Genomic DNA, 113,671 nt, shown 5'->3' on the forward strand with positions numbered 1-113,671 from the left:
CCACTGAAATCGACCTGACGTCCGTCGTAGGGGACGGAGTGCTCGACTGCGGCGAGCGGGCCGGCAAGCTCCTGCATCGCTTCGGTGATACGCTGCGTCACCTCGGTCCCGATGATCTTGATGAACGAGCTGTCGGCGCTCGCGACATTGCTGTCGTCAACGGTCTCCATCAGATCTAGATAGGAGGCGGACACCGCCTCGGCCTCGATCTCCAACGCGGCGAGCCTGTCACGCACGCCGAGATCGCGATCGATACCGGTATAGGCGGCGAGCCGACGCAGGCGCCACAAGGCCTTGAGGGCAAAGCTTGGATTGGAGCCGCGCAGCCGTTCCTCGTTGAGGAGTTCGGTCGCCACCGCCCAGCCCTGGCCGATACCCAAGACGACATTCTCGATCGGTACGCGGACGTTGTCGAAGAAGATTTCGGCGAGCTCGTCTTCGCCCGCAATGGTCTTGATAGGGCGCCGGGTGATGCCCGGCGATGCCATGTCGATGAGGACGAACGTGATGGCGTTGCGACGCAGCTCAGGCGCACTGGTGCGCACTAGGGCAAACATCCAATGGGCGTAATGGCCCCAGGTGGTCCAGATCTTGGAGCCGTTGATGACGAGGTGATCGCCGTCGACGACCGCGCGCGTGCGCAAGCCGGCAAGATCGGAGCCAGCACCCGGCTCGGAATAGCCTTGGCACCAGATCACTTTGCCATCGAGGATCGGCGGCAGATGGCGACGCTTCTGATCCTCGCTGCCAAAGCGAATGAGGATAGGGCCGATATGGTTGATGCCCTGCAGCGAGATCTCGGGGACGCCGGCACGGGCCTGTTCCTCATACAGAATCAGCTGCTGCACCGGCGTCAGTTCACTACCGCCATAGGCACGTGGCCAATGCGGAACGAGCCAGCCCTTTGCGTGCAGCCGACGGCACCAGTTCAGCATTCTTTCCGGATCGGGGCGTCCCGGCAGATCGCGCAGGGAGGGGTCAAGGTTCTGCGCCAGCCAGACGCGGGCATCCATGCGGAAGGCGTGGTCCGCGCCGGTTTCCTCTCGCAGCATTCTTCCCTCTTTACGGAGCGATATTGCATCCAATTGGATACAATATCGCAACTCTTGCTGTTAATCTTGGACGGCGCTCATGCGCACATCAGCCGGACGAGGCGGTCCGGCGGGACCGCCTCGTTAATCTTTCCAAGGTTCTGGCGCGCCGTATAAGCGTGCTCGCGCATGGCCGCTTCGGCCCGCGCGCCCTCCCCCGCCTCGATCGCCTCCAAGATGGCGTGATGCTGGAAATGCAGGAAGCTCAGCAGGCGAAAGCCCTTGCCGATGGCTTTGGTGCGATTGAAAACCAACGAATGCGCCGAGGTGAAGGGGACCGCGTCGTTCAGCGTAAGCGCCCGCTTGAGCGGCTGGTTGTCAGTATTGTCGACGATGAGCGCATGGAACCGCGCGTTCATGTCAACATAGCGCTCGAAATCGGTCGCCACGTCGAACGTATCCTGGGCGAAAATCTCGTCACCCTCCTCCAGGCAGGCGCGCAGTTGGCGCGCGACGTCGCGCGGCAGGCCCTTCTCCGCGAGCAGCCGCGCAGCGAAGCCTTCCAGTAGACCGCGCACCTCGAAGGCGTCGCTGATCTGCCTTGGGGTGAACGTGGTGACTGTGTAGCCACCGGCCGGCCAGACGGTCAGCAAGCCCTCACGCTCCAAGGCGCCGAACGCAACGCGCACCGGGGTACGCGAGACGCCCAACTTCTCGGCAACGGACAACTCGGTGATCCGTTCGCCCGCGCCGTATTCGCCGCGCAAAATCATGCGGCGAAGCTCGTGGATGACGCGGGATTGCTCTGACATCGATCTCCTCCTTGACATTGGATCCAATTGGATACCAAATAGTGAAGTTAGTATCCATTAGCAAGTGGGATGATCAAGACAGCCATACGACCACGCCGCGGGCGATGCGCGGCCCTGGCGCCGCCCGCCCTGAATGAATCCGTTCACGAGGGTCGTGCGCGGGCAACGGGGCGACTGCAAAAAGCGGTCTCCCGTCTTTGCCAGGAGCGACACAAAACAAACAACTAGGGAGGAGGAAGAGATGCTCGGGGATATGTCCAGGCGATCATGCCTTAGCGCGATGGTCGGTTTCGCATTGCTGCCGCGAACTCCGGCTTCGGCCCAGGCCTATCCAAAAAAACCTATCCAGATCATCGTCCCATTTCCGGCCGGCGGCCCGACCGACGTGATTGCCCGGCGGGTTGCCGACAAACTGCAGCAGAGCCTGGGTAAGCCGATTATCGTTGATAATCGGCCGGGCGGTGCCACGATGATCGGTGCCAACGCCGTCATCAAGTCCGAGCCGGACGGCCACACGCTGCTGTGCGGCACCACAAGTACCTTTGCAGTGGTGCCGAACCTCTACAAGAAGCGTGATTTCCATCCAAGAGCGACACTCACCCCGGTGATCTTGGCGGCCGAGACACCGACCGTCTGGGTGGTCAGCGGCAAGATCGAAGTCAATAGCGCTTCCGAATTCCTAGCTTATGCCAAGGCAAACACAGGGCAGCTCGGATTTGCCTCTGTTGGGATCGGCACGACCCCCCATCTCCTGGGCGAACTCTTCAAGACGGAAGCCCAAATCGACCTTCAGCACATTCCGTACAAGGGCAGCGCTCCGGCCATGACCGACATGATCGCCGGTCGCGTGTCAATGATGTTCGACCAGTTGGGATTCGTAGCGCCGTTCGTCAGGAGCGGGCAGGTGAAGGCGCTCGCCATCGTTGCTCCTAGGCGCTATGCCGAACTGCCCCATACGCCGACCATTGGAGAGGTTGGCTTCCCGTTGCTGGCAAAAACGATCTGGACTGCGTTCGCCGCGCCTGCCGGAACGCCGCCCGAAATTGTCGCATTGCTCAATCGCGAGATCAACAGCGCGCTGCAGGCCGCGGACGTGAGGGCATTGTTGAAGCAGACAGGGACATTCGTGGTCGGCGGATCGGTCGAGCACTTGCGTGAGGTATGGAACAGCGACGAAAACTTCTGGCGCGACGCGGTAGCAAAGGCCAACGTCCAGCTCGAATGAAACGGCGCCGCGGTTTCTGCCCGATGCGCCCTCGTCCATTCTGTCCGAACTGGACTGCACCGGGTTTCATTGACACTAAGTTAAGGTGTTTAATGGAATAGGAGGCCGCGCCGATCCGCCGCTATGAGTGCGACAAGCCTGGCGAGATGATCCACATCGACATCAAGAAGCTCGGCCGGTTCAACCGGATCGGCCATCGCATCACTGGCGACCGACAAGGCGTCGCAATGCCGGTGCGGGTTGGGAGTTCGTCCATGTCGCCATCGACGATCATTCGCGCGTTGCCTTCGCCAGGGTCATGCCGAGCGAGAAAAAGCGCAGCGCCATCATGTTCTCCAACGCTGCGCTCGCCTACTACGAAAGCCTCGGCATCAAGGTCGAGCGCGTCATGACCGACAACGGTGCCTGCTACAAGTCCTTCGCCTTCCGCAGAGCCTGCAAGCGGTTCGGGCTACGCCACATCAGAACCCGGCCCTGCACGCCGAAGACCAACGGCAAGGCCGTGCGCTTCATCCAGAGCAGCTTGCGCGAATGGGCCTACGCACAGGCCTATCGCAACTCACAGCAGCAAAAGGCCGAATTGCCGCGCTCGCTGCATCGATACAACTGGGGCCCGGCGACTTCTGGACGGTAATGAGATTATGGAACGTCGAATGTCCAATGCCCCACAGGTTATAGTCGTTGGTGCCGGCCCTGTAGGCCTGACAATGGCCATTGATCTTGGTCGTAGGGGGATTCGGACACTTTTGATCGAGCAAAAGGCAGCGCCGCAATTCTTGCCAAAGATGGAGCGGTGCAATGCGCGGACAATGGAGATGTACCGGCGCATTGGCGTTGCCGACCGCATTCGCGAGGTCGGCTTGCGTTCGGACATTCCGATGGATGTCTATGTGATCCTTTCGATGATCGAAAGGCCGCTGCTGCGCCTGCCCTATCCATCGGTCGACGAATCCCGTCGAGAACTCGCAAGCAGTAACAACGGCACCCTTTCTTGCGAACCATATCAGCTTATCTCACAATATACGCTCGAGCCGCTTCTGAAATCGATTACGGAATCCTTTCCAAGCGTAGACGTCCGGTATGGATGCGAGTTACTTGCTCTGGAGCAGAACGCGGAAGGAGTCATTGCGACTGTACGATCTGGCCAAGGTCAGACCGAAAATGTTCGCGCTCAATATCTCGTCGGTTGTGACGGCGGTGCCAGCCGCGTTCGAAAACAACTCGGCATCAAATTGCGTGGCGAAGGCAATCTGTTGGAATTGCGGCAGGCGCTTTACTACTGCGAGGATCTTTTTGATCGCATCCCGCTTGGACAGGGCCCTGGCCGGGGCCGCCATTATCACGTGGCTGACGACCGAGCGAGCTTCCTGATCATGCAGGATTCGACCAAGCACTTCACGTTGCACGCTGTGGTCGACAGTGACGTGGCAATGAAAGCGCAATTCGAAGCGGTTATCGGCGCTCCGGTTAAATATGAAATGTTATCCTGCAATCCATGGCGACAAAATCTGCTGCTTGCTGATCGCTACTGCGACGGTCGCGTATTTTTGGCTGGCGATGCCGCGCATCTTGTTATCCCGACCGGTGGCCTCGGGATGAACACCGGCGTCGGCGACGCCCTCGACTTATCGTGGAAGCTAGCCGCTGCGCTCGACGGTTGGGCCGGCGAAAATATTCTCCGTTCGTACGAAATCGAGCGTCGCCTGGTCGGTGAGAACAATGTCGGTGCTTCCCGTTATGCATCGCTCGGCCGGCGCAAGTGGCGATCACAGTATCGGCCTAATATTCGCGATAATACCCTGGATGGTGAGGCGACGCGCAAGTCCCTGGCGGCGGTTGCTGATATCGAGCAGCGCAAGACCAACGAAATGATCGGAGCGGAACTTGGCTATCGATATGTCAGTTCGCCGATCATCGATGACATTCCCGGAGGTCCAGAACACCGTTTCCGTGAGTACCATCCGACCACTTGGCCGGGTGCGCGCCTGCCGCACGTGTGGCTAAACGACGGTGCACCGATTCAGGACCGTATCCCGGACGATGGCTTTACGTTGATCCGCCTCGGCGGCAGCGGAGCCGACACCTCGAAACTCATCGAGGCGTTGCAGAACTACGGTGCCCCGGCAAGGGCTATCGACATACCCGATCCCGTCGCCCGCGATGTCTATGGTCACGACCTGGTGCTGGTGCGGCCTGACATGCATATCGTCTGGCGCGGCAACAAGCTGCATGACGATCCCGCAGCCCTTGCTGCAAGAGCCACGGGGCATTGACCAATTGGTGCCAGGCAAATCGACCTTCCGCGATCTTCCCAAAACGCCCAGTACAGGAGGCAAACTCTTGCGTTACATCGATGCTTTCAATCACTTTTTCCCAGAGGCACTTTGGGAAAAAATGCTTGTTTCCGACGGAGCCGCGCGCGACATCGGAAAGCGCATGCGCGGAATCCCCGCAATCTACGACCTTGATACCCGCTTCAAGGTCATGGACCAGTTCTCCGACTACACGCAGGTTATCTCTCTTGGCATGCCGCCGCTCGAGGCGTTGGGCACACCTGAGCAGGTCGAGGAATTCGCCAGGCTCGGGAACGACGGAATGGCTGAACTGGTCGCGAAGTATCCGGACCGCTTCGACGGCTTCCTTGCATCGCTCCCGATGAACTCCCCCGGCGCGGCGCGCGAACTCGAGCGTGCGTTCAAGGAGCTCGGAGCCAATGGCGTTCAACTCCACAGCAACATAAACGGCGCTCCGCTGGATGAGCCGCAATTCCGCCCTGTATTCGAAGTTGCCGCAAAGTACGGCCGGCCGGTGATGCTGCATCCGTCTCGCGGTGCGTCGATGCCGGACTACGCGACGGAGAAGAAATCGAAATACGAGATCTGGTGGACATTCGGCTGGCCATACGAAACCAGTGCGGCGTTGGCCCGCCTTGTATTCTCCGGCATCATGGATGAGCTTCCGAATCTCAAGGTGCTTGCTCATCACCTTGGAGCGATGATTCCGTATTTCGAGGGCCGGGTCGGCCCCGGCTGGGATCAACTCGGGAACCGGACGTCCGATGAGGACTACAAGCCCGTTCTCCAGCGGCTGAAAAAGCGTCCGTTCGACTATTTCAAGGATTTCTACGCCGATACCGCGACCTTTGGCTCGCGCCCTGCGACGGTGTGTGGACTGGAATTCTTCGGCGAAGACAGGGTGTTGTTTGCATCGGACAGCCCGTTCGATCCGGAAAAGGGTCCTGGCTATATCCGCGACACAATCAAGGTCCTTGAATCCATCGAAATGTCAAACGAGGTCCGCGAGAAGATCTCTTTTCGCAATGCGCAGTTGTTATTCGGTTTGAAGCCGGCCTGAGCAGTGGCCGGCAGCGAAGGAGAGGACAATGAGCGCCCCGATCCGATTGCACTGTTACTCTCGGGGGGCATCTCTGATGCCGACCGACGCAGCACGTGCAGCCGGCAAATCAGATAGCCGGATCAATCTCGACGACATCGGGACAATCAGGGGTTTCGCCAATGGCGTGGGGCATTCATAGTCAACCATGTCTGTCATCGCAGCATCCTGAACATCGCGCCGAAAGCGATTGGCCGATCCAAGCCCGATCGCTGAGAAAGAACGCAATGATGTCAAATCCAGCGGACGCGGCAGGCGGACGTAGCCGCCTGCCAGACATTCGGATCTCGAATCTCTCCAAGCGCTTCTGGAGCTACGATTTTGTCGAAGCGCAGACCAATGATGGTGGCCGGGTCAGACTGCTGACCCTGATCGACGAGTTCCCCCCCCGCGGCGCCGCCAAGCTTCGCAGGATGCTCGACGCCATTACAATCGATAAGCCGGCGCTGAGTGAAAAAATCAGGAAGCCGGGCACAATATGAGTGCAGCCGAAGTTAAAGGCGACGATTCAGTTCACCGAAATTACGCCGGCCGGCCTGTTGCGACATGCCAGCTTCAAGGGGTTGGCTTAGTGTTAACAACAAAATCCTGCTGAAACCCGAGCGCCTCCTCGCCCGGGTATCCGAGCGCGTTGCGGACAAGCCGGCGGTCACCGACCTTTAAGTCGGCGTGCCCATGCTCATGGCCACAAATTCAAAGCGACGCTTGCACGCGCGCGAAAACCTCTGGTGACGGCGGGAAATGCGTCACCACGACATCAGCATGCGACTTCTCCAGAAAAGAGACAGTTTCCGGGGCTGGCGGCTCATCCCGCAGCGTCGCGCCAGCGAATGTCACACCGCCGATCACCACCGTGTCTCGCTCTAAGAAATGTACACCGGTTCGCGCTGCAGCGGCGCGGGCGGCATCGATTGCAGCGGCGGCTGTACCGAGGTGCCAGTATTCATGATTACCGGACACGAAGACAGCCGGTCGGTCACCAGCAAACGATCGGACGACGTTCATCGAATAAGCCGGGTTGCCATCGAATATGTCGCCGGCGCAGACCAATACATCGAAGTCAGGACTCTTCTGCACCGGCAGAAGGCTGCGTTTCTCCATATGGAGATCTGACAGGATCCATAGTTTCAAGACCGCTCCGCCTCCTGCGCCGCCCAGTGCGCAACCTTCGCAACCAGCGACCAGACGCTGGTCCGGCGATCGTGCGCAAAGATCTTGCCTTCGCAAGACCAAGCTTCAGTGCCGGCCACGGAGTTACGACCTTCGGAGACGCGGACCGCGTAGTCCGACATGTCGGCTAGGTTGCTGATGTTGCCGATCTCAGCGCGCGCGATCTCGCGCGAACCGCCCTCCCAGCCACCCGGCACCAACTCAACTTTGACCCGCAGCATCGCCAACTCCACTTGTCACATCGATTACTTGATCATTGTCGTCTACGCGCTTGAACGGTGCCCGTTCACCGAGCCGATAAAACCGGCCCGCTGTGCGCGCCCAGCCGTTAGCTAAATCGATCGCGGCCAACGGACTTGTGGTAACCCAGCCGTCCGGCAGACGCGGGTGACCTGTGACGACGCCGACGAGATTCAAAAGGTCGCTGCCGGGATAAAAATCGAACATCCAGCCGGAAAGCACTGGCGCCTGCGCGAGATCGTCCGCGGACGGCGTCCAGCCGGACGCGAACTTCTGTAGATCGTTCAACAGACGCTCGCGACGGGCGACGACTTCGGCGGGGGTGTACGGAACTGCGATCATGACGTCACACTTTCGATCAGGCGGTAGTATCGGTTCACTGTGCGCGCCCATCCGGCCGCCTCGTCGATTGCGACCAGCGCGCTGGTGTAAATTGCTCTGTCGCCAAAGGTCGGATGACCTCGCACGTCGCCCCACAGGCACAGGGCGGCGCGGCTGCCCGGTCGGAAACCAAACGACCACCCGCGGATCACCGGCACGTCGACGAGATCCTCCGTGCTTGGCCGCCACCCGCGCCGGAGTCGCGCGATCTCCTTTTCAAGGTCGCCAGGGGCGCCAGTCATGATTCCGTCTCCGGATCCCGCACCTCGAGCGGCACCGGCGCGCACTCGAGCCTGTCCTCGGCCAGCGTGTCGAGGACCCATTCCAGCTGCAGTGCCCGCAGCCGGGCTCGATTATGCGGCTCCTCAAGCGCCCGCAGGTCGGCCGCCTGAGCCGGCCCGCTGAACGGAGCCGTCCGGGTACCGCACCGGCGGATCCAAGCTGGACGCAGGGCGGCGAATCTGGTGGGGTGGCATTTGTTGGACATTGTCATAATGGGCACAATGTCAGACAACGGGACCACATACAAGCAAGGCCTGGTTAGAATGGTTAAAAAACGAAAAGGGCCAATGCTGCGGAATGTGCCGCGTCAATTTAACGAGAACGAGGAGAACGACGACCGCATGGCCTACCTGCGCGGCGAGATCGGTCCGCCGCGTCAAAAGGCCGGGGACCAGAAAACCGAGCGGATCGGGCTGCGGCTCCATAGAGATCTGGATTTTGAAGCACGAATGGCCGCCAGAAACGAGGGCGTCAGCTTTTCAAGCTGGATCGTCAAAGCCATGGCGCGAGCGGTTAATGAGCGCGCGGACCAAGATCTGCTCGACAATTTCGGTCGATACAAAGACTGGGTTGTCAACCCACCGATGCCTCCACGCAAACGATAGGGGGAAGGGCAGTTAACTCGCCGTCACTTCCACGCGCAGGTTGAGATAGGTTGCGGGCAACCTGATTTAATTTGCACGCGCGCCACGTCACGGCGCGGCGCGTGCAAACTGGCGATCAACTCCAAAATTGTTTCACGCAGAATGCTTCGAATCTCGAAGCATTATCGCGCGTCCGCGGGCGAAAAATGTTTCGAATCTCGAATCATTTATGCCGTGATGCGCAACAAAATTACTTTGAATCTCGAAGCATTTTCGTGCGCGAAGCGCTGGGATAAAGGCTTTTTAAAACGGCTGGGAGAAAATGTTTCGAATCTCGAATCATTTTGCTCTGGGGTGAGTGACGTTGCCCCCAGGTTTTATCCAAGACTGAGTTCGCTTCTGGAACTTTGATTGCCCTGTGGGGCGGTGTGAGCGACGGGAGCTGGCGCGGAGCCATTGGCGGAGCGCAGCGCCAGATCCCGGCGCGGGTGGAAAATGGCGGCGAACTCGGACGGCGTTTTCCACCCGAGCTGGGAATGCGGGCGCGTGCCATTGTAATCCGCCCGCCAGCAAGCGAGGGCAATTCGGGTCTGCGCGAGCGACGTGAACAGCGTCTCGTTCAAAAGCTCATCCCTCAGGCGGCCATTAAAGCTCTCGATGAAGGCGTTCTGCATGGGCTTGCCCGGCGCGATATAGTGCCATTCGACCTGGGTTTGCTCCGCCCATGCGAGGATGGCGTTGCTGGTGAGTTCGCTGCCATTGTCACTGACGATCATCCCGGGCCTGCTGCGCTCGGTTATCAGCCGATCGAGTTCGCGCGCCACGCGGGCGCCCGAGAGCGAGCTATCCGCCACCAGCGCCAGGCATTCGCGCGTGCAGTCATCAACGACGGTGAGGATGCGGAAGCGGCGGCCGTCAGTCAGCTGATCAGACACGAAGTCCAGCGACCAACGCGCATTGGGCGCCACCGGGATCATCATCGGCGCCCTGGTCCCGATCGCCCGCTTGCGCCCGCCACGACGGCGGACAGCAAGCCTTTCCTCCCGGTAGAGCCGGAACAGCTTTTTGTGGTTCACCACGAAGCCCTCCCGCTTGAGCAGAACATGCAGGCGCCGATAGCCGAAGCGCCGGCGTTCCTGCGCGATCGCCCTCATGCGCGCGCGCAGACGGCCGTCATCGGGCCGCGTTGAAGCGTATCGAATGGTCATGCGGCAGGAGCCGATGGTTTTACACGCCCGCCGTTCGCTCATCCCGTAGGCCTCCCTGAGATGCGCGACAGCTGTCCGCTTGGCCGCGGGCGTCACCACTTCTTTCCCAGAAGATCCTTCAGGGCCACGTTGTCCAGCATGGCATCCGCCAGCAACCGCTTCAGGCGGCTGTTCTCGTCCTCCAGGCTCTTCAGCCGCTTGGCCTCCGACACGTCCATGCCGCCGAACCTGGCTTTCCATTTGTAAATGCTGGCATCGCTGACCCCGTGCTTGCGGCACAGATCCGCAACCGAGACGCCGGCCTCGTTCTCCTTCAATATCCCGATGATCTGTTCTTCCGAAAAACGGCTGCGCTTCATGCTCCGGTCCTCAGCTTGGCCCAGAGCGAACTTCAAACTGGATTAAGCCCACGGGGCAAGGTCATGAGCAACAAAATTACTTCGAATCTCGAATCATTTTTCTCGCCGCGCATCACCGAAATGATTCGAGATTCGAAGCATCGCACGCTCTAACGCTCAACAAAAATGCTTCGAGCTTCGAAACATCTTGGTGCTGTTTGGTGCTGTTACTGTTGGCGATCACAAACACCCGATCCACAAAAAATTTCGACCACACGACTTGACAGTTGCATGACCGCACCGAATTTTAGTCGGTAAGAATAAGAAGAAGAGCGCGATCAGCGTCGGATCGAAATCAGGACAGGATCAAGTGGGTTCAGCCGCCACGAAATCGGTAATCGTTGACGCGCATGCACAGCCCGAGCACGCGCGCATGGGCGATTTCGATGCAAAATACGAGGCGGCGCGCAAGAAAAAGCAGATCAATCGGCGGAAGGCGAAGGCACAGCGCGAGGAACACAAGCGTATCGCGCGATACGAGCCGGTCGATCAGGCTAAGTGGAATGCGCTGGCGTGGCGCCACGTCAAAGGCGACCTTCTGTCGAAGGATGAACGCGCGTATTTCGACGGCGGCACCGAGCGAACGCGATCCTGGCTTGGCGCCAGAATGGCACTGCATCGCACCGGGTATACCGATACAGAATGGGCTTCGTCGAGAGATTCAATGGCCGCCCGCGCGACGAATGCCCGAACGAGCATTTCACCAAACTCAACGAGGTGCGCCAGATCTCGAAAGCATGGAGGATCGACACCAACCAACCGCACACGAGCTCAACAGGCTCTCGCCAACTAAGTTCGCAGCACGCCCCCAAGGGGGCAAAACTGGAACAACTTCTCCTTTTATGAACCAGGTGCAAGGGAGCAAACCACACGGGGTCACTGGTTATCGGAGCTGTCTGCCTGGCAAAAATGCTTCGAATTTCGAATCATCTTCAGGTGACTACGAAACTAAAATTACTTCAGATCTCGAAACAATTGTTTCTAGTCTCGAAGCATTTCCTAAACAGGCGCAATAAAATTAGCGCGAGTTTACGACCTGCTCCTGATCGAAAACGCGACATTAAAGGCTTTTCACCAGTCGGCAGGATGAATTGTTTCGAAACTCGAATCATTTCGTCGGAGACTGCGAAATAAACTTACTTTGAAATTTGAAACAAATGGTTCGAAACTCGAATCATTTTCGCGGACGGCCAAACACAAATTACTTCTAGATTCGAAGCAATTTAGGTGTGCAAGGCGCGACCGGCGACTCGGTCGCTGTTGCTCACGCCTGAGCTCGTTGCAAAATTTTTTTGTGTGCTCACCCGTTCACGTGGTGACCGCTTACCCACAAGAGCTTGTGGCCATCGCCCTTCGTCTCGTTATTCACGGTGTTCAGAACTATTCAAAACGCCAATCATTTTTTCTGAATGCGCGATCACTAAATGCGTTGATTTCTGGTTCCTACGATGGTGAATTGGCTTGAAACTCAAAACAATTATCCCTCGAATTTCAAAGATGTCGTCAAACAAGATCTAGTTTGACGACGCACCGATCGCGCTCACGCGCACGGTATTGACGCTTGCGACGCGTCGCACAATCTTCGTCGCATGACTGACATTTTTTTTGCGCGCGACATAACGACCGAGCAGCTTGCAGAGACCCACTGCATTGCGAAGACGAGGGCCGCAGATGCAATCTGGTTCGCGCCGGGCCAGGACGACATTGATTTTTCTCGCGCGCCGGCGTGCGAGCGTGATTTTGCGTCGATATGGGACCTGTTCAAGAATTATCTACCGAGTGAATGTCCGGACTACGCGAAATCACGCGCAAATGCGCAGCGCCAGCTCCGACGGCGCTCGCGCAAATCGCTTCAGCGCTCTCACGCAGAGCGCCTCGCCGCTGGCGACGAAGAGGGCGCAGCGAAAATCAGAGACGAGATTGAGCGTGTGCAACCGTACATCGATAGCGCCAACTATGCGCGCAATGTGCAGCTACAGGTGGACCGACGCCGACGCAACGAGGGCTACATTTGGCTCGGAGGTGATTTTGGCGGACTGGGTTTTGTTCCAAAGTTTTGGGAGTTCGGCGACAGGTCTCGCGTCAACGGCGCCCACGTGCTTGCCCGATTCGAGGTGCTGATCCCCGCGGCTGGCCGTGGAATTTTTATCGGTCAAGGTAAGGCGGGTGTAGTAAAAGCTTTGACCAAACGGCAAGCGCTCTACTCGGCATACATCACCACGTCGCAGAAAGTCATCGGCTATATCAGGATTGATATCGACCGGACATTCCCATCCTGGTCATTTCTTAATAGCAGCCTCATCGATCTGTATGATCGCGGTGAAATCCCTCTTCGTCCACATCTCGGCGTCGCGAAACGAACCGAGGATGGCAAGGTGGTCCATCCGCAGCTGATTTTTCTGCTCCCTTATCACGACCAGGTACGTCGTGATGGCCGCTGCAGGCCTGGCGCAATGCAACTTCTCTCGGCGTGCGAGAATGGACTGATCCGCGCGCTTGAGCCGCTGGGTAGTGATCCTGGCGGCCGCCACAATAAGTCGAAAGTGAAGAACCCGTTCTGCCCGTTCATGATTGTTGGGATTTTCAACCAAAATGAATTCCTCGGCCTGCGCGATATCGCCGGGGGACTTGCTGATTGTTCGCCGCTGGATCGCGGGTTCGAGCAAGCCTGGAACGCCCGCAAACACGGCGTGGAGCAGCATGAATCGAATCAGGTGTTCGTGGTCACCCGTCGACTCGCATGGGCCGCTTTGGGCGAATTGGCGTCGCTTGGCGCCCCGCTTTATGCAGAGCTCGTCGATGACCGCGGTAAGATGGCGGCTTGGGTGGTCGAGCGGTTCAGTGCCTATATCGAGACATTGTTTGACCAAGAAAAAGCCGGCCGCATCCGCGCGATTGTTAAAGCGGTCGCCGCTGGCATTGCCCGACACTGGAAGCCGGATCAAACCAAAACGCCGCCGAACCGCGGTGCAATGAGCGACGTCATTGATCAGCGGTGGCCGTTGAGCAGGCGCCAGCATGAATCCGCGAAGTGGACGAATAGCAAACGGTCCGGCAAGGTCGAGGAGCGGATGCTCGACGCGATGGCGCGCTTGGCCGATGCTGGCCGCGACATTACGCCAAGCGCCGTTGTCAAGGCTGGGGGCGGCCCGAAAAGCACGGTGCACAAACATTTTTGCCGGGTCTTGCTGATCCGGCAGCGCATAGTTTCAGGCTGCGACCAAGGCTGAGACCATAGGCCTCTCCCACTCGTTATCTTGCAGAATCGCGCGAGCTCCGTCGGCGCTCATCATCAACCATGGGTCTAATCCGGCCGGAAACGGTGCAATCAGCCGTCATCATTTGTCAGGCAAGACATTGCGCAGGATTTGCCGTTAGACCTCTCTATGGCCCGTTTCCGGCCGCCTTGATCGTACATCCGGAAAAATACAATCATCTCTCAGGCCGAACTTCGCGGCAGGGCTGTAAAGCAGCTATTCAGCTATTCGGGCTCATCATCGACGAGACTTAGTCTACAACGGTGGTAGGAAAAAATGTTATCCTCTTAATCATGACCGGAGTGAATTGGGTCTGCTCCATAAACCGGTATTTTGCAGAGCCTCCCTCATCGATGACGTGGACCGGATAGGCGAGACATTGCGCGGGATTGCCGTTAGTGTCATCCGGAAAATACAATCATCTTTCAAGCCGAACTTCGCGGCAGAGCTGCAAAGCGGCTATTCGGGCATCTCATCGATGACGGGACTCAGGCTACGACGGTGGTAGGAAAAAATGTTATCCTCTTAATCATGACCGGAGTGAATTGGGTCTGCTCCATAAACCGGCATTTTGTAGAGCCTTCCTCATCGATGACGTGGACCGGAAATCGGAAACACTATCATGGCCTAGCTCAGCTCTTCGGTATCACCGGTGACAAAGCCAGTTGCGGATCGTCCTCCTCAATGACGGTGCCCAACGCCGTCCAGGGCGGTGGATCATGGGGCGGGAGGAAATTGGTCCCCGCTCCATGCGCCGGTAACCCCTGTAAATCGGCTCGATCGTAGAAACAATGGACAGCGACACCACCCGTGTCAGACCGGTCAACTGCTTGACGGGTTCAGTCCCTGCTCCCTGGCGGCTATCCAGTAGTCTTAATTCTAATCGTATGCTGCTGATCCGATTCGGCCGCCTGGGGCGTTGTCGGTGCTGATGTTGCCGGGGTGAGAGCTGATCTACTAGATCACTCACCGAGCATTTGTCGCAGCCCGTAATGCAAGTTGCGACTTGCAGGCCGGTCAACGACATTGACTGCCATGACAACCGGAAGCTACAGGACGCGCGGTGCTAACGCGTCAGCATTGCTGGCGCCTTGTCCGTTACCGTTGACGCGTGATGAGCGCCGTGCGCGGACGCGTGAGCGCACGCGGGCGTGGCGGGAGGCAAACAACCAGCTTGGCCGGCCGGAAACCGCTATCGTCGGAAAGGCCCTCCTCGTTGCCGTTGTCACCTCGCGATTTGATGAGCTCGGCACACAAACCGTACTGATCGTTGACCGTGCCATAAACCTGCTTTTAGCGGCCGGCTACGATCGTGTGCATATTGAGCAGGTCTTCCGCCGAGCGCGACGGAATTATTGTAGACCGGACACCGAAGGCAAGCTTTAAAACAGTTGCTGATGGTGCAGCCAGGCTGTTGTCAGTCATCAGGCTCGTTGTCGACGCGTACCGGCACCTGCCCGGTAATCTGCTCAACGATTATTGTGACATTACTCGCCCGCGCGCGAGATGCAGGCCTTTTGGGAGGGCCTGCAGGCGAAGGCCACACGCACATCCACGATTTCCGGCACACCCTCGCTTCGCTGCTTGGTATTGGGCGGCATAAGGCTGCCGATGGTCGTCCCCTGCATGGCCACACGCAAAACGCAGACGACGCTTCGCTATGCCCACCTTTATAATGATCCACCCCGCGCAGGTCCGGGTCGAATCGGCAAGGGTCTGGCCGAATCTCGCACTGATGACCGATACGGCCAAGGCGACTCAGCAACCCAAGGCCGTGCGGTTACGAACCGGGAGCTAGATGGCATTGTGACTCCATCGCCCGGGAGTGGCCGGCAAATGTTTCGCGCAATGTTGCAGTCAACTGCCCCTTGCGTTCTTCCCCGATGTCGCCGGCAAGGCGGATGATCTCCCCAACCGGGACGAGCGCCATCGCGAACTCGAGCGCATCCTCAAGGGTTCGGCCGATGCAGATATCGGTATCGAAGCGATCGAACGAGATGCGGTTGAAACCCGTTGCACGGACCATATCACTCACCAGGTCGGCTGGTCATCGAGAATGGCCCCCCGGCCCGCAGTGACCTCATCGGCCTGCTCATGCGACACGACTGGCACGATCTGTTTGCCGCGTGGTATGCGTGTCCCAGCGGCGAAAGGTTGTCTTCCAAGCTATCGCCCGCAACGGATCGACAATGTGCAGGGTGCCGTTAGGCTCAAGAGTTGCACGGATATGCCGGCACGCTACGTCTGGGTAACCCATGTAGTCGAGACGGTCTAAGAGAAGAACGAAATCGTAGGCCAAAAAAGATCTGTCGCGCTCGCTACTTCGAAACGGACCCGATCAGTCAAAGCCCGCGGCGCAGGCCCGTTCCCATGCTCGCTGATCGAGCCGGCGTGTGGTCGAAACCGACGACCTCGCAGGCCGGGTGGATCTGGACGAGAAGCCCTATTCACGCTTGAGCGACGCGATCATTCGAAAGCCCTGGAACGGCGTCGAGGTGTCGGAGTGCATAGCGGTTCACGCCATCACGGCCGTCCGAAATGCGATGGACGGTTACATACACCCCCTTGAGATAATCGGATCCTCTGTCGCGCAGTTGTGCTGCGTCGCGGTACCATATTGCCTCTTGAATCTTACGTGTCATCTGACATCCTGCTTGGCGCGTTTTGCGGGTGGCCCGTGGAGGAAAGAAACAGCCGACGCCGGGAGCCGCCGATGATGGATTGCGGACAACCTTCGATCGCTTACCGTTCGTACGCGCGGCGGTGGCTCGGTCGCCTATCGGCGCTGTTTGCAGCAACAGCCTTTTCAGTCGGATTCGCCAGCGTTGCACCCGCGTCGTCTGCCGAGGAACGGCTGGTCGGCCTTTGGTTGGGGCTCCACGACAAAATCAGGTTTCCATCGGGCTGCGACAGCGGCGAAGCGATGCGCTACTCGTCCGACGGTAGCTTTGCCGGACCGGGCGTGAGCGGGACATGGCACCTTCGCGATGACCGGCTAACCGAGACGGCAAGGGAGGTCTACGAAGAAATTGGTGGCGACCCGGCTGCAATCGGCAAGCCTGATATCAGCGGAATTACGTGGGAGGGACCTGATAAATTTGTAAAGACGTTCTCGGACGGCTCGCGCATGACCTTCCGCCGCTGCCCGGAAGCGCCAACTCTCAACGCGGCGTCTGAAAAGGACACGGAGTCACAGCGATGCATCCGGCAATGTTTGGCCGATTCAAAGGGCAATGACGATCCGCGTTATCGTGCATGCATTGAGCGAAGCTGTGTCACGAAGGCCCCTGCCCCCGCCCACTCCAAAGATGCAGATGCGCGCGTCCGCAAGCAGATAGCGGAGGCCTGCGAAAACAAGCCGGGAAAGATCGCGCCAGCCTCGGTTATTGAGCGTGACCTGACCGGTGACGACAAGGCCGACCTGATCGTCCACCATCACGGCATTGAGTGCAAGGACGGCGGGCGCAGCATTTTCTGCGGAGCGCAGATGTGCTCGGCCAAGCTCTATGTTCGACGCGGCGCGCAGTTGCATGCCGCCGGGGAGTTCGGTGCCGTCGAATGGATCAGAATCGAGGACGGGAAAATCCCGACCATTCACACGATTGCGCATGGCGGCAAACCGATCGCTCTGCGTTGGAACGGACGTGAATTCCGCGTTGTCTCCGCGCGGCTTCCTTCTTCACCCGCCGCGCGCTCGAAAGCTGCCGACTACCTCATTCGCCAACAGGTCGACGAAGCTTGCGGCGGCAAGGCGGGTACGATCGACGAGACTGCCGCAATCGAGCGCGATCTGACCGGCGACGGCAAGGCCGACCTCGTTGTCAGCCATGAAGGCATCAGCTGCGCCGATGGCCGGCGCAGTAACGCTTGCGGCGCGCAGCTCTGCTCGGTGATGATTTATGTGCGACGCGGCAAGTTGCTAAAGCTTGAGCGCGAAATGCTCGGCGCCCAGGTTTCTGTCGGGGACGGCGTCATCCACATGCACTCACTCGGCGGAAAGCAGGCCACAATCCGATGGAGCGGGCGTGAATTCCGGGGCATCTCCAGCCGGGGTCCTGGACCTAAGAGCCACAATAACAGCCCCGGGACCGCACCCCATAACCCTGTCCAACAAACGCGGCAAGGGAAGCTGGTGGGAACATGGGCGCCTGTGGCGGTCAACGTCGACGATTCCAGCATCTGCTCCGGCGATACGGGCATCCAGTATTTTCCCGATGGGACGTACGAAACGCTCTATCAGCTCGGAACCTGGCGCCTTGACGGCGACAAGCTAACGGAGACCGCGACAGAGGCGACAGACGCGGCGGAGCCTGACAGCATCAAAATTGGCCACCCCATCGCCACACGGGTCAGGTGGCAGGGACCGGACACGATCGTGATAACGGGGGCGGACGGGCAACAAATGAAGCTGCGGCGATGTCCACAGATGTTAGCGCCGGTCCGGCCTGTGCCAGAATCGTTGTCCGGGTACGGCCGCATCGAGGGGAAACTCTCCTATCCAAGCGATTACATACCGAAGGACATGGTCGTTTGCGCTGAAGACATCGAGACCAAGCACAATCATTGCGATTCAAAGAGACAACGAGAAGATAACGGGGAGTTCTACACGTTGATCGTGCCTCCAGGGAAATATCACGTTTATGCAAAAACAAACGATCTGCCCAACGTCCGTGCCTATTACTCAGAATTCGTCACATGCGGCCTTGACGCGAAATGCCCTTCGCACAAGCCCCTTGTCGTTGAAGTGAGCCCGGGTGCCACGGTGACATCCGTTCACCCCCAGGATTGGTACAACTAGAGGAAGGAAGGCTCAACGCGAGGGCTTTGCTTGCTTCGCGCTTCCGGCCCGCTCGCTGCTTGCGCGCCTGCTTCCGTGCTGCCTTAGGCCTGTTTCTTCGACCAGCAAGTACGATGGTGACGTCCTGCTATCATTGAGGACCTGATACGCCTTGCCATCATTGGTTCTGAATCGGGCGCCTTCGACGGAGGCCTACCCAGCCAGACGCGTCAGGTCTGACGCCTGATCAGGTGGGAAGCTATCTCCTCGTTACTTCCCGCCAAAGGTTATCTTAACCTGCCGGCAACGTGTTTTAACCTGTGCTCGATCAGAGCGAAGCGCGCAGCCGATGTCACATGTGCGCTGTCACAAGTGACGCGCTCTCTTGGTTGTCCCCCCGTTACATCCCCGCAAAAGCAACACAAGTCACGACGATTTGGAGACATTCCGTCAGCCGCCGCAGCCACCGCCACCACGCCTGGGCATGAAGCCGGTCACGCGGCCAAACCCGGTCGGCCTCGGCCCCGTCGGGCGCTGGGGCACATAATCCGGCTCAGGCGGCGGCGGCGGATCGAAATAGACAGGCGGCCGCTGCACAGACACCGGCGGCTGGAAATTCTCCGCGCGCTCGTCGTCATCGAGCTCATCGGCCGCCGTTTCGTCCACGATCTCTTCCGCGTTGGCGCGGGCCGCGAGCTCGGCCTTGAGCAGTTCCTCTTCTTGCAACCACTCTTCGAGATTGTCCTGCACCCACTGTTCAAGATCGTCGATCATATCCGTTTCCTTCGTTTTGAAATGTCGATCGCAAGGACTTGCAGCTTTTGATTCTCTTGTTGGCGACGCCGAATATTCAACTGCAACAAATCAATCAGTCTATCCTCGAGATCATCTGGCACACCGACTCCGACAACCCATCGTTTCAGCGTCGCCAATCCAATTTTCATGTCCTTGGCCATCGGCATCTGCCACCTTGTCCCATACGCGGCCTGGCCAACGGCCTTAATTAGAGCCCGTCGCTGCATCTCACCTGTCCACATCTTTAGTGAGCTATAAACTAGCTCATATTTGTCGAGTGTCAATTACCAATTGGAGACTATGGCACTCAGCCGGATGTTCCAAATAGATTCACGTTGATGTGATCTTTGCGTCGTTAACCCTGAATTGCGTGGACAGCGCCCCGACATGACATCTCCCGCACCCGTAATCATTTTGCACTTGCAGGCCTGCCCTGTAATTGAATTGAGACGCAAATAATCGATTTCAGACAGGAGTCCTCGATAATGTTGCGACTTATATTTCAGGCAATCGGCCGCGCTCTGCGAGAGATGACCAGAATATTAGGCAAAGTCGCCGCCCTGCCGTTTGAGGCTCTCGGCAGCCTCTTTGCCGGCAGCGTCGCGCCGCCGGCCTACGCGGACCACGTTGAGGTCGCGAGCGACGAGGCGGCGGCAGACATCTACGCCTGGGCGGTAGCCAGCGCAGCTAATGGCCTGCAGCCAGCGAGCGGATTTGAACCCGTAATTGCTGGATTTATCGGGGGTCTGGATTACCGAGAAGCTGTCCTGCTGGCAGACGCAGGCGAGGATCGGATCGCGGCCCATATGCGCGGCGATCCGATCAGTGGCGTGCCGCTCATCGGTCAGGACGCGTCGGCGTGGCGCGAAACGCGCGCGCGCGAGCAGTACCGCGCGCTGCAGCGGTGCGGTTTGTGGCAAGACCTGACGTCAGCGCCCGAGGTGCGCACGCAGACGCAGCCGCGCAACGGCCGCACGGCTGCGCGCATTGCGGAGCCGGACGTTGAGCCGGCGTTCGTCGAGCTCGTTCCAGGCATTTAGCGCGCGCTGGTCAGAGTCCTGCCGCGCTTGTGCCAGCGCGCTGAGAGCAACGGACAGGACAACGGATGCAACGGCGCCAGCGGACTGGGTGCTGAATGAGTGAGGAGAAAACTTGCTCATTTGGGTCTCAAAAGATTATTGTTTGACTTTGATTGACATAGTACATGTCGCAGATTAAGTTACAGTTACCGTCAGACGATCAACTCGATCTATCTGACCTGATCCGTCTCCCACTGCCCGTGCGCGGATGTGAGATCTGAGCTGCTACTGATTTCGTATCGCGCACGGGCGTTTTATTTTTGAGAGTTGCGTCCCGTGCTTACACGCTGGTCAAAGACTGAAGACAAGATACTCGCGGCGATGTATCCAGATGGCGGCGCAGCCGCCGTCGCGGCTGAGCTTAAATCCAGAAAGCTGCCACCGCGGACGATTGATGCGATCCGACGCCGCGCAAACAGCCGCCGGATTTTCAATTCGCCGGCGCCGCAAGCTTGGTCTCAAGAGGAAGACAACCTGATCTGTTCGAAGTATCCGCAGGGCGGCGTCGACGCCTGCACGCCGCGTCTGCCTAACCGCTCTAAGCTTGCGATCTACCAGCGCGCCTGCAGGCTCCAGGTTTCTCGGGAGCAGCCCGAATGACTGCGCAGCCCGCATCGATGATCTGCCGCCCGCCGCACAAGCCTTGGGCCGCGGCCGAAGAACAGGTGATACGACGGCTATACCCGTCGGGTGGTGTTGACGCCTGCGCTCCGCATCTACCGGGTCGGACGAAATCGGCAATCCACGCGCGCGCGCGCAAAACATAGGTGTCAAGCGTGAGTCCCAATGGACTCCCCGCGAGGATCGAATTATCCGCCGCCAATATCCTCAAGGTGGCGCCGCCGAGTGCGCGAAGCGACTGCCGGCGCGTACACGGCGCGCAATTTTCGAACGCGCGCGCGTGCTTGGCGTCAAGCGGACGCAGCGCTGGTCAGCCGGACATCGTCGGCTGATCGAAAGACATTGCCCACAAAAAGGGGCGGCCGGCGTAGGCCGGTACGTAAATCGCGGACCGCACGCAATTCGCGCTGCGGCGTGCCGCCTTGGTGTCCGAAATGTTCGCCGCCGACCTTATACGGCGTCGGATCGCGAGTTGCTGCGGCGTCTATACACCCGTGGTGGTACCGAGGCGGTGGTGCGTCACCGCCGATTCAAGTCGCGCTCCAAATGCGCGATCCGCCAGATCGCAAGGGTAATCGGTGCGAAATTTCGCAAGGAGATCGTGTAGTGCGTTACCTTTACCTAGACATCGAAACCATCCCCTCCCTCAACCCTGCTGTCCGTGCCGAGATCGACGCCAAGCACGCGGTCGACGACGACATCGGCGAGATCGTCGCCTCGCGCTCGATCAAGGATCCCGACAAAATCGCGGCTGATATCGCGGCGCGGACTGAACGCGCGAAGGCCGATCTCGCCGATAGAAAGGTCAAGGCGGCCGCGGCCGCGGAGGAGGAATACCGGCGGCTGGCGCTGAACGGCGGCACCTGTCATATCGTCTCGATCGCGTGGGCCGTCGACAACGACCCGGTCCAGTGTATCACGCTCGGCGAAGGGCCGACGGAAGTCGATTGGTCAATACCAATCGCTAAATGGAAGCGGCCGGTCCACGAGATCATCGAGGATCTCGAGGCCGAGTTGTTGATTAAGTTCATCTGCACATGGGACCAGCCGACCACGTTCGAAGCTGCGAAGGCCCGGGACCGACTGCTGGAAAACCCGCCACCGCCAGAGGCGGCCATACCTATTCGGCGGCACCCGCCGATCGTTGTGTCTCACCATGCCGAATTTGATGTCAGGACCATCTGGCAGCGCTGCGTGCTGACTAGCGTCACTGCTATTCAGCAACTCCGCTGGTGGCCGGTCGACGCGCGGCCATGGGAGAGCAACCGCATTCAGGACACGCAGACAATGTGGGCCGGTCCACGCGGCAATATTAAGTTTGACGCGCTCTGCAAAATCTTCGGGCTCGACGGGAAGCCCGACGATATCGACGGCAGCAAGGTTTATGACTTCTTCATGCAGGGCCGCATCGACGACATTGGCGACTACAACGTCGATGACGTTGAGCAACTGCGTTTTTGCCACCAGTTGATGACACTCTCGATACCGCAAGTGACACCGGCTCTCTCAAAGGGAGCCGCCTGATGTACGCCTACGCCTATAACCGCGTCCGCGAAACGGACGAATTGCTCGAGCGATTGAAGCGCGCGATTTACGCCGCGGCGGGCGGCGCCGAGATCATTGCGGCTGTGGTCGTCGCAACGGATGAAATGCGCAAGGCGTGGGGCGTTAAAATCGACGAGGATCCTAAGCCGTGGTCCGAGGCGCTGACGTTGCTCGAAAATCTCTACACAGTCGACGACGTGCACATACTCGCACAGTGTGTCTGCTGGACCGAAACGCACGTGCTGGTGCCGATCCCCCAGCAGTGAAGTTGTGATGTGGTCGCCGCGGCATGTCGCCATCCCGCGGAACCCGGGTCTGGTCGATCAGGTAGCGGACTTTGGCTGGCTGCCATCGGCAAAAACGGAAAGCATGGAGGGTTGAATGGATTCTGATCTTACACGACGGGTCGCAGCTATAAGGTGCGCGATTCCGACAGATATGAACGTCGACATCCAGCATCATCCTGCATACGCGAGCCTCGTTGACGAGATCGTGGCAGTCACGGCGGAGGCCAGAAAGGCGCTCGGAGATCGTTTCGAGTATATCGGAGACCACATCTTCATCGACGGATTCAAGGTTTGCGGTAACGAAATGCAAGTCATTAATCTGATCCCGCTGATGGCAGGTCTAACGAAAGCGCTGAAGCGCAGTCCTGATGCCGAGCGCTCCGCAATTGCAGGCTACGAGAGGCCCTGGCGGATCCTGGACGGCGCAGTCGTCGACCGCAACGGACGCGGTGTCATCGCGTTTGACGCCACCGATGACGTCGAATCCGAACTATGGCTCGGCATTGTTGCGGCAGTGAACGGACAGCAATGTGAACCGGACCTTCCCGCCGCCTGTCCGTGAATCGTGCAAAGAGTCCGCGTAGTGAAGCTCCTCGTTTTCAGCGACCTGCACCTCGAGCACCAGCCACGCTGGTCGCTGCCGGAATCGTTCCCCGATTACGACGTCTGCGTTGCGGCCGGCGACATCGACGGCTCGCCGACACAAAGCATCCGCCGCCTGGCGGCGCACCCTGCACTGAGCGCGAAGCCGATAATCTTCGCGCCGGGCAACCACGAATTTTACGGCAGCGTCTACGAGGACGCGATCGAAAAAGGATTGCAGGCCGCGGCTGAGACTGGCGTCCACTATCTCAATGCGAGCGCTGTCGTGATCGACGGCGTCCGATTTGTCGGAGCGACCTTGTGGTCGAGTTTTTCTCTGCACGGCAACCGCGAAGTTGCAATGATCGTCGCCGACGGCCGGGAGGGCATGGAAGATTTCAAAGGCACCATCAAGCGACGTGCGATCACGCCAGGTGTAAAGGGCAAATATAGGTTTCAGGCACAACATGCTGCCTGGCACCATACGCGCCATCGGACCGCGATCCAGCAAGAGCTTGCGAAGCCGTTCGACGGCGCGACGGTCGTCGTGACGCATCACGCGCCGTCGCCGAAGTCGTTATCAGAGCGCTACTCGCAGCACCGCGCACTGGATCCCGCCTACGCGAGCGACCTTGAGGAGTTGATGCAGGGCCCGGGCGCGCCGGAGCTATGGCTGCACGGTCACATCCACGCCAGCCAGGACTACGTGGTCGGTGGCACCCGTGTGCTCTCGAATCCGAAGGGCTACGGGCCCTCGCTGCCGCGCATGCCAACGATCGAGAATCCGGATTTTAATCCGGCGCTCGTGATCGAGGTGCAACCGCGGCCGAAGCCAAAGCTAGATGCTTTGGGCTACGATACGTCGGGCCCTTATAAGACGAAACTGCAGATGGCGGATGCGCAGTCCGGCGTCACCAAAGATGCCGTGCAGGAGTCGGATGCGGATCCGGCGGTTGAAGGCACTGATGACGAGCATCCGAAGATGACGCCATGAAAATCCTTATCGCGTCCGATCTTCATATGGAGAAGCGCCGCCTGCTGCCGACTGAAGGTGTCTATCCTGATTTCGATGCGCTTGTGTGCGCCGGCGATATCTTCGATGGTGACGTGCGCAAATCCTGGGAATTATTGCTAGGGATTGTCGGTGACCGCGACTGCGTTTCTGTCGCCGGCAATCACGAGTTTTGAGGGCATGCGGTCGAGGACGTGATCGAAAATGGGCGCGCGATCGCACGGGAATACACGAATTTTCACTTCCTTGAGAACGATTGCGTAATGATCGACGGGGTACATTCGCCGGCGCCACGTTGTGGGAATCGATGCCTATCGCGCGCGATGGCGATCAGCCGGACCTGTCAAAAATCCTGACAGGTGAGCAGGCGCATCCCGCCCCGCATTCGGCCGGGGCAAGGCATTGATATGCGCGGGCCCGATTTCGATCGCCCGGCGAAATGGCGCGACATCCACCGTTTGCACGAGACCTCGGTGGAATATCTGCGCGGGTGCCAGGCGGATGTGATCGTGACGCACTTCCCGCCCTCGCCCGCTGTTTTTGCGAAGGTGAAGGCGTCTCTGTGGATCTGTGGACTACGAGCATGGGCATGCGGATCTGTCGATCGGCAACCGTCGGCTGGTGCGGAAGCGCTGGGATATCCCAGCCAGGAGACGTGGGGATTTATCGACAATTTCATTGTCGAGTTACCCACCCCGAACTTGAGGTTAAAACCATGAGCGTTCGTGGAAATCCAGCCAAGAAGACCGCGTGGTCGTCACCGGAAGGTCTCGCGGACATGCGGCGACAGATCGCGGATCTGCGTTCGATGCCGTCCGAGATCAATGTCGAGGTTGCGATCGATTTCATGGAAGAGGCGCTGTCCGCCGGTTATCACGCTGTGGACTACTTTCCGTCCATCTTCCGGGATCCCGGACTGCCGCCATGGGCGACGAACGCGCCGGCTGAAGTGGTGCCGGAGCCCGCTAACGCGGCACCCGCCGGGCTGGTACCAACGAGACCAAGACCGATCGGATTCGGACATATAGTTCGGCGTCAGCCGGCCCGTACCTGACCCTATGGCCGGGCGGCCCGGGCCAGACTTTTCCGACAAAAACCGCCCGCGAACCGCCCGCGAATGGCAAATTCACGATCACCAAAAATCGGTGATTTTCAGGTCAAATTCGTTAGGTTTTTCAGATATTTGGTGGGCGCACTAGGGCTCGAACCTAGGACCTACTGATTAAGAGTCAGCTGCTCTACCAACTGAGCTATGCGCCCGGTCCGCCACCGGGGACCGGCGGGGCGCGGGTCGTTTAGCAAAGCGGGCGCAGGCTGTCCAGCGAACCAAAGGGGCTTTTCTCAAGGACCCTTATTTGGAGCCGCGATTGAACGTCGCTTCCCGACTTTCCGGGTCGGGCTTGTGGTAGAGGCGATCTGTGGCCTCGTCGCGCATTCGGTCGGCCGCCGGGCTCCGCCGCTTGCGCCAGACCAGCACGCCATAGGCCAGCGCCGCCGCCAGAATGGCGACAAGCGCCACATCGATCAGCAGCCACATCCAGCCGCCTGCTTCTCCGCTCATATCTTGCTCCTCGGTCTTGCGACCAAGGTCAACGTATCTACCGCACCCGATGATCCCGCCTTCTGCGCATGAAAAAGCCGCCGGGCGAACCCGGCGGCTTCCAGCGTGAGGACGGTCGCGGGGGATTGGGGGGCATCTCCGACCGCCGCTCTGCTGCAAAATGTCAGAGCCTGTGGTGGCCTCCGCGCGGGCCATGTTCGCCACGCCAATGGCCGCCGCGCATCGCTTGCCGAGTCAGCACCATCAGACGGCGCTTCTGGGCGTCATCCAGGCTCTTGTAGAGTGGCTCGCTGGCATCTGCGAGGTTCTTCAGATCGGCGGCGCTTTCGGCCATCCGGTCGGCGCGCTGGCGCAGACGCTGGATCGGATCGCGCTGGTCGCCGTCACGCCGCGCTTCGCGACGTGCATTCATCCGGTCGAACCGGGCCTTGGCGAGATCGCGGATGGCGGTCTCGACCGCGGGCCAGTTCTTTTCCTGTTCCGGTGTCAACTTGAGCCCGGCTTTCAGCGCAGCAACGCGCGCATCGGTGAAGGCCTGCATGTCCTCGGCTGACAGCCGCGTGCGCGTGGCTTGCTCGCGCGCCCCCGTCGTTTCCGGCGCGGCCGTACCCTGTTGCGCATAAACTAGTGAAGAACCCGCGATCACGATCGCCGTCGCGCCGGCCAGCAAGGGTTTCAACATGAAGACCTCCAAAGGAAACTGCTTATGGAGGCAGCTAAGAACTCCCAGTATTCAATCGCAACTTAAATATTGGACAGGTTACAGCCAAGTAATGTTCCAATATTAAATCCGTCAAATGAGCGGCTTTTTGCCACCCTGCAGCCACGCTTTACAGGATGCACGGGCGGCTGGATCGGCTAAACTTGCCGCGGAACCAACGGCCCGGAAGACGGCCGATGTGGTGACGCTGTAAAAAGTCCTTAGGGAGAACGACATGGTAGTTGTGAAACGAGGTCATCTTCTGGCCGCCTCCGCGATCGTACTTACGGCCGTATTTGCCGTATCCGCATGGCAGCCTGCACAATCTCAGGATCGCAAATCGATCCGATGGGCGACGTCAAGTGTCGACTCCTACGGTTACAAGGTGGCGGCGGCGATGACCAAGATCGCCGAGGAGGCACTCGGCGGCGAATATACGATCACCGTCAACCCCTATCCGGCGACGACCGCAGCGATGAAGGCAGCAATGGATGGCAATGCCGAGATCGGTTACACCGCCGACGTCGGCATGACACAGGTCTATGGAGGAGAAGGCGGCTTCAAGAACTACACGCCCGCCAAGGGCAAGCTGGTTCATACCTGGTACGCCTATCCCATGGAATCCTTCATGGCGGTGCCGGCCGACAAGGCCTCGCAATTCAAATGCCTGAAGGATCTGAGCGGAAAGCCAACCTTCTTCACGCCCGCCGGCTTCATGAACTGGCTGAATTTCCAGCGCATGTACAAGGCGCTCGGCTACGACTTCAAGCATGTGCAGATTGACCCGAAGACCCAGGCCGACGCGCTGAAGGCCGGCACAATCGCAGGCTCCGTCGCCTATACGACAGCCGGCCGCTCGCTGGCGCCGTACTGGAAGGAAACCGACGTCCGCATGGACGTGAAGGTCGTCAATCCCTGCCCGGATGAGGTCACCAAACTGAAATCGGCCGGTCTTGCGATCAGCGATGTCAGCCCGAGCGTCTTCAGCAAGGATGTCGGCGTCAAGGAAATCCAGGGCGTGCCGATCCTGTTCGCCTACAACATGCGGCCCGACATGCCTGAGGACGTTGTCTACAAGCTGCTCAACGCCTTCTATAAAAACCGCGACGCGCTCGCAAAAGCCGATGCCGGCTTTGCGCCGATGGCGAAGGATTTCGTCGGCATGCAAGTCAACGGCATCAAGGCCAATCCGGAAATCCCGGTCCATCCCGGACTTGCCAAGTTCCTGAAGGAACACAAGGCCTGGGATGACAAGTGGAAAATTGCCAGCACAAAAAGCTGACGCACCACTCATATGACATGTTGGGGCGGACGCTTGCAGCAAAAGCAGGCGTTTCGCCCCACATGCCTGCTGGCTACACGGCTCGCAAGAGCCTTGGCCACTCAGTCGTCGTGCCGGCGCGAGACTGGCGGACAACAAAAATGAATAATCAATAATGTCAGCTGAGAGGACTTCGGGGGAAGGCCAATGACAAGCGATCAGATCAAGAAGCAATTCAACCTGGGAAATCTGATCCTTATCTTTGCGATAATTCAGTTCGTCTGGCTATCCTGGTATTTCTACACGGGATATGGCGGACCGCAGGAACTCGTCTCCCGGGTCATGTCGATCGCATTGGCCCTGCAAATCCTGTTCATGTACCGCGACAAATATCTCTATCCGTGGCTGCCGCCGCGGGTGAACGATCTTATCGTTTTCCTTTATCTCGCAATCTGCGCTTACGCCTTTTGGCATTTCTGGTGGGAATACGAAGAGATCGCGATCTACCGGCAGGGCTCCTACACAACGCAGGACTACCTCGTCGGGCTGCTGATCTTTCTGCTGGTGATGGAACTGTCCCGCCTCGCCCACCCGGTCCTGTTCTGGATCAACCTGTTCCTGGTTTTTTACACGCTGTGGGGCTACCTCAGTCCAATCGACTTTTTTTGGCATCCCGGCACATCCTTCTACCGCATCGTCACATCCAGCACCGTCGAATTATCGACCGGCATCTACGGCATCTATGGCCAGATCGCGCTGACGCTGATTGCGGCCTTTCTTCTGCTGGCAGCGGCCGCGCAAGGCTTTGGCGCACAGAGCGCGATGATCAATGTGATGCGGCGTCTCGCCGGCCGCTCACGTCAGATGGTGCCGCAAACCGCCGTCCTTGGTTCACTGTCGATCGGCATGATCAGCGGCAGCGGATCGGCGAACGCCGTCGTCGTCGGCACCATCACCATTCCGCTGATGAAACGCTACGGTGTGCCGGCTGCTTTTGCCGGCGCCGTGGAATCGGCGGCCTCAATGGGCGGGCTGATCATGCCGCCGATGATGGGGATCGGCGCCTTTCTGATGTCGGAATTTCTCGGCGTGCCTTATTGGGACGTGGTCGTGCGCGGATTCTCGCTCGCCATCGTCTATTATGTGTCGCTGGCGCTTGCCGTCTATCTGATCTGCGTGCGGCTTCTGCCGCGTGACACCGTCGCAGCGCCCAGCGTTCCTCTCTACGACCGCACCAAAACCTCGATCTTCTTCTTTTCGGTCCTGTTTCTCATCTATCACCTCGGCTATCTCGGCACCGGTGAATTGCTGGCGGCGATCTACACTGCAGGCCTGATGTTTGTGCTGCTGCTGATCGCCTTTCTTTATTTCAAGTACGTGCTGAAAGATCCCGATGTCGTGCCGCAATCGCTGATTGGCAACATCCGCCTGTGCCTCGAGACGCACGCCGACATGACGTCCTACCTGACGCTGCTCCTGGCGACCCTCGGAATCATGATCGGCCTGTTCACCGTCACCGGCTTCATCAACCGCATGGGCGGGATGCTACTCGACCTCGGGGCGTGGAATATCCTGGCCATGATCTTCATGGCGTATATCTTCGGCTGGCTGGTCGGCGCCGGTCTGCCGCCGACGGCGACCTATATTATCGGCGCCGTGGTGATCGTGCAGCCGCTGACCAGCCTCGGCGTGAACCCGTGGGTGGCCCATTTCTTCGTATTCCTGCTCTCGGTGTGGGGAGAACTCTCGCCACCAACGTCCCTCACCGCGGCCATCTCCGCACGCATCGCAGAGGCCTCCTTCATGCGCACCATGTGGGAAGCGCTCAAACTTTGCCTGCCGATCACCTTGATGACATTCGCCATCTTCACCCGCTCGGAGATGGTGGTGACGCCGGGCTGGACTCAGGTTCTCAACACCATTTCGGTTTTGATCGGCACCTGCGGCGTCGCCTTTGCAATGTTTGGCCGCTACACCACAAAAGCGGCGCTGGATATCGGATTGCGGTTGCTGCTGACCGCCCTCGCCGGCGTCGTTCTCTTCCATCCGAACGACACCATCGCCCTGTCGATCAGCCCGCTGGTCTTCGTCGGGCTCGTCGCCGGAATCTGGCGCCACCGGATCGTCTCTCCACCGGCCGCACTGACCGACGACACTGGCGCGGCGGTCAAGGATGATGAGAAACTGTCGGAGCTTCTGCAGGAGGCAAAGCGCGAATACTGAAAATAAAAGGGCCGCTCAAACGAGCGGCCCTTCCCCTTCTCCCCCGACGCAGACGCGTCATTCAAACCGGGCTGCTACGCTGCCGAATCCCATGGCGCGGGCAAGCTGGATCGCCTTGCTCTTCTGTTCGACATCGAGCGTTTTCATCAACGGCTGCGCAGCGCTTATCAGGCGCTTCATGGCGGCTGCCGACAGCACCATCTCGGTGGCGCGGCTGCCGATCCGGCGCAGCATTCCGCGCTGGTCGTTGTCGGGCTGATCGGAATTGCGGGCGATTTCGCGCAATGCCGACGCGACGCGCGGCCAGTGCTTTTCCTGATCCGGGGTCAGACGCAGCGCCGACTTGAACCGGGCAATGCCGGATTCCAGCTCACCGGACGCCTGCGATGCGACGCGATAATTGGCCTGAATGGCGGGCGTCTCCGCGAACGCGCCAGTCGACGCCGTGATCACGAGGGCCACCGCACCCGCGAAGGCTGCCTTCCACATGCAGTCTCTCCAATAGGTTTGGGGAATTGCTGCAATGCGAAATACTGGATAAAGGCAATCGCTACAACCGGAATCGTGTTTGGTTCACCGCGTAGGGATCAATTAATCTTACAAAATCCACGGTTTACTTGGCGTCGAGGCGGCCAAATCTTGGCGATTCCGGGGCCCGCGCCGCTGCTGAAATTGGCGCTGCACAAATCAGGGTTAATCGGCGCCTTCGATGGTCTGCACCATGCCTTCGACCGCCTCGGCCTGAGTAAGACCTCCGTCGCGCACCAGCGCGCGCCATGTGTAGAAGCTGAGCGCCAGACCAAGCATCACGCGCTGCTTCGCAGTCAGTGTCGCGCCCAGCACGTCGTGATACGCGGCCATGAATGGCCCCATGGTCGCTTCGGTGGTTTCTCTCGTCAGTGAATGGAACTCGGCATCGCGCAGTACACAGGCCGCGAGCTGCGCGTTGCGCCCATACCATGCGTAGATCGCAGTGAGTCCTGTGCGCAGCCTTTCACGTCGGTCCGCAATTGCCCGCCAGGGCTCGGCACCAGGCAACGCATCACGTTCCATCGCCAGCCCTGAACAGGCAAGAAAGATATCCCGTTCATGGGGAAAGTGCGCATAGAGCGTATGCCGCTGAACGCCGGCCCGCTCGGCAATCATGCTGAAGGTCGTGGCTGCGGGACCAACGCTGCTGTGCAGTTCCAGCGCCGCATCCGCGATACGCTGGCGCGTTTGTGCCTGGCTCTCGGCTCGTTTCTTCAGGGTGTAGGTCCGAGGCTTTAATTTTAAAGCACGTACACGTGCAGTCATATTGACCGATTCTCCAACTTTCATTACACAGCTATGTACTCTTAAAAATGCCTCCTGTCCAGATGTCGGCAGATGGCCCGGCGCCTCACCCGCGACCGGCGGCCCGCCTCAGCATGGTTAGACGACAGTGTTGACATGAGACGATTGTCTCATTAAAGGATATCTGTCTTACCCAACTTGAAGGAGCCTGTGTGATGGCGCTGACCCCGCAGCAGATGGACAAGAAGATGGACGAGCATTTCAGTTTCGAGGCGCGCGACGACATTGAAGGCGTACTGGCAACCCTCACAGAGGACGTTGAACACGACATTGTGGGCTGGCCCTTCGGCCCCTCGCATGGGCGTGAGGGTGCACGCAAATTCTACGAGGCCACGTTCCACGATCTCTCCGAGAGCAAGGTCCGATGCGTGAAACGCCTTTACGGCCACAACTTCATGGTTGACGAGTCAATCTGGACGGGGAAAGCGCCTGGCAAGCCCTTCGGATTGGATGGTCGCAATCGCCCCCTCGAATTCCGGCTGCTTCACGTCGTGGAATTCGCAGACAGCGGCGACATCAAGCGCGAGAACGTATGGCTCGATCTCGCATCCATCGTTCGACAATTGCCGCAGGACTGACGTGACAACGCTAGAACGAAACGGTCGCCCGAACCAGCGATCGCGCACCCGGAAAGACCTTCTCCAGGCGGCATCGCGGCTCATGAAGCAAGGCCGCACACCCACCTTGGAGGAGGTCGCGGAAGAGGCGCTGGTTTCGCGTGCGACGGCATATCGCTACTTCCCGAGCGTCGAGGCGCTCCTGGTGGAAGCTGCGGTGGATGTCACCATGCCCGAGCCTGGAGAATTCTTCAGCGGTGATGCTTCGCGCGACCCCGTCATGCGGGTGCAGCGCATCGAAACTGCCGTCCATGACGTGATTCTGGCGAACGAGCCTCTGCTGCGGACCATGCTCGCGCACGCCATTCAACAGGATCTGCAATCTGACGAAGCCGGCAAGCCGCCCCGCCGACAAAATCGACGCACGCCGCTTATCGAAGCAGCGCTCGAGCCGACGCGCGATCAATTCAGGCGTGGGGCAATGGAAATGCTGACGAAGGCACTGGCGCTGATCATGGGACCGGAAGCCATGATCGTCACCAAGGATGTCTTGCAACTCGACGATGCCGACGCGCGAAAAGTGAAGCGTTGGGCCATTCGGGCGTTGGTGGAGGCAGCGAGAAAGCCGGAAGCCCCCGACTGACGCCGCCAGAATGGGTATAAACTTTCGATGCACATACTTGTGTATCGATGTTGACAGAGGCCCGAAAATTGAATACACATACCAGTGCAATGAAATTGGACATGCATTCAGCCCCCTGGAGACCGCCATGGACACCAAGATTTCCGAAATCGCCGACGGCATCTACCGTCTCTCGACCTACGTGCTGGACATCGCCCCGCCCGCCGGTTTCACCTTCAACCAGTTTCTCGTCCTGGGCGATGAGCCGCTGATGTTTCACACCGGCCTGCGCAAGATGTTTCCGCTCAACCGCGACGCCCTGAGCCGCATCATTGCGCCGGAAAAGTTGCGCTGGATCGCCTTCGGTCATTACGAGGCCGATGAATGCGGCGCCATGAACGAATGGCTCGCCGTCGCCCCGAATGCGGAGGTCGCGCATGGCCAGACCGGCTGCCTGGTCTCTCTCAATGACATGGCGGATCGCGCGCCGCGCGTCCTGCAGGACGGCGAGGTGATCGATCTCGGCGGCGGCAAGCGCGTACGATACATCGACACGCCGCACACGCCGCACGGCTGGGACGCCGGTGTGATGTACGAGGAATCGACGGGCACTCTCCTGTGCGGCGATCTTTTCACTCAGCTTGGCGATGGCCCGGCTCTAACCCAGGGCGACATCGTCGGCCCGGCCATCACGGCGGAGGAGCTGTTCCAGTATTCCGCACTCGCACCCGGGATGGGTGCGGCCATCCGCGGGCTCGCCAAATATTCTCCACGCACGCTCGCGCTCATGCACGGGCCGTCCTTTACCGGTGATGGAGCGGCGGCATTGCACGCGCTCGCGGACGACTATGACCGGCGGCTGCGCGGCCGGCTGAGTCTGGCCGCATAGCCTCGCGCCTAAATCCACCACACTGAGTCCCGGATCTCGCGTCCGGACAAACAATCACGCTCAAGGCGCATCGGGATGCGCCACGGATGGAGCCTGCCATGACCGACAATACTGCCACCTCGTTTTCCAGCGCGGCAATGCGCTGCTGCCGCCTCGCCGCCGAGGTCGGCTGTCTGTTTCACCGCGCTCTGAAGGCGCACGAAACACGCCGCGCACTCACCGACCTGCCTGACAATCTGCTGCGGGATGTCGGACTGCACCGGAGCGAGATCGATTTCGTTGCGGATTCCATCGCATCAGCGAAAGGTGACCCGACGCGCGATCCTCGGGATCATCTCAACCGCAGCGTCGCGCATCTGCGCGCGGCAAGACGCCGGGCGGACAACCTTTTGCCGCAGGCTGCAGTGCGGATTTTTGCGCTGCTCGCGATCGCCGGGTCCATGCTCGCCGGATTTTCCGATGTCAGCCAGGCGCAGACCGCACAGGTCAAGCGCGGCGAATATCTTGTAACGCTCGGCGGCTGCAACGATTGTCACACCCCGGGGTATTTTTTTGGCAAGCCAGACAAGACGCGCTTCCTGGGCGGCTCGGAAGTCGGATTTGAAATCCCCGGTCTCGGCGTCTTTCACGGGCCGAACCTGACGCCGGATCAGGACACGGGTCTTGGCGCCTGGTCGCCCGATGAAATCGTCGCTGCCATCACAGGGGGCCAGCGGCCCGACGGGCGTATTCTTGCGCCGGTCATGCCCTGGCACGCCTTTGCCAAGCTGACACGAGAGGACGCCTACGCCATAGCCGCGTTCCTGAAGAGCCTGCCCCCGGTCAAAAACAAGGTGCCCGGCCCGTTCGGCCCGCACGAGGCCTCGACGTCATTCGTGCTGAAGATCGTGCCGCCGGCCGCTGCAACCACAGGCGGACCCTCATCGAACTAGGCGCGGCTGTTCCAAACGCATTCGCGCAAAGGCGCAATTATCCGATCAGGACATCACTCTTTTTTGCAAGAGCCATCCATGCCGCCGCATCCTGCCACACAAGAAATCGACACGCATGGCTCAAAGCCTCGGCAATGCGCAGCTGCACCGCTTGCATGGATCGCGCTCGTCGTCATTCTGGGCATTCTGCTGCTGGGCGATAGTACCGCCGCGCGGTCCGGCGGACTGATCTCTTTCCTTCCGCATCCTGCAAAGGATGCACAGGCGTTGCAGAAACAAACGGTGCCGAGCCGCAATGCTGCTGCGCTGACCACCAACCGGTTCGATATTGAATATGTTGAACCGACAGACCCTGCGCATCGCCCACTTTACGCCCTTCTGCAGCAGGAACATGTTCTGGAGAAGGTTCAGGCGCTGCTCGCGCCGGTCAAGCTGCCAATCCGGATCACGTTGAAGCTGGGCAGCTGCGATGGCGTTGCAAACGCAACCTTCTGGGATGACGTCATCAAGGTCTGCTACGAATACATAGACTATGTGCTGAAACACGCCTCCAAGGTGGCAACCGACGCTTTGCCGCTCCGGGACGTAATGATTGGACCGACGATCGAGGTTTTCCTGCATGAGGCGGGACATGCCGTCGTCGAGGTTCTGGATATTCCGTTCTTCGGGCGTGAAGAGGACGTTGCCGATTATTTTGCGACCTACATTCTGCTGCAATTGTGCAAGGACGACGCGCGGCGGCTGATCCTCGGAACATCCTTTGTCGGCGGCGCAGAAGCGATCGACGAACAAGGAAAGAGGCCGGATTTGCACCTTCTGGCCGATACACATTCGCTTCCCGCGCAACGCTATTTCAACCGCTGGTGCATGGCCTACGGCGCAAACCCCGTGCTTTTCGCCGATGCAGTCGACAACGGTCTGCTGCCGCAAAGCCGGGCCAAGCATTGCCGCTATGAATACCAGACAAACGCTTTCGCCTTCAGGACGCTGATCTCGCCCTACATCGACGAGAAGCTGAAGCAAAAGGTTTTCGCCAAAAACTGGTTCGCATCGCCGGCGATGGATCGGCCGATGTGCGCCACGACGATTTCAATGGCGATCTCGCAAGAGATCAATTGCAAGACGCTGTTGGATGAAGGGCTCTGCACCAAGCAGAGGTGAACCAACCACGACAAGGAGACCAGCATGAAGATAAGGCTTATCGGCTTGGCCATGCTTGCCATCGCCACGGTCACGCCGGCTTTCGGACAAGCAACCGGCAATTCCCCGGGCCGCCCGGAAAATCCCCCTGGTGCGCGGCCGGAAAATCCCCCTGGTGCGCGCCCGGAAAATCCTCCAGGAGCTCGCCCGGAAAGCCCTCCTGGAATGCGCCCGGAAAATCCGCCGGGAGCGCGGGCGGAGAATCCCCCGGGAGCGCGGCCGGAAAACCCGCCCGGAAAGAAGTGATGCAATGGGGCAGCTCTGTTTCCCAGAAAATGGAGCCGGGCTCACAGCCCGGCCCCAGGATCGTGGCGGAGTGCATTCAGACCGCGAGCGGATCAATTCCGGCTGCTGCGAGACGACCGCGTGACCACCGGGTCCTACAGCCACAACGAAATAACAGTTTCGCCAAGATGGCCGATATCCATCGAAGCGGTCGAAATCAGCGCTGCAAGGACAGCAGGGCTTTCGATCTTCGTTGGCTTTCGTCCCGAGTGCGGTCCCCGCAGTCCGTTCATATGCGCAGACAGACAATCGACAAACGCTCGAATATGCGTGGCCTGCTTGACGTCCTCGCGAACGATCAGCCAGACCTCACCATCCAGTTCGGCAACAGGGGGCAGGCAACGAATGAGGTCCGGCTCCCTGTCCCCGACGAAGCACGGCAGCACCGAAATGCTCAGGCCTGCCTTGATGGCAGACAGCACGTTCGTGAGACTGTTGCTGCGCGTATTGACCGTTGCATTCATGGCGACCTTGCTGAGCCAGCAGAATGGCGGCAGTCCCGCCATGGGACCCTCGACCAACGCGACGAAATGCCCGGAAAATGCGGCAGCGCTGGATGGCACGCCGTGCTCTTCGGCATAGGCCGCGCTGCAATAAGCGGTCCAGCCGGCGTCCGGAAGCCGTTGTGCGACAATGCCGCTGCCCTCGGGTCGAGAACTTGCACGCAAAGCCACATCCGCTTCACCACGAGCGACATCGAGCCGCCGATCGTCCGTGATCAGTTCGACAGTTACGCCCGGATATTGCTGGCGAAAGTTGCGCAGGAATGGCGCAATCACATAATTCGCATAGACCTCGCTCGAGGTGAAACGTACCGACCCTGACAGCATCCGCTGACTTGCATCGATGGCGCTGCGCAAAGCGAGGACTTCAGCTTCTATCCTTTCTGCGCTGTCTGCAACGAGCCGGCCGAGCGGCGTCGGCAGATATCCACTCTGTCGCGCCTCGAAAAGATCGGCGCCAACGATGCTCTCGATCTGGGCGATGCGGCGGGTGACGGTCGTCTGATTGACGTTAAGAGCCCGGGCGGCGCGCAGTGCCGAACCGGTGCGGGCCACGGCCAGCACGAAACGCAGATCGTCCCAGTCAATCATGGCGGCATTCTGCAAAAATGCAGAACAGTCTGGCAATAGTCCTGATTGCGCGAATTAGGGCCGCCGAATAATCAGGCGCGCGTCCGCGCTGGTGAAGCGGACAAGCAAAGACGCCGCGGCGCGGCCGGACTCGGTCCTGGCGCGCCTCGATAAACGTCCAACTGAAAAGCTGACCGCGTAACGGCGCCCGGTTGCCCGGACGACGGACAATGTCGCACGCCCAAACGCCAACCCGAGGAGACCACGATGCGCTCGCATGCCACTGCAACTGCCACCGTCATTCCCCAAGGGCCGTCTGCCACGCGCGCCCCGGAAATGCGGCTGGTTAGCCCTGCGGCCGTTCCGGCAGCCCTTCCCTCGCCCCTGCGGCTGATGGAGCTATCGAGCGGCTTCTGGGCCTTCAAGACACTTGCCGCCGCGCATGAACTCGGCCTGTTCGGCCTTCTCTCCGGCGGGCGAAGTATCACCGCCGGCGACTTGTCGCAAACCTTGAAAATCCATCCTCGTCCTGCCGAAATGCTGCTGACAGGCTGCGCTGCGCTTGGGCTTCTCGCCGGCGAAGACGGACGCTATCGCAACACCGCCCTGAGCGAAGCCTATCTCGTACCCGGTCAGCCGTATTATTTCGGCGGATGGGTCGAGATGGCGGACAAGCGCCTCTATGCCGGCTGGGGCAAGCTCGCCGAAGCGCTGCGCACCAATCGTCCAACCACATGGAATCCGGACACGCAGTCGTCTCTGTTCGACGGCGAAGACGCCAAGATGTTGGCGCTGTTTTGGGAGGCCATGCATTCACTGTCGATCATGACTGCTGGCGCACTCGGCCGCGCATATGACTTTGGCCGCTATCGCCGGCTGCTCGACATCGGCGGCGGTTCCGGCGCATTCGACATCGCGCTGTGCACGCAATACCCCGCTCTTCACGCCGCAGTATTCGATCTCCCGCATGTCGTTGCGATCGCCGAACGCAATGTCGCAAAAGCCGGACTTTCAGCGCGCATAGAAGGAATCGGAGGCTCGTTCTTCGGCGCATTCCCCGACGGCTACGATCTGCACCTCTTCTCGATGATCATGCACGACTGGGACGTCGATAAGAACAGGACGCTGCTGCGCCGCTCCTACGAGACCCTCGCGCCCGGCGGCGCGGTGGTCATCAGCGAATTGCTGGTGAATGACGAGAAAACCGGACCGGCATCAGCTGCCCTCATGAGTCTCAACATGCTCATCGAAACCGAGGGGCGAAACTATACCGCCTCTGAATACACCGCCTGGCTCGCTGAAGCCGGATTCCGCGACATCGAAACCGTGCGGTTCGATGCGCCGGGAGCGAACGGAGCCGTCATCGGCCACAAGCGCTGACCCTCCAACAACTTGATGGTGGCTGCAGAACCACATCCGCCGTTCTGAAAGGACATTTATCATGACCGACATTGTCGCCTACGTCTCTCAAAGCCCCTCGCGCTCGTGCTGGATCGCTGGCTTTCTGAAAGACGCAGTTCGACGCTTGATCGTGGCTCATCAGACGCGCCGCGCCTTAAGCGATCAGCCCGACGACCTCCTTCGAGACGTCGGACTGAACCGGAGCGAGATCGACTTCGTCGCCGACTCGCTGGCCTCCGGAGCTGGTGATCCCACACGCGATCCGCAGGATCATCTCAACCGAAGCGCGGCCAGGCTCAGAGCAAAGCCACTCATTTTGGCCCGATCGGTTCGTCGTCTCGCACTAGTGGCGGCGCTCACCATCTCAGCTCTCGCTGCTGCTCCGTACGCCGCGTTTGCACAGAACGCGCAGATCAAGCGCGGCGAATACCTCGTGACGCTGGGCGGGTGCAACGACTGCCATACGCCGGGATATTTCTTCGGCAAACCGGAAATGGCGCGTTTTCTCGGCGGCTCGGAAGTCGGATTTGAAATCCCCGGTCTCGGTGTCTTTTACGGCCCGAACCTGACGCCGGACCCGGACACGGGGCTCGGCAAGTGGTCGGCGGATGAGATCGTCACTGCGATCACCAAGGGCCGCAGACCTGATGGCCGCACGCTCTCGCCGGTCATGCCCTGGCACGCCTTCGCCAAGCTGTCGCGTCAGGACGCTTACGCCATCGTTGCCTTTCTTAAGAGCCTGCCGCCAGTCACGAACAAGGTTCCCGGTCCCTTTGGGCCGAACGAATCGCCAACGTCATTCGTCATGAAAATCGTGCCGCCGCAGTCTGCGACAACGGGCCAATCAGACCAAAAATAATCGCGAACAAAGACAAAGGGCCGCACAATGTGCGGCCCTTCCTTGTTTTGGTTCACTCAGACTACTGCGCTGAGTGCTGCGCGTGGGTGCGCGCACCCCGCGCCATCAGCTTGTTGAGAGCGCCGAGATAGGCCTTTGCGGATGCAACCAGTGTATCCGGATCGGCGCCGCGTGAGGTGACTGCATAATCATTCTGCGCGAGCCGCACGGAGACTTCCGCCTGCGCGTCGGTGCCCTCGGTCACGGCGTGCACCTGATAGAGCTCGAGTTTTGCCTCATGCGGAATGATCGCTTTGATCGCGTTGAACGTCGCATCGACCGGACCATTGCCGGTGGCCTGGATGGTCTGATGCCGGCCATCGATGTCGAGCTCGAGCGTCGCCGATTGCGGGCCGCGCGTGCCGGCGATCACCGTCAGCGATACGAGCTTGATGCGGTCCTGCGCCGTCGCGATTTCCTCGTCGACTAGCGCCTCGATGTCCTCGTCGTAGATGTGCTTCTTGCGGTCGGCCAGTGCCTTGAAGCGCACGAAGGCATCTTCCAACTGGTTGGAGCCCAATTTGTAGCCGAGCTCTTCCAGCTTATGCACAAAGGCGTGGCGTCCGGAATGCTTGCCCATCACCAGAGAGGTCTGTTTCACGCCGACGCTTTCCGGCGTCATGATCTCGTAAGTCTGGGTGTTCTTCAGCATGCCGTCCTGGTGGATGCCGGATTCATGCGCGAAGGCGTTCCGGCCAACAATCGCCTTGTTGTATTGCACCGGGAACGACGTCGCCGCCGACACGAGCTTGGAGGCGCGCGTCAGCATGGTCGCGTCGATATTGGTCCAGTAGGGCAAGACGTCGTTGCGCGTCTGGATCGCCATCACGACTTCTTCCAGCGACGCATTGCCGGCCCGCTCGCCGATGCCGTTGATGGTGCATTCGATCTGGCGCGCGCCGCCGGAAAGGCCGGCCAGCGAATTCGCAACCGCCATGCCGAGATCGTCATGGCAGTGCACCGAGAACACCGCCTTGTCGGAATTCGGCACGCGCTCGCGCACCATGCGGAACAACGCGGCGTATTCCTCCGGGGTGGTGTAGCCGACGGTATCGGGTATGTTGATCGTCGTGGCGCCGGCCTTGATCGCGGCTTCCACACAGCGGCAGAGGAAGTCGTGTTCGGTGCGGGTGCCGTCTTCCGAGGACCATTCCACGTCGTCCGTGTGCATCCGCGCACGCGTCACCTGCGCGATCACCATCTCATAGACTTCGTGCGGCTCCTTCTGGAGCTTGTACTTCATGTGCACCGGCGAGGTGGAGAGGAAGGTGTGGATGCGTCTGCGCGCGGCCGGCTTGATCGCTTCGGCACAGCGATCGATGTCCTTGGGCGCCGCGCGCGAGAGGCCGCAGACCACGGCGTTCTTGGTGCGCTTGGCGATCTCGTTGACCGCGGCGAAATCGCCCTCCGAGGCGATCGGAAAACCAGCCTCGATGATGTCGACGCCCATCTGGTCGAGCAACTCCGCAACCTCGAGTTTCTCCTCGTGGGTCATGGTCGCGCCCGGGCATTGCTCGCCGTCGCGCAAGGTGGTGTCAAAGATGTAGACGCGGTCCCGGTTGGACTTGGTCTGCGCGGTCATTGAAAAGGTCCTTCTTCTCTCATGCGCCCTGTCGGGTTCCGGGCGCTCATTGGGGTTCAGATCCGGCCCCCTGAGTGCCCAGGCGCGCACGCCCAGCCGGCCCTCAGGGGCTGATAAGAAGCAGACCGCCAAGAATGGTGAGGGCATGGCCCGGCAGAGGCTGAAAAGCCTCGACAGCCGTCGCGCGAAAAGTCAAAGGCGCACACATGCCCGAATATCCCTCGGAATTCTGACTCTAGCGTCGAGCAGAATGCCTAACGACGCGTAAAAGCCGGAAGTCACGTGATTTCCTTCTAGCGGAGGACGGGGCCGCCGGGCAAGGCCAAATCGCGCGCCCGGCCGGCGAGTCCCTGTTACCTCTTGTTCGGCTTGTTATTTTTGCCTTTCGGCAACTCGGCGGCGAGGGCATCGCGAGCTTTCTGCATGTCCTCAAGCGCGCCCGCCGCCACCTTGGGAAAATGTAGGTCCAAGGCATCCATGGCCTCAACAATGGCGGAGGAAATTACGAGGCGGGTGAACCACTTATTGTCGGCCGGCACGACGAACCAGGGCGCGTACGGGCGGCTCGTTTCGCGGATGCAATCCTCATAGAAACGCATGTACTCGCCCCAGAGCTTGCGTTCCTCGACATCTCCCAGCGAGAACTTCCAGTTCTTCGCGGGGTCGTCGAGCCGCGCCAGAAACCGCCGGGCCTGCTCCTCCTTTGAGACATGCAGCATGAATTTCAGGATGAGCGTGCCGTTGCGGGCGACATAGCGCTCGAAGGCGCGGATATCCTCGAAACGCTGCTCCCAGATATCCTTGGTGACGAGCTTTTCCGGCAGCTTCTGCTTCGCCAGAATTTCCGGGTGCGCGCGGACGACCAGCACCTCCTCGTAATAGGAGCGGTTGAACACGCCGATGCGGCCGCGCTCCGGCAGGCACATCGTGGTGCGCCACATGAAGTCGTGATCGAGTTCCTGCGAACTCGGCGCCTTGAAGGAGAAGACCTGGCATCCCTGCGGGTTGATGCCCGACATCACATGCTCGATGGCGCCGTCCTTGCCGGCGGCGTCCATCGCCTGAAAGATCAGCAGCACCGCCCAGCGGTCCTGCGCGTACAGCTTTTCCTGCAGCTTCGACATGCGCTGCACGCTGTCAGCCAGCATCTCCTTGGCTTCGTCCTTGTCCATAGACAGACCGCAGCAATCAGCCGGGTCGATTTCCTTGAGACGAAACCTGTCGGGATTGTCGACGCGAAAGCGATCGGCGAGGTTTTCGAGCTTCATGAATGCAGTTCAGCCCGTGCCGGGCCGGTTGGCAAGTGCGTTCCGGCGATCCGAGAGAGCAGCCGTCACAAAAGGCGCCATGCCCGGAACGTAATCAGCCGGGCTGCGCACAATGTGCGCGTCGACCAATTCAGGCTTGCTCTCCCGAGCGATGTGATCGCGAATCCGCTGGCGCAAGATCTCAGCCGGTTGCCGCGCCCGCATCGGCTTCATCATGGCGATACGAGGACCGGCAAACACCGCAAGCCAGTGCGCATCGATTTCGAGTTCGTCTGTCGAAATACCCGTCTCCTCCAACAATTCACGACATGCGCTGTTCTTCAGATCAACTCGTCCATCCTTGACGTCATCCGGGTCCGGCGTCCCGCATGGAAAATAGATCTGTCCGGCATTGGCGGTCTGGCTGCCCATGACGCCCAAGACGTAACCGCCATCCGATCCCTGAAGCATCGCCGGCGCGAAACAATTACGGATGTCTTTGTCCGGAAATCCCCAGTCGCGCCAGGCGATAAAACTGGCGAAGTCGGTTTCCAGATAGGCGCCGCGGAACAAGCCGTCTTCAGTCGAATGCTCGAACATCAGCAATACACGCCCGTTCCAGAGAGGCTTGCTTTGCCTGAGCAGATCGAAATGAGCGTTGATTTCTACTCGGCGGCTCTTTGCAAATGCCCAGGGTCGCGGTTCAAAGCGAAGATCAAGACGCTCGATGCGGGCAACGCGAATGTCCGTCATCGTGCATCAGACCTCGATCTTGCCTTCGCTGACGATGACTGCATGGCCGCCGATGGTCGCAACTGTCAGCAGCCCTGCCGATATCTCGAGGCCGAGCTCGATCTGGCTCGGCCGGCCCATTTCATAGCCCTGCGCGATGCAGATGTCGTGCTTGCCGTCGGACAAACCTCCGGCCGACGACAGCAATCCGGCAAAGGCGGCCACCGCCGCGCCGGTCGCCGGGTCCTCCGCAATCCCCATCCCCGGAGCGAACATGCGGGCACGGAAATCGTGCGCCGGCTCCTGCGTCGCCGCGGAAAACAGATAGCAGGCGGCCGGCGACGCGCCGCCAAAAACAGCTTCGAAAGTTCGCATATCGGCACGCGCGCGCTTGAGCGCGTCAAGCGACGCGACCGGGACGAATGTGAACGGCACGCGCGCCGCAAAGAACAAGGGCGCATCGGAATTCTCCGAACCCGATATCGTCTTCGGACAAGCCGAGCGCGCCGGCGACAGCCTTCCGGTCCGGCGCGGAGCCGGCCTCGGCCGGCAATCTCGGAACGGTGAATTTGGCATGGCCGCCATCATGGCCATGCGATGTCACCCGGCAATGGACGAGACCGATGGGCTCTTCCAGCACGAATCCGCGGGTATTGGCAGAAGCGGTCATGCAGCCCAGCAGCAAAGCCGTGCCAACCGTCGGGTGTCCTGCAAATGGCAGTTCGTTCGCCGGCGTGAAGATGCGCAGCCGCGCGCGATGCTCCTGGTTTGCGGGCTGCAGGACGAATACCGTTTCGGGCAAATTGAATTCCCGCGCGACCGCCTGCATGCGCGGCTGCTCCAGACCATCGGCATCGATCACGACCGCCAGCGGATTGCCGCTCAATCGCGTCTGCGTGAAGACGTCAAGGGTCACAAATCGTAAGCGCATCGCCCATGTCCCTGCCCAGGCGTTCGGCGGACGATCATGCGTCCACTTTCTGGGGTTTGAAAATCCGGCCTGGCTTCACCAATTCTTCCTGCGCCTCCACCAGCAAGATTTCCCGCGCGCCTTTGTCCGCCGTCTCCTTCAACACGCCATAGACCGATGAAACCGCATTCTGCAGCGCGTCGGCCGTCCGCCCCGTCTGCAGCAGATGCGCAAAGAACAAGGCGGCGATGGCGTCGCCTGCCCCGCTGATGGAAAGCGGCAGCAGCGGTGTGCGCACCTGAAAACAGCCCTCCGGTCCGGATGCCAGCAGATCAAGACTGTCCCGTGGCGTTTCCTCGACATGCAGCGATGTCACAAGAATATGGCGCGGCCCCAGCGCATGCAGCGCGTCGACGGCAGCGAGCGTGCGATCCAGATTGGATGTTGTCAGCCCGGACAGATAATCGAGCTCGAACTGGTTCGGCGTGATGACATCGGCGGCGGGCACTGCCCTGCTTTTCATGAATTCCGGAATGCCGTCACGCACGAACACGCCGGACTCGACATCGCCTATGACCGGATCGCAGCAATAGCGTGCCTGCGGGTTGGCGCCTTTCACCCGCGCCACGGCACCGAGAATAGCCTCACCCGTCGCCGCCGCCCCCATATAGCCGGACAGCACTCCATCGCATGTTCCAAGCGCGCCGGCCGCGTCGATACCACGCACCACCTCCCCGATCAGGCCGGCGTCGAACACCTCCCCGGTCCAAGCGCCGTAGCCGGTATGGTTGGAGAATTGCACGGTGTGGATCGGCCAGACCTCAACGCCGATCCGCTGCAGCGGAAAGGTGGCCGCGGCATTGCCGACATGGCCAAAGGCCACGTGAGACTGAATGGAAAGGAGATTCATGGTCGCGCGCGCCCAAAAGCAAAGCCCTCTCCTAGCGGGAGAGGGCTGTACTTGTCACGCGGGCAATGGATCACTTCTTGCCGGCGGCTTCGACGAACTTGTTGGTGTAGGTCTTGGACAGATCGATATTGGCCTTGGCCACGGCTTCCGATGACTGGCTGAACACGTCCAGCACCGCCTTGGCACCCTTCGGATCCATCAGGCCGGTCTGCGAATACATCGGGATCGTGTTCTTGAGCGCTGCGAGATAGAGCGCCTTGTCGGCCCCGATGAGTTCCTGCGGCATTTTCGCCATGATGTCTTCCGGCGTGTGCGAGTGAATCCATTTCAGGGTGTTCACGATCGCGGTCGCCAGGGCCTGCGCGGTCTTTGGATTTTTCTCGATCCATTCGGTCTTGGTATAGAGCGCACCACCCGGATAGTCGCCGCCGAAGACCTCGATATTGTCCTTCTGCGTGCGGGTATCGCTGAGGATGCGCAGATCCTTGTTCTTCCCCTGTAGCAACGTGACCGAGGGATCGAGCATGACCGCCGCGTCGACCGAACCCTGTTCCATTGCCGCGACCGCCGTCGCACCCAGCCCGATGCCGATCACGCCGACCGAGTCGGACGCAACACCGTTCTTCTTCAACAGGAAATTCAGGAAATAATGCGTTGAGGAGCCGGGGGCGCTGACGCCGACCTTCTTGCCGGCAAGGTCCTTGACCGACTTGATGGTGCCGGTCTGCTTGGGAGACACGACAAGGACCAGTCCCGGGAACCGATCATAGACCACGATGGATTGCAGGCTCTGGCCCTTGGAGGCGAGATTGACGCAATGATCGAAATAGCCCGACACCACGTCGGCGCTGCCGCCGAGCACTGCCGTCAGCGCCTGGGAGCCACCCTTGAAATCAACCATGTCGACCTGGAGGCCGGCCCTTTCATACTCGCCAAGCTGCTTGGCAAGCACGGTCGGCAGATAACACAGACAGCTTGCGCCGCCGACGGCGATGGTGACCTTGGTTTGCGCCATCGCGAAGCCGCTCATCAGCATCAGCGCGGCAAGCGCCGATACCAGTCGCCGCATGATCGTCCCTATCATGAAGTCCTCCCTGTTGTCACACGGCCCCTTGCCCGAGCCGCTTCGTCCGCGACGATAAAGCAGTGCAATCACGCTGGAAAGGCCGCAATCAGGTCCGCGTGTCGGCGGCGGCCGGACGCCAGACCAGAAGTCGCTTCTCCACGATGGTCACGACCGCGTCGATTACGATCACGAAAGCCGCCAGCACGAACATGCCCGCGAAGACGCCGGCGATATCGAATGTTCCCTCGGCCTGCAGGATGAGATAGCCGAGCCCCGCCGCCGAGCCGAGATATTCGCCCACCACCGCGCCCACCACGGCGAAGCCCACCGACGTGTGCAGGGAGGAGAACATCCAGGACAGGGCGGACGGCCAATAGACATGACGCATCAATTGCCGCTCGTTCATGCCGAGCATGCGGGCGTTGGCGAGCACGGTCGGGCTGACTTCCCGCACGCCCTGATAGACGTTGAAGAACACGATGAAGAAGACCAGCGTGACGCCAAGCGCGACCTTCGACCAAATGCCGAGGCCGAACCAGAGTGTGAAGATCGGCGCCAGCACGATACGCGGCGTCGCGTTGATCATCTTCACATAGGGATCGAAAATCGCGGCGATGATCGGCTGCCGCGCGAACCAGAAGCCGACCAGGATTCCGCCAACCGAGCCGATCACGAAGGCGAGCGCGGATTCAGCAAGCGTGATCCACAGATGCCGCCAGATGGTGCCCTCGGCGAACCATTTGACGATACGGCCGATGACATCGCCGGGCGTAGAGAAGAAGAATGGCGGCACCAGCGGCTTGCCGTCGCTCATCGGAATGGTGGTGAGAAAATGCCATGCCAGAAGCGTAACCAGCGCGACGCCGACCTGAAACGAAAGAAGCGCGACGCGATTCATCATCCGCCTCCCGTCTGCGCGTAACCCTTCAGCACCTCATCCTTCAGCATCTGCCAGATCTCGCGGTGCAGTTCATGGAACCCCTTGTCCAGCTTCACTTCGGAAATATCGCGCGGGCGCGGCAGCGGCACTCTCCAGTCGCCGATGATGCGCGCGGCCGGCCCCGCCGACATGATCACCACGCGATCCGACAGGGCGATCGCCTCCTCAAGATCATGGGTCACGAACAGCACGGCCTTCCTGTCCGCGCTCCACAGATCGAGCAAAAGGTTGCCCATGATCTGCCGGGTCTGCGCGTCGAGCGGACCGAACGGTTCGTCCATTAGCAGGATTTTCGGATCGCGGATCAGCACCTGCGCCAGGCCGACGCGTTTGCGCTGGCCGCCCGACAGCATGTGCGGATAGCGTTCGCCGAAATTGCCGAGGCCGACGCGCGTCAGCCAGTCCTGCGCTTTCGGCCTGGCGACCGCCGCGGAAACGCCCGCCGTCTCAAGGCCGATGGCGACATTGTCGAGTGCGGTCTTCCATGGGAACAGCGCGTCGGCCTGAAACAGGTAGCCGGACTGGCGGTTGAGGCTCGTGAGCGGCGCGCCGAATATGGACACCTTGCCGGACGATGGCGACAGCAATCCCGCGGCGGCATTGAGCAGGGTCGATTTTCCGCAGCCGGTGGGACCAACGATGGCGACGAATTCTCCGTCCTTGACCGACAGGGACGCGCTGTCGACGGCGGTGAAGACGCTGGCGTCGCTCAACCGGAAGCGGATGGTGACATCCTGCAGGGCGACGGCAGGAGCCGTGGCCGGACGCTGCGCGGACTCTTCCGCCAATGCAGAGGCACCTACGGCCATTTCCCCCTCGTCGTGATCGCGGATTTGAAATCGTGTCCGCTGTTCCCAGCGAAGCTAGCCGGACCACGCGCAAATGCAAAGCCGGGGAGCGGGACACCCGTCGCGCCATATTGTCAGCACGAGGGCCGCAGTATTTTCTGGGTCAGTTCTTGCCCCCGCCTTCGAGCTCGAGCGCCCGGCTTTTCGTCATGTCATGCAGGCAGGATGCGGCCTCAAGGCGTGAAATTGTGCCCTCGCCCAAGGCGTAATACTCGCAATTGGCATCACGATAGCGGACCCAAAGCCGATGCGCCACACGAAGCTGGTCGCGCTGCGCCGTGCTGACGGCGTCCTTCAGGGCTTTCTGATAGGCGGCGTTGAGCCGCTTGTCCCATCGCTCGGCGATGGAGGCGACGCACTCCACCATCTGGGTGGTGCTCCCGTCGCATTCCGGCTCCGGGATTTCATCCTTCTGCGCCCAGGCCGGCGAGGCCGCCAGATAAAAAGCAAAGAGGAGAGCAAATGATCGGCGCATCCGCTCTCCTCCCGTCATTCCTTGTGTTTGGCGATCAGTTCTTGGCCTTGTCGACCAGCGCGCCTTTCTTGATCCAGGGCATCATGGCGCGCAGCTTCTCGCCCACCTTCTCGATATCGTGCTGGGCGAGCTTGGCACGCGTGGCCTTGAACGAGGTCTGATTGACCTTGTTCTCCAGCATCCAGTTGCGGGTGAATTTGCCGGACTGGATGTCAGCGAGGACGCGCTTCATCTCCGCCTTGGTCTCGGCGGTGATGATGCGCGGACCGGTGACATACTCGCCATATTCCGCTGTGTTGGAGATCGAGTAGTTCATGTTGGCGATGCCGCCTTCGTAGATCAGGTCTACGATCAGCTTCACCTCGTGCAGGCATTCGAAATACGCCATCTCCGGCGCGTAGCCGGCTTCCACCAGCGTCTCGTAGCCGGCCTTGATCAGTTCGACGAGGCCGCCGCACAGGACGGACTGTTCGCCGAACAGGTCGGTCTCGCACTCCTCCTTGAAGGTGGTTTCGATGATGCCGGCGCGGCCGCCGCCGATCGCCGACGCATAAGACAGGCCGAGGTCGTGCGCGTTGCCGGAAGAGTCCTTGTGGATCGCCAGCAGGCTCGGCACGCCGCCGCCCTTGAGATATTCGCCGCGCACGGTGTGGCCGGGTCCCTTGGGCGCGACCATCAGCACGTCAAGGTCGGCGCGCGGCTCGATCAGATTGAAATGCACGTTCAGGCCGTGCGCGAAGAGAAGCGCGGCGCCCTGCTTCATGTTGGCATGCAGATGCTCGCGATAGATGTCGCCCTGCAATTCGTCAGGCGTCAGCATCATCATCACGTCGGCCCATTTGGCGGCCTCGGCGACCTCCATGACCTTGAAGCCCTCGCCTTCGGCCTTCTTGGCGGAAGCGGAGCCCTTGCGCAGCGCGATGACGACTTCCTTCACGCCGGAATCGCGCATGTTGAGCGCATGGGCGTGGCCCTGGCTGCCATAGCCGATAACGGCCACCTTCTTGCCCTTGATCAGGTTCAGGTCGGCGTCGCGATCATAGTAAACGCGCATGGTACTTTAACCCCCAGCTTGGGCGGCCCGCCGCCCCGGTTTCTTGGAAATTGGACTGGCGCAGCTTCTAGGATTGTTGGGCGCTGCGGACAAGCCCGCTCTCCGCAGCCCCTCTATTCTCGGCGGTCCCGACACGGCCAAAGGCACGGCCGTGCAGCGCCCGCAGGGCATTGAGAATGACTGCAACATCGATAACCTCCTGGAACAGCGCGCCTTCGACCGGCGTCAGATAGCCGAAAGCGGCCGCCACCATGCCCCCAACAGACAATCCGATCCCGGCCACCACGCTCTCAAGGGCAATCCGGCGTGACCGGCGCGCGATCGAAATGGCAGGCGCAATCCGGTCGACCTGATCGACCAGCAGCACCACGTCGGCAGCCTCGGCGGAAGCGGCGGCACCACGCGCCCCCATTGCCACGCCGACATCGGCCGCGGCGAGCGCCGGCGCGTCGTTGACGCCGTCCCCGACCATCATGACCGGACCTCTCTTGCGTTCCGACAGGACGGCGAGGACCTTCTGGTCAGGTGTGAGCTCGGCGCGGATCTGATCGATGTCGAGACCGTTCGCGACTGTCCGCGCCACGTCCTCGCGGTCGCCGGTTGCCAGCACGATGCGTTCGACGCCAAAGCCGCGCAGAGTCTCGAGTAATCCGGCCGCACCCGCCCGCAATTCATCAGCAAGGACGATTTCACCGGCCATCGCACCGTCGCAGGCGACCGAAACCGTGACCACCCCCGGAGTACTATGGCGCCTGGGCGGAGGGGCCGGCATGCCTTCCAGCTTCGCGGCCACAAAACGCCGCCCGCCGACCACAATGCGGCGTCCCTCGATCTCGCCTTCGACGCCCTCGCCAGGCGTTTCGGCAACATTGGTTGGCAATGCCAGCGAAAGGCCGCGCTCGCGCGCATGGGCCACCAATGCCTGCGCGATCACGTGCTTGGAGGCCTGGTCGAGCGAGGCCGCAAGGCGCAGCACGTCGTCGGCTGACAATTGGCCAGCTGTCCGCGCGGCTTTCACGCGCGCCTCACCGGAGGTGAGCGTGCCGGTCTTGTCGATGACGAATGAACGTACACGCGCCATCATCTCGAGCGCCCCGCCGCTCTTGACCAGGATTCCGTGGCGGGCCGCACGCGACAGACCGGCAACGATGGCAACCGGCACCGCCAGGATCAGCGGACAGGGTGTGGCGACGACGAGGACAGCGACGGCGCGGATCGGATCGCCGGTGAAGAACCAGGCGCCGCCGGCAAGACCTATTGTCGCTGCCAGAAAAACCATAGCGAAACGGTCTGCAAGCCGCACCATCGGCGCGCGCGAGCGCTGCGCCGCCTCAACGAGCCGCACGATAGCTGCATACGTGCTTTCCGCCGCGCGCCGGGACACCGCAAGATCGAAGATTTCCCCGACATTGGTCACGCCGCTCAGGACGGCATCGCCCGACTGCAACTGCACCGGCAAGGATTCTCCGGTCAGCGCCGACTGATCGAGCACCGCAAGGCCGTTCGCAACTTGCCCGTCGACTGGCACAACATCGCCGCGCCGGATCAAGAGACGATCGCCTGGCACGATCGTATCGATGGCGGCTTCCTCAAGTACGCCTTCCCGGTAACGCACAGCCCTGCGCGGCACGCGTTCCAGCAAGGCCGACATTTCGCGTCGGGCCCGCCCTTCTGCGAAGCTTTCGAGATACTGCCCACCGGCATACATCAGCGCCACGATGGCGGCGGCCAGATTCTCGCCGAAGGCGAGCGCTGCGCTCATCGAGAGCGCGGCCACGATATCCAGTCCGAATTTTCCGGCCCGCAAGCTGGTCCAGATTTCGGCGATCAACGCCATCAGAACCGGGACGGCCGCAGCCGCCCAGATAGGACCAGACCATTCGCCGGCCCCAAAGACGTGCGCTGCAAATCCCGCCACAAGTCCCGCAAGCGGCACGACCATCAGTACGGCGCGAAGCGGAACGGCGGTCATGCCGGCGAACAAAACTCGTTATTGTGACGCATCGAACGACACGGCGCGGGAGCGGGCATCTCTACATGGCGTCCGGGCCGCGACTGATAGCGACGACGCCGGTGCGCGCGACCTCGACGAGGCCCAGCGGCAGCATCAGACCGATGAACTGCTCGATCTTGTCGCTCTTGCCGGTGATCTCGAAGACGAAGCTTTCGGTCGTGGCGTCGATCACCCGGGCGCGGAATGCATCCGCCAGACGCAGGGCTTCGACCCTGTGGTCGCCCTTGCCCTTCACCTTGACCATCGCCAGTTCGCGCTCGAGCGACGTCACGCCGACCGTCAAGTCGACCACGCGGTGCACGGGAACGAGACGCTCGAGCTGATGCTGGATTTGCTCGATCACCATCGGCGTGCCGCGTGTCACGATGGTGATGCGTGAGACGTGCTTCTGGTGCTCGGTCTCCGACACCGTCAGCGAGTCGATATTGTAGCCGCGGCCGGAAAACAGGCCAATCACGCGCGCCAGAACGCCCGGCTCGTTGTCGACCAGCACAGAAAGCGTGTGCGTCTCGACGCCCTGCGCGGCGGGCGCTGCGGGATAGTGTGATGTCGATGGAGCGTTCACGATATTACCCTTTGCTCTTTATAGTCATGCGCGGGCTGACCCGCGCATCCATCTGTTTCGCAAAACGATGGATTGCCGGGTCAAGCCCGGCAATGACACTTGATTACACCATCACCTTGCCTTCTTCGGTGATCGCCTCGTCGAGGCTTTCGGCGGCGTCGCCCAGGATCATCTCGTTATGTGCGCGGCCCGACGGGATCATCGGGAAGCAATTCTCGCTCTGGTCGACCACGCAGTCGAAGATCACCGGCTTGTCGACATCGATCATTTCCCTGATCGCGTGATCGAGATCGCCCGGCTTGCTGCAGCGGATGCCGACCGCGTGATAGGCCTCAGCGAGCTTCACGAAATCCGGCAAGGCCTCCGAATAGCTCTCCGAGTAACGGCCGCCATGCAGCAATTCCTGCCACTGGCGCACCATGCCCATATACTGGTTGTTCAAGATGAAAATCTTGATCGGCAACCGATACTGCACCGCAGTCGAGATTTCCTGCATGGTCATCAGCACCGAGGCTTCGCCGGCGATGTCGATGACAAGCGAATCCGGATGCGCCATCTGCACGCCGACCGCCGCCGGCAGGCCATAACCCATCGTTCCAAGACCACCAGAGGTCATCCAGCGGTTCGGTTCCTGGAACTGATAGAATTGCGCCGCCCACATCTGGTGCTGACCAACTTCGGTCGTGATGTAAGTGTCTTTGTCTTTCGTCAGCTCGAACAGACGCTGTATCGCATATTGCGGCTTGATCAACTCGTTTGAGGCTCGATAGCTGAGCGACTTGCGGGCGCGCCACTTTTCGATCTGCTTCCACCAATCCTGCAGCGACTTTTTGTCCGGCTGCGCGTTGGTGCCGCGCCAGATGCGGATCATGTCATCCAGCACATGCGCACAATCGCCGACAATGCCGATATCGACCTTGACGTTCTTGTTGATCGACGACGGATCGATGTCGACATGGATCTTCTTGGAGTTGGGCGCGAACGCGTCGAGCCGGCCAGTGATGCGGTCGTCGAAGCGCGCGCCGATGCAGATCATCACGTCGCAATCATGCATCGCCCAATTCGCTTCATAGGTGCCGTGCATGCCAAGCATGCCGAGCCATTGCGGATCAATGGCGGGATAAGCCCCGAGGCCCATCAACGTGGACGTGATCGGATAGCCGGTCAGCTTCACCAGTTCCCGCAGGAGATGGGTCGCTTCATTGCCCGAATTGACGACGCCGCCGCCCGTGTAAAAGACCGGACGCTTGGCCTTCGCCATCAATTCGACAGCCGCCTTGATCTTGTCCATGTCGCCCTTGAGCTTCGGCGTATAGGTTTTGTGCTTGATGTTGGTCGGTCCGGAATACATGCCCTTCGCGAACTGGATGTCCTTGGGGATGTCGATGACGACTGGACCGGGGCGCCCGGTCGCGGCGACATAGAACGCCTCGTGCAGCACGCGCGGCAGGTCGGCAATGCTCTTCACGAGATAATTGTGCTTGGTGCAGGGCCGCGTGATGCCGACGGTGTCGCATTCCTGAAACGCGTCATTGCCGATCAGATGCGTCGGCACCTGCCCGGTGATGCAGACCAGCGGAATGGAATCCATCAAGGCGTCGGTCAGGCCGGTCACCGCATTGGTGGCGCCGGGACCTGAAGTCACGAGCACGCAGCCGATCTTGCCGGTGGAACGCGCATAGCCCTCGGCGGCGTGAACCGCCCCCTGCTCATGCCGCACAAGGATATGGCGCACCTTCTCCTGCTGAAACAGCGCGTCGTAGATCGGAAGCACCGCGCCGCCGGGGTAGCCAAAAATGTGTTTGACGCCCTGATCGGCAAGCGCCTCGATGACCATCTCGGCCCCGGTCATTTCCTTGCTCATGCTCTGCTCCACTCGAACGCGTATGCGTCTTTAAAGGGTTTCAGGTGTGCTCCGGAATCAAAAAGGGTCCCGAAGGACCCTGTCAGCGCACCGCCTCACGCGGGTGATCAGTCACCCACGGCGATGCGCCCTCCTACTACGATCAGCGAAATAAAATTGCGTAGCATTGGTCTATCCGGAACGAAGATTTCGCTCGTCTATATCGCCCCTTTCCGGGGCGGTCAAGCAGTCCAATGAATTTCAGTCAGGGCAGTGTATCGCTAATATTGCGGCCGGCAACTGAGGATATTCCGGGGTCGGGAGGCCATATGCGAGCGATACAATTAATTTTGACAGCGATTGTCGGCATAAGCTTGTTGTCTACGCCCATTACGGCCCAGACGCCCCAGCCGACGCCGGCCGCATCCGCCCCTGCCAAGGAACCACTGCGGACGGTCGCCTGGAACAAGATCGCGGGCAACTGGAAGCGTTTCAAGGGCAGCATCAAGCAGCGATGGGGCAAGCTGACCAAAAACGAGATCGCACAAGCCCAGGGCCGGCGCGAGGCACTGAACGGCTTCATCCAGGCCCGCTACGGGATCGATCGGGAAGCCGCAGATCGCCAGATCGACGAGTGGCTGAAGACGGTGAAGTGAGCCGACCCCCTTCAGGCCATCTTCTGGCGCCTCCTGGTCTTGCTGCGTCAGACGCGGCAACAACAGCAACACGGTTGACCGCGCCGCTATTCTGGACGCGCAAGCTCGTCGGCGAGACGCGCAGGCGCTAGCCGATCTCGCCGATACGGCACGCCGTCTGCGGCTTGAGGCGATGATCGTGTTGCTGACCGTGATCGAGGTCCTGTTCACCTCGTATGCATTCTTCATCGAGCCGATCATGTGGCGGGATGAACCGCGGCCAAGGCCGCGTTGAGGTGGTCGGAAGCGGCGGCGGGATCGACCCATAGCCAGTCCGGCATCTGGTTGCGGAACCACGTCACCTGCCGCTTCGCATAGCGCCGCGTGTCCATCTTGCCGCCCGCGGCGGCCGCTTCGAGCGAGATTTCGCCACGCAGATGTCTGCGCAGCCAGGGCACGCCATGCGCCTTCATGGCCGGCAGATTCTCCGGCAGGTTGCGCGCGTCGAGCGCCCTCACCTCCTCAACCGCGCCGGCTTCGAGCATCAGATCAAACCGCTTCTCAATGCGCAGCTTCAGTTCCTCGCGGTTAGGCGTCAGAAAAATCTTGATTGCGCGCTCAGGCGCGATGAGCGCAGGCATGTCCTCCCGGTGCCAGTCGGACATCGTGCGGCCGGTCGCTTCAACCACTTCCAGTGCGCGCAAGATACGTGAACGATCACGCGGCATGATGCGCCCGGCGCTTTCCGCATCGCGGCACTGCAATTGCGCATGCAACGTCGCGACGCCTTCCGCTTCCAGGCGCGCTCGCAACCCCGCCCTGATCGCGGGGTCGATCGGTGGAATGGCTGCGAGTCCGGTTGTCAGTGCCATGAAGTAGAGGCCGGTGCCGCCGACCAAAACCGGCATCCGCCCGGCAGCCCTGACCTCCTGCAAAACGTTTCGAACATCGCCAAGCCAGCGCCCGACCGAATAATTCTCGGCGGCATCGACGTGGCCATAGAGGCGGTGCGGGACACGCTTCTCTTCCTCGGGCGTAGGGCGCGCGGTGATGATGCGGAGGTCGCGGTAGACCTGCATCGAATCGGCATTGATGACGACGCCGTTCAGCCGCTCCGCCAATTCCAGCGCCACGGCGGACTTGCCGCTGGCGGTCGGCCCTGCAATAAGCACCGCGTCTGCACGCCCCTCCTTGCCCCGATTGCTCATTGCATGACTCACGTTGCGACCCTGATCGCCAATCCGGCAACATCCATACTCCGCGATGACATCCTGGCGCGGGCGCACACCGCCCTCCCAGGCGCTGCGGCCGCGCTCTGGCTGGACCATGGTATCGCCGCCGACATCCCCTTTACCCCGGAAGCCGGCGCAGACCAACGTCAACTCGCCGACGGCATTCGCTCCGCGCTCTCTGGTGCGAAAATCGATGTCGTGGTGCAGCCTGCAATTCGCCGGCGCAAGAAGCTGTTCGTGGCTGACATGGATTCCACCATGATCGGCCAGGAATGCATTGACGAACTCGCCGATCTCGTCGGGCTCAAGGCGCATGTATCGGCGATCACAGAGCGCGCCATGCGGGGCGAAATCGCCTTTGAACCCGCCTTGCGCGAGCGGGTCGCGCTGCTCAAAGGCCTGCCGGAAACCGTGGTCAATGAGGTGATCGAAAACCGCATCACCCTGAACCCTGGCGCCCAAACCCTGGTCGAGACTATGAAGCGGAACGGCGCGCATACGTGTCTCGTATCCGGCGGCTTTTCGTTATTCACGCAGCGGATTGCCTGCATGATCGGGTTCGATGAGAATCATGCCAACACCTTGCTGATCAAGGACGGCAAGATGACCGGCGAGGTCGATGAGCCGATCCTTGGCCGCGAGGCCAAGCTCGACACGCTGCTCGAACTCGCGCGCTATCTGCAGGTGCCGCTGGAGGAAACGCTCGCGATCGGCGACGGGGCCAACGATCTTGCCATGATCGAGCGCGCCGGTCTCGGGATCGCCTATCACGCCAAGCCCGCTGTCGCCGCCGCCGCGCATGGACGGATTGATCATGGCGACCTGACCGCCCTGCTTTACCTGCAGGGTTACAAGCGGAGCGAATTCGTCACTCCATAAAAGGGGGCGATCAGCCCTTCAGACACGGACGGGGGCTTTGCGTGGCGGACGAATGCGGCGCAAGACAGTCACCATGTCATGGCGGTCGCAGATGACAGCGCCGCGCCCGATCGCAAGCCGGCGCTCATAGGCGGTCAGATCATAGTGAGGCAGGTCGGTCTTTGGCGGGCCCTGATAGGACGTCCGCTTGATGCCGAGCGCAGCCGCAAACCTATGGAGTTCACCGATGTCGTCGGCGAGCAGATGGCACCATCGCAACCCATGACACGGCCATATCGCATCGTCGATATAGACCGCCATGCGTGTCGCTGGAAGTTTACTGCAAGCTGAGCGCGACGAAGCGCAACTCGCCCGTCGCATTCGCGACCAGAAGCAGCGCTGATTTGCGTCCGTCCTTTTTCAGCTTGTCGATCTTCTTCTGGAAATCGTCGGCATTGGCGACCGCTTCCTGAGCCACTTCCACAATCACGTCGCCGACCGACAGCCGCTTCTCGGCGGCGGGCGAGGAGGGATCGATCGCGGTGATCACAACGCCTTTGATATTATTCTTGATCTTGTGCCGCTTGCGCAGCTCGTCGGAGATATTGGCGAGGTCGAGACCGAGCGCCTTCTTGACGACGGACTTTTCCTTGTCCTGCGGCGTGGTTGAGCGTGCCGAGGCCGGCTGCGGTTTCTCGCCGTCCTCGAGGCGGCCAAGCTTCACGGTCTTCCGGTGTTCCTTGCCCTTGCGGACAATGACGACTTCGACTTCCTTGCCGACGGCCGTGTCCGCGACGATACGCGGCAGATCGCGCATCGCTTTCACGTCCTTGCCGTCGAACTTCACGACGACGTCGCCAGGTTCGATGCCGGCGGGCTTCGCCGGACCGCGGTCGTCAACGCCGGCAATCAAAGCGCCGCGCGCCGGTTTCAGGCCCAGCGTCTCGGCGATGTCGTCGGTCACTTCCTGGATGCGAACACCGAGCCAGCCGCGCCGGGTTTCACCAAATTCGCGCAACTGATCGATAACGCCGACAACGGTTTTTGAGGGAACCGCAAAGCCAATGCCGATCGATCCACCGGAGGGAGAGATGATCGCGGTGTTCACGCCGATGACTTCGCCCTGCAAATTGAACAGAGGACCACCCGAATTGCCGCGATTGATGGCGGCGTCAGTCTGGATGTAGTTGTCATAGGGGCCGGAATTGATATCGCGATTGCGCGCCGAAACGATGCCGGCCGAAACCGAGCCGCCGAGGCTGAACGGATTGCCGATGGCGACCACCCATTCGCCAAGACGCAGCTTGTCGGAATCGCCGAACTTCACGGCGGTCAACGGCTTCTCCGGCTTCACCCGCAGCAGCGCCAGATCGGTCTTTTGATCGCGGCCGACAATCTCCGCCTTCAGGCGGGACCCGTCATTGAATACAACGGTGACTTCATCGGCCTCGGCAACGACGTGATTGTTGGTGACGACAAGGCCGGCGGCATCAATGACAAAGCCGGAGCCCAGCGAATTCACGCGACGCGGACCGGGATTCTGGTTCTCGCCCTGCCCGCCCGGACCGCGCCGGTTCTTGAAAAACTCCTCGAAGAATTCCTCGAATGGCGATCCTGGCGGCACCTGCGGCGTCCGGTTCTCGCCGCGCTGGCCGTTCTGACCGGCATTCGGGCGTGCTTCGACCTTCTGCGAGGTGGAAATATTCACCACCGCGTCGATAACCGTTTCCGCGACATCGGCGATGCCCTCCGGACCGCGCGCGGCGGCCGGCGTGGCCAGCGTCAGCGCCATCACAGCCGCAACGGCCAGTACGGGGCGACGAAACGCTTCGACAGATCGAACAACGACTGCGGACATGGTCTTCAGATCTCCAAGGGCGCTCTTCCAGAGCGGCGGCTTTACGGCACACTGCCCCCCTCGCGGGGACGGTGCAAGGGTGCGGGCAAGCGCGCCAATTAGAGAACGGATTGGGGCGGAAAAGCGGCCCGGATTCGGAATTTTCGGCCGGTTCACAAAGCCGTGTGCTTTAGCCCCGGATCGCCCAGATCAGCAGCATGCCGATCACAGCCGAGCCGATGCCGACGATTCGCAGCGCCCCGTCCGGGGCCTCCAGCACGCTCGTCATGGCGCGCTTGGTCCATTCCGGGAAGGCGGCGAACAGCAATCCTTCCAGAACGAAGACGAGGCCGAGTGCGACGAAGAAATCGGACATCCGCAAATCCGTGCGCACCCGCCCCCGTTCCGAAGGCTCAGCGTGGCTGGCCGGACTGTGCCGGCGCAGCAGCCGCGCCGTCACGCGGTTTTCCACTCGGGTCCGTGAAATAGCGGAAGAAATCCGAATCCGGCTTCAGCACCATACGGGTATCGTTGCTGCGCAGGCCCGCTTCATAGGCTTGCATCGACCTGTAGAAGGAAAAGAAGTCGGCGTCGCGGCCGAACGCCTGGGCAAAGATGCGGTTACGCTCGGCATCCCCCTCGCCGCGGATCTGCTCAGACTGGGATGTTGCTTCCGCGATCAGCACCGTGACGTCGCGATCAGCGCGCGATCGGATTTCCTGGGCGCGCTGGTTGCCCTGCGCGCGGAACTCGGCGGCTTCCCGCTGGCGTTCGGTCTGCATGCGCTGATACACCGCCTGACTGTTCTGCTCGGGGAGATCGGCGCGTCGGATACGGACATCCACCACGTTGATGCCGTAACGCTCCGCCTCGCGATCGAGCTGCTCGCGAATCCGGCCCATGAGGGCGCTGCGATCATCGCGCACCAGCGCCTGGAACGAGGATTCGCCGAGCACGCGGCGGAGCGCCGAATTCAGCAATTGCGAAAGCTGGGCGTTGGCGCCCTGAACGGTTCCGATCGCCTGATAGAAGCGCAGCGGATCGGTGATCTGATAGCGCGCAAAGGCGTCCACGACGAGGCGCTTCTGGTCCGAAGCAATGACTTCCTGCGCCGGATTTTCAAGATCGAGAATGCGCTTGTCGACGAAGATCACATTGTCGATGAAGGGCATCTTGAAATGCAGCCCGGCCTCCTTGATCACCGCACGCGGCTCACCAAAGCGCAGAACCAGTGCCTGGCGCGTCTCATAGACAGAGAACATTGCGCTGTAGCCGACGATCGCGGCGACGGCGATGATAACGAGGACGACCCCTCCGGCAATTCCGAGCCTCATTGGGCGACTCCCGTGCGGCGCTGCGGCTGCTGCGGAGCGGCCTGCGGGCGCGTTAATTCGTTAAGCGGAAGATAAGGCACGACACCGCCATTGCCGACGCCGGCATCCAGGATGATCTTGTCGGTGCCGCCAAACAGCCGCTCCATGGTTTCGAGATACATGCGCTGACGCGTGACCTGCGGCGCCTTGGCATATTCCTCATAGACTTTCAGGAAGCGCGCAGTCTGACCGGTCGCTTCCGCCACCGTCTGCTCGCGATAGGCCTCGGCAGCCTGCAGAATCTGCGCAACACGCCCGCGCGCCTCCGGGACGACGCGGTTGGCATAGGTCTGCGCTTCATTCTGCGCGCGTTCGAGGTCGGCACGGGCCGCCTGCACGTCGCGGAATGCGTCGATCACCTGCGCAGGCGGGTCGACTTTCTGCATCTGCACCTGGGTAATCAGAATGCCCGCTCGATATTCATCGAGCGTCTTCTGCATGAGTTCGTGGACCGCATTTTCAATGTTCTGACGATTCACCGTGAGAACTGACTGAATGTTGGAACGGCCGATCACCTCGCGCATCGCGCTTTCCGCAACCGCCTTCACCGTGCCTTCCGGATTCTGGATATTGAAAAGGAACTTGCCCGCTTCGCCCGGCCCCGGCTTGATTTTCCAGAACGCGGTGAAGTCGACGTCGACGATGTTCTCGTCGCCGGTCAGCATCAGGCTCTCTTCCGGCACGTCGCGCGAAGCGGTCCCGCGGCGAGCGTCATCGACAGTGCGCATGCCGACGGTGATCGCGCTGATGCGCTCGATATTGGGCTTCAGAACGGTCTCGATCGGATACGGCAGATGATAGCCCCATCCGGCCGGAACATCGCGAACATATTTGCCAAAGCGGAGGACGACGCCCTGTTCTCCGGGTTGAACGATGAAAAAGCCGGAAATGCCCCAAACCAGAAGGCCGAGCAACGCCAGCAGCAAAATTCCGCGGCCGCCGAGATTCCCGCCGGGAAAGACATTCTTCAGCTTGTCCTGGCTCCGGCGCAGAAGATCTTCGAGATCGGGCGGCGTAGAGCCTCCCGACGACTGAGGACCGGACCCCCACGGCCCCTTGGGACCCGAACCCCAAGGCCCGCCCTGATTGCTCCACGGCATCGACACATCTCCTTGAGCAGTACCGGTTTTCGGCCGGCAGCCCTGTTCCGGCCCGGGGTTATAGGGGAGCGGACGCTCCCTTACAACGCGCGTTCATGACGCGCCCGAGCGCTCATAGGTCACGAAACTAAAGCCATAATCGTCGTCGGGACCCTTTGGCTGCGGGCGGCGCTCGATTTCGCGCCACAACGTCGGATCGATTTCAGGCAGATAAGTATCACCCTCGGGTTTTGCATGCACCTCCGTGACCAGCAAACGGTTAGCGAAAGGCAGCGTCTGCCGGAAGATTTCGGTCCCGCCGATGATGGCGATCGAGTCCGCGTTCCGGCGCAACGCGTCTCCGCGGGCAGTTTCCAGCGCTTTGGCGACATCGGCGGCAACCACAACGCCCGGCGCTGTATAGCCCTGGTCCCGGGTCACGACTATGTTGGTTCGTTGCGGCAATGGCCGGCCGATCGACTCAAAGGTCTTGCGCCCCATGACAACCGGCCTGCCGACGGTGACGGAGCGGAAATATTTCAGGTCGGATCTGATCCGCCAGGGCAATGTATTGTTGCGCCCGATGACCCCGTTTTCGGCGACCGCCACGACGAGGATGATGTCGACGGGCCGTGACGCCGCCCCAGCGTTCTGGATCACACCGCAACCTCGGCCTTGATGTGCGGATGCGGGTCGTATCCTTCCAGCGCGAAATCTTCGTAGCGGAAGGCGAACAGGTCTTTCACATCCGGATTGATCCTCATCGTCGGCAGTGCGCGCGGCGCGCGCGACAATTGCAGATGCGCCTGCTCGACGTGATTGAGGTAAAGATGCGCATCGCCGAAAGTATGGATGAATTCGCCGGGCTTCAAATCCGTCACCTGCGCCATCATCATCGTGAGAAGCGCATAGGACGCGATGTTGAACGGCACGCCCAGAAAGATGTCGGCCGACCGCTGATAGAGCTGACAGGACAGACGACCTCGGGCGACATAGAACTGGAACAGGCAGTGGCACGGCGGCAGCGCCATGCGATCGACATCGGCCGGATTCCAGGCGCTGACAATCAGCCGGCGCGAATCCGGATTGCGCTTGATGGCGGCGACCACGTTCGCCATCTGATCGATCGCGCCGCCGTCAGGCGCCGCCCATGAACGCCATTGCCGGCCGTAAACCGGGCCAAGATCGCCGTTCTCGTCCGCCCATTCGTCCCAGATACGGACGCCGTTCTCATTCAGATATTTGATATTGGTGTCGCCATTCAGGAACCAGAGCAGTTCATGAATTATGGATTTCAGATGCAGCTTCTTGGTCGTGACCAGCGGAAAGCCAATGGCGAGATCGAAACGCATCTGATGCCCGAATACCGACAACGTTCCTGTTCCGGTGCGGTCGCGCTTTTCCGTGCCGTCGGCAAGCACTTGCTCCATCAGTTCCAGATATTGCCGCATGGCGGCGCCTCGCTCACTCGATTCGGCTGTTCAGCATATAATGCCGGGTCAGGATTGGAACAAACAGCGACTTTTTCAGGCTGATTGCAGCAAAAGGGCGGCCTTTCAGCCGCCCTTCAACAAGTTCTTTCTTGTTGATCCCGCTTACTGCGAAATGCCGGACGCCTTGATGATCGGCGACCATCTGTCGATTTCGCTGCTCACAAGCTTCGCCAGCGCCTCCTGACCGCGGCGATCCTTGCCGGGAATATCACTGCCGAGGTCAAGCAGCCGCTTGCGGACACCTTGGTCATCCAGGGCCTTGTCGAGCGCAGCACTGAGCTTGTCCAGTACTGGCTTCGGAGTGCCTTTGGGCGCGAACAATGCATTCCAGGCAACAGCTTGAAATTCCGGCATTCCCGCTTCCTTCGTGGTCGGAACATCCGGGAGAGCCGGATTGCGCTCAGGCGTTCCTATGGAATAGGCCTTGATATTCCCGGCCTTGATCTGCGGGACAAGATTGACGATCTGATCGCACATGTAATCGACCTGTCCGGCGACCAGCGCATTCAGCGCCGGACCAGTGCCCTGGAACGGGATCGCCGTCGGTTTCACCTTCATGATCGAATTCAGCAGCAGGCATGTTGTGAACGACACCGAGCCAACGCCGGCATGCGCCATGTTCATCTTGTCGGTATTCGCCTTAACGTAAGCGACGAATTCCTTCAGGTCCTTCGCAGGAAAGTCCTTCCTGGCGACGATCAGCACCGGCGTGCCGGCTGCGAGCCCGATCGGCTCGAAATCCTTCGAGGGGTGATAGGCGAGCTTGGGATAGAGCGCGACTGAGGCCGCGTGCGTACCCATATGCCCCATGATGATGGTGTAACCATCGTTGGTCGCCCGCATGGCACGGGTCGATGCGGTTGTCCCGCCGGCGCCGACGACGTTTTCGATCACCAATTGCTGGCCAAGCGTCTTGGACATGTGGTCGCCAACGATGCGCGAGACAATGTCGGTCGGGCCGCCGGCAGCAAAGGGAACGATCAGCGTGATTGGGCGTGCAGGATAGTCGGCCTGGGCGGCGGCCGGAACAGCATTCGAAAGAATCAGGGCACCAGCCATAAGTCCGGCCAGCCGAGACACAAGACGCATAGTCATCTCCCAAGGGGTGACGGAACCCAATAACGCCACGGAATGCGGCGTTAAACGGCAACGCAAATAGCGAAGGCCGGCGAAATCCGCCAGCCTTGTGCGTGTTTCGACTTATTAGCTCTTAGGCTGAATCAAACGAGATACGGTAAGTTCCTTACTCGACGAAAACCTCGTCGCGCTTCTTCCGTATCGCCGGCATCACGGAAAGAAGGAGAAGAATCGTGGCGACCGCAAGCAGCGCGCCGGAGATCGGACGGGTCAGGAATACCGTCGGATCGCCACGCCCGATCAGCATGGCGCGACGCAGGTTCTCTTCCATCAATGGTCCGAGCACAAAGCCGAGCAGCATGGGGGCCGGCTCGAAATCGTGCTTCACCAGCCAATAGCCGACCATGGCAAAGGCGGCAGTCATGTAGACGTCGGCCGGCGCGTTGTTCACCGAATAGACGCCGATGCAGCAGAACACGAGGATCATCGGATAGAGGTGACGATACGGCACGCGCAACAGCCGAACCCACAGGCCGACCAACGGAAGATTGATGACCACCAGCATCAGATTGCCGAGCCACATCGAGGCGATCATGCCCCAGAACAGGTCCGGTTGTTTGGTCATGACCTGCGGGCCCGGCACGATGCCGTGAATGGTCATGGCGCCCACCATCAGCGCCATCACGGCGTTCGGCGGAATGCCGAGGGTCAGCAGAGGAATGAACGAGGTTTGCGACGCCGCATTGTTGGCCGACTCGGGCCCGGCAACGCCCTCGATAGCGCCGCGACCGAACCGGCTCGGATCCTTGGAGATCTTTTTCTCGAACGTATAGGAAGCAAAGGCGGCGATGATGGATCCGCCGCCCGGCAGAATACCGACACAAGAGCCGAGCAGCGTTCCGCGCCCGATAGCCGGCGCCGCCGCCTTTAGATCGGCGCGCGTCGGCATCAGACCGGTGATCTTGCTCTCAACGATCGCACGATTGTGCGTTTGTTCAAGATTGCGCAGGACTTCGGCAAAGCCGAAGACGCCCATGGCGACGACGGCGAAGTTGATGCCGTCGGCCAGTTCCGGAATGTTGAAGTTCATGCGGCCGGCACCGGTTTCCAGATCCGAGCCGACCATCGAGAGCACGAGGCCGAACAGGATCATGGAAATCGCCTTCAGGACCGACCCCTTCGCCAGTACGACGGCGAAGATGAGACCAAGCACCATCAGCGAGAAATATTCCGCCGGTCCGAACAACAGCGCGACGTTGGTCAGCGGCGCAGCCAGCGCGGCGATCACAACCGTGGCAACGCAACCGGCGAAGAATGAACCGAGCGCCGCAATCGCCAGCGCAGGGCCGGCTCGGCCCTGCTTTGCCATCTGGAAGCCGTCCAGCGTCGTCACCACGGCTGCTGATTCACCCGGAATATTGACCAGAATGGCCGTGGTGGAGCCGCCATACATTGCACCGTAATAAATGCCGGCGAGCATAATGAGGGCGCCGACCGGCGGCAGTCCGTAGGTGATCGGCAACAGCATGGCGATGGTCGCGACCGGGCCGATGCCCGGCAACACGCCGATCAGGGTGCCGACCAGCGCGCCGACCAAACACAGCATGAGGTTGGTGGGCGTGACTGCGACGCTCAGGCCGAACGCGATATTGCTGAGAAGATCAAGCATGACAGATCAAAACCTCGGCCAGAGCTGCAACGGCAACTTCAGTCCATAGATAAAGAGAAACACGCAGAAGATCGTGAGGATGACGGCCCAGATCAGGCTCTGAAGCCAGCGGACTTCATTGCTGGCGCCGGCTGCGATCATGATCGTGAGAAAAGCGGTGATCACCAGCCCGACCGGCCTGATGGCGGCCGCGAAGAACAACACCGATGCGATGAACAGGACCGGACCACGAAAGCCATATTTCTCCAAGGGCGGCCCGTCAGTCAGCACGGCCGTGACTGCGATCGCACCGCCGACGATGAGCAGCAATCCGGCAAACAGTCGCGGCGCAGTGCCAGGTCCGAATGCAAATCCGCGCATGCCCGGAAGATCGCTGCCCGCCCACAGCGCGAACAATGCAAAGACCATCAGCACAAGGCCGCCGTAGAAATCTTGGGGATTACGGATCAGCTTGCGTGTGCCCGCGTGTTGCCCGTCGGCCATCCTCCCACCCCTCTGGACTTTATGACAGTTTAGCGTTTTTCTAGCAGATCGACTTTGGGGACCGGAAGCAACTTTTATCAAGGCGTGCAAGGTAATCGGGCAGGCTCCGCGCGCCTCTGAAGCATGACAAATGTGTCTCTGCTTATGCGCGCCATGCGAGCGCCGCTGGCATTTATATTGTCACGGGCAATGCATGGCGACTGATCGCGCGCGGCTTGCGATTCGCGCGCATATGATCCCCAATGTCCAAACAGCGAACGTTAAATGTTCAGTCGGACGGAGCAAACGGCGCCCGCCCTGTTTCGGAATGTGAACTCCGGCGCAAGCTCGCGCGCAGGCGCGGGCTCGTAGCCGCCCAGGATGGTCTTTTTTCCTCAACCATCCCTGCTTATATTGAGACTGCCGGCGCAAGCCGGCTATGGCGATAAATGGCCGTCGCAATAAACCTTTCGGACCCGGGGGCAGTACCCGGCGCCTCCACCAGAGCCCAGCGCGGCTGAGTTCCGGCGGGGGCGAAATAGGATCGACGAGGGCGTAAAAGGCGTGCTTTTGCCCGGCATGGTTCCGCCGTTATCGGGCCATTCGTATAGTTGCCAACGACAACTATGCTCCGGTTGCTCAGGCTGCGTAAGGCAGTTTGATAGACCGATCTAAAGCCCTGGCGGGTTAAGCTCCGTCAGGCGGGGTTCGGGGGCACCTGGCAACAGAAGCCCCCACTTTGTCTTCCGACTTTTTATCGAAGCTGACGTTTGACGGCCGGGGCGTTAGCATCTGTGATGCGAATCTTCCGAACCGAAGGGCAAAATGGCCGTCGATCACATCCGCTATGACCTGCTGGCCCAGGAGGCCCTGCGCGGGGTTGTCCGTCATGTCCTGGCCGATGCCGCCAGGAACGGCCTGCCCGGGGACCATCACTTCTATATTTCCTTCGATACCGGCGCCGAGGGCGTTCGCATCTCCTCGCGGCTGCGCGAGCAATATCCGGAAGAGATCACGATCATCTTGCAGCATCAGTTCTGGGATTTGAGTGTCACCGACGAAGGCTTCGAGGTCGGCTTGTCGTTCGGCGGCGTTCCGGAGCGCCTGGTCGTGCCCTTTGCTGCAATCAAGGGTTTTTTCGATCCGTCCGTGCAGTTCGGCCTGCAATTCGAGACCATCGAACCCGGCGCGGACGCCACAGCGGACGTTGACGGCGACAAAAGCGAAACGCCCGCAACCGCCCCCCTTCCCCAGGTGACATCCAACGGCGCCAAGCGGCCGGACCAGGAGAGCAAGTCGCCGGCCGACGCTCCCATCGATGAGACCCAAAGCGCGGAAGCCGCCAGCAAACCGAAGGGCGAAGTCGTGCGGCTCGATCGCTTCCGGAAAAAATAGCCCGACAATCAACACGTGGACGCGGCGCCGATGAAGACGCGGACGGAAAGCGACAGTTTCGGCCCGATAGAAGTTGCCGGTGACCGCCACTGGGGGGCCCAGACGGAACGCTCACGCAACAATTTCCGCATCGGCGATGAGCGCATGCCCACTGCGCTGGTGCGGGCACTGGCAATTGTCAAACGCGCCGCCGCAGAGACCAACGTGAAGCTCGGCACGCTGGACAGCAAACGCGGGCGCGCCATCGTGCAGGCCGCGCAGGAGGTGATCGACGGTAAGCTCGACGATCATTTTCCCCTGGTGGTCTGGCAGACGGGCTCCGGCACGCAAAGCAACATGAACGTCAATGAGGTGATTTCAAACCGCGCGATCCAGATGCTCGGCGGCGAGCCCGGATCGAAAAATCCGGTGCATCCGAACGATCACGTCAACATGAGCCAGTCGTCGAACGACTCGTTCCCGACCGCGATGCATATCGCCGCGGCGCAGGAGATCACGCAGCGTCTGCTGCCGGCGCTCGAACACCTGCATGCGGCGCTGGTGAAGAAGGAAAAGGAATTCGCCAGGATCGTGAAGATTGGGCGCACACACACACAGGATGCGACGCCGCTCACTCTGGGACAGGAATTTTCCGGCTATGCCGCGCAGGTGAAATCCGGCATCGCGCGGGTCAAGATGGCGATGAAGGATCTTTATCCGCTGGCGCAAGGCGGCACCGCGGTTGGCACGGGCCTGAACGCCAAACCGCAATTCGCAAAGATGTTCGCGCAGCGTGTAGCCGATATCACGAAGCTGCCATTCGTCTCTGCGCCAAACAAATTCGAGGCGCTGGCGGCACATGACGCCTACGTCTTCGTGCACGGCGCGCTGAATGCGCTGGCGGCCGGACTGTTCAAGATCGCAAATGATATCCGCCTGCTCGGCTCAGGTCCGCGGTCAGGTCTTGGAGAACTGATCCTCCCGGAAAACGAGCCGGGCTCCTCGATCATGCCCGGCAAGGTCAACCCGACGCAGGCGGAGGCGTTGACCATGGTGTGCTGCCAGGTGTTCGGCAACCACACGACCGTGACCATGGCGGCCAGCCAGGGGCATTTCGAGCTGAATGTCTATAAGCCCGTCTTGGCCTATTGCATGCTGCAATCGATTCGCCTTTTGGCCGACGCCAGCCGCTCTTTTACCGACAATTGCGTTGTCGGGATCAGGGCGGACGAAAAACGCATTAAGGAATTGATGGAGCGGTCCCTTATGCTGGTGACTGCGCTTGCTCCCAAAATCGGGTACGACAACGCCGCCAAAGTCGCAAAATTAGCGCACCAGCGCGGTACCACGCTGCGGGAAGAAGCCATTCGTGGCGGATTTGTGTCGGAAAAAGAGTTCGACCGCCTTGTGCGTCCGGAAAAAATGATCCGTCCCCACTAATAGTTTAAATGCAGCATTTCCGCTTAGGTTAAAAAAAACCGCATAATTGTGCGCTGCGCAATTCCGCCTTTTCAACGCCACGCTGTTGGCGCAATCAACAGCCCGTATGTGCTTGTTGGAAGGGGCCCCAGGGGGTCCGTTCATAACCGGTGCAAACCGGTCGATAACAATGGGCGACGTTGTCAATCTTCGAGGAGTGCGTAAGCGAGCCGCCAAGCAACTGCGAGAGAAGCAGGCTGCGGAAAACCGGTTCACTCACGGCCGATCGAAGGAGGAGCGTGCGGCGGACAAAGCGCGCAACGACAAGGCAGCCCGCGATTTCGACCGGCACCGGCTAGAAAGCGGAGAGGCCAATGAAATCACCGGTCGTGAAGCGGTCCATCGTGATCGCAGGCCACAAGACGAGCGTGAGTCTTGAGGATGCTTTCTGGAGGGGGTTGAAAGAAATCGCCGACCAGAACGAACAGACCCTCTCCGACCTCGTCGCCAGCATCGACTCGCAGCGCAAGCACGGCAATCTGTCATCTGCGATCAGGCTGTTCGTGCTGGATCATTATCGCGGGCAACGCGACAATGACAGTGGCAATCACCGCGATATGCCACACGCGGCGGTCGCGGGGCTACGCGCGGACTGACACTTTTCAGAAGCTCGATTCCCGCGGTGGCGGCAAGATCTGCGGAGCCGGCCGGCTCTGAGGTCGTGGTGCGCCTTGGACAGGTGCAAATCCGGGCGCCGGCTTTATGTCGATCGGCGGCGGCAAGGGCGCAGCGCGCAATTCCGCTGCCGGCTTGGTCCGCGGCAGAAGGGGCGGTTGTTCAGGCAATGTGATTTGCGGTGGCGTTGAAGCCGGCGACACGGACGAAGTCGCCGGCGGAACGCTGGCGCGCTCGATCGCCTCCAGCTTCTGCGATTGCTGTTCAACCGCCCGCAATGCGAGCCAGCCCGTCAGAGCTGCGACCTCAATGGTGCGCGCCGGTGAACCCACCGGCCCTTTCAGGCTCACCGAAATTTCCGGGCGGCCTGCCGATGTCGTCGCGGCTGCATCCGTCAGCATGATGCGAGAATCGATCGCGCCTTCTGTCAGATCCAGAACGCCCGACATCGTCACATCAGCGCCATGCGCTTGCGTCGTCACGGTACCGAAACGCACCTGTCCGGCGCTGATTGTGAACGGTGTCTCCGCGGCGCGGACCTGCAGCACACCAGCCTCCAGCGCCGGCTGCACAATGTCCCGGACACGAAAGCCATCGAGCGGCAATCCTTGATCGACGGCGCGCATTGCAACTGCAAAAGCCTTGGGATCAAGACCGTGGATACGCGCATCGGCCAGAGTCAATGTGCCGGCGCCCGCAAGCGATCCAATCAACGCTTTCGGAGATCGACCGGCGCCATCAAAATCAGCACCCAGATTGATCCGGCCCGATATCGGCGGCTGTTCCCTGCCGGCCAGCATGGCAGCGGCATCTACGTTGTTCAAAGCAATGCGCGCCTTTGCCGAAACTCCATCCGGTGTTTTCCGTGCGGAGATTTCGCCTGACACGCGCCCTTTGGCAAATTCCGCCTCCTCCAACTCAATCCCCAAATCCGAAGGCGCAAGCCGCAATACACCTTTCACGCCGTGCAGGGACAAGGCGTGGGTCAGGCCCGCGTTCCTGACGCGAAATGCGATCCGTCCGCTTGCTTGCGCGTAAAGACCGCGCGAAAACGGCTCTTCTGAAATCAGCTTGCCGTCGGTGAAGCCGGTCGCGGCTGCGACGACGTCCGTTGCATTGATCGCATCTGCTTCAATGTCTCCTTCGACATCGATGACTGGTCCAAAAGTCATGCCGAGCCGACCGCGCACGGGCGCGCCGGCAATTTTCGCCGACAATTGATCCAGCTTCAGCGTCTTGCCAGTGATGGCCGCATTTGTTGTCAGCGTAACGGGCAAATATCGCCCCTGCTGCAGCAGTGCTCCGGCATCCGCTCTCGCAATGGCCAGGTCGAAATCGCCTGACAAGCCCTGATCGGAAAAGGGCCGCAAGTGCCCCTTGGTGCTCGCATCGAGATGGGCGGAAGCGATGCTGCCATCAACGCGCATGTTGCCATTCAGCGGGCCGCGCGCAGACACCGAAATCCTGGCCGGCGAATTGTCGGCCGTGATTAAACGATCCAAGCCGGCCATGCGCACAAGCGCTCCGGCATCATCGCTGGTCAACTCCCCATCAACCTCCAATCGCGCCTTTGCCGCATTGGCCATCGTCCCCGTTGCGGTGCCTTTGAGCGAGAGCTGCGATTTTCCGAGTCGGCCGCCGAGATCGAAGCGGGCCAGACTTTGTCCGGCCGGCTGACCGGACGCCGCGCCGACCTCCAGCGTGGCGTGCAGACTGGCATTGCCGGCCCGTTCGGAGATGCCCCGCGTCAGCTCGAGCGACTGCGGGGCAAATTTCGCGACAAGCGCGGTCAAGCCCGACAGATCGCGCGCATCCAGATCAACGCTCATGCTGCCGCGCGGCGAGGCGGAGGCCGTATCAATCAGGCCCCTCGCGTCGATCCTCGCCCCGCCGAAATCACCGATATTGAGGCGATCGATCTTCAAACCGCCGGCGTCGAAGCTCGCCTTCACATGCGCGCGTTGCGCATCGAGGCCGGCAAAGCGCGCGCGCTCCATCTCCAGGACCAGCGAAAGCTCGCCTGGCTTTTCGATCTTGCTGTCCTTCAGCAGCACGTTCCCAAGCGCCATCATCGCATCAATATCGACGTCGACGGCTCTCAACTCGGCATCGAGACGCGCCTTGCGACTGTCGTCGGGATACCGGTATGCCAGGCGGCCGTTGACCGGCTTGCGATCAACCTCGAAACTCAACCGCTCGATCGCAAGCTTGCTGTCATCGATGATGATCTCGCCACGCCCGCGAAAGGGCGATGCCGAACCTGACGATGTCTCAGTCTTGCCTTCCAGCCAGGCGAGGAATGCCCGCGGATCGACCGAGCTGATTTCGGCAGGGCCCGAGAACGAGAGGCCGTTCGCCGTTGTCAGACGGCCGCCTACCTGAACTTGCGTGAAGCCGGGTGCGCGGAATTCAACACCCTTGAAGGAAATGCCGCCGGCATTTGCGGAAACGTCGCCGCGCAAGGACTGGATCGTGCCGCCGCCCAACGTCACGCCGTCGATGCCAAATCCGATCTGCAGCGGCAACGGCGAGTTCGACAGACTTGGCACGTATTCAGCAAGCGCCTTGATCGCGCTGGCCGGATCGCGCCGCGGCTGGCCCTGCGAGGCCAGGGCGCGATCCAGATCGATCTGACGTGCGGACACGACAGCTTCGACATGGGGGTTGCCGCCAAAGGTCATCTCGGCGGTGCCGGTCGCCTTCAGCGCGCGCTCTTCTGGGCCGTATTGCAGTTCCAGTTGCTCGAACAATGCCGATGCCTGCGTCGCCGTCACCCGCGAAGTGATCCGCCACGGCTCACCCAGAATGGTCTTGCCATCTGCGAGCACAACGCCGACCGGCCGCGTCAATGTCAAAGCACCCTCGAAACGCGGCGCGCCATCCGCGAACGACAGTGTCCCCTCGCTGTCGGCGAGCAGCGGGATATCGGACGGCTCCAGGCTCAGCTTGATTTTGGTGTCGCCGTCATCCGAACGCGTTGTGGAAATGCGATAACCGTAAAGTCCACCGTCGAGGACGAAGGCGCCCTCGCCCCGAAAAATCCCGGCACCCAGCGAACGCACATCACCGCCGAACCAAAGCTTTTCGAATACGGCCTGTTTTCCGCTCGCAGCATCGGCCAGCGACACACGCGCATCTTCGATGGTCAGCTTGCCGATCGAGATGTCATTCAGATTGAAGCCGACGGCCAGGTTGGGAACGTTCAGGCGGCCATCCTTGCCGAGACCGGCAGCAACATCCGGCCCAACCAGTCGCAATTCCGTAGCGCGCAACTGTCCGCGGATCAGGCTGCCCAGCGCAAGCTCGATCCCGAGCGCCTTGGCGCGCAGGGGCTGCTGTGCACTATCCGAGCCGATGTCGATGCCACTCAACAGCAGCGACGGCGACGGCAACAGGCGCACGTCGATCGGCCCGCTGACGCGGACGGGGAGACCGAGCGCCCGGCTGGCCTGCATTTCGAAAGCTGGGCGATACTGGGACCAGTCGATGAACAACGGCCCGATCAGCGCCGTCAGAAGCGCCAGGATCAACGCGATCGCCAGACCAAGCAGAGTCGTCTGCACACCCGCACCAGGAAGTTGAGTCACCGCGCCCATTCGCCCGATCGGCTGGGTCTCCGTGACCATAACCGGGCGGCCCGCTGCGGCAAAACAAACGTCCGGGAAGTGGCTGCGACGGTTTTCCTAGGCAGAAATGCCGTTGAACAGCGGCATTTCTGTGATGGGATTTCAGGCCTCCGGCAGCATTTTTCCCGGATTCATGATGTTGTTTGGATCAAGCGCCTGCTTGACCGCCCGCATGGCCGCCAACGCCGCTGGCCCGTGCTCGGCCGGGAGATATTTCATCTTGCCCTGCCCCACGCCGTGTTCGCCTGTGCAGGTGCCTTCCATGGCCAAGGCCCTGACCGCCAGCCGTTCCAGAAACTTCTTCGCAGTTTTGATTTCTTCCGGCTTCTCCATGTCGATCAGCAGGGAGAGGTGGAAGTTTCCGTCTCCGACATGCCCCACCAGCGGCGCCAGCAGGCCGGTCTCCCGCGCATCGCGCTGGGTCTCGGTCACGCATTCTGCCAGCCGCGAGATCGGCACGCAGACGTCGGTTGCCAGCGCGCTGGCGCCCGGGCGCAAGCCGCGCGCCGCCCAATAGCCGTCGTGCCGCGCCTGCCATAGCCGCGTGCGGTCTTCCGCCTTGGTGGCCCATTCGAACGGTCCGCCGCCGAGATCGGCCGCAATCTCGCCGAAGCGCTCGGACTGTTCCTTAACTCCCGCATCCGTGCCGTGGAATTCGACCAGCAACATCGGCGTCTCGGGAAGATTGAGCTTGGAATAGGCATTGCACGCGCGGACCTGCACTTCGTCGAGCAATTCGATGCGCGCCACCGGAAGGCCGGACTGGATCGTCAGAATCGTGGCGTTGCAGGCCGCCTCGACCGACGGAAACGGACAGATGCCGGCCGCGATCGCTTCCGGAATGCCGTGCAGCTTCAAGGTGAGCTCGGTGATCACCCCGAGCGTGCCCTCCGATCCGACGATCAGGCGCGTCAGATCATAGCCGGACGAAGATTTTCGTGCTCGTCGCGAAGTCGTCATCGTCTCGCCGCTCGCCAGCACCACCTTCATCGACAACACGTTATCTTTCATCGTGCCGTAGCGAACGGCATTGGTGCCCGAGGCGCGCGTTGCCGCCATGCCGCCGAGCGACGCGTCGGCGCCGGGATCGATCGGAAAGAAAAGGCCCTGGTCGCGCAGATGTTCGTTGAGTTGCTTGCGGGTAACGCCGGGCTCGATGACACAATCAAGATCTTCGGCGTGCACGGTCAGAATACGGTTCATATCGCGGAAATCGATCGAAACACCGCCTTGCGGCGCGTTGATATGGCCTTCCAGTGAGGTGCCGGTGCCGTAGGGAATCACGGGCACGCCGTGCTGCGCACAAATTCGCACAATTTTCTGCACATCTTCGCCACTTTGCGGGAAGACGACGGCGTCCGGCGGCTGGTTCTCGATCCAGGTGAGTGTATTGCCGTGCTGTTCACGCACCGCATTTGACGTGACCACGCGATTGCCGAACGCGGCCGTCAATTCCCGGATGACCGCCGCAACAGCGCCTTCCTTCGGTTTTTTCGAGAGTTTTTCCTGCGCAATCGCAGTCATTTCGGTCTTCCTGCAGCGGTTTCTAGGTTTCCCGCAACTTAGCAGAGCGCGATGGCCGCAGGCAAAATGCCGTTCCGGCGCGCGGCAGATATGCCGGAATCTTCATTTACAGGAACAAATCGCCGTTTCAGGATGTTTGCTTGTTATGCTCGATCGCGTCGATTTTGAACCTGTCTTCTTTGCACCGTTCGTCTCCTCGGTGATGCGGGTGGAGCCGCATTGGATCGACTATAACGGCCATCTCAACATGGCCTATTACAACGTGTTTTTCGACAAAGCCGTTGACGAGATTTACGAATTGGCGGGGATCGGCAGGGATTACCTGACAACGCGGCACCGCTCCTTTTTCAGCGCCGAAGTGCATATCCGCTATTTGCGGGAGCTGCATAGCGGCGATCCGGTGCGGGTGACGTTCCAGCTCCTGGACTATGATTCCAAGCGGCTGCACTATTTTGAGCAGCTATTTCATGCAGTTGAGGGGTGGGTGTCGGCGACCTCCGAGAATCTGTCGCTGCATGTCGACATGGACCGCAAGAAGGCCGCGCCGTTCACCGACGACGTGTCCAAGCGGTTGAGCCGGTTGAAGAAATCGCACGCCCGCCTGCCCCGCCCGGAGGCGGTGGGGCGCCGGGTCATGATGCCGGCAAAGGCCTGAATTCCGGTCCAGCTCGCGCCGAGCCGGCCGGCCCTCCCTCGCGCCGAACAGGCCGGTCCTCCCCGCGCCCAACAGACCGGTTTTCCAGCGAAAAAAGCGATCTTCCGTCGGAACTTAAGGGACATCTGCCGCCCGCCTCTCCCGTTTCAATGCCCGAGATGCCATGTTGCCTTCATGCTCATAGAAATGCCGATCCTTGGGCGCGAGCGTCGATCCTCGGGCGCGAGCACGCCGATCCTCGCGGATGAGCGTCTTGATCCTCGGCGACAATAAAGAGAACAAGCACGACGACAACAACATGGCCGATTCGACCAAGCCTCTCCCCGTTCCCCCGCCCCGCGCCGCCGGCGGCATTGCCGCGCGCGCGATGGCGGCCGCGCGCGGAACCCATTTCGGCTATCTCGACGGGCTGAATCCGGAGCAGCGCCTGGCGGTCGAGACGCTGGACGGCCCGGTGCTGGTGCTGGCGGGCGCGGGCACCGGCAAGACGCGCGTCCTCACCACCCGCATCGCGCATATCCTCAATCTCGGCCGCGCGCACCCCTCGCAGATCCTTGCGGTGACCTTCACCAACAAGGCGGCGCGCGAGATGAAGCTGCGCGTCGGCCAGATGGTCGGCGAGATCGTCGAGGGCATGCCCTGGCTCGGCACCTTCCACTCGATCGGCGTGAAGATCCTGCGCCGGCATGCCGAACTCGTCGGGCTGAAGAGCGGCTTCACCATCCTCGACACCGACGACCAGATCCGCCTGATCAAGCAACTCCTGGAAGCGGAAAACATCGACGAGAAGCGCTGGCCCGCGCGCGTCTTCGCCGGCGTGATGGACGGCTGGAAGAACCGCGGGCTGACGCCTGAGCAGGTGCCGGCCGGCGAAGCGATGAGCTTCGCCAACGGGCGCGGCTTTGAGCTCTACAAGGCGTATCAGGAGCGGCTGAAGATTCTGAACGCGGTGGATTTCGGCGACCTCTTGCTGGAGACCATCCGCCTGTTCCGCGAGAACCCGGATGTGCTGCGCGATTATCAGCGGCGCTTCCGCTACATCCTGGTGGACGAGTATCAGGACACGAACGTTGCGCAGTATCTGTGGCTGAGGCTGCTGGCGCAGTCGTCAACCTCGCCATCGCCTTCTGCGTCATCACCGGGCCGACGCGAAGCGTCGAGTCATCGCAAGTCGGATTCATCCGACTTGCGCATTGATGATGCTGAAACTCGGGTAGACCCGAGTTTCGGTGCTCCCGATCAGGCGAGCACTGTGCCCACCACTCGGGATGGCCGGGACAAGCCCGGCCATGACGAAGGAGAGAGAGGCGCGGCGCTCACCTCCCAATCGTCATTGCCGGGCGGAAGGAGCGAAGCGCCGTCTTCGCGCCTGGAGACCCGGCAATCCATCGTTTCGCAAGAGGATGGATCACCGGATCACGACGCACCTGCGGTGCGTCGGCCCGGTGATGACGAAGGAGAGAAAGGCGCGGCGCTCACCTCTCAATCGTCATTGCCGGGCGGAAGGCGCGAAGCGCCGTCTTCGCGCCTGGAGACCCGGCAATCCATCGTTTCGCAAGAAGATGGATCACCGGGTCACGACGCACCTGCGGTGCGTCGGCCCGGTGATGACGAAGAAGGGGAAGCGGTCGTTCCGGGATGCCCCGAAGGGGCGGACCCGGAATCCATAACGACAGACCAAGATTATCATAAAATCGCGGCTCGCGGTCTTGCGCCCGCGCCCGTCGCGCCACACCGCGAAATCGGGGAGAGGGAAAGAGCCGCGAGCGGGGAGAGGGAAAAAGAAATCAAAAACATCTGCTGCGTCGGCGATGACGATCAATCGATCTATGGCTGGCGCGGGGCGGAGGTCGACAACATCCTGCGGTTTGAAAAGGACTTTCCCGGCGCGATCGTCATCCGGCTGGAACGGAATTACCGCAGCACCGGACACATCCTCGCCGCCGCCTCGCATCTCATCGCGCATAACGAAGGCCGGCTCGGCAAGACGCTGCGCACCGAGGACGTGCCGGGCGAGAAGGTGACCGTCACCGGCGCCTGGGATTCGGAAGAGGAAGCGCGCGCGATCGGCGACGAGATCGAGGAATTGCAGCGCGCAAAGCATCCGCTCAACGAGATCGCGATCCTGGTGCGCGCCTCGTTCCAGATGCGCGAATTCGAGGACCGCTTTGTCACCCTCGGCCTGCCCTATCGCGTGATCGGCGGCCCGCGCTTCTATGAGCGGGCGGAAATCCGCGACGCCCTCGCCTATCTGCGCGTGGTCAACTCCGCCAGCGACGATCTCGCCTTCGAGCGCATCGTCAATGTGCCGCGGCGCGGGCTCGGCGACGCCACCCTGCAGCAGCTTCACGATTATGCGCGCGCCCGCCGCATCCCGCTGTTCGAGGCGGCGCGCGCGATGATCGAGACCGATGAACTCAAGCCCAGGCCGCGCGGCTCATTGCGCGACCTTGTCACCTCGTTCGAGCGCTGGCGCGCGCAGAACGAGACCATGCCGCATGACGAACTCGCCGAGATCGTGCTCGATGAGTCCGGCTACACCGCGATGTGGCAGAAGGACCGCTCCGCCGACGCCGCCGGCCGGCTGGAGAACCTGAAGGAGCTGATCCGCTCCATGCAGGATTTCGAGAACCTCGCCGGCTTCCTCGAACACATTTCGCTGGTGATGGACCGCGACGGCGAAGGGCTCGACGACGCGGTCAACATCATGACGCTGCATTCGGCCAAGGGGCTGGAATTCGACACCGTGTTCCTGCCCGGCTGGGAGGAAGGCCTGTTTCCGCATCAGCGCGCGCTGGACGAAAGCGGGCGCGCGGGACTTGAGGAAGAGCGGCGCCTGGCGCATGTCGGGCTGACGCGTGCGCGGAGGCGCGCCAAGCTCTATTTCGCCACCAACCGCCGCATGCATGGCTTGTGGAATTCGACCATCCCCTCGCGCTTCCTCGACGAATTGCCGGAGCAGCATGTGGAGGTGACCGAGAGCAAATCGAGCTTCGGCGGCGCGGCCTATGGCGGCATGGGCGGCGGCTATGGCCCCTCGCGCTTTGACTCGTTTGCGCCGTCGGGCTCGTCCTATTCCACGCCCGGCTGGCAGCGCGCGCAGAAACGCCGCGCGCGCGAGGACGATTTCGGTTTCGGGGATGAGGGCTCCGAATACGACACCGAGGCGCGCTTCATCGATGAGGACACAGGCGGCGCCGCGCGCTCGGCGAAGTCCCCTCCCCCCTTGTGGGGGAGGGATAGGGAGGGGGGCCGTGCGGGCTCCCACTCAGCGCGCAAGACAGGCACAAGCAAAGGCCGCTTCGCCGCGCGCCGCGAACCGCTGACCATCGAGGGCGAGCTGGTCGCCAAATCCACCGGCACCTCGCAATTCACAGTCGGCGACCGGGTTTTCCACATCAAGTTCGGCAACGGCAACGTCACCTCAATCGACGGCAACAAGCTGACGATCCAGTTCGACAAGGCGGGCGAGAAACGCGTGGTGGATAGTTTTGTCGAGAGGGTGTGAGGGCAAATCACATAGTGCGCTCACACTTGCCCGCACCTATCACACATACTCAGGTCTTCCAGGCATCCCACAGCTGCAACAGTAGCCCCACGAAGATCAAGCAAAGCGCTAAACCCGACATTATCCGATAGTGGCGCCTTTTCTCATCAGCACCACCATCGTCACCCCCCTCGAGGGTGATGAAAGTCTTGCTCTCAAATTCAAAATTTGGCTGCGGCGGCCCCCAAACGAAAATCATTAGAACGCCAACTGCTTCAACTATAAGTCCCACCACAGTCAGTGATTGACCAAACATAAGCCCCTCCCCTGTCAAGTGGCCAGCCAGCAATTCGCTTAGTTATCTCCCACAACTACTTACTTAACAGGCGAATATGGTCCGCGGCGAAATTCGCCATCCTTACTGACGAGAGTCCTTCGGAAAACGCCTCATCAATATTCTTTCCCCGCACCACAGCGTCATAAAATCCACGGGTAAACGCTATCGCAGCATCATCCTCAATCGTCTCTCCCATTCCAATCGTAAACGGGGAAATCGATTCATTAAGATTCTTCACTGAATCGCAGGCATTCAAAATGACTGCCTTAATTGACTTTTGTCGATCCAGCAATTCGGCGACCGCTTTCAGCGAAACCTTTTCCGCGTTTCCATGTTCATTTTCAAATAGCAAACTATCGCCATCTGAGTGACCCGCGAAATGAATTAAGTCATAGCTCCCATCCAGCAGCCTTCTTCGAAAATCAGTGGGCGTTGCAGCGGGAAGATGATCGACCGACACTTTGATCGTTTTTGCATCCTTCGTGCTTTCCTGCAAAACCCGCAATTCGCCATTTACTCGCAGGGCATCGCTATCCATCGGACTGCAAGCTACGAAAAGGACGCGAATGGTATCCAGAATATCACCCAATTCACCAACCAGGCCCTCAGTGCCTCTAATTTCAGATTTGAAATCGTTGTCCAAATCTTTCCATGCAGCACGAAGATCGGAACGCAGCGCATCTAAATCTAACGACTTCCTCTTTGTGCCCGCCTCTTGAACGCTATTACTTACTCGTATCGCCTCTGTTCGTAGTGTATCGGCAAGCTCAGGTCGCGTCTTTTCCACCGCGCTCGAAATTCTTAAACACAGAGCCACGATGGCCCTGTTTGTATCACCGCGATCAAATGGCAGCTTAGTGCTCAGACCTTCGTGCCCGCCCAAACTTTCGAGAACTTGATGAGCAACTCTTCTGCCCTCTTGAGAGAACTCGGCAGGAGACTGCATGAACGGCTGTTCGTTTTGACCAATCCGCAATTCTTTAGCCATGCGCCCGATCGTTGCCGCCGGCACAGCAGGGCAGGAGCACACTTTGGAACCGCATTGGCCGCATAGCCCTGGATACCTTGACAGGAATTCTGACTCAAAATCGAATTTCTCACCGTCTTGTGCCAACCTAATGGAGTGTTCGTTCGCTATCCCCATCAAGTATGAAAATGTATCGGCAGCTTCTCCGAGAAAGTATCGAGGATGAACTTCGAAAACGCGAACAGCTTCGGCAAGCTCTCCTAATTCCTCTAACAATCCGATTGTGCTCCGACCATGCTCTTCTAAGGATCGCGGATATATTTTTTGGAACATTTCCTGCCAATCGTTCAGCCCCACAGGCCTCGTTTCCCAATTGGCCTCAAAGTATTTTGCAAGTTCGTCGTGGTTTACTGTCGGACTTGTCCCTTTTACCAGTTTGCAATCTGCTTCTCGGTGTGGAGCTGAACGACAATAAGGACAAACTCTCGGAAATTTTCTGAATACAAGTTCTTCTACACTTCGAATGCGCATTTTAGCGAGCAATGGAAAGTACCAGCCCAGCGCCTTGCATAACGCATCGGTTACATCGAGGCCCTCTCGCTTTTTTTTCCGATCATGAATTGTGAGCATTCCGCACACCTCTACGAAGTGTGCAAACGTGGCAGTACTAGTACGAGACATATTCTTGTCTGCGTAAATGTACGCCACCATTTGATATAGCTCGTCGAGCCGTAATGCCATGCGATCCCCCAAGCGAAGGCCGCCTAGCTTAATTTAATACCACCAGGAAACACAACCTTAAGGCGAGATTGCCCACGTCTGCGTACCGGCGAAATGGCGCACGACGCCGACTGACAAAGTCGGCGCTCTCACGCAGAGCATCCTCGAACGAAGCTGCAGCGCCCGATCCTCAGCCTATACGGCCCAGCCGAATAATCCACAAACGACTGTGGTTATTTCGGGCGTGGTATCGATGAGGACGACACGCCCCTTGGAGAGGTCGAACGCAACGCGCACGCCGGAAGGGGTGAACTACGACCGTGCCAACGCGCACTCCGCGTGGCGCGAACCGCTGACCATCGAGGGCGAGCTGGTGGCCAAATTCACCGGCACCTCGCCGTTCAGCGTGGGCGACCGTGTGTTTCACATCAAGTTCGGAAACAGCAGCATCACCCGCCATCGACGGCAACAAGCTGACCATCCAGTTGGACAAGGCGGGCGAGAAGCGCGTGGCGGATCGTTTTGTGGAGAGGGTAGACTGAGGATCAATAACCCCTAGACGCGCTCTTAATGATTGGAGATATTCGAACCCACACGTTACGCGTGCAGGGGACGCCATGGTTGATTACAGCCGATACGGCCTAGGAATTCCATTACCCGTCAAACGCAAAGTGTTCGTCAGCTATCACCACGGCGGCGATCAATACTATTACGACGATTTCTCGCGCCACTTTGATGAGAACTATCAAATTCTCAGAGACAATTCGTTGGAAAGAAAGGTGCAAAGCGATGACGTTGAGTACGTCATGCGCCAAATCAGAGAGAATTATGTCTCCGGTAGTTCCTGCACAATCGTTTTGTGCGGCACGCAAACACCCTTCCGCAAATATGTCGACTGGGAGATCTCGGCCACCCTGGATAAGCAGCACGGACTGATTGGAGTAAAGCTTCCAACACTCCAAGTCGTAAACAATGGCTGCGCGAAACCTGAAAGATTGCAAGACAACTTAGATAGTGGTTACGCGGTCTGGACTTGGTGGGAATCCATAATCTCTCAACCCGCCGAGTTTGCCAAATTAATCGAACAGGCGAACAACAAATCAAAAGAGCTGATCGTTAATACGCGCGCTCGCCGTTTAAGGAATGGCTAGTTCAATGGTTTCAACTACGCCATTTCTTTCTGTATATGTTGCTTGGCATCCCAAATTTGCTATCGGCGAAAAAATCGCCGAAGCACTTCACAGCCACTTCCGACGCAACTTGCTAACTAATGTTGCAGGTGGAGCGGGCGTCAGTGTGATTTTTCGATCGACCCCGATCGAAACCCTAGCTACCCCATTGAAAATCGACTTTCAGGATTCCGCCGCCACCGCTGTGGTTGTTCTTGTTGACGAAAACCTCAACAACGATCCGGCATGGATTCAATATGTTGATGAGTTGGCCCAAAATGCTGAAAAATTTGGCCTTCGGGCGCGAGTCTTTCCTGTTGCCATGTGCGAGAATGCATACAAAACAGGAAAATCTGTGCGAGAACTAAATTTCATAAGGTGGGATGGTTGGTTCGGCGACTCACTAGAAGACAAACAACGGAAGCTCGCATTTCAGCTTACTTATCAGTTTTGTCGAATGTTGCGCGTATACCTAACGCATTTGGAACATCCTGATAAAAATCCTGACGAGCTAACTGTCTACCTTGAGAGAGTCAGAATTTTCATAAGTCACTCAAAGCATGATGACTACGGCGAGAAAATATCCAAGAAAATATGTGATAGCATTTCGTCGGAAAACGACCTCGACAGCTTCTTCGACGTAACGAACATCCCGCCCGGCGTGCAGTTCTCAACGGTCATAGGTCACAACATAAAACTTAGCGCTGTTGTCGCAGTCCATACTGACAGTTTTTCTTCCAGGGAATGGTGTCGGCGCGAGGTATTAACGGCTAAACGACATAACGTGCCATTCGTAGTGGCCAATTGCATCACAGACTTCGAAGAAAGGGGTTTCCCATACATGGGAAATGTCCCCGTAATCCGAATGGAGCCCGAAGCAGATCACCGCATCTCATTTGTAATCGCGCGGCTTATGGATGAGGTCTTGCGAGCCTTCTTGTGGAAATGTCGCATTCACATCGCTAGGTCCTCATTACCCGCCAATATCCAGTTCCTTCCTAGAGCCCCAGAGCTGATTTCACTTGTGACTTTGCTAAGGGATAATAAAGCAACACCAGTCGACACCGTAATTTACCCTGATCCGCCACTTGGATACGAAGAACTAGACTTATTCGAGTCGCTTTCAAGCAACCTCCAACTGCGGAGCTACACACAGTGGCTCGCTTTGCAATCTCTGTAGCTTGCTATGCAAGATCGGCTTTTTCTCAACGACGCAAGAATTGCACTGTCAATATCGGATTCCCCTGATCTACTTTCCCGCGGCCTTGGCAAGGCTCATCTTCGCGATGTTGCCGTCGAAATTGCTCGCTATCTAATGAGTGCCGGCGCGCACCTGCTTTATGGTGGTGATCTGCGGACACAGGGATATACTGAAGTACTTTGTGAGATCGCTGCACGACATCACAAACTCAATCCTGACAACACAGTTTCATTTACAAATTATCTTGCTTGGCCGACATACGCGGATTGGGGCGAAGACGAATTTTCAGCGCTGTTTAAAGCAACCGGGCGGCATGCCGAGTTTATATTTCTTTCGCCCTCTGGAGCGGGCATAAACATTCTAGCGGATCGCACGGATTGGCCAAGAAATTGGGCTTTGGGCTTGTCTTCAATGAGAAGAGTTATGACGTCAGATAGCGACGCTCGAATTTCATTGGGTGGAGCAATTTCAGGCTATAAAGGTCGCATTCCGGGCGTTGCTGAAGAAGTATCGCTGGCACTTGAAGCATCTAAGCCGGTCTTTTTAGTGGGCGGCTTTGGCGGCTGCTCACGCGACATCGCTCAAGAGCTAAATCTTACTGAAGCCGACCCAGTCGAGCGAAACTGGGAAGGCCGGAACCTTTTTAGGGGTCTGACTTATAGGCAACTCAACAATGGGTTGGCTCAAAGCGAAAACAGACGCCTTGCTGAAACACCACATACGGATGAGATAGTTGCACTGATCTTGCGCGGGTTTCATAGGCTTAGCTTAGGAATCGCAGCCGATTAATTGCGAAACCATTGTGCATTGTTGGCCTACATAGTGCTACCCTCCCCACATCATGATGAAACGCGAGACCTTCGAGATCGCTCCATCTACGTGCCGGTGAAAAGGCGCGCAACCCTGGAGCCGACGAAGGTCGACACGCTGGCGCGTGGATGCAATGGCCACTGCCTTGTAGTTGCAATTTCTGGCTCTGACCGTCAGATTCCAGAACTTGGGATGAACCGACGGAAGGCTGGGATTAATTGCCGGCGGACGACAGTAAAATCGGGACGGACTGGAGCGATGACGAACTGGACGCCATCGTCGCCGACTACTTCGCCATGCTGGAGGCGGAGCTTTCCAAGCGACCCTATGTGAAAAGGCGCCACAATGCGGCGCTCCAAGAGAAGATTGGCCGGACCCAGGGCGCGATCGAATTCAAGCATCAGAATATCTCGGCTGTCCTCGAAGAACTGGGCGAGCCGTGGATTCCTGGCTACAAGCCGATGCGGAATTATCAGGAAGCCATTTTCCCGGCCATCGAGCGCTATCTTTCGAGGAATCCGGCCGTCCCCTACGAACAATTGCCGCCGGCCGTGCTGCACGCCGCCGAAGACTCCGGGAACATGCTGCTCGACCCGACGGGCGTGTTCATCGAACCTCCTGCACCGGCAGAAAGGATTCATCGCCCGCCGGCGCTTGAGCGCCTTGTGAGAAAGTTCGATCCCGTGGAGCGGGACCACCGCAATCGCAAACTGGGCAAGGCCGGCGAGGAATTTGTCCTCCAGATCGAGCGCAAGCGGCTTCAGACTCTCGACCGCCCCGATCTTGCGCGAAAAATCCGCTGGGTTTCAGCAGAGGACGGCGACGGCGCGGGTTACGACATCCTGTCCTTCGAGCCGAACGGCCAGGAACGTCTGGTCGAGGTCAAGACGACCAACGGTTCGGCGAAAACGCCCTTCTTCCTGACGCGCAACGAGCATGCGGTGGCAAACGAACGCGCCGCGAGCTGGCAGCTTTATCGGTTGCATCTGTTTGCACAGACGCCGCGCATCTTCACGATCAAGCCGCCGCTGGAAGCGCACCTGCACCTCCATCCGCAAGCCTGGCGGGCCTCGCTGCGGTGAGTCATCGGCCCTTCCCGGCGCGCTCACCCCTGATCCTTCCACGCCCCGTATTTTTTCATCCAATAGCCCCAGGCCAGCGCGATCACGACGCCGACGACCAGCATCGTGGCGACGCGCGCGGTGCCGTAATCGCCGTTCCACCACAGCATGAAGGCGGTCCAGAAAATCGCGAACAGCGCGATCATGAAGATCTGGCGCTGATTGAATGGCATGGTCCCCTCCCCCGCTTCCGGCCGCGAACGTCACATGCCGGACGAGGCCTGTCCACATGCCGGCTGGTCGCAGGCGCCGTGCGGACGTCGCCTTCGCGCGACCTGATGGAAGCCGCGAAATATTGAATATTTGACTTTAGAGCCCCATTGGGGTACTTTCCCGCCATGCCGCGCCGCCCCGTTTCGGTGATTGAACTCGCCGGTTATCGCAGGCGGGCGGACGAATTGCTGACGGCGGAGGAGCAGGCGGCGGTCGTCGATCTCGTCGCCTATGAGCCGACCTGCGGCGACCTCATCCCCGGCACCGGCGGTCTGCGCAAAGTGCGGGTCGGACGCAGCGGACAGGGCAAGCGTGGCGGCGCGCGCGTCGTCTATTATTTCTATGATGCGGATTTTCCGATCCTGCTGCTGGCACTCTATGCCAAGAACCAGAAGGGCGACCTGACGGCGGCGGAGAAGAAAGAGTTTGCGGCTTTTGCGAAGGAGACAGTGCGGCAATGGACGGCAAGACAAAGAAGAAGGTGACGCGGCGCAAGACCCCCTCGCTCGCCGACGACATTCGCGCGAGCTTTCAGGAGGCGCTGGCGCTCGCCTCCGGCAAGCGCACGAAAGCCAAGGTGCGTCGCGTGACGCCGCGCGAGACCGACGCACGGCAGGCGCGGCTCAAGCTCGGACTGACGCAGCGCGAATTCGCGAGCTTCATTGGCACGGGAGTGGGCACCGTGCGGAAATGGGAACTGGGCACGCGGCGGCCCTCGGGCGCAGCACGCACACTGATCGAGGTGATCAAGACCGAGCCGAAGGCCGTGCGGCGCGCGATGAACAAGCAGATGGCGTCCTAACATGTTCGGCCGCATCACATACTGCGTGATGGAATCGGCAGGCTGGTGCCTCTGCGAACTGGCCTTCAAGACAGATTGCCGAGGCCCCTTCGCGCTGGCCTATCGCGCAGGCTGCTGGTGCTACGGCAGGGCGGAGGATTTTTGATCCAATGATGGATTGCCGGGTCAAGCCCGGCAATGACGACGGTGAGTTGTTGGCAGCAACAACCATGCTAGGCTCGCGACCACCATGATGAAACGCGAGACCTTCGAAATCGCCCGCATCTATGTGCCGGTGAAACGCCGCGCGAGCCTGGAGCCGGACAAGGTCGAAGCGCTGGCGCAGGACATTCTCGCGAACGGCCTGAAGAATCCGATCCTGGTGCGGCCGGACGGCGAGCGCTTCGTCTTGGTCGAGGGGCTGCACCGGCTGGAAGCGGCGAAGGCGCTGGGCGAGACGACGATCGCCGGCTACCGCGTCGCCGCGCGCAAGCACTAGGGCGCAAGCACCAGGGAGCCTGCACAATTCACAGAGAGTGCGCGGCAAATGCATGTCAATCTGCCGTCACCCCGTTAGCGGCGCATATGCCATGCCGGCGCGTCCGGCGCCTGACGCGGCGCGCGGCCTATCATTCTGCCCGCTGTGCGCGCCGCGCCTGCAACACGCAGGCCCCGCAACGCAGGCCCCGCAACAAATGCCGCGCTGCGGCGTTAGCGCGTCAGGCGAGCATCCGGGAGGCCGACATGGACGGCTTGAAGCTGCTGCTGACGTTCGGAGCGATGGCGCTGGTCTGCGTGGCGGCGGCGGTGCTCGCCGGCGTTGTGGTCGACCAGCTTCCGGCGATCCATGATTATTTCAGCCTGCTGGTGTTCTTCGGCACGGCGGCGCTGCTGCTGGTCGTCGCCTGGCCGCTGGCGGTGCGCCTGACCGAGCCGCGGCACGCCCCGCGCTCGCAGTAAAGCCGCACGGCAACGGCCTTATCGCCTGCAACCGGACGCGCGCTTCATTGCCGCGAACGTGATCGGGCTTTCGTTGCCGGCGCGGCGGGCGCGGGCGTAGCGTCGCATCACGCAAGCGCCGGGGCTTTCGCGCCGCGGCGGATGTCACAACAGCGCAAAGGAGAAGCGACCATGCAACAGCAACGCCTTGCCGGTACCGTCCTCGTCCTCGCCGCCCTCGCGCTGGCTGTGCCCTCGCCCGCGCGCGCGCAAGGTTACGGTCCCGGCATGATGGGGCCGGGCTACGGACCCGGCATGATGTACGGACAGGGCTATGGCCCCGGCCGCGGCATGATGGGCTATGGCGGCGGCATGATGATGGGCGGCGGCATGATGGGCGGCTGTCCGATGTTCGGGCAGGACGGGCCGGGCACGGCTTTCGTCGACGGGCGCATCGCCTTCCTGCGCGCCGAGCTCGGCATCACCGAGGAGCAGAAGGCGGCCTTCGACGCCTATGCCGAGGCGATCAAGGCGAATGTCCAGAGCATGCAGGGCATGTGGCAGCAGATGAAGGCGGTGTGGGAGGCGAAGACCGCGCCCGAGCGGTTCGACGCGCATCTGTCGGCGATGGAAGGCCGCATCGCCGCGCTGAAGGCGGCGAAGCCCGCGCTCGACAAGCTCTATGCCTCGCTCAGCGACGCGCAGAAGAAGAAGGCCGACGGCATTATCACCGGCATGGGCTGCATGATGTGAGGCGGGCGGACGCGTCACCGGGTCTTGCCTACGCCAAATGAGGTAGGGCGCAGGGCACAAACCTGCCCCGAGAAAAACGGGCACGGCCGCGCCCGGCCCTGACGAAAAGAATCGCATTTCAAGGCAGTTAGCGAAGGCCTGAAAGCCGAGCGACATTTTCGGGCAGGCGCCCGGAACCCTGCACGCACCGGAACGATGCGCGGCACGGCACGTTGGCTTGCGAGGGCCATCCACATCAATCCGGACAACGACAATGCCGCTCGGTCTCGCAATGCTGCTGTATTTGACGTGTGCCTTCGCGCTGGCGATGGCGGGGGGCATCGGGCTGTCGGCGATGTTCGCGCCGGTCGAGAGGCCGGAGACGCAGAAGCAGATCATCGCGAAGCCGCCGGCGCAAAATCCGGTGACGCGCGCAACCGTTCAGAACGAGCCGGAAGCGAAAGCCGCTCCCGCGCCGAAAGCCGCGGCAAAACCCGCCGCGCAAGAGCCGATCACGGAGACGACCGGGGCCGCCCGCTCGCCGACCTGGATCGCGCCGACGCCAAGCTACAATTTGCCGGCCCCGCCCGCCGCGCAGAGCGCGCAGCAGGACAGCGAGAAGAAGAAAGCGCGGCAGACGAAACGCAAGGCACCGAAGCAGAAACAGCGCCCGCGCCACGAGCCGGACGATGAGGATTACGGGCGCGCCACCGCCTCTGGTCCCTATGGCCGGGGCCCCGCCTATGGCTATGCGGAGCGTCCGCGTTTCTTCCTGTTCGGCGGCGGCTTCAACTAGACAACGCGTGTTCTCTCCCACCGTCATGCGCGGGCGCGACCCGCGCATCCATCATCCGAAGACAGGATGGATGGCCGGGTCAAGCCCGGCCATGACGCATTCGGTTCAGGCGCAGACATGACGAGGACGAAAGCCAGGCGCGGGCATGACAAAGAAAAAGGCCCGGACTCCGTCCGGGCCTCGCATGCGTCAGTCAGGGCCGATCACCCTTCGCGCTTGACCTCGATCTTCTTGCGCGGCGCCTCCGGCGTTTTCGGCAGCGTCAGCGTCAGCACGCCTTTCGACATCTTCGCCTGGATTTTGTCGGCATCGATGCCGGGCGGCAAGGTGAAGCTGCGGTAGAAGCTGCCGTAGCTGCGCTCCATCATGCGAAAGTCCTGTCCCTTCTCCTCGCTCTCGGCTTTCTTCTCGCCGCGCAGGGTGAGCATGTTGTCGGAGACGTCGATCTCGACGTCCTTCTCCTCGAGACCGGGCAATTCGGCGGTAATCTCGATCGCCTTGTCGGTCTCCTTCACGTCCATGGCCGGCGTCAATTCGGCCATGCGCGCGCCGCCGATGGACGGAAAGCCGCGGCCGAAATCGTCGAACAGCCGGTCGATCTCCTGCTGCAGCGACAGGAACGGATTATTGAAGTCGCGCCGCGCCATCTGGTGGTTGCGGCCGCCGGGAACGAGAGACTTGAAATTCATGCGGTCCTCCTCCTGCATGCGAAACGCCCCAATGCCCGAGCACCGCGACGGCACGGGAAACCTTTCACGCCCTGGTTTTTGAAATCGGCTTGAAACCCCGCGACGCGGCGGAACTCTCTGCCGCAAACGCGCAAGCGGGCGGAATGTTCCCGGCGGGGCGGTTGCGGCGTTCGCATCGTCGCAAGCGATCGCGCCGGCACACTTTCGCGCCCGGCAAAGCGGGCGCGTTGCGAGATGCGCAGGGCGGGGCGCATGCGGGCGCGCTCTGCCGTCATCACATCCAGAGCGCGCCCGTCGGCCGGTGACTGCTGCGCGGCGGCCCGGTGCCGTCGTTTCCGGTCGAATTGCCTGTCGCCTGTTGACGAAGCCGTAACGCAGCGCCGCGGCGGACGTTCCAGCAGATGCGAGCGTTCCAGATGTCAGCGGCTCGGCGCATCCAGCCGGCGGCTGCCCTCTCCGGGCAGGTCGGTGTTGCGGCCGGGGCTCTGGCCGACCGTGCCCTGCTGGCCGGGCGCGAAGCTGGAGGCGCCGCCGGGCACGTTCTGGCTGCCGGGCTGCTGCTGCATCTCCTGCCCCGGCGCGAAGCCGGACGAACCGCGCGTGCGGTTCTGGTTCTGCTGCTGGCCCGGCGCCGCGCCGGATGCGCCGGGCGAAGAGGATGTGCCGGAAGAGGAGGAGCCTTGCGCCAGCGCGGGACTTGAGACGCTCGCGATGATCAGGCTTGCAACCATCACACTTGCAATCGTGAGAGCTGTGATCGTGCGATTTGCGCTCGGGGATTTTGCGCTGCCCGCGGGCAGATAGGCGCGTGCGATGCGTGTCATGCCGTGTGTCCTCGTCCTGCCCTTGACCAACAGGCGCGCAAGGACGTCGTTCCGCATTTGCGCAAGCTGCGTGCAGGGCGGCGCAAAAAAGCCCGGCTGCGCGGGGGAACAGCCGGACGCTCAGTCTGCGCTGCGCGCTGGGGGCAAGCGCGCAGCGCAAGGGAGGATGAGGTTGCTGCCTTCGACTTGAAGGTCCTTGCTGCAAGTGGCGCAGGACCTTGCGTCGGGGGCACGCAAGCATCAACGCCGCACGCGGTGCGATGTTCCGCCCGCCGCCGGTCGCGGCCGGCGCGTTTTACGTTAATGGCCGATCACACGCGGTTTTGACCCGTCCTTGCCCTTGCGCGCCTTTCTAAAGTCCCGCCGCTATGCTCAGATCGCTGCGAGGGGGCGGTCATTGCAGAATTGTGACATCATGCGTCCGCGCTTCCGCCTTCTTGCCGCCGCGATCGCCGTGAGCGGCCTCACGCTCAGCGCTCCCTTTGCCCGCGCCGATCTTTTCATCGAAATCGACAAGACCACGCAGCGCATGACGGTGACGCGCGACGGCGCGCAGCTCTATGTCTGGCCGGTCTCCACCGGGCGCGCCGGCCACGACACGCCATCCGGCCGCTACACGCCCTTTCGCATGGAGAAAGATCATTTCTCGCGCGAATGGGACGACGCGCCGATGCCGAATTCCGTCTTCTTCACCAAGCAGGGCCACGCCATCCATGGCAGCTTCGACGTGAAGAAGCTCGGCACCGCCGCCTCCGCCGGTTGCGTGCGGCTGGCGCCGCCGAATGCGGAGACGCTGTTCAACATGGTGAGGGCGGAGGGGCTGAACAATGTGAAGGTCGCGATTGGCGGCCAGGTGCAGCGCCGCGCGCCGACGGACGAGATTGCGCGCGGAGCGCCGCAGAACATCACTCCTTACGCCGATCAGCAGGGCCCGTCCTATCCCGCGCCCGGCCAGCAATATCAATATCGCGACCGCGACAGCCGTTATCCGGATCCCTATGCCGGCCAGCCGCGTTACGATCCACGCTACGATCCCTATTACGCGCAGCGTCGCCCGTATTACTATGACGATTACGGCCGCCCGCGTTATGTGCAGCCCTATCGCGGACCGCAGATGTATTATGAGCGCCGCGGCTACGGCTATGGATGGAACTGAACGACAGCGAACAGATCAAAACACGCGAACAGACCAAATATAAGGAAGCCGAATCGGGAGATTGGATCGGTCTTGTGTCAAGGGGGGGGGTAAACTCGTGGGAGATAGTCCATGCGCCACAGAACCCTCAATGAAGTCACGCAAGTCGCAACGGTCACACACCTGCCCTCTCCGCCGTCGCGCGAGGTGCGCCGGGAACGCCTGCGCCGCTTCGCCGACGTGCTCGAAACATACGACGGCCCGATGCGGCTGTTGACCCGGATCGAAGACCTGCCGATGCATGCGCGGCGGCAATTGCGCGGCGAATTCTCGCCGCTCGCCCTCGCCTTCCAGGACGATGTCCTGCGCCGCGAGGGACTGGCCGGCGACCGGCTCGGCGACGCCATGACCTTCTTCGGCCTGTCCGGGCATCAGGCGCATCATCTGTTCTGCGATTGCCATTACGGCGCCGTCATCAACGCCCGCACCGTCGCGCGGCGCGTGCGCGCCATGGCCGATCGCAAGAGCCTGTCCGAATGGACGCAGATGATCTGGGCGCGCATGGCGCGGGCCTGATCGCAGCGTTCGGTGCGATGCTGAACCGTTTGCGGCGCGCACAGCGCCGAAGGACGGGTTGCGTGCGCGACCAAACTTGGAAATCGTGTAGGCTTACGGATTTTTGGTGAAGTGTTCTACTTCAACCGCCGCTGCGCGCGCTCCCCCTGTCCGGCGACGCAATTCCGGGCGGCAATGACGCCCCACAGTTCCATCATGTCTTCTTGCGCAGCGCCTCCTGGCGGGTCCGGTACTCGCTTTCCAGCGCCTCGATATGTCCCAGCACATTTTCCAAGGCTTCGCGCTTGGAGTTGTCCTGCGCCTCTTCCAGCCATTGCGCGAACTCCTCGCGCAAGGTGAACAGAAGATCGAGCCGTCCGTTGATCTCATGCAGCTCGCGCTCAACTTCGGAGATGATTTTGCCCGGCATGAGCATCGACCTTGTCAACCTTTTGCACTGCGCGGCAGGCGCCGCGTCTACTTCACCGCCCCCACCGTAAACCCCGCGACGAAACGGTCGACGAAGACATTGTAGATGATCGCGATCGGCACGCTCGCGATCAGGCAGGCGCCCATCATCGAGCCCCAGAAATAGACATCGCCGCGCACGAGGAAGGTCGGCACGCCGACGCTGACAGTGTAGCTCGATGCCGAGGTAATGAAGGTGACGCCATAGACGAATTCCTGAGTCACGAGGGTAAAGGCGAAGATGATCGCGGTGAGCACGCCGGCAAACGAAATCGGCATCACCACCTTGATGAAGGCGCCGAAGCGCGAGAGCCCGTCGATCATGGCGGCATCCTCCAGATCGCGCGGGATCGCCTTGAAGAAGCCCATCAAGAGCCAGGTGCAGAACGGCACCGTGAAGCTCGGATAGACGAGTACCAGCGACCACAGCGAATCCTGCAGGCCGAGAACGGCGATGATGCGCGCGAAGGGGATGAACAGGATGGTCGGCGGCACGAGATAGGTCAGGAAGATCGCAATCCCGAGCGTCTGCGCCCACGGCCCGGTCATGCGCGCGAGCGCATAACCCGCCGGTACCGCCAGGATGAGCGTGATGAGAACGACCGCAATCCCGACCGCGCCGGTATTGATCAGCCATTGCAGGTATTGCGTGTCGCGAAACAACACCTCGAGATGTTCGAGGGTTGGCGGCTCATTGAACAGAAACGGGTTCTTGCTGACGTCGTGCAGGTCGATCGTCGTCTTGAACGTCGTCATCAGCATCCAATAGAACGGAAATGCGAGGAAGGTGATGAAAAAGACCAGGATACCGGCATGGCCGCCGGCCTGGGCGATGCGCGCGAGCTTGAGCGGACGGCGCGTCATCACGTCACCTCAGAACGCCGCGCGAGCAACAGGAACACAATGGCCACCGCCACCAGCACCGGGAAAAGGAAGAGCGACACCGCCGCCCCGCCGGCGAGATCGCCGCCCTGAATGCCGGTGAAGAAGGCCCAGGTCGCGAGCACTTGTGTCTGGTCATAGGGGCCGCCGCGGGTCAGAACGAACACCACGATCATGTCGGTGAAGGTGAAGACGATGCCGAACAGCACGGCGACGAGCGTGATCGGCATCAACAACGGGAACGTGATCTGAAACGTGCGGCGCCAGAAGCCAGCGCCGTCAACCGCCGCCGCGTCGTAGATGTCCTGCGGGATCGAGGTGAGGCCGGCGAGCAGGATGACGGTCGCAAGCGGCACGATGCGCCAGATCTGCACGATGATAATCGAGGCCATCGCGAGATTGGGCTGGCCGAGCCAGATCGGCCAGTCGTTCGGCCCGAGGATACGCAAGGCCTGCCCGGTCCAGTTGATCACCGAATAGATCGAATCGTAGATCCACAGCCAGCCGATCGCGCCGAGCGAGATCGGGGCGACCCAGGGCAGCAGGATCAGAAGGCGCACCAACCACTTGCCGCGGAAATTTCCAGACAGCGCCATCGCCAGGATGTTGGCGAACACGAGAACAAAGAACTGCGAGACGATGGTGAAGATGAGCGTGTTCCAGAGCGCGGTCCAGAACGTGTCGGTCGCCAGAACACGGCGGAAATTCTCAAGTCCAACAAACGCCATGCCACGACTGCCGACGGTGACATCGGAGACGCTGTAGAACAGCGAGAGAAAGAACGGGAAGCCGACGAGCAGCACGATGTAGAGGATCGCTGGGGAGAGCATCAGGCGCCACAACACGCGCTCGTTGTCGACGATGCGCGTGCGCCAGCCCGCCCTTGCGGCGATAGTACCACCGATCGCGGTCGTCATCGCCCGCCCCCGTCGATGCGGCGGCCAGTGTTGCGATCGAAGCGCTGGATCTCGCCCTTGTGCACCACGAAGTCGTAGCGCTCACCTGCTGCGACTTCGGCGCGGATGTTGTTCGGCAGTTTGGAGATCACGTGCGCGTCGGGCGCGCGGCCTTCAAGCACGCCATAAACCAGACGGTCGGCGCCGAGATATTCGACGCGGGTGACGCGGAAGGGAAAGGCGACGCTGTCCTCCGAATTGCCGACCTCGCGCGGCAGGAATGCCTCAGGCCGAAAGCCGACATAAGAGGAGTCGTCGGCGACGAGGTTCATCGGCGGCGAACCGATGAAAGTGGCAACGAAGGTGTCCGTCGGCTTGCCGTAAATCTCGTGCGGCGTGCCGATCTGGATCACCTTGCCCTGATTGAGCACGGCGATGCGGTCGCCGAGGCCCATGGCTTCCGCCTGGTCATGGGTGACGTAGATCGTGGTGGTCGAAAGATTGCGCTGGAACTGCTTGAGCTCGTCGCGCGCCGAATTGCGCAGCTTGGCGTCGAGATTGGACAGGGGCTCGTCGAGCAGGAACACCACGGGCTCACGCACCACCGCGCGCGCGAGCGCGACGCGCTGGCGCTCGCCGCCGGAGAGCTGGCGCGGCTTGCGGTCGAGGAAACGCTCGATGCCGAACATGCGCGCCGCCCATTCCACTTTCTTGCGGATGGCGTCTTTCGGCATGCCGATCGCGCGCAACGGAAAGGAAATATTCTTCTCGACGGTCAGATGCGGATAGAGCGCGTAGCTCTGGAACACCATGGCGATGTTGCGGGCGCGCGGCGGCAGGTCGGTGACGACGTGGCCATCGATGACGATGTCGCCCGCGGTCGGCTGCTCGAGACCCGCGATCAGCCGCATCAGCGTTGTCTTGCCGCAACCAGAGGGGCCAAGCAGGACAAGGAATTCACCTTCGCGTGCGAGGAGGTCAATGCCATCGACCGCGTGCACCTCGTCGAAATGCTTCGATATGTGCCGTGCCTCGACCGTCGCCATGGTTGTCCCTCGGCCTTATCAAAGTCGGCGCCAAACGGGGCCCGGCCCGAGGCCGGACCCCGCCGAAGATTCAGGGGAGAACGATCAGATCATCCCCCGCTCTCTCCATTTGCCCCAGATCGCCTTCATCTTGGTGTCGAGTTTCTTCAAGGCATCTTCGGGCGTCTCCGCGCCGGTTGCCGCCTCGGCGAAAGCAGTATTGAGCAGCCATGTCTGGTACGTGTCGGAAATGGGCGCGGTGGAGTAGCCGGGATAGCCAATGTTGGTCGCCCAATCGAGCACGTCCTCAAGCACCGCATACTTGTCCGGCGGCACCGCCTTCTTGTCGTTGGAGATGAGCTGCTTGAGGTCCGGCACGGTCTGCGGGAAGCACGGGAAATTGTAGAACTCGCTGGCCGTGAAGGCTTCCTTGAAGTTGCCAATGTAATCGACCAGGAATTTCTGTGCGCCCGGGATATTCTCCGAGAATTTCCAGATCACATAGCAATCCATCACGTGCTCGAGGCCCATGCGGCGCACCGGACCCTTGGCGGCCTTCGCAACGGCGATCTTCTCGTGAATCGACATCTTCTGGTTCTCGCCGGTGCGCGTCACCGAAATGGCGTTGAGCACAAGCGAGGAACGGCCGGCGAGCATCTGCCGGTTGTTGGAGGAAGCATCCCAGGCGAGCACCTCGGCCGTCATGCAGTCCTCAAACAATCCCTTGACAAAGCGCAGCGCCTCCAGCGTGTTCTTGGAATTGATGGTGAGGTTTCCGGCCTCATCCTGCTCATGCGCGCCGAACGAATACATGATGGCCCGCATGGCCACGCCGGTATCGATCTCGGCGGAAAGACCGATGCCCACCGGAATGCGAGTCTTCTCCTTGATCTTCTTGCCGCCGACACGGATGTCCTCCCAGGTGTCCGGCTTCATGCCGATGTCACCCCAGAGATCGGTGCGGTAGTTCACCGGGTCCGGCACATAGCTGTCGGAGAAGGCGAAATATCTCTTGGTCTTCGGGTTATAAGTGCTCTTGATCCCGAGATCGATCGCCTTGCCGTTCATCTTTTCGCACTCGGTGTAGACCTCGTTCATGGGCACGACCTGATCCTCGAATACCGAAGGCGGCATGAGGAACATGAACAGGTCGTGGCCCTTCTGCGCCGACACCTCCGCTGCGGCGCGCGACTCCAGAAGCGCGAGATTGATGTTGTCGACGATCACCTCGGTGTCGTTCTTCTTGCCCCATTCCTTGGTGTAGGTGTTGTTGAACCACCGGTCATAGTGAGCTGCACCCCGTCTTTGGATCACGCGGCTGGGGAATTTCCAGCCTGTTCGACCAGTGGCGGGCCGTGCGCCGCTGATCGATTCAGCACGTCGATCGGCGGTCGGTTGCCGATCGCGCTGTGTGGTCGCTCCTCGTTGTAGTGTCTACGCCAAGCCTCGCATTTTCGCTGCGCATCGTCGAGGCTCATGAACCAGTGTGCGTTCAGACACTCGCTCCGGAACTTGCCGTTGAACGACTCGATGAATGCGTTGTCGGTGGGCTTGCCTGGCCGGGAGAAGTCGAGCGTGACGTCACGCTGGTAGGCCCAGAGATCGAGATCGCGCGAGACGAACTCGCTGCCCTGGTCGACCCGGATGGCCTTTGGATAGCCAAGCTGGCGGCCGACACGTTCAAGCACCTCGACAACATCGGCACCGCGAAAGTTGAAGCGCACTTCCGTCGCCGGCGAAAACCGGGAGAACGTGTCCACGATGGTGAGCACGCGCAACTTGCGGCCGGTGGCGAGTTGATCGTGCACGAAGTCCATCGCCCAGATCTCGTTCGAGCGGGTCGCTGGCTGACGGTCGTCTCGCAGCCTGGCCTTGACCCGGCGCCTGGGCGTTTTGTTGCGCAATTGCAGGCCCATCTCGCGATACAGCCGATAGACGCGCTTGGCGTTCACCGGCCAGCCCTCACGCCGCAGCAGCACATGAATCCGCCGGTAGCCGTAGCGCACCCGTGTTGCGGCGATCTCCTTCATCCGGTGGCAAAGGGGCGCCTGCCCAGCGCGGCGGCTCTTGTAGTGGTAGGTCGAGGGCTCCGTCACCAGGACTGAACAGGCGCGACGGATCGAGACCTTCCAGGTCGATCGCGCATGATCGACCAACTGCCGACGCCGGGCAGGCTTCATAGTTTGCGGCGAAGAACATCCTGCAGCATGGCGCGATCAAGCGACAGGTCGGCGACCAGCTTCTTGAGCTTGCCGTTCTCATCCTCGAGCTGACGCAGGCGCTTCATCTCCGAGGGCATCAGACCGGCATACTTCTTACGCCAGTTGTAGAACGTGGCTTCGGAGATCCCTGCCTTCCGGCAGACTTCGCCGATCGCGGTGCCGTCCTCCGCCTGCTTCAGCACGAAGGCAATCTGCGCCTCCGAAAACTTCGATCTCTTCATGGTTCGCTCCGTCCTCCGGCCGTTGCCGCAAAACTGGAATTTTCCAGCTTAGCGCAGTCCAGAAAACCGGAGGCAGGTCAATAGCCGGGGACGAAGTGGCTCCATTGCAGAATCTTCAGTGTCTTGGCGGCCCTTGCTGGTGTGACATGGAAGAACGGGCCGATACTTGCAGCGACGCCTGCGGCAGTCGCCGTCTTGATCGCATCGCGGCGCGACAGCCTGCGATGAGGCTTCTGGCTTTCCATGGATGTCCTCCGTATCGGTACGTGAGCGGACATGCCGCTCGAGACCCTCTTCTGCGGGTCATTTCCATTCCGGCGCGTCCTTTCAACGGACGGGCCTTCGGGCAGTGCAACCGATAATTCCGGACTGCTCAAAAGTACGTGTTGAGGATGCTCCTTTCGCCGGTTGCTGACAAGCGACAGCCGACCGCACCCATGTATGGTGCAGCGCCGGAAAGGCATGTCATTCGCTCATTTGTGATTGTGCGGGTGCGCGTGATTATGCAGAGCGCGCCACTTCGGGCCCGGCCCGCGCATGTAGTGCCGTTCGGGCCGATAGGGATCGAAAATTGTGCGGCGCAGTTCGGACCAGAATGTGCGGATCGCGTCCACCCGGATGGAACGTCGTGGCCGCATGAGCATCACGCTCGGCATGGCGACCCTCCCTTTTCAATGCGGCTTGCCCAGCATCGACGAGAAGGGAACCGCGAAAATCTCGCAGCCCTGCGTATCGCTGACAATCAAAATCCAGTCGCGCCAATCCTCGAGGTTGGGACTGCCGATCAGCGATTGCATGATTTGCACGGCGTAGTCGCGCGCCTCGATCAGATCATTGACGGATGTTCCCGCACGATCCACCACCTGCGTCTCGCCACGGCTGGCGCAATGGAAATAAAGCTGCCTCATCTTCAGCCTCCTTCAATTGCGAAAAGATTCCGCTTAGTTACGGATACCGTGGCTGAGGTTTCAGAAAAATTCGGATAATGCCCCTAAGGGGGGTTACGGAGGGGTTGGCCAATATCCGATCAAATTGTGCGCAGTCGCTTACTCGCACGCCAGCGCTAGCCGTCCGCCTTGGGGCAACGGCGGCCTGAATCATTGCGTTCGCCATTCGGGCCGCAGCTCACATCGCCATCCGGATCGCGCTGAATGAACAGCCACAGCCGCCCGCCGGCGCCGGATTGCACGCGGATGCGCAGCGAGCGGCCGGGATCGGAATAGTCGCCGAACCAGCCTATTTCGAGATCGACCTTGCCGAGCTGCCGCGCTTCTTCGATGCGGTTGCGAAACGCCTTGCCGCCAAAACTGCCGATCTTGAAAAAATCCTGCCCGACCGGGCCGCGTCCCGTATAGCCCGACTGCGCGAGCTCGGTGCGGTTACAGAGCAGAACGGTGCCGAAGCGGTCGATGGCGATGACGCCGAAGGGAAGCGCGTCGATTTGGTCGCCCGTCAATCCGCTCATCGCGGCGGCGAGATCGGCCCTGTCGAAATCGACATCGTTAGCCGTCATCGCGCCCCACAGCGGCCGAGGCCGGTTGAAGTTCGCCGGCACGGATCAGTTCAAATAAGGCACCAGAACGGGATGGCAGCGGTGGCGAGGTCACGTTTCGGAAAAATCTTTGCGGATGCGGGCGGCTTGGATCAGGTGGTTTGGGCGTGTGTGGAAAACGGCGAATCTAACAATGCAAGCAAGAGTTACACACGCGTTCGCGCCTGTCTGCCATCTTTTCACGCAGATGTGCATTGCACCCATCCTGCAACCACGGGATGAGAGGACCTTTCTCGGTATTAATAACATGCATCAAGGCGATTTTCCGGGCCCGACGCGTGGCGGCGCGATGGCAGCGACACGCGACGCAAAGCTGCAGGATCTGGATCGTCATATCCGCTCGTCCGCCCTCAAACGTCTTTATCAACGCTGGCGCGCGTCGCTGCTCGATCAGCCGCATCTGCCGTCGGTCGAGACATTCTCATTTGATGGCGAGGGTCTCGCCGATCATGTGTTCGTCGCGGCGGTGGAGGACACGTGCTTTCGCCTGGTGTCGGTCGGCAAGGCGCTGATCGCGCGCCACGGTCAGCCGCTGGTCGGCACCACTGTCCTCGATGACGCGATCGAGATGTTCGGTTCGCTGCGCAGCAGCTATGGCATCTGCGTGGAAAAGGAAGCGCCGGTCTACGAATATGCGCGCGCCCCGTTGCGCGACGAACGGCCGGCGCTGTTCGAGCGTCTCATTCTGCCGTTGTTCGACGGCGGCAGCCGGGTGACACATCTCGCCGGCGTGGTTTTGTTCAGCGACGTCGATCCGACGCACTGACGCTGTCACCCTGCTGCCTTGATTGTGCCATTTGCTGGACCGCTTTTTTTCGTTGCAGGAGGCTGCCATGGGCGTGCTTGACGTCATTCTCGGCCGCGATGAAAACGGCAATGTCTCGAAGATCAACCTGGCGCTGATCGCGTTGATGCTTTGGAAGATGTACCAGAGCACGCAAGGGCGCGGCGCGCCCGAGCCGATGCCCGCGCCCTCGGGACGACGGGCCGACAGTCCCGCTCCCTCGCAGCAAGAGACGCAGCAGCCCACGCCAAATCCGGCGCCGTCTTCGCGCGACGCCACTGACGGCGGCTTCCGCGATCTGACCGAAGCCATGAACCGCATGCCCGATTACCGGCGCGATCCAGGTGCCGGCGGCGGACTTGGCGGCGGACTCGGCGACATCCTCGGCGACATTCTGGGCGGCGGGCGCGGCCGCGGCGGTCAGTCGCAACCGGGCGGGCCGGGCCGCGGCGGACTGGACGACATTCTCGGCGACATCCTTGGCGGCGGACGGCCATCCGGGCGCGGCGGCCAGCCGGGCGGCGGGCTTGGCGATATCCTCGGCGACATTCTCGGCGGTGGACGGCCGGGTGGCATGCGCGTGATGGGCGCGGGCGGTCCGCAAGGCGATCCTTTCTCCGATCTGTTGCACGGAGCCGGAGGTGGAGCGCTCGCTGGTCTGCTCGGTGCGGGGCTCGGCGGATTGCTGCAGCAATTCGATCAATCCGGACATGGCGAGCAGGCGCGTTCCTGGGTCGACCGGAGCGACAACAAGCCGATCTCGCCATCCGAGATCGAGGAAACGTTCGGCGCCGACACCATCAACACGCTGGTGCGGCAGCTCGGCGTGCCGCGCGAGGAATTGCTGTCGGGACTGGCGCAGGTGCTGCCGCAGGCGGTTGACCAAATGACGCCGGACGGACGCATGCCGACGCAGGAGGAGATGGCGCGCTGGAGGTGAGTGAGGCCGGCGCGTAATAATCGCAGCAACAACCGCGCGTCATTCAGAAAAGGCCAAGCGCCAGCGTTACGCGAGACCCATCAGCTTCAGCGCGTTGCCGCCGGCTACCATCTGCTGTTCGGCCGCGCTCAGGCCGCAGGAAGTCAGCGCCTCCTGCAGCCGCTGCGCGACCGATGACTCGGTGAAGATCGGCCAATCGGTGCCGGCGAGAACGTGATCGGCGCCGAGAAGCTCCACGGCGCTGCGGATCAGCGCCGGCTGCAATCCCATGGTGTCGATATAGACATGGCGGCGGCTCAGCTGGGGCGCGTCGCGCCGCATCGAGCGACCGCGGCCTTGCACCAGCCCGGCTGCCAGCAGAATGCCGCCGATGGCAAGCGTGGTGACGACGACGCGCAAACCGGGCAGGTCGTCGAAGGTGCCGCTTTCAAACAGCGCGATCAGCGCCGCGGCATTGATCGTGCCGCGGTTGAAGGTGTTGCCCAGCCGGCCATAGGCCGCGAAGCGTTTGCGCAGTTGTGCGTCGGTGACCGGATGCACGAAAACAGGCACGCCCAAGGCGGCGGCAGCCGCGAGTGTCGGCCGTGCCTGCGGCGCATCGAGAAACAGATCGCGTTTTGCGCTTGCCACAAATACGCCGCGCAGGTTGAGTTCGCGCACGGCGCGGGTCAATTCGCGCGCACCGGCATCGCCACTATAGGCATCGACCGTCGCCAATCCGTGTAGCTGTCCGGGATGGCGGCCGATGAGTTCGGCAAGCGCATCATTGATTCGGGAAGGCAGGTCGGCCGGCACGTCCTCATCGGCATTCTGCAGAAATTCGAGCGGGGTGTTCACCACGCGCGCGGCAATGCCGGCTTTCTCAATCGACGACAGCAACGCCTGCGCATCCGACAGATCACGATTGACGCGTTCGAAATAGGCTTTCAGCGCGGCCGGCGCGGCAGCTCCGGCGATCGACTTGAAGGCCGGCCCGACGAAATGATTGTGAAAGTCGACAATCTTCAGCGCCGCGCCGGTTGGCTCCGCGCCTGCGCTTGCCTGCGCGCGCGCGTGAGGCAAACCGGCCAGAGCCACGGCGCAAGCGCCGGCCAGGAATTTTCGCCGATCAGGACTTTTGGAATGCATGGCCATCTCCGCGTCAGCAGGGCACGGCGCATTTCTGGCAGAAGCATAGCTGGTGAGGAGATCAGATGACAGCCAACGCAGCGGCCGAAATGTCAGGGCTCACGCGTTTTCGGCGGCCATTTGCGCTCAAGCCAGTGCAGCAGGCGCGCGAGCGGCGGGCGCAAAGGCGGCCAGTCGACCGCGATCAGCAGCAGCCCAAGCGGCAGCATCCACAGTCCGAGGACCGGCAGAAAGCTGAATATGCCGCCGAGCACAAGGAAGACGGCAACCGGGTAGCGCACCATCCAGACGTTCGGCCGGCGCAGCCAGCGCGAGGAGCGCATACAGAATCCCGGCAGCCGCTCCTCGAAGCGGTGCAGCAGCGCATGGAAATCGTACCTGGGATCGGGCCGGCTCTCGACGCTCACGTCTTCTTCTCCAGCAGCAATTGCCCGCGCGCCTTGATCGCGGCCTGCGTGACCTCCGCAAATTTTTGCAGCAGCCAGGGCAGCGTCACTTCGAGGCGAATCTGATCCTCGGCCACATCCACGGTTCCGGACGCCGCCTGCCCCAGCGCGCGCACGCGGAAATTCATCCGATCGCCGTCCCAGCGTTCCTCATCCACCGCAATCGCCGGAAACGACGCCGCCGCGCGCGAAAGGCCCGGCCGCAAACGGCGCAAGGCTTCCTCCTTGCCGAGGGAGTGCGGAATCGACACGACCAGAGGCTTCGACATTGTTCTGTATCCTGCGACCTGTTCGGGGCGAGACCGAGGCCCCGGCAGGGCTGCATGTAGGTATTTCCGGCGGCCAATGCAGGGGTTCATTCCGGGTTCGCCGCTGCCCCGGAAAAACGCAAACCGATGATGTCGATAATTACGGGGTGAATCGCGGGCCCGGCGCGAAAATATGAGCCAATTGCGGGACCGCGGCTGTGCACAGCCTGTTGAAAAAGCGCCCAAGACACCGCCGCCGCGATATGTGAAGAACGAAGGCCGCCCTGTGAGTTCCCGCCTGGGATTCAGGTGGACAATCCCGCCTCGGCCTTGCCGCAATCCGCAATGACCACCCTGCCCCCGCATCCGCCAACAACCATCGCCCGGCTGACCACCGACGAAGCCACCGCCCGGCGCCTTTCCGACGTCATGGCGGAGATCCTGCCGGCGGATGAAGTCGCGGTGTCGGCGTTCGAAGCCGACGAGGCCGCCCGGCAATGGGCTGTCGAATTCGTGTTCGAGCATGCGCCCGATGAAGCCGCATTCCGCGCGCTGCTGGCGCGACAGGCCGACACGCAGATCGCGCAATCGCTGATTTTCGAAACGCTGCAGCCCAAGGACTGGGTGGCGGCGAGCCTCAAAGGCCTCGCGCCGGTGTCGGCGGGGCGCTTTCTGTTGCATGGCGCGCATGATCGTGCCTACGCGCCGGTCAATCGCATCGCCATCGAGATCGAGGCGGCGCTGGCGTTCGGAACGGGACATCACGGGACGACAAAGGGGTGCTTGCTGGCGTTTGACGATTTGCTGAAGCGCAGGAAGGCGAAGCGTGTGACCCGGCTCCTCGCTCCGCTCGGAGCCGCCCTGCCCCACAAGGAAAGAGGAAAAGACGATATCCTCGACATCGGCACCGGCACCGGCGTGCTCGCCATCGCGGCGGCGCGGGCGCTGCGCCGAAAAGTTCTGGCGAGCGACATCGATCCCATTGCGGTGCGGGTGGCGCGTGAGAACGTGCGGCACAACCGCGTTGCATCCTATGTCACGCTGTTCGCCGCTGCCGGCGCGATGCACGGCCGTTTCCGCCGCAGCGGCCAGCACAGCCTGATCTTCGCCAATATCCTCGCCTCGCCGCTGAAACGCATGGCGACACCGCTCGCCAGATCGCTGGCGCCGCAGGGCGTGATCATTCTGTCCGGCCTTCTGCCCGCCCATGCCAATGCGGTGATTGCGGCCTATCGCATGCAGGGCCTACGCCTGCGCCGCCGCTATCTGATCCATGGCTGGGTGACGCTGACCATGCAGCGCGGCCGCTGACAGCAAAATGCCCCGGCCGAGACCGGGGCATTTTTGAGGGCACGTGTTTGAGAACGCCAGGAACGGCCGGAAACGCCGACCTCTTGTTACGGATTGATTTTCGGCTGATTGCGCTTCAACAGCTCTTCGAATTCGGCCGGCATCAGATGCCGGTGCAGGGAGATTTCGCGGATCGCCTGACGCGTCCGCGCCTCGACGAAGGCATTCCAAAGCCGCGTCCAGATCGTGGTCGACGGTTTGGCGGTGACGGTACTGGCGGTCGGTGCGGCGCCATAGGTGATTGCAGCCATGGTGTGTCTCCTTCAGGAAATCGGCGGACACTCCGGGTCGGTCCTCCAGACTTTCTGCATTGCAATATAGATCGATCTTTTTGCATTGCACAAGAAGCGTCAAAAGCGCATGGCGGGGACGATAAAGCCGCATAAATGCTTCATATTCCGGAAACAAATGGCCTGCTTCATCCAGTTTGATGAATCCTGGCTCGGGGCCAATTTCGCGTCGCACAAGGTCCGGGCAGATGTTATGCGGACGGGCGATGGCCGGTTTGCCGGCCCCAATTCCCACCCCTACAGTCGGCCGATGTTCCAAGCCCGATTCCAGAGCTTTGACGACCGCGCCGACGCCGGCGCGACCGCCCCCCGCATTGCCACCCTGCGCGCCGCGCTGAAGGCGCGAGGGGTCGACGGCTTCATCCTGCCGCGCGCCGACCGCCACCAGAACGAATATGTGCCCCCGGCGGAGGAGCGGCTGGCCTGGCTCACCGGCTTCACCGGCTCCGCGGGCGCCGCCATCGTGCTGGCGGACCGAGCCGTTCTGTTTGTCGACGGGCGTTATACGCTGCAGGCGCGCGAGGAAATCGACACCGCGATCTTCGCCATTGAACATCTGGTGGAAACGCCGCCGTCGGTCTGGATCGAGCGCAACCTGCCGGCCGGCAGCAAGCTCGGCTATGATCCCTGGCTGCACACCGCCGAAGGCGCCGAGCGGCTGGCGAAAGCCTGCGCCGCGGCCGGCGCATCGCTGGTGCCGCTCGATCCCGATCCCATCGATGCGATCTGGTCGGACCGGCCGGAGCCGCCGCTCGGACCGGTGACGCTGCATCCTGCGCGCTATGCCGGGGAGGAGGCCGCGGCCAAGATTGCGCGTGTGCAGGACGACATCGGCAAGGCGCGCGCCGACGCGCTGCTGGTGTCGGACCCGCATAACGTCGCCTGGCTGTTCAACATCCGCGGCTCGGACGTCGCACATACGCCGCTGCCGCTGTCCTTCGCGCTGGTCGGCAAGGACGGGCGGCCCGCGCTTTATGTCGACGGCCGCAAGCTGACCAATGCGGTGCGTGACGCGCTGGAACAGCTCGCCGATCTGCGCGAGCCGGAGCGGCTGGCGGACGATCTCGCCGCGCTCGGCGCGGGCGGCAAGAGCATCCGCATCGATCAGGCAACCGCCGCCGACGCACTGACGCGGATCGTGAGCGAGGCCGGCGGCAAGCCCATGCGCGGCGCCGACCCGATCACGCAGATGAAGGCGGTGAAGAATGCGGCCGAGATCGACGGCGCGCACGCCGCGCATCGCCGCGACGGCGCGGCGGTGATTTCCTTTCTCGCCTGGTTCGACCGCGAGGCGGCAAGCGGCAAGCTGACCGAGATCGACGTCGTGGAAGCACTGGAAAGCTTCCGGCGCGACACGGGTCTGCTCAAGGACATTTCCTTCCCGACCATTTCCGGCTCCGGGCCGAACGGCGCCATTGTGCATTACCGCGTCACCGCGCGGAGCAACCGCCGCGTTCAGCCGGGCGAATTGATGCTGATCGATTCCGGCGCGCAATATGAGGACGGCACGACCGACATCACCCGCACGGTGCCGGTCGGCGCGCCGAGCGAAGAGATGCGGGCGCATTTCACGCTGGTGCTGAAGGGCCATATTGCCATCGCGCGGGCGATCTTTCCGGACGGCACCACCGGCGCGCAGCTCGATTCATTCGCGCGGCAATATCTGTGGCAGGCGGGGCTCGATTTCGACCACGGCACCGGCCACGGCGTCGGCAGCTATCTGTCGGTGCATGAAGGGCCGGCGCGCATCTCCAAACTCGGCGCGACGCCGCTGAAGCGCGGCATGATCCTGTCGAACGAGCCCGGCTATTACAAGACCGGCGCCTACGGAATCCGCATCGAGAACCTCGTTCTGGTGGTGGAAGCCGACGCCATCGAGGGCGCGGAAAAACAGCTCAACACCTTCGAGACGCTGACTTTGGCTCCCATCGACCGGCGGCTGATTGACCCGACGCTGATGACCATCGGCGAAATTGCATGGCTCGACGATTATCATGCGCGCGTTGCAGAGACGATTGCACCGCTGGTTGATAAACAGACGGAAACCTGGCTGCGGGCGATGACGCAGCCGCTTCTCTGATTTTTTGGAACTTTCGTGGACGCCACTCCTCCCAAGCCGCCGGCCGATACCGCGCGCCTGCGCACAGGCGCGGGACCGCTGCTCGCTTTGCTGATGGCGATGACGGCGATCGGGCCGCTGTCGCTGAACATCCTGGTGCCGGCAACCCCCGGCCTCGTCGCCACGCTGAAGACCGATCCGGCGACGGTGCAGCTCACGGTGTCGCTGTATCTCCTTGGACTTGCGGTGTCGCAGCTTGCGCTTGGCCCCTTATCGGACCGCTTCGGCCGCCGGCCTGTGGTGCTCTGCGGATTGCTCGTCACCGTGGTGTCGAGCTTTGTCGCGCTGTTCGCCTCCAGCATCGGCGAGATCATTCTGGCCCGGACGATCCAGGCTTTCGGCGCCTCCACCGGGCTGGTGATCGGCCGCGCCATCATCCGCGATCTCTATGAGCGCGAGCGCGCCGCCGCGATGATCGGATGGGTCGCGACCGTGATGGTGGTGGCTCCGATGGTCACGCCGCTGATCGGCGGCATCCTCGACACCGCCTTCGGCTGGGAAGCCACCTTCGTCTTTGTCGGCGTCTACGCCTTGCTGGTGCTGTTCTGGTCCTGGACCAGCCTGCAGGAGACGCGGCCCGACCACGTCACCAGCGGCGGCTTGCGCTTTCTTGTCCGTGAAACCCGCGCGCTGTTCAAAAGTCGCGCCTTCAACGCCTATGTGCTCGCTGCGACGCTCGGCTCGGCTACCTTCTTCGCCTTCCTCGGGGGCTCGCCGCATGTGGTGATCGAGCTGATGGGCGAATCCTCCGCCGCCTATGGCGCCTGGTTCATTATCACCGCCTTTGGATACATGCTGGGCAATTTCGCCGCGGCCAATCTGTCGCCGCGCTTCGGCATCGACACCATGATCCGCGCCGGGCTCGGCATCGAATTGCTCGGGGCTCTGGTGACGATCCTTGCCGTCTGGCTGTTCCCGTTCGGCGGCCCGGCGACGATCTTTCCGACGCAATTCCTGGTCTCCTTCGGCAACGGCACGCTGCTGCCGAGCGCGATCGCCGGTGCCGTCAGCGTGCGGCCGCAGGCGGCGGGCACCGCCTCGGGCATCGTCGGCTGCGCGCAGATGGCGGTCGGTGCGCTGGCCGCACAAGGCACAAGCTGGATTGTCGCCGGCTCGATGACAGCATTGCCGATGGCGTTCACAATCTTGCTGATCGTTCTCGCCGCGATCGGGAGTTATGCGGTGTTGATGTGGGGTATACGAGATTAGTCGGCAACGCTTCGTCATCCTGAAGCACGCGCCAGGCGAGCCTCAAAGGATAACGGTGCGAGATGATCAGACCTTATCCGATCATCTCCAGCCATTCGTCCTCGCTCACCACCCTCACGCCGAATTTCTGCGCGTCGGTGAGCTTTGATCCAGCGCCGGGGCCGGCAACGACGAGATCCGTCTTTTTCGAGACCGAGCCGGAGACTTTTGCGCCGAGCCGCTCCGCCTGCGCCTTCGCCTCGTTGCGGGTCATCTTTTCCAGCGTCCCGGTAAAGACGACGGTCTTGCCGGCGACGGGGGAATCCGTCTTCGCCTGAGGCATCGGCTCGACTTCGATCTCCTCGAGCAAACGAGCAAGCGCTTCACGATTCTTCTTCTCCTTGAAGAATTCGACGACAGCCTCGGCCACGATCTCGCCGATGCCGCCGATATGGTTCAGTTCCTGCCAGGCTTCCGACTCTTCGCCCTTCCCCGCCGCCTTCATGCCATCGAGGAACGCATCGATCGTGAGGTAGTGGCGCGCCAGCAACTTGGCGTTGCCCTCGCCGACATGGCGGATGCCGAGCGCATAAATTAATTTGTTGAGCGGAATCTTGCGCCGCTCTTCAATGGCGGCGAACAGATTACGCACCGAGGTTTCGCCATAGCCCTCGCGCTCTTCGAGCTTCTTGCTCGCGCGCTTGTTGCGCTTCTCGAGCGTGAAGATGTCGGCGGGCTCCGTGATCAGCCCGTCGGCGTAGAAAGCCTGGACCTGCTTCTCGCCCAGCCCCTCGATGTCGAAGGCGTCGCGCGACACGAAATGCCGCAACCGCTCCACCTGCTGCGCCGGACAGATCAGGCCGCCGGTGCAGCGTCGCACCGCCTCGCCCTCCTCGCGCACGGCATGGCTGCCGCAGACCGGGCAGGTCTCGGGGAACTTGTAGGGTTTTGAATTCTTCGGACGTTTCTCCAGCACCACGCCAAGCACCTGCGGGATCACGTCGCCGGCGCGCTGGATGGTCACGGTGTCGCCGATCCGCACATCCTTGCGCGCGATCTCATCCTCATTGTGCAGGGTCGCGTTCTGCACCACCACGCCGCCGACAGTGACCGGCTCGAGTTTCGCCACCGGCGTCAGCGCGCCGGTGCGGCCGACCTGGATGTCGATATCCTTGACGATGGTCGTCGCCTTTTCGGCGGCGAATTTGTGCGCGATCGCCCAGCGCGGCGAGCGCGAAATGAACCCGAGCCGCTGCTGCCAGTCGAGACGGTCGAGCTTGTAGACCACGCCGTCGATGTCGTAGCCGAGCTTGGCGCGGCGCGCTTCGATGTCACGGTAGAAGGCGAGCATCGCCTCGACGCTCGTGCAGGTCTTGAACAGGGGATTGATACGGAAGCCGCAATCGCCGAGCCATTCAACCATCGCCGTCTGCGTGTCGGCGAGCATGGCGCTCATCTGCCCCCAGCCATAAGCGAAGAATTTCAGCTTGCGCGAGGCGGTGATCTTCGGATCCTTTTGGCGCAGAGAGCCCGCGGCGGAATTGCGCGGATTGGCGTAGACCGGCTCCCCCCGGTCCGCCTGCCGCTGGTTCAGTTTCAGGAAATCGTCGTGCGTCATGTAGACCTCGCCGCGCACCTCGGCGATGTCAGGGAGTTTCCTGCCCTTCAGCTTCTCCGGAATGTCGTCCAGGGTCTTGACATTGGCGGTGACATCTTCGCCTTCGGCACCGTCGCCACGCGTCGCGCCGGTGACGAGAATGCCCTTCTCATAGCGCAGCGACAGCGACAGCCCGTCGATCTTGGGCTCGGCGGTGAAGGCCGGTACCTCCGTCAGCTTTAGGAAGCGCACCACGCGCTCGGCGAATTCGGCGACATCCTCGTCGGTAAAGGCGTTGTCGAGCGATAGCATCGGCACCGCGTGCCGCACCTTCTTGAACTTGCCGGTGGGAGCCGCACCGACGCGCTGCGAGGGCGAATCCTTGCGGATGAGTTCCGGGAAGCGTGCTTCGATCTCGTTGTTGCGCTGGCGCAGCGCGTCGTATTCAGCATCCGAAATGGTCGGCGCATCCTGCTGATAATAACGCTTGTCATGCTCGGCGATCAGCTTGGCGAGCCGTTTCAGTTCGGCTGCGGCCTGCTCCTCAGTGAGCTTGTCGACTGGCGTGAATGGGGCGGCTTGGGACACGTTCGCAATTCCTGATCCGGGGGCGACCTTCTCCCATTTGTCGCCGCCCGCGCAAGCGTCAACCAAGCCTGCTGGGGATACGTCATTGTGAACCGGATTGAAGGCGCTGACGACCATTGTCCATTCAGGTAACAATCCGGATCGAGGCAGACACGATGGTAACTTGGAAATACATCGCCCTCGCGGGCGCGCTGGCCATCGTCTTTCTGCTGATCGTCACATTCGAGCGGCAGCGAAACTGCCGCTACGCCGACGGCGTCCATTGCGAGCTGTTCGGCACGCGGCCCGGCAAATATGGCGGCCCGCAATAGGACGGCGCGCTAAGCCGCCTGCTGAATCAGCCGCTCCGCCGCGGCGCGGGCCTCGTTGGTGATTTCGGCGCCCGCCAGCATGCGGGCGATCTCCTCGCGGCGGCGCTCGGCGGCGACCGCGCTGACGCGCGTCGCCACCCGCTTGCCGCGATCGAGCGCGTCCTTGGCGATCACGTAATGGCGGTCGGCGCGGGCCGCGACCTGCGGCGCATGGGTGACGGCGATCACCTGCACGCGTGCGGCAAGCGCCGCAAGCCGCGCTCCGATCGCGTCCGCCACCGCGCCGCCGACGCCGGTGTCGATCTCGTCGAAGATGAGCGTCGGCGCCGAACCGCGATCGGCCAGCACCACCTTGAGCGCGAGCAGGAAGCGCGCGAGTTCGCCGCCCGAGGCGACCTTCATCAACGGGCCCGGCCGTGTGCCCGGATTGGTCTGCACCCAGAACTCCACACGGTCGATGCCGAAAGGTCCGGCGGCTGCCGCATCGGTGTCGATCTGCGTCGTGAACACGGCGCGTTCGAGCTTGAGCGGCCTGATCTCGGCATTCACCGCCTTGTCGAGTCTTGCCGCGGCCTTCTTGCGCGCGGCCGAAAGTTTCTCCGCAGCCCTGCAATAGATCTGGTCGGCCTCCAGCGCGGCCTTTTCCAGTGCGGCGAGCTTTTCGGTCCCGGCATCGATCAGCGCCAGCGCGTCGGCATATTTTTGCGCCAGCGCAGAAAGCTCGTCGACCGGCGTGTTGTATTTGCGCCCTGCGGCGCGCAAGGCAAACAGGCGCTCCTCGATACGCTCAAGCTCGTGCGGATCGAAATCGGCCGCACGCAAGGCGGCTTCCAGATGGCTGCGCGCGTCTTCGATCGCATGCAACGCGATGTCGAGCGCCCGCACCGCGGGCTCTACCAGTTGCGGCGCTTGCGTGCCGCGCCGCTCAAGGCGGCGCACCGCGGCCGAAAAAGCCGGCACCGGCGACGCCGAGCCGGCGACCGCCTCATGCGCCTCCTGCAGATCGCCGGCGATCTTCTCCGCCTGCATCATCGCGGCACGGCGCGCGGCGAGCGCGGTTTCCTCGCCTGCTTCCGGCGCGAGCCTGGTCAGTTCAGCCACGGCGTGGCGCAAATAGTCGGCCTCACGCTGCGCATGTTCGATCTCGCGCCGATGCGCTTCGACGGCCTCAGTGGCGGCGCGGCGCGCCTCCCAGCGCTTCTCGATATTGGCCACGTCGTTGTCGAGACCGGCATAGGCGTCAAGCAACTGGCGATGCGTTGCGGCATCGACAAGCGCCCGGTCGTCATGCTGGCCATGAATTTCGACCAGAGCGGCACCGAGACTCTTCAGCGCCTGCACACTGACCGGCTGATCGTTGACGAAGGCGCGGGTCTTGCCGTCGGCGAGCTGCACCCGCCGCAAGATGAGAAGATCGTCGTCAGTCTCGATGCCCTGCGCCCGCAGAAGCTTCCAGACCGGATGGCGCGCCGGCACATCGAACACCGCCGTCACCTGCCCCTGCTCGGCGCCCTGCCGCACCAGCGTCGCGTCGCCGCGTGCGCCCAAAGCCATGGCGAAGGCATCAAGCAGGATCGATTTGCCGGCCCCGGTCTCGCCGGTGAGCACGGCCAGTCCTTTCTCGAATTCAAGGTCGAGCTTGTCGATCAGGACAATGTCGCGAATGGACAGACGGGACAGCATGAGCAAGGCCCTCGGCTGAGCGGCTCTGTGCCCGACGACCCGCAGCCGCGAATCCCCCAGCCTGCCGCGAAAAGAACAAAAGCAGAACATCGCGACTTTGGCAAGGATTTGTTGCTGAGGGATGAACGCCAACGCGTCAGTCTTGCCGACCAGACGTATGAACTTTGGGCTGGCGCCTCCGGCGCGCCCCGAATAACGAATGGAAATTACACGATTCGGGAAAGCCGCTCACGCGCTGCGCTTCTTGAACAGCTTGCTGATCCAGGAGTCCTTGTTCTCGCTCGGCTCGACCCCTCCGCCCTTCACCAGGCGGTAGGCGTCCTGATACCAGCGGCTGTCGGGGAAGTTGTGGCCGAGCACGGCGGCGGCGGTCTGCGCCTCCGGCACGATGCCGAGCGCCATGTAGCACTCGGCCAGCCGCATCAGCGCCTCTTCGACATGGCGTGTCGTCTGATATTGCGTCACCACGATCTTGAAGCGGTTGATCGCACCGATGAAATCCTTGCGCTCGAGATAATAGCGGCCGACCAGCATTTCGCGCCCCGCCAACTGGTCGCGCGCAACATCGAGCTTCTTCTTCGCCGCGTTGGCGTATTCGGAATTCGGATATTTGCGCACCACCTCATCGAGCGCGGCCATCGCTTTCTCGGTGCGAGCCTGATCGCGGGTGACGTCCGGAATCATGTCGAAATAGGACGACGCGATGAGATATTGCGCGTAAGCCGCGTCGTTGCTGCCGGGATGCAGCGTGACGTAGCGGGTCGCCGCATTGATCGAGTCGTCGTATTCCTTTGCCTCGTAATAGGCATAGGCCTGCATGATCAGCGCCTTGCGGGCCCAGTCGGAATACGGGTGCTGGCGGTCAACCTCCTCGAACTTCTTGGCGGCGTCCTTGTAGTCGCGCCGCTGGTTCAGAAGATAAAGACCTTCATTGTAGAGCTTGTCGGCGGGATCGTCGGGGATCTGGATGTCGTCCTTGCCGGCACAGGCGGCGAGCGGGATGGCCAGCGCAATCAGCAGCAGGCCCAGCAGATTCCGGCGCAGAGCGGATGATATCCGCGCCCCAAAGGTCGCCGAAACGGTCTTGGCCGCACGCACCGTCATGTACTGCAATTTCCCCAAACGGAGGCTGTCGGCGGACTGGCCTCTCCCGTTGCCATAGATACCCAAAAAAGCCCCAAGGCCCAAGCGGGCGAGGCAAGGTTTGTGCGGACAATCGGCCGGGAATAAGGCGGAAGGTTAAGGGCTTAGGCCTCAGGACACTTCCGGGCCATAGGCCGGAGCCACCAAACCGGTTGCCACATCGGCATGACCGCGAATGCGGCGCGGAGCCTCGGTCGCCGCCTCGACCAGCCGCCACGCGGACGGATCGGACATCAGCGCCACCAGCACCGAATGATTGAGCTTGTGACCGCCGCGGAAGGATCGGTAGGCGCCGAGCAGCGGCGCACCCGCCAGCGCCAGATCTCCGACCGCGTCGAGCGCCTTGTGGCGCACGAATTCATCGGCGTAGCGCAGGCCCTCCGCGTTCAGGATGCGGTTCTCGCTCAGTACCAGCGTGTTCTCGAAGGAGGCGCCGAGCGCCTTGCCGGCGCTCCACAAAGCCGACACGTCCTTCATGAAACCGAAGGTGCGGGCGCGCGACAGGTCGCGGCGGAACGTGTCGGCGGTGACGTCGGTGTCGAAAATCTGGTGGCCGATCAGCGGCGTATCGAAATCGATCTCGATCTCGATACGAAAGCCATGCGCGTAGGGACGAAATTCGCCGAACGCCTCACCGCGCGCCACGCGCACCGGCTTGAGGATCTCGATATAACGGCGCGGGGCGGCCAGCGTGACAATTCCGGCCTGATCGATGGCCTCAACGAACGGCGCCGAGCTGCCGTCCATGATCGGAACTTCCGGACCGTCGAGCTCAATGACGAGGTTGTCGACGCCAAGACCGCGCAAGGCGGCGAGAATATGCTCGGCGGTGGAGCAGAGAATGCCTGACGCGTCGCCGAGAACGGTGGCGAGTTCGGTCGCGGTCACCGAGCGGTAATCGGCGCGCACTTCGCGTTCGCGACCTGATTCGTCGGTGCGAGTAAAAACGATTCCCGTATTGGCTTCAGCCGGATTGAGCGTCAGCGTGACCGGCAAGCCGGAATGCACACCGATACCCGAAATGACAGCCTGCTCGCGAAGCGTGGTTTGCCTGACGGCTTTCATACGCTTTGTTCCGCAACTTTTCGGCTGGACGCTGCCAGAGAAACCGCAGCGCAATCCCCCGAGATTGAACCCCAATCGATGTTGTCTTCTTTTCGCCCAGAAAACCCGGAGGGAGCGATTACGCCCGTCCGGCCCCGTTCAAGGCGAAAACCCCTTGAGACGTGAGAACCTTAGTCACGGTTCGGTCACCCACAAAGTCACGCTTTTTTACCGTTTGTTACCTTCAAGTGGCCGCATTCGGGTCGCCGGCCTGCCTTAT

The 113,671-nt window shown here is 61.1% G+C and carries 118 protein-coding genes, 1 tRNA gene, 1 other RNA gene and 5 pseudogenes (1 of these 125 running past the window's edge); 56 read left to right on the plus strand and 69 right to left on the minus strand.

The window, feature by feature from the left end:
• Positions 1-1,052 carry the 5' portion of an acyl-CoA dehydrogenase family protein gene (locus RO009_23115; GenBank protein MDT3687925.1) on the minus strand. The gene continues 112 nt to the left of window position 1, outside the view, so 1,052 of the gene's 1,164 nt are visible here — the first part of the coding sequence; its start codon is at positions 1,050-1,052; the stop codon falls past the left edge of the window.
• A 77-nt stretch (positions 1,053-1,129) separates the two neighbouring features.
• Positions 1,130-1,861: a GntR family transcriptional regulator gene (locus RO009_23120; GenBank protein MDT3687926.1), complete on the minus strand. Its 732-nt coding sequence runs from the start codon at positions 1,859-1,861 to the stop codon at positions 1,130-1,132.
• A 223-nt stretch (positions 1,862-2,084) separates the two neighbouring features.
• On the opposite strand from RO009_23120, the gene RO009_23125 reads away from it, so the two are divergent.
• The 5 genes and pseudogenes from RO009_23125 (at position 2,085) to RO009_23145 (ending at position 6,943) form a co-directional block, all read left to right on the plus strand.
• Positions 2,085-3,068, plus strand: a complete 984-nt coding sequence (locus RO009_23125; protein MDT3687927.1) for a tripartite tricarboxylate transporter substrate binding protein — start codon at positions 2,085-2,087, stop codon at positions 3,066-3,068.
• 104 nt (positions 3,069-3,172) lie between these two features.
• Positions 3,173-3,678: pseudogene (locus RO009_23130) on the plus strand (DDE-type integrase/transposase/recombinase).
• A gap of 43 nt (positions 3,679-3,721) precedes the next feature.
• Entirely contained in the window at positions 3,722-5,341 is a 1,620-nt protein-coding gene (locus RO009_23135) for an FAD-dependent monooxygenase (GenBank protein MDT3687928.1), read from the plus strand.
• Between the two features lie 67 nt (positions 5,342-5,408).
• On the plus strand, positions 5,409-6,422 hold the full coding sequence (locus tag RO009_23140; GenBank protein ID MDT3687929.1) for an amidohydrolase family protein: 1,014 nt from the start codon (positions 5,409-5,411) through the stop codon (positions 6,420-6,422).
• A 161-nt stretch (positions 6,423-6,583) separates the two neighbouring features.
• On the plus strand, positions 6,584-6,943 hold the full coding sequence (locus RO009_23145) for a hypothetical protein (GenBank protein MDT3687930.1): 360 nt from the start codon (positions 6,584-6,586) through the stop codon (positions 6,941-6,943).
• A gap of 211 nt (positions 6,944-7,154) precedes the next feature.
• Here RO009_23145 and RO009_23150 read toward each other — a convergent pair whose 3' ends face one another.
• Genes RO009_23150 through RO009_23165 form a run of 4 tightly spaced genes read right to left on the minus strand, consistent with a single transcriptional unit; the run spans position 7,155 to position 8,494 of the window.
• Positions 7,155-7,592, minus strand: coding sequence for a metallophosphoesterase (locus tag RO009_23150; protein MDT3687931.1), 438 nt, complete (start codon positions 7,590-7,592; stop codon positions 7,155-7,157).
• Positions 7,589-7,852 (minus strand): hypothetical protein, encoded by a 264-nt coding sequence (locus RO009_23155; GenBank protein MDT3687932.1) that lies wholly within the window; start codon positions 7,850-7,852, stop codon positions 7,589-7,591. Before RO009_23155 ends, RO009_23150 begins: the two co-directional genes overlap by 4 nt.
• Positions 7,833-8,213, minus strand: a complete 381-nt coding sequence (locus RO009_23160; protein MDT3687933.1) for a hypothetical protein — start codon at positions 8,211-8,213, stop codon at positions 7,833-7,835. The genes RO009_23155 and RO009_23160 overlap by 20 nt, the downstream gene beginning before the upstream one ends.
• Positions 8,210-8,494 carry a hypothetical protein gene (locus tag RO009_23165; GenBank protein MDT3687934.1) on the minus strand — a complete coding sequence of 95 codons (285 nt, stop codon included), beginning with the start codon at positions 8,492-8,494 and terminating at the stop codon, positions 8,210-8,212. The genes RO009_23160 and RO009_23165 overlap by 4 nt, the downstream gene beginning before the upstream one ends.
• Positions 8,495-8,821: 327 nt before the next feature.
• On the opposite strand from RO009_23165, the gene RO009_23170 reads away from it, so the two are divergent.
• Positions 8,822-9,139, plus strand: coding sequence for a hypothetical protein (locus RO009_23170; protein ID MDT3687935.1), 318 nt, complete (start codon positions 8,822-8,824; stop codon positions 9,137-9,139).
• Positions 9,140-9,495: 356 nt separating this feature from the next.
• On the opposite strand, the gene RO009_23175 is transcribed toward RO009_23170, so the two are convergent.
• Positions 9,496-10,685, minus strand: a protein-coding gene (locus tag RO009_23175) for an IS3 family transposase (GenBank protein ID MDT3687936.1) whose coding sequence is annotated in 2 segments (ribosomal slippage) — positions 9,496-10,436 and positions 10,436-10,685 — 1,191 coding nt in all. Because the reading frame shifts where the segments join, the coding sequence is not laid out codon by codon here.
• Between the two features lie 355 nt (positions 10,686-11,040).
• Positions 11,041-11,343 (minus strand): hypothetical protein, encoded by a 303-nt coding sequence (locus RO009_23180; protein MDT3687937.1) that lies wholly within the window; start codon positions 11,341-11,343, stop codon positions 11,041-11,043.
• Between RO009_23180 and RO009_23185 the strand changes: the two are divergent.
• Positions 11,333-11,495, plus strand: a pseudogene (locus RO009_23185) (transposase). The gene RO009_23180 and the pseudogene RO009_23185 overlap by 11 nt on opposite strands.
• Positions 11,496-12,313: 818 nt before the next feature.
• Positions 12,314-13,954, plus strand: a complete 1,641-nt coding sequence (locus tag RO009_23190; protein MDT3687938.1) for a hypothetical protein — start codon at positions 12,314-12,316, stop codon at positions 13,952-13,954.
• Between the two features lie 1,807 nt (positions 13,955-15,761).
• On the opposite strand, the gene RO009_23195 is transcribed toward RO009_23190, so the two are convergent.
• A complete protein-coding gene (locus RO009_23195; protein ID MDT3687939.1) occupies positions 15,762-16,007 on the minus strand; it encodes a hypothetical protein in 246 nt (81 codons plus the stop codon).
• Positions 16,008-16,428: 421 nt separating this feature from the next.
• A complete protein-coding gene (locus tag RO009_23200) occupies positions 16,429-16,623 on the minus strand; it encodes a hypothetical protein (GenBank protein MDT3687940.1) in 195 nt (64 codons plus the stop codon).
• Positions 16,624-16,694: 71 nt separating this feature from the next.
• Here RO009_23200 and RO009_23205 point away from each other — a divergent pair, with 71 nt between their 5' ends.
• A complete protein-coding gene (locus RO009_23205; GenBank protein MDT3687941.1) occupies positions 16,695-18,779 on the plus strand; it encodes a hypothetical protein in 2,085 nt (694 codons plus the stop codon).
• Between the two features lie 429 nt (positions 18,780-19,208).
• Here RO009_23205 and RO009_23210 read toward each other — a convergent pair whose 3' ends face one another.
• Positions 19,209-19,532 (minus strand): hypothetical protein, encoded by a 324-nt coding sequence (locus RO009_23210; GenBank protein ID MDT3687942.1) that lies wholly within the window; start codon positions 19,530-19,532, stop codon positions 19,209-19,211.
• Entirely contained in the window at positions 19,529-19,714 is a 186-nt protein-coding gene (locus RO009_23215) for a hypothetical protein (GenBank protein ID MDT3687943.1), read from the minus strand. Before RO009_23215 ends, RO009_23210 begins: the two co-directional genes overlap by 4 nt.
• A 324-nt stretch (positions 19,715-20,038) precedes the next feature.
• Between RO009_23215 and RO009_23220 the strand changes: the two genes are divergently transcribed.
• The 8 genes from RO009_23220 to RO009_23255 all read left to right on the plus strand — a co-directional run bounded on the left by RO009_23220 (position 20,039) and on the right by RO009_23255 (position 25,733).
• A complete protein-coding gene (locus RO009_23220) occupies positions 20,039-20,593 on the plus strand; it encodes a hypothetical protein (GenBank protein MDT3687944.1) in 555 nt (184 codons plus the stop codon).
• Positions 20,594-20,908: 315 nt separating this feature from the next.
• Positions 20,909-21,232, plus strand: a complete 324-nt coding sequence (locus tag RO009_23225; GenBank protein ID MDT3687945.1) for a hypothetical protein — start codon at positions 20,909-20,911, stop codon at positions 21,230-21,232.
• 567 nt (positions 21,233-21,799) lie between these two features.
• On the plus strand, positions 21,800-22,777 hold the full coding sequence (locus RO009_23230) for a hypothetical protein (protein ID MDT3687946.1): 978 nt from the start codon (positions 21,800-21,802) through the stop codon (positions 22,775-22,777).
• Positions 22,777-23,064, plus strand: a complete 288-nt coding sequence (locus RO009_23235; protein MDT3687947.1) for a hypothetical protein — start codon at positions 22,777-22,779, stop codon at positions 23,062-23,064. The genes RO009_23230 and RO009_23235 overlap by 1 nt, the downstream gene beginning before the upstream one ends.
• A 172-nt stretch (positions 23,065-23,236) precedes the next feature.
• Positions 23,237-23,647: a hypothetical protein gene (locus RO009_23240; protein ID MDT3687948.1), complete on the plus strand. Its 411-nt coding sequence runs from the start codon at positions 23,237-23,239 to the stop codon at positions 23,645-23,647.
• Between the two features lie 21 nt (positions 23,648-23,668).
• A complete protein-coding gene (locus tag RO009_23245; GenBank protein ID MDT3687949.1) occupies positions 23,669-24,661 on the plus strand; it encodes a metallophosphoesterase in 993 nt (330 codons plus the stop codon).
• Positions 24,658-24,855, plus strand: coding sequence for a metallophosphoesterase (locus RO009_23250; GenBank protein ID MDT3687950.1), 198 nt, complete (start codon positions 24,658-24,660; stop codon positions 24,853-24,855). The genes RO009_23245 and RO009_23250 overlap by 4 nt, the downstream gene beginning before the upstream one ends.
• Before the next feature lie 539 nt (positions 24,856-25,394).
• A complete protein-coding gene (locus RO009_23255; protein MDT3687951.1) occupies positions 25,395-25,733 on the plus strand; it encodes a hypothetical protein in 339 nt (112 codons plus the stop codon).
• A 130-nt stretch (positions 25,734-25,863) separates the two neighbouring features.
• Here RO009_23255 and RO009_23260 read toward each other — a convergent pair.
• From RO009_23260 to RO009_23270, 3 genes are all read right to left on the minus strand, one after another.
• Positions 25,864-25,939 (minus strand) — tRNA-Lys (locus tag RO009_23260).
• Positions 25,940-26,030: 91 nt separating this feature from the next.
• On the minus strand, positions 26,031-26,240 hold the full coding sequence (locus RO009_23265; GenBank protein MDT3687952.1) for a hypothetical protein: 210 nt from the start codon (positions 26,238-26,240) through the stop codon (positions 26,031-26,033).
• Between the two features lie 163 nt (positions 26,241-26,403).
• A complete protein-coding gene (locus RO009_23270) occupies positions 26,404-26,922 on the minus strand; it encodes a Spy/CpxP family protein refolding chaperone (protein MDT3687953.1) in 519 nt (172 codons plus the stop codon).
• Between the two features lie 253 nt (positions 26,923-27,175).
• Here RO009_23270 and RO009_23275 point away from each other — a divergent pair, with 253 nt between their 5' ends.
• Both RO009_23275 and RO009_23280 read left to right on the plus strand, forming a co-directional pair.
• Positions 27,176-28,222: a TAXI family TRAP transporter solute-binding subunit gene (locus tag RO009_23275; protein MDT3687954.1), complete on the plus strand. Its 1,047-nt coding sequence runs from the start codon at positions 27,176-27,178 to the stop codon at positions 28,220-28,222.
• A gap of 186 nt (positions 28,223-28,408) precedes the next feature.
• Positions 28,409-30,424: a TRAP transporter fused permease subunit gene (locus tag RO009_23280; GenBank protein ID MDT3687955.1), complete on the plus strand. Its 2,016-nt coding sequence runs from the start codon at positions 28,409-28,411 to the stop codon at positions 30,422-30,424.
• A 57-nt stretch (positions 30,425-30,481) separates the two neighbouring features.
• Here RO009_23280 and RO009_23285 read toward each other — a convergent pair whose 3' ends face one another.
• On the minus strand, positions 30,482-30,913 hold the full coding sequence (locus RO009_23285) for a Spy/CpxP family protein refolding chaperone (GenBank protein ID MDT3687956.1): 432 nt from the start codon (positions 30,911-30,913) through the stop codon (positions 30,482-30,484).
• 204 nt (positions 30,914-31,117) lie between these two features.
• Positions 31,118-31,720 carry a helix-turn-helix domain-containing protein gene (locus tag RO009_23290; protein MDT3687957.1) on the minus strand — a complete coding sequence of 201 codons (603 nt, stop codon included), beginning with the start codon at positions 31,718-31,720 and terminating at the stop codon, positions 31,118-31,120.
• A gap of 194 nt (positions 31,721-31,914) precedes the next feature.
• Between RO009_23290 and RO009_23295 the strand changes: the two genes are divergently transcribed.
• The 6 genes and pseudogenes from RO009_23295 to RO009_23320 all read left to right on the plus strand — a co-directional run bounded on the left by RO009_23295 (position 31,915) and on the right by RO009_23320 (position 35,920).
• Entirely contained in the window at positions 31,915-32,337 is a 423-nt protein-coding gene (locus tag RO009_23295; GenBank protein MDT3687958.1) for an ester cyclase, read from the plus strand.
• 1 nt (position 32,338) lies between these two features.
• Positions 32,339-32,959: a helix-turn-helix domain-containing protein gene (locus RO009_23300; GenBank protein ID MDT3687959.1), complete on the plus strand. Its 621-nt coding sequence runs from the start codon at positions 32,339-32,341 to the stop codon at positions 32,957-32,959.
• A gap of 127 nt (positions 32,960-33,086) precedes the next feature.
• On the plus strand, positions 33,087-33,827 hold the full coding sequence (locus RO009_23305) for an MBL fold metallo-hydrolase (GenBank protein MDT3687960.1): 741 nt from the start codon (positions 33,087-33,089) through the stop codon (positions 33,825-33,827).
• A gap of 137 nt (positions 33,828-33,964) precedes the next feature.
• A pseudogene (locus tag RO009_23310) lies at positions 33,965-34,087 on the plus strand (DUF1127 domain-containing protein).
• A 180-nt stretch (positions 34,088-34,267) separates the two neighbouring features.
• Positions 34,268-34,759, plus strand: a complete 492-nt coding sequence (locus tag RO009_23315; GenBank protein ID MDT3687961.1) for a c-type cytochrome — start codon at positions 34,268-34,270, stop codon at positions 34,757-34,759.
• Positions 34,760-34,837: 78 nt separating this feature from the next.
• Complete coding sequence (locus tag RO009_23320; protein MDT3687962.1) at positions 34,838-35,920, plus strand: DUF4344 domain-containing metallopeptidase; 1,083 nt, start codon at positions 34,838-34,840, stop codon at positions 35,918-35,920.
• A 419-nt stretch (positions 35,921-36,339) separates the two neighbouring features.
• Here the strand turns inward: RO009_23320 and RO009_23325 are convergent, their stop codons facing one another.
• Entirely contained in the window at positions 36,340-37,338 is a 999-nt protein-coding gene (locus tag RO009_23325; GenBank protein MDT3687963.1) for a LysR family transcriptional regulator, read from the minus strand.
• Between the two features lie 246 nt (positions 37,339-37,584).
• Between RO009_23325 and RO009_23330 the strand changes: the two genes are divergently transcribed.
• The 3 genes and pseudogenes from RO009_23330 to RO009_23340 all read left to right on the plus strand — a co-directional run bounded on the left by RO009_23330 (position 37,585) and on the right by RO009_23340 (position 39,577).
• Entirely contained in the window at positions 37,585-38,697 is a 1,113-nt protein-coding gene (locus RO009_23330; GenBank protein ID MDT3687964.1) for a methyltransferase, read from the plus strand.
• 61 nt (positions 38,698-38,758) lie between these two features.
• A pseudogene (locus RO009_23335) lies at positions 38,759-38,917 on the plus strand (DUF1127 domain-containing protein).
• Between the two features lie 162 nt (positions 38,918-39,079).
• On the plus strand, positions 39,080-39,577 hold the full coding sequence (locus RO009_23340) for a c-type cytochrome (GenBank protein ID MDT3687965.1): 498 nt from the start codon (positions 39,080-39,082) through the stop codon (positions 39,575-39,577).
• Between the two features lie 61 nt (positions 39,578-39,638).
• Here the strand turns inward: RO009_23340 and RO009_23345 are convergent, their stop codons facing one another.
• The 14 genes from RO009_23345 to RO009_23410 all read right to left on the minus strand — a co-directional run bounded on the left by RO009_23345 (position 39,639) and on the right by RO009_23410 (position 53,823).
• Complete coding sequence (locus RO009_23345) at positions 39,639-41,198, minus strand: 2-isopropylmalate synthase (protein MDT3687966.1); 1,560 nt, start codon at positions 41,196-41,198, stop codon at positions 39,639-39,641.
• A 353-nt stretch (positions 41,199-41,551) separates the two neighbouring features.
• Positions 41,552-42,466, minus strand: coding sequence for a polyphosphate kinase 2 family protein (locus RO009_23350; protein ID MDT3687967.1), 915 nt, complete (start codon positions 42,464-42,466; stop codon positions 41,552-41,554).
• Positions 42,467-42,475: 9 nt separating this feature from the next.
• Positions 42,476-43,198, minus strand: coding sequence for an NUDIX hydrolase (locus RO009_23355; protein ID MDT3687968.1), 723 nt, complete (start codon positions 43,196-43,198; stop codon positions 42,476-42,478).
• Positions 43,199-43,204: 6 nt separating this feature from the next.
• Positions 43,205-43,612 carry a PhzF family phenazine biosynthesis isomerase gene (locus RO009_23360; protein MDT3687969.1) on the minus strand — a complete coding sequence of 136 codons (408 nt, stop codon included), beginning with the start codon at positions 43,610-43,612 and terminating at the stop codon, positions 43,205-43,207.
• The gene (locus RO009_23365; GenBank protein ID MDT3687970.1) at positions 43,578-44,108 is read right to left on the minus strand and encodes a PhzF family phenazine biosynthesis protein; all 531 of its coding nucleotides are present in this window, start codon (positions 44,106-44,108) and stop codon (positions 43,578-43,580) included. Before RO009_23365 ends, RO009_23360 begins: the two co-directional genes overlap by 35 nt.
• A gap of 34 nt (positions 44,109-44,142) precedes the next feature.
• Complete coding sequence (gene pdxY, locus RO009_23370; protein ID MDT3687971.1) at positions 44,143-44,997, minus strand: pyridoxal kinase PdxY; 855 nt, start codon at positions 44,995-44,997, stop codon at positions 44,143-44,145.
• Between the two features lie 70 nt (positions 44,998-45,067).
• Entirely contained in the window at positions 45,068-46,081 is a 1,014-nt protein-coding gene (locus RO009_23375; GenBank protein ID MDT3687972.1) for an ABC transporter substrate-binding protein, read from the minus strand.
• 88 nt (positions 46,082-46,169) lie between these two features.
• On the minus strand, positions 46,170-46,961 hold the full coding sequence (locus RO009_23380) for an ABC transporter permease (GenBank protein MDT3687973.1): 792 nt from the start codon (positions 46,959-46,961) through the stop codon (positions 46,170-46,172).
• A complete protein-coding gene (locus RO009_23385) occupies positions 46,961-47,812 on the minus strand; it encodes an ABC transporter ATP-binding protein (protein MDT3687974.1) in 852 nt (283 codons plus the stop codon). The genes RO009_23380 and RO009_23385 overlap by 1 nt, the downstream gene beginning before the upstream one ends.
• Before the next feature lie 142 nt (positions 47,813-47,954).
• Positions 47,955-48,326: a lysozyme inhibitor LprI family protein gene (locus RO009_23390; protein MDT3687975.1), complete on the minus strand. Its 372-nt coding sequence runs from the start codon at positions 48,324-48,326 to the stop codon at positions 47,955-47,957.
• 34 nt (positions 48,327-48,360) lie between these two features.
• Positions 48,361-49,380 carry a ketol-acid reductoisomerase gene (gene ilvC, locus RO009_23395; GenBank protein ID MDT3687976.1) on the minus strand — a complete coding sequence of 340 codons (1,020 nt, stop codon included), beginning with the start codon at positions 49,378-49,380 and terminating at the stop codon, positions 48,361-48,363.
• Between the two features lie 67 nt (positions 49,381-49,447).
• Positions 49,448-51,352: a heavy metal translocating P-type ATPase gene (locus RO009_23400; GenBank protein ID MDT3687977.1), complete on the minus strand. Its 1,905-nt coding sequence runs from the start codon at positions 51,350-51,352 to the stop codon at positions 49,448-49,450.
• A 61-nt stretch (positions 51,353-51,413) separates the two neighbouring features.
• Positions 51,414-51,962 (minus strand): acetolactate synthase small subunit, encoded by a 549-nt coding sequence (gene ilvN, locus RO009_23405; protein ID MDT3687978.1) that lies wholly within the window; start codon positions 51,960-51,962, stop codon positions 51,414-51,416.
• Positions 51,963-52,062: 100 nt separating this feature from the next.
• Positions 52,063-53,823 (minus strand): acetolactate synthase 3 large subunit, encoded by a 1,761-nt coding sequence (locus RO009_23410; protein ID MDT3687979.1) that lies wholly within the window; start codon positions 53,821-53,823, stop codon positions 52,063-52,065.
• Between the two features lie 308 nt (positions 53,824-54,131).
• Between RO009_23410 and RO009_23415 the strand changes: the two genes are divergently transcribed.
• Entirely contained in the window at positions 54,132-54,458 is a 327-nt protein-coding gene (locus RO009_23415; GenBank protein MDT3687980.1) for a CsbD family protein, read from the plus strand.
• 236 nt (positions 54,459-54,694) lie between these two features.
• Here RO009_23415 and miaA read toward each other — a convergent pair whose 3' ends face one another.
• Positions 54,695-55,645: a tRNA (adenosine(37)-N6)-dimethylallyltransferase MiaA gene (gene miaA / locus RO009_23420; protein MDT3687981.1), complete on the minus strand. Its 951-nt coding sequence runs from the start codon at positions 55,643-55,645 to the stop codon at positions 54,695-54,697.
• Between the two features lie 3 nt (positions 55,646-55,648).
• Between miaA and serB the strand changes: the two genes are divergently transcribed.
• Positions 55,649-56,548, plus strand: coding sequence for a phosphoserine phosphatase SerB (gene serB / locus RO009_23425; GenBank protein MDT3687982.1), 900 nt, complete (start codon positions 55,649-55,651; stop codon positions 56,546-56,548).
• Positions 56,549-56,566: 18 nt separating this feature from the next.
• Here serB and RO009_23430 read toward each other — a convergent pair whose 3' ends face one another.
• From RO009_23430 to RO009_23480, 11 genes are all read right to left on the minus strand, one after another.
• Positions 56,567-56,848 (minus strand): DUF4031 domain-containing protein, encoded by a 282-nt coding sequence (locus RO009_23430; GenBank protein ID MDT3687983.1) that lies wholly within the window; start codon positions 56,846-56,848, stop codon positions 56,567-56,569.
• A 16-nt stretch (positions 56,849-56,864) separates the two neighbouring features.
• Positions 56,865-58,319, minus strand: a complete 1,455-nt coding sequence (locus tag RO009_23435; protein MDT3687984.1) for a Do family serine endopeptidase — start codon at positions 58,317-58,319, stop codon at positions 56,865-56,867.
• Positions 58,320-58,554: 235 nt separating this feature from the next.
• The gene (locus RO009_23440; protein MDT3687985.1) at positions 58,555-58,740 is read right to left on the minus strand and encodes a DUF2065 domain-containing protein; all 186 of its coding nucleotides are present in this window, start codon (positions 58,738-58,740) and stop codon (positions 58,555-58,557) included.
• Between the two features lie 37 nt (positions 58,741-58,777).
• A complete protein-coding gene (hflC, locus tag RO009_23445; GenBank protein ID MDT3687986.1) occupies positions 58,778-59,698 on the minus strand; it encodes a protease modulator HflC in 921 nt (306 codons plus the stop codon).
• Positions 59,695-60,837 carry an FtsH protease activity modulator HflK gene (gene hflK / locus RO009_23450; protein MDT3687987.1) on the minus strand — a complete coding sequence of 381 codons (1,143 nt, stop codon included), beginning with the start codon at positions 60,835-60,837 and terminating at the stop codon, positions 59,695-59,697. The genes hflC and hflK overlap by 4 nt, the downstream gene beginning before the upstream one ends.
• Positions 60,838-60,930: 93 nt before the next feature.
• A complete protein-coding gene (locus RO009_23455) occupies positions 60,931-61,473 on the minus strand; it encodes a dihydrofolate reductase (GenBank protein ID MDT3687988.1) in 543 nt (180 codons plus the stop codon).
• Positions 61,473-62,267, minus strand: coding sequence for a thymidylate synthase (locus RO009_23460; protein MDT3687989.1), 795 nt, complete (start codon positions 62,265-62,267; stop codon positions 61,473-61,475). Before RO009_23460 ends, RO009_23455 begins: the two co-directional genes overlap by 1 nt.
• Positions 62,268-62,280: 13 nt before the next feature.
• On the minus strand, positions 62,281-62,451 hold the full coding sequence (locus RO009_23465; protein MDT3687990.1) for a hypothetical protein: 171 nt from the start codon (positions 62,449-62,451) through the stop codon (positions 62,281-62,283).
• Entirely contained in the window at positions 62,412-63,368 is a 957-nt protein-coding gene (locus tag RO009_23470; GenBank protein ID MDT3687991.1) for a tripartite tricarboxylate transporter substrate binding protein BugD, read from the minus strand. The genes RO009_23465 and RO009_23470 overlap by 40 nt, the downstream gene beginning before the upstream one ends.
• 184 nt (positions 63,369-63,552) lie before the next feature.
• A complete protein-coding gene (locus RO009_23475) occupies positions 63,553-65,055 on the minus strand; it encodes a tripartite tricarboxylate transporter permease (protein MDT3687992.1) in 1,503 nt (500 codons plus the stop codon).
• A 6-nt stretch (positions 65,056-65,061) separates the two neighbouring features.
• Complete coding sequence (locus RO009_23480) at positions 65,062-65,538, minus strand: tripartite tricarboxylate transporter TctB family protein (protein ID MDT3687993.1); 477 nt, start codon at positions 65,536-65,538, stop codon at positions 65,062-65,064.
• 362 nt (positions 65,539-65,900) lie between these two features.
• Between RO009_23480 and ssrA the strand changes: the two genes are divergently transcribed.
• The 5 genes from ssrA (at position 65,901) to RO009_23505 (ending at position 68,966) form a co-directional block, all read left to right on the plus strand.
• Positions 65,901-66,256: a transfer-messenger RNA gene (gene ssrA, locus RO009_23485) on the plus strand.
• A gap of 86 nt (positions 66,257-66,342) precedes the next feature.
• A complete protein-coding gene (locus RO009_23490) occupies positions 66,343-66,912 on the plus strand; it encodes an SspB family protein (GenBank protein ID MDT3687994.1) in 570 nt (189 codons plus the stop codon).
• A gap of 30 nt (positions 66,913-66,942) precedes the next feature.
• Positions 66,943-68,331, plus strand: coding sequence for a class II fumarate hydratase (fumC, locus tag RO009_23495; protein ID MDT3687995.1), 1,389 nt, complete (start codon positions 66,943-66,945; stop codon positions 68,329-68,331).
• A gap of 169 nt (positions 68,332-68,500) precedes the next feature.
• Positions 68,501-68,749 (plus strand): DUF4169 family protein, encoded by a 249-nt coding sequence (locus tag RO009_23500; protein ID MDT3687996.1) that lies wholly within the window; start codon positions 68,501-68,503, stop codon positions 68,747-68,749.
• Complete coding sequence (locus tag RO009_23505) at positions 68,685-68,966, plus strand: ribbon-helix-helix domain-containing protein (GenBank protein MDT3687997.1); 282 nt, start codon at positions 68,685-68,687, stop codon at positions 68,964-68,966. The genes RO009_23500 and RO009_23505 overlap by 65 nt, the downstream gene beginning before the upstream one ends.
• 6 nt (positions 68,967-68,972) lie before the next feature.
• On the opposite strand, the gene RO009_23510 is transcribed toward RO009_23505, so the two are convergent.
• Complete coding sequence (locus RO009_23510) at positions 68,973-72,572, minus strand: AsmA family protein (GenBank protein ID MDT3687998.1); 3,600 nt, start codon at positions 72,570-72,572, stop codon at positions 68,973-68,975.
• A gap of 141 nt (positions 72,573-72,713) precedes the next feature.
• The gene (locus RO009_23515; GenBank protein MDT3687999.1) at positions 72,714-74,135 is read right to left on the minus strand and encodes an FAD-linked oxidase C-terminal domain-containing protein; all 1,422 of its coding nucleotides are present in this window, start codon (positions 74,133-74,135) and stop codon (positions 72,714-72,716) included.
• Positions 74,136-74,280: 145 nt separating this feature from the next.
• On the opposite strand from RO009_23515, the gene RO009_23520 reads away from it, so the two are divergent.
• Positions 74,281-74,790, plus strand: coding sequence for a thioesterase family protein (locus RO009_23520; GenBank protein MDT3688000.1), 510 nt, complete (start codon positions 74,281-74,283; stop codon positions 74,788-74,790).
• A gap of 298 nt (positions 74,791-75,088) precedes the next feature.
• Positions 75,089-78,298, plus strand: a complete 3,210-nt coding sequence (locus RO009_23525) for an ATP-dependent helicase (GenBank protein ID MDT3688001.1) — start codon at positions 75,089-75,091, stop codon at positions 78,296-78,298.
• A gap of 49 nt (positions 78,299-78,347) precedes the next feature.
• Here RO009_23525 and RO009_23530 read toward each other — a convergent pair whose 3' ends face one another.
• Positions 78,348-78,593: a hypothetical protein gene (locus RO009_23530; GenBank protein ID MDT3688002.1), complete on the minus strand. Its 246-nt coding sequence runs from the start codon at positions 78,591-78,593 to the stop codon at positions 78,348-78,350.
• A 55-nt stretch (positions 78,594-78,648) separates the two neighbouring features.
• Positions 78,649-80,322 (minus strand): CHAT domain-containing protein, encoded by a 1,674-nt coding sequence (locus RO009_23535; protein MDT3688003.1) that lies wholly within the window; start codon positions 80,320-80,322, stop codon positions 78,649-78,651.
• 334 nt (positions 80,323-80,656) lie between these two features.
• On the opposite strand from RO009_23535, the pseudogene RO009_23540 reads away from it, so the two are divergent.
• From RO009_23540 to RO009_23560, 5 genes and pseudogenes are all read left to right on the plus strand, one after another.
• Positions 80,657-80,843, plus strand: a pseudogene (locus RO009_23540) (hypothetical protein).
• Between the two features lie 75 nt (positions 80,844-80,918).
• Positions 80,919-81,452 carry a TIR domain-containing protein gene (locus tag RO009_23545; GenBank protein ID MDT3688004.1) on the plus strand — a complete coding sequence of 178 codons (534 nt, stop codon included), beginning with the start codon at positions 80,919-80,921 and terminating at the stop codon, positions 81,450-81,452.
• A gap of 4 nt (positions 81,453-81,456) precedes the next feature.
• Complete coding sequence (locus tag RO009_23550) at positions 81,457-82,650, plus strand: toll/interleukin-1 receptor domain-containing protein (protein MDT3688005.1); 1,194 nt, start codon at positions 81,457-81,459, stop codon at positions 82,648-82,650.
• A gap of 6 nt (positions 82,651-82,656) precedes the next feature.
• Positions 82,657-83,460, plus strand: a complete 804-nt coding sequence (locus tag RO009_23555) for a hypothetical protein (GenBank protein MDT3688006.1) — start codon at positions 82,657-82,659, stop codon at positions 83,458-83,460.
• A gap of 239 nt (positions 83,461-83,699) precedes the next feature.
• Positions 83,700-84,563, plus strand: a complete 864-nt coding sequence (locus RO009_23560; GenBank protein ID MDT3688007.1) for a DUF3883 domain-containing protein — start codon at positions 83,700-83,702, stop codon at positions 84,561-84,563.
• Positions 84,564-84,586: 23 nt separating this feature from the next.
• On the opposite strand, the gene RO009_23565 is transcribed toward RO009_23560, so the two are convergent.
• Positions 84,587-84,775 carry a hypothetical protein gene (locus RO009_23565; protein MDT3688008.1) on the minus strand — a complete coding sequence of 63 codons (189 nt, stop codon included), beginning with the start codon at positions 84,773-84,775 and terminating at the stop codon, positions 84,587-84,589.
• Positions 84,776-84,940: 165 nt separating this feature from the next.
• On the opposite strand from RO009_23565, the gene RO009_23570 reads away from it, so the two are divergent.
• From RO009_23570 to RO009_23595, 6 genes are all read left to right on the plus strand, one after another.
• The gene (locus tag RO009_23570; GenBank protein ID MDT3688009.1) at positions 84,941-85,300 is read left to right on the plus strand and encodes a type II toxin-antitoxin system RelE/ParE family toxin; all 360 of its coding nucleotides are present in this window, start codon (positions 84,941-84,943) and stop codon (positions 85,298-85,300) included.
• Positions 85,273-85,617, plus strand: coding sequence for a helix-turn-helix domain-containing protein (locus tag RO009_23575; protein ID MDT3688010.1), 345 nt, complete (start codon positions 85,273-85,275; stop codon positions 85,615-85,617). Before RO009_23570 ends, RO009_23575 begins: the two co-directional genes overlap by 28 nt.
• A gap of 229 nt (positions 85,618-85,846) precedes the next feature.
• Positions 85,847-86,095, plus strand: coding sequence for a ParB N-terminal domain-containing protein (locus tag RO009_23580; protein MDT3688011.1), 249 nt, complete (start codon positions 85,847-85,849; stop codon positions 86,093-86,095).
• A 245-nt stretch (positions 86,096-86,340) separates the two neighbouring features.
• A complete protein-coding gene (locus tag RO009_23585) occupies positions 86,341-86,556 on the plus strand; it encodes a hypothetical protein (GenBank protein MDT3688012.1) in 216 nt (71 codons plus the stop codon).
• Positions 86,557-86,727: 171 nt separating this feature from the next.
• On the plus strand, positions 86,728-87,288 hold the full coding sequence (locus RO009_23590) for a Spy/CpxP family protein refolding chaperone (GenBank protein ID MDT3688013.1): 561 nt from the start codon (positions 86,728-86,730) through the stop codon (positions 87,286-87,288).
• A 253-nt stretch (positions 87,289-87,541) separates the two neighbouring features.
• Positions 87,542-88,063, plus strand: coding sequence for a hypothetical protein (locus RO009_23595; GenBank protein ID MDT3688014.1), 522 nt, complete (start codon positions 87,542-87,544; stop codon positions 88,061-88,063).
• Between the two features lie 203 nt (positions 88,064-88,266).
• On the opposite strand, the gene RO009_23600 is transcribed toward RO009_23595, so the two are convergent.
• Together RO009_23600 and RO009_23605 are read right to left on the minus strand one after the other, a co-directional pair.
• Complete coding sequence (locus tag RO009_23600) at positions 88,267-88,752, minus strand: Hsp20/alpha crystallin family protein (GenBank protein ID MDT3688015.1); 486 nt, start codon at positions 88,750-88,752, stop codon at positions 88,267-88,269.
• 419 nt (positions 88,753-89,171) lie between these two features.
• On the minus strand, positions 89,172-89,576 hold the full coding sequence (locus tag RO009_23605; protein MDT3688016.1) for a hypothetical protein: 405 nt from the start codon (positions 89,574-89,576) through the stop codon (positions 89,172-89,174).
• Between the two features lie 415 nt (positions 89,577-89,991).
• On the opposite strand from RO009_23605, the gene RO009_23610 reads away from it, so the two are divergent.
• On the plus strand, positions 89,992-90,732 hold the full coding sequence (locus tag RO009_23610) for a L,D-transpeptidase (protein ID MDT3688017.1): 741 nt from the start codon (positions 89,992-89,994) through the stop codon (positions 90,730-90,732).
• Between the two features lie 111 nt (positions 90,733-90,843).
• On the plus strand, positions 90,844-91,287 hold the full coding sequence (locus RO009_23615) for a hypothetical protein (GenBank protein MDT3688018.1): 444 nt from the start codon (positions 90,844-90,846) through the stop codon (positions 91,285-91,287).
• A gap of 193 nt (positions 91,288-91,480) precedes the next feature.
• On the opposite strand, the gene RO009_23620 is transcribed toward RO009_23615, so the two are convergent.
• The 10 genes from RO009_23620 to RO009_23665 all read right to left on the minus strand — a co-directional run bounded on the left by RO009_23620 (position 91,481) and on the right by RO009_23665 (position 98,493).
• Entirely contained in the window at positions 91,481-91,696 is a 216-nt protein-coding gene (locus RO009_23620; GenBank protein MDT3688019.1) for a hypothetical protein, read from the minus strand.
• 47 nt (positions 91,697-91,743) lie between these two features.
• Complete coding sequence (locus RO009_23625) at positions 91,744-92,598, minus strand: carbohydrate ABC transporter permease (GenBank protein MDT3688020.1); 855 nt, start codon at positions 92,596-92,598, stop codon at positions 91,744-91,746.
• Positions 92,598-93,533 carry a sugar ABC transporter permease gene (locus tag RO009_23630; GenBank protein ID MDT3688021.1) on the minus strand — a complete coding sequence of 312 codons (936 nt, stop codon included), beginning with the start codon at positions 93,531-93,533 and terminating at the stop codon, positions 92,598-92,600. Before RO009_23630 ends, RO009_23625 begins: the two co-directional genes overlap by 1 nt.
• The gene (locus tag RO009_23635) at positions 93,530-94,558 is read right to left on the minus strand and encodes an ABC transporter ATP-binding protein (GenBank protein MDT3688022.1); all 1,029 of its coding nucleotides are present in this window, start codon (positions 94,556-94,558) and stop codon (positions 93,530-93,532) included. Before RO009_23635 ends, RO009_23630 begins: the two co-directional genes overlap by 4 nt.
• A gap of 84 nt (positions 94,559-94,642) precedes the next feature.
• The gene (locus RO009_23640) at positions 94,643-95,851 is read right to left on the minus strand and encodes a carbohydrate ABC transporter substrate-binding protein (protein ID MDT3688023.1); all 1,209 of its coding nucleotides are present in this window, start codon (positions 95,849-95,851) and stop codon (positions 94,643-94,645) included.
• A protein-coding gene (locus RO009_23645) for an IS3 family transposase (GenBank protein MDT3688024.1) occupies positions 95,848-96,980 on the minus strand; the annotation gives its coding sequence in 2 pieces (ribosomal slippage) (positions 95,848-96,719 and positions 96,719-96,980; 1,134 coding nt in all). The genes RO009_23640 and RO009_23645 overlap by 4 nt, the downstream gene beginning before the upstream one ends.
• 77 nt (positions 96,981-97,057) lie before the next feature.
• Positions 97,058-97,225 (minus strand): twin-arginine translocation signal domain-containing protein, encoded by a 168-nt coding sequence (locus tag RO009_23650; GenBank protein ID MDT3688025.1) that lies wholly within the window; start codon positions 97,223-97,225, stop codon positions 97,058-97,060.
• 228 nt (positions 97,226-97,453) lie between these two features.
• Positions 97,454-97,636, minus strand: a complete 183-nt coding sequence (locus tag RO009_23655) for a hypothetical protein (GenBank protein MDT3688026.1) — start codon at positions 97,634-97,636, stop codon at positions 97,454-97,456.
• A gap of 15 nt (positions 97,637-97,651) precedes the next feature.
• Positions 97,652-97,888 carry a hypothetical protein gene (locus tag RO009_23660; protein MDT3688027.1) on the minus strand — a complete coding sequence of 79 codons (237 nt, stop codon included), beginning with the start codon at positions 97,886-97,888 and terminating at the stop codon, positions 97,652-97,654.
• A gap of 155 nt (positions 97,889-98,043) precedes the next feature.
• A complete protein-coding gene (locus tag RO009_23665) occupies positions 98,044-98,493 on the minus strand; it encodes a hypothetical protein (protein ID MDT3688028.1) in 450 nt (149 codons plus the stop codon).
• A gap of 328 nt (positions 98,494-98,821) precedes the next feature.
• On the opposite strand from RO009_23665, the gene RO009_23670 reads away from it, so the two are divergent.
• A complete protein-coding gene (locus tag RO009_23670; GenBank protein MDT3688029.1) occupies positions 98,822-99,298 on the plus strand; it encodes a hypothetical protein in 477 nt (158 codons plus the stop codon).
• Positions 99,299-99,365: 67 nt separating this feature from the next.
• Positions 99,366-100,256, plus strand: a complete 891-nt coding sequence (locus RO009_23675; GenBank protein ID MDT3688030.1) for a YidB family protein — start codon at positions 99,366-99,368, stop codon at positions 100,254-100,256.
• 66 nt (positions 100,257-100,322) lie between these two features.
• Here the strand turns inward: RO009_23675 and RO009_23680 are convergent, their stop codons facing one another.
• The 3 genes from RO009_23680 to RO009_23690 form a co-directional block, all read right to left on the minus strand.
• Positions 100,323-101,384, minus strand: coding sequence for an amidohydrolase family protein (locus RO009_23680; GenBank protein MDT3688031.1), 1,062 nt, complete (start codon positions 101,382-101,384; stop codon positions 100,323-100,325).
• A 92-nt stretch (positions 101,385-101,476) separates the two neighbouring features.
• Positions 101,477-101,746: a hypothetical protein gene (locus RO009_23685; protein MDT3688032.1), complete on the minus strand. Its 270-nt coding sequence runs from the start codon at positions 101,744-101,746 to the stop codon at positions 101,477-101,479.
• A gap of 41 nt (positions 101,747-101,787) precedes the next feature.
• Positions 101,788-102,099 (minus strand): polyhydroxyalkanoic acid system family protein, encoded by a 312-nt coding sequence (locus RO009_23690; GenBank protein MDT3688033.1) that lies wholly within the window; start codon positions 102,097-102,099, stop codon positions 101,788-101,790.
• Positions 102,100-102,423: 324 nt separating this feature from the next.
• Between RO009_23690 and RO009_23695 the strand changes: the two genes are divergently transcribed.
• Positions 102,424-103,389: a 50S ribosomal protein L11 methyltransferase gene (locus tag RO009_23695; GenBank protein MDT3688034.1), complete on the plus strand. Its 966-nt coding sequence runs from the start codon at positions 102,424-102,426 to the stop codon at positions 103,387-103,389.
• Between the two features lie 86 nt (positions 103,390-103,475).
• Here the strand turns inward: RO009_23695 and RO009_23700 are convergent, their stop codons facing one another.
• Complete coding sequence (locus RO009_23700) at positions 103,476-103,679, minus strand: hypothetical protein (GenBank protein MDT3688035.1); 204 nt, start codon at positions 103,677-103,679, stop codon at positions 103,476-103,478.
• Positions 103,680-103,968: 289 nt separating this feature from the next.
• On the opposite strand from RO009_23700, the gene RO009_23705 reads away from it, so the two are divergent.
• A complete protein-coding gene (locus tag RO009_23705; protein ID MDT3688036.1) occupies positions 103,969-105,798 on the plus strand; it encodes an aminopeptidase P family protein in 1,830 nt (609 codons plus the stop codon).
• Between the two features lie 15 nt (positions 105,799-105,813).
• Positions 105,814-107,046, plus strand: coding sequence for a multidrug effflux MFS transporter (locus RO009_23710; GenBank protein ID MDT3688037.1), 1,233 nt, complete (start codon positions 105,814-105,816; stop codon positions 107,044-107,046).
• A 73-nt stretch (positions 107,047-107,119) separates the two neighbouring features.
• Here RO009_23710 and ligA read toward each other — a convergent pair whose 3' ends face one another.
• Positions 107,120-109,210 (minus strand): NAD-dependent DNA ligase LigA, encoded by a 2,091-nt coding sequence (gene ligA, locus RO009_23715; protein MDT3688038.1) that lies wholly within the window; start codon positions 109,208-109,210, stop codon positions 107,120-107,122.
• A 155-nt stretch (positions 109,211-109,365) separates the two neighbouring features.
• Here ligA and RO009_23720 point away from each other — a divergent pair, with 155 nt between their 5' ends.
• Complete coding sequence (locus RO009_23720) at positions 109,366-109,521, plus strand: hypothetical protein (protein MDT3688039.1); 156 nt, start codon at positions 109,366-109,368, stop codon at positions 109,519-109,521.
• A gap of 9 nt (positions 109,522-109,530) precedes the next feature.
• Here RO009_23720 and recN read toward each other — a convergent pair whose 3' ends face one another.
• The 3 genes from recN to lpxC form a co-directional block, all read right to left on the minus strand.
• Positions 109,531-111,204 (minus strand): DNA repair protein RecN, encoded by a 1,674-nt coding sequence (gene recN, locus RO009_23725; GenBank protein ID MDT3688040.1) that lies wholly within the window; start codon positions 111,202-111,204, stop codon positions 109,531-109,533.
• A 228-nt stretch (positions 111,205-111,432) separates the two neighbouring features.
• A complete protein-coding gene (locus tag RO009_23730; GenBank protein MDT3688041.1) occupies positions 111,433-112,308 on the minus strand; it encodes an outer membrane protein assembly factor BamD in 876 nt (291 codons plus the stop codon).
• Positions 112,309-112,458: 150 nt separating this feature from the next.
• Positions 112,459-113,412, minus strand: a complete 954-nt coding sequence (gene lpxC / locus RO009_23735) for a UDP-3-O-acyl-N-acetylglucosamine deacetylase (GenBank protein ID MDT3688042.1) — start codon at positions 113,410-113,412, stop codon at positions 112,459-112,461.
• Between the last annotated feature and the right edge of the window lie 259 nt (positions 113,413-113,671).

The organism is Pseudorhodoplanes sp. (assembly GCA_032027085.1).
GTDB lineage: Bacteria > Pseudomonadota > Alphaproteobacteria > Rhizobiales > Xanthobacteraceae > Pseudorhodoplanes.

Coding starts and splice junctions, on each gene's coding strand:
- RO009_23660 (MDT3688027.1), bottom strand. CDS start 97,888: ATGAGGCAGCTTTATTTCCATTGCGCCAGCCGTGGCGAGACGCAGGTG.
- RO009_23695 (MDT3688034.1), top strand. CDS start 102,424: ATGACCACCCTGCCCCCGCATCCGCCAACAACCATCGCCCGGCTGACC.
- RO009_23720 (MDT3688039.1), top strand. CDS start 109,366: ATGGTAACTTGGAAATACATCGCCCTCGCGGGCGCGCTGGCCATCGTC.
- RO009_23670 (MDT3688029.1), top strand. CDS start 98,822: ATGGCAGCGACACGCGACGCAAAGCTGCAGGATCTGGATCGTCATATC.
- RO009_23155 (MDT3687932.1), bottom strand. CDS start 7,852: ATGCTGCGGGTCAAAGTTGAGTTGGTGCCGGGTGGCTGGGAGGGCGGT.
- RO009_23235 (MDT3687947.1), top strand. CDS start 22,777: ATGTACGCCTACGCCTATAACCGCGTCCGCGAAACGGACGAATTGCTC.
- miaA (MDT3687981.1), bottom strand. CDS start 55,645: ATGAGCAATCGGGGCAAGGAGGGGCGTGCAGACGCGGTGCTTATTGCA.
- RO009_23705 (MDT3688036.1), top strand. CDS start 103,969: ATGTTCCAAGCCCGATTCCAGAGCTTTGACGACCGCGCCGACGCCGGC.
- RO009_23120 (MDT3687926.1), bottom strand. CDS start 1,861: ATGTCAAGGAGGAGATCGATGTCAGAGCAATCCCGCGTCATCCACGAG.
- hflC (MDT3687986.1), bottom strand. CDS start 59,698: ATGAGGCTCGGAATTGCCGGAGGGGTCGTCCTCGTTATCATCGCCGTC.
- RO009_23290 (MDT3687957.1), bottom strand. CDS start 31,720: ATGACTGCACGTGTACGTGCTTTAAAATTAAAGCCTCGGACCTACACC.
- RO009_23320 (MDT3687962.1), top strand. CDS start 34,838: ATGCCGCCGCATCCTGCCACACAAGAAATCGACACGCATGGCTCAAAG.
- RO009_23500 (MDT3687996.1), top strand. CDS start 68,501: ATGGGCGACGTTGTCAATCTTCGAGGAGTGCGTAAGCGAGCCGCCAAG.
- RO009_23620 (MDT3688019.1), bottom strand. CDS start 91,696: ATGCCGGGCAAAATCATCTCCGAAGTTGAGCGCGAGCTGCATGAGATC.
- RO009_23255 (MDT3687951.1), top strand. CDS start 25,395: ATGAGCGTTCGTGGAAATCCAGCCAAGAAGACCGCGTGGTCGTCACCG.
- RO009_23415 (MDT3687980.1), top strand. CDS start 54,132: ATGCGAGCGATACAATTAATTTTGACAGCGATTGTCGGCATAAGCTTG.
- RO009_23675 (MDT3688030.1), top strand. CDS start 99,366: ATGGGCGTGCTTGACGTCATTCTCGGCCGCGATGAAAACGGCAATGTC.
- RO009_23595 (MDT3688014.1), top strand. CDS start 87,542: ATGCCGCTCGGTCTCGCAATGCTGCTGTATTTGACGTGTGCCTTCGCG.
- RO009_23295 (MDT3687958.1), top strand. CDS start 31,915: ATGGCGCTGACCCCGCAGCAGATGGACAAGAAGATGGACGAGCATTTC.
- RO009_23410 (MDT3687979.1), bottom strand. CDS start 53,823: ATGAGCAAGGAAATGACCGGGGCCGAGATGGTCATCGAGGCGCTTGCC.
- RO009_23280 (MDT3687955.1), top strand. CDS start 28,409: ATGACAAGCGATCAGATCAAGAAGCAATTCAACCTGGGAAATCTGATC.
- fumC (MDT3687995.1), top strand. CDS start 66,943: ATGAAGACGCGGACGGAAAGCGACAGTTTCGGCCCGATAGAAGTTGCC.
- RO009_23285 (MDT3687956.1), bottom strand. CDS start 30,913: ATGTGGAAGGCAGCCTTCGCGGGTGCGGTGGCCCTCGTGATCACGGCG.
- ilvC (MDT3687976.1), bottom strand. CDS start 49,380: ATGCGCGTTTACTATGATCGCGACGCCGACCTGAACCTGATCAAGGGC.
- RO009_23665 (MDT3688028.1), bottom strand. CDS start 98,493: ATGACGGCTAACGATGTCGATTTCGACAGGGCCGATCTCGCCGCCGCG.
- RO009_23465 (MDT3687990.1), bottom strand. CDS start 62,451: ATGGTCGCCGATCATCAAGGCGTCCGGCATTTCGCAGTAAGCGGGATC.
- RO009_23250 (MDT3687950.1), top strand. CDS start 24,658: ATGAAAATCCTTATCGCGTCCGATCTTCATATGGAGAAGCGCCGCCTG.
- RO009_23345 (MDT3687966.1), bottom strand. CDS start 41,198: ATGACCGCGCAGACCAAGTCCAACCGGGACCGCGTCTACATCTTTGAC.
- RO009_23650 (MDT3688025.1), bottom strand. CDS start 97,225: ATGGAAAGCCAGAAGCCTCATCGCAGGCTGTCGCGCCGCGATGCGATC.
- hflK (MDT3687987.1), bottom strand. CDS start 60,837: ATGCCGTGGAGCAATCAGGGCGGGCCTTGGGGTTCGGGTCCCAAGGGG.
- RO009_23435 (MDT3687984.1), bottom strand. CDS start 58,319: ATGGCGCTGACGCTGGCCACGCCGGCCGCCGCGCGCGGTCCGGAGGGC.
- RO009_23135 (MDT3687928.1), top strand. CDS start 3,722: ATGTCCAATGCCCCACAGGTTATAGTCGTTGGTGCCGGCCCTGTAGGC.
- RO009_23430 (MDT3687983.1), bottom strand. CDS start 56,848: ATGGCGGTCTATATCGACGATGCGATATGGCCGTGTCATGGGTTGCGA.
- RO009_23545 (MDT3688004.1), top strand. CDS start 80,919: ATGGTTGATTACAGCCGATACGGCCTAGGAATTCCATTACCCGTCAAA.
- RO009_23680 (MDT3688031.1), bottom strand. CDS start 101,384: ATGCATTCCAAAAGTCCTGATCGGCGAAAATTCCTGGCCGGCGCTTGC.
- RO009_23355 (MDT3687968.1), bottom strand. CDS start 43,198: ATGACGGACATTCGCGTTGCCCGCATCGAGCGTCTTGATCTTCGCTTT.
- RO009_23555 (MDT3688006.1), top strand. CDS start 82,657: ATGCAAGATCGGCTTTTTCTCAACGACGCAAGAATTGCACTGTCAATA.
- RO009_23240 (MDT3687948.1), top strand. CDS start 23,237: ATGAACGTCGACATCCAGCATCATCCTGCATACGCGAGCCTCGTTGAC.
- RO009_23305 (MDT3687960.1), top strand. CDS start 33,087: ATGGACACCAAGATTTCCGAAATCGCCGACGGCATCTACCGTCTCTCG.
- lpxC (MDT3688042.1), bottom strand. CDS start 113,412: ATGAAAGCCGTCAGGCAAACCACGCTTCGCGAGCAGGCTGTCATTTCG.
- RO009_23585 (MDT3688012.1), top strand. CDS start 86,341: ATGGACGGCTTGAAGCTGCTGCTGACGTTCGGAGCGATGGCGCTGGTC.
- RO009_23700 (MDT3688035.1), bottom strand. CDS start 103,679: ATGGCTGCAATCACCTATGGCGCCGCACCGACCGCCAGTACCGTCACC.
- RO009_23160 (MDT3687933.1), bottom strand. CDS start 8,213: ATGATCGCAGTTCCGTACACCCCCGCCGAAGTCGTCGCCCGTCGCGAG.
- RO009_23525 (MDT3688001.1), top strand. CDS start 75,089: ATGGCCGATTCGACCAAGCCTCTCCCCGTTCCCCCGCCCCGCGCCGCC.
- recN (MDT3688040.1), bottom strand. CDS start 111,204: ATGCTGTCCCGTCTGTCCATTCGCGACATTGTCCTGATCGACAAGCTC.
- RO009_23630 (MDT3688021.1), bottom strand. CDS start 93,533: ATGACGACCGCGATCGGTGGTACTATCGCCGCAAGGGCGGGCTGGCGC.
- RO009_23180 (MDT3687937.1), bottom strand. CDS start 11,343: ATGCAGTGCCATTCTGGCGCCAAGCCAGGATCGCGTTCGCTCGGTGCC.
- RO009_23215 (MDT3687943.1), bottom strand. CDS start 19,714: ATGGCCAAGGACATGAAAATTGGATTGGCGACGCTGAAACGATGGGTT.
- RO009_23375 (MDT3687972.1), bottom strand. CDS start 46,081: ATGATAGGGACGATCATGCGGCGACTGGTATCGGCGCTTGCCGCGCTG.
- RO009_23575 (MDT3688010.1), top strand. CDS start 85,273: ATGGACGGCAAGACAAAGAAGAAGGTGACGCGGCGCAAGACCCCCTCG.
- RO009_23350 (MDT3687967.1), bottom strand. CDS start 42,466: ATGAAGCTCGAAAACCTCGCCGATCGCTTTCGCGTCGACAATCCCGAC.
- RO009_23515 (MDT3687999.1), bottom strand. CDS start 74,135: ATGACTGCGATTGCGCAGGAAAAACTCTCGAAAAAACCGAAGGAAGGC.
- RO009_23165 (MDT3687934.1), bottom strand. CDS start 8,494: ATGACTGGCGCCCCTGGCGACCTTGAAAAGGAGATCGCGCGACTCCGG.
- RO009_23205 (MDT3687941.1), top strand. CDS start 16,695: ATGATGGATTGCGGACAACCTTCGATCGCTTACCGTTCGTACGCGCGG.
- RO009_23480 (MDT3687993.1), bottom strand. CDS start 65,538: ATGGCCGACGGGCAACACGCGGGCACACGCAAGCTGATCCGTAATCCC.
- RO009_23550 (MDT3688005.1), top strand. CDS start 81,457: ATGGTTTCAACTACGCCATTTCTTTCTGTATATGTTGCTTGGCATCCC.
- RO009_23270 (MDT3687953.1), bottom strand. CDS start 26,922: ATGTTGAAACCCTTGCTGGCCGGCGCGACGGCGATCGTGATCGCGGGT.
- RO009_23600 (MDT3688015.1), bottom strand. CDS start 88,752: ATGAATTTCAAGTCTCTCGTTCCCGGCGGCCGCAACCACCAGATGGCG.
- RO009_23730 (MDT3688041.1), bottom strand. CDS start 112,308: ATGACGGTGCGTGCGGCCAAGACCGTTTCGGCGACCTTTGGGGCGCGG.
- RO009_23400 (MDT3687977.1), bottom strand. CDS start 51,352: ATGACCGCCGTTCCGCTTCGCGCCGTACTGATGGTCGTGCCGCTTGCG.
- RO009_23275 (MDT3687954.1), top strand. CDS start 27,176: ATGGTAGTTGTGAAACGAGGTCATCTTCTGGCCGCCTCCGCGATCGTA.
- serB (MDT3687982.1), top strand. CDS start 55,649: ATGACTCACGTTGCGACCCTGATCGCCAATCCGGCAACATCCATACTC.
- RO009_23190 (MDT3687938.1), top strand. CDS start 12,314: ATGACTGACATTTTTTTTGCGCGCGACATAACGACCGAGCAGCTTGCA.
- RO009_23440 (MDT3687985.1), bottom strand. CDS start 58,740: ATGTCCGATTTCTTCGTCGCACTCGGCCTCGTCTTCGTTCTGGAAGGA.
- RO009_23325 (MDT3687963.1), bottom strand. CDS start 37,338: ATGATTGACTGGGACGATCTGCGTTTCGTGCTGGCCGTGGCCCGCACC.
- RO009_23615 (MDT3688018.1), top strand. CDS start 90,844: ATGCGCCACAGAACCCTCAATGAAGTCACGCAAGTCGCAACGGTCACA.
- RO009_23230 (MDT3687946.1), top strand. CDS start 21,800: ATGCGCGATCCGCCAGATCGCAAGGGTAATCGGTGCGAAATTTCGCAA.
- RO009_23535 (MDT3688003.1), bottom strand. CDS start 80,322: ATGGCATTACGGCTCGACGAGCTATATCAAATGGTGGCGTACATTTAC.
- RO009_23580 (MDT3688011.1), top strand. CDS start 85,847: ATGATGAAACGCGAGACCTTCGAAATCGCCCGCATCTATGTGCCGGTG.
- RO009_23530 (MDT3688002.1), bottom strand. CDS start 78,593: ATGTTTGGTCAATCACTGACTGTGGTGGGACTTATAGTTGAAGCAGTT.
- RO009_23380 (MDT3687973.1), bottom strand. CDS start 46,961: ATGAATCGCGTCGCGCTTCTTTCGTTTCAGGTCGGCGTCGCGCTGGTT.
- RO009_23655 (MDT3688026.1), bottom strand. CDS start 97,636: ATGCCGAGCGTGATGCTCATGCGGCCACGACGTTCCATCCGGGTGGAC.
- RO009_23145 (MDT3687930.1), top strand. CDS start 6,584: ATGGCGTGGGGCATTCATAGTCAACCATGTCTGTCATCGCAGCATCCT.
- RO009_23200 (MDT3687940.1), bottom strand. CDS start 16,623: ATGACACGTAAGATTCAAGAGGCAATATGGTACCGCGACGCAGCACAA.
- RO009_23590 (MDT3688013.1), top strand. CDS start 86,728: ATGCAACAGCAACGCCTTGCCGGTACCGTCCTCGTCCTCGCCGCCCTC.
- RO009_23470 (MDT3687991.1), bottom strand. CDS start 63,368: ATGGCTGGTGCCCTGATTCTTTCGAATGCTGTTCCGGCCGCCGCCCAG.
- RO009_23605 (MDT3688016.1), bottom strand. CDS start 89,576: ATGACACGCATCGCACGCGCCTATCTGCCCGCGGGCAGCGCAAAATCC.
- RO009_23460 (MDT3687989.1), bottom strand. CDS start 62,267: ATGCGGCAATATCTGGAACTGATGGAGCAAGTGCTTGCCGACGGCACG.
- RO009_23195 (MDT3687939.1), bottom strand. CDS start 16,007: ATGGTCCGTGCAACGGGTTTCAACCGCATCTCGTTCGATCGCTTCGAT.
- RO009_23265 (MDT3687952.1), bottom strand. CDS start 26,240: ATGAGCGGAGAAGCAGGCGGCTGGATGTGGCTGCTGATCGATGTGGCG.
- RO009_23220 (MDT3687944.1), top strand. CDS start 20,039: ATGTTGCGACTTATATTTCAGGCAATCGGCCGCGCTCTGCGAGAGATG.
- RO009_23315 (MDT3687961.1), top strand. CDS start 34,268: ATGCTCGCCGGATTTTCCGATGTCAGCCAGGCGCAGACCGCACAGGTC.
- RO009_23125 (MDT3687927.1), top strand. CDS start 2,085: ATGCTCGGGGATATGTCCAGGCGATCATGCCTTAGCGCGATGGTCGGT.
- pdxY (MDT3687971.1), bottom strand. CDS start 44,997: ATGAATCTCCTTTCCATTCAGTCTCACGTGGCCTTTGGCCATGTCGGC.
- RO009_23330 (MDT3687964.1), top strand. CDS start 37,585: ATGCGCTCGCATGCCACTGCAACTGCCACCGTCATTCCCCAAGGGCCG.
- RO009_23610 (MDT3688017.1), top strand. CDS start 89,992: ATGCGTCCGCGCTTCCGCCTTCTTGCCGCCGCGATCGCCGTGAGCGGC.
- RO009_23565 (MDT3688008.1), bottom strand. CDS start 84,775: ATGCCATTCAATCAGCGCCAGATCTTCATGATCGCGCTGTTCGCGATT.
- RO009_23490 (MDT3687994.1), top strand. CDS start 66,343: ATGGCCGTCGATCACATCCGCTATGACCTGCTGGCCCAGGAGGCCCTG.
- RO009_23570 (MDT3688009.1), top strand. CDS start 84,941: ATGCCGCGCCGCCCCGTTTCGGTGATTGAACTCGCCGGTTATCGCAGG.
- RO009_23170 (MDT3687935.1), top strand. CDS start 8,822: ATGCTGCGGAATGTGCCGCGTCAATTTAACGAGAACGAGGAGAACGAC.
- RO009_23390 (MDT3687975.1), bottom strand. CDS start 48,326: ATGCGCCGATCATTTGCTCTCCTCTTTGCTTTTTATCTGGCGGCCTCG.
- RO009_23365 (MDT3687970.1), bottom strand. CDS start 44,108: ATGCGCTTACGATTTGTGACCCTTGACGTCTTCACGCAGACGCGATTG.
- RO009_23475 (MDT3687992.1), bottom strand. CDS start 65,055: ATGCTTGATCTTCTCAGCAATATCGCGTTCGGCCTGAGCGTCGCAGTC.
- RO009_23520 (MDT3688000.1), top strand. CDS start 74,281: ATGCTCGATCGCGTCGATTTTGAACCTGTCTTCTTTGCACCGTTCGTC.
- RO009_23625 (MDT3688020.1), bottom strand. CDS start 92,598: ATGACGCGCCGTCCGCTCAAGCTCGCGCGCATCGCCCAGGCCGGCGGC.
- RO009_23505 (MDT3687997.1), top strand. CDS start 68,685: ATGAAATCACCGGTCGTGAAGCGGTCCATCGTGATCGCAGGCCACAAG.
- RO009_23385 (MDT3687974.1), bottom strand. CDS start 47,812: ATGGCCGTAGGTGCCTCTGCATTGGCGGAAGAGTCCGCGCAGCGTCCG.
- RO009_23635 (MDT3688022.1), bottom strand. CDS start 94,558: ATGGCGACGGTCGAGGCACGGCACATATCGAAGCATTTCGACGAGGTG.
- RO009_23690 (MDT3688033.1), bottom strand. CDS start 102,099: ATGTCGAAGCCTCTGGTCGTGTCGATTCCGCACTCCCTCGGCAAGGAG.
- RO009_23210 (MDT3687942.1), bottom strand. CDS start 19,532: ATGATCGACGATCTTGAACAGTGGGTGCAGGACAATCTCGAAGAGTGG.